This is a genomic window from Halorubrum marinum (assembly GCF_048381195.1).
Taxonomy (GTDB): domain Archaea; phylum Halobacteriota; class Halobacteria; order Halobacteriales; family Haloferacaceae; genus Halorubrum.
In genome coordinates this window covers 278,141-388,535 of record NZ_JBLWMM010000007.1, presented here as the reverse complement: position 1 = coordinate 388,535, position 110,395 = coordinate 278,141, and the positions used below count along the sequence as shown (strand labels likewise).

Annotated in this window: 109 protein-coding genes, 3 tRNA genes and 1 pseudogene (2 of these 113 cut by a window edge); 73 read left to right on the top strand and 40 right to left on the bottom strand. The window is 65.1% G+C overall.

Annotated features, from left to right (window positions below):
• Positions 1-650, bottom strand: the 5' portion of a protein-coding gene (locus ACNSN4_RS15550; RefSeq protein WP_418286750.1) for a zinc-binding dehydrogenase. 391 nt of this gene lie to the left of the window's left edge; 650 of the gene's 1,041 nt are visible here — the first part of the coding sequence; it begins with the start codon at positions 648-650; the stop codon falls past the left edge of the window.
• A gap of 233 nt (positions 651-883) precedes the next feature.
• Between ACNSN4_RS15550 and ACNSN4_RS15545 the strand changes: the two genes are divergently transcribed.
• The 13 genes from ACNSN4_RS15545 to rpsB all read left to right on the top strand — a co-directional run bounded on the left by ACNSN4_RS15545 (position 884) and on the right by rpsB (position 7,130).
• Positions 884-969, top strand: a tRNA-Ser gene (locus ACNSN4_RS15545).
• A gap of 59 nt (positions 970-1,028) precedes the next feature.
• Positions 1,029-1,556, top strand: a complete 528-nt coding sequence (locus tag ACNSN4_RS15540) for a 30S ribosomal protein S13 (protein ID WP_418286749.1) — start codon at positions 1,029-1,031, stop codon at positions 1,554-1,556.
• The gene (locus ACNSN4_RS15535; protein ID WP_418286748.1) at positions 1,553-2,080 is read left to right on the top strand and encodes a 30S ribosomal protein S4; all 528 of its coding nucleotides are present in this window, start codon (positions 1,553-1,555) and stop codon (positions 2,078-2,080) included. Before ACNSN4_RS15540 ends, ACNSN4_RS15535 begins: the two co-directional genes overlap by 4 nt.
• A gap of 6 nt (positions 2,081-2,086) precedes the next feature.
• On the top strand, positions 2,087-2,476 hold the full coding sequence (locus ACNSN4_RS15530) for a 30S ribosomal protein S11 (protein ID WP_004046448.1): 390 nt from the start codon (positions 2,087-2,089) through the stop codon (positions 2,474-2,476).
• 1 nt (position 2,477) lies between these two features.
• Positions 2,478-3,230: a DNA-directed RNA polymerase subunit D gene (locus ACNSN4_RS15525; RefSeq protein ID WP_418286747.1), complete on the top strand. Its 753-nt coding sequence runs from the start codon at positions 2,478-2,480 to the stop codon at positions 3,228-3,230.
• A gap of 167 nt (positions 3,231-3,397) precedes the next feature.
• A tRNA-Leu gene (locus ACNSN4_RS15520) sits at positions 3,398-3,482 on the top strand.
• Positions 3,483-3,521: 39 nt separating this feature from the next.
• Positions 3,522-3,875: a 50S ribosomal protein L18e gene (locus tag ACNSN4_RS15515; RefSeq protein ID WP_418286746.1), complete on the top strand. Its 354-nt coding sequence runs from the start codon at positions 3,522-3,524 to the stop codon at positions 3,873-3,875.
• Entirely contained in the window at positions 3,872-4,321 is a 450-nt protein-coding gene (locus ACNSN4_RS15510) for a 50S ribosomal protein L13 (RefSeq protein ID WP_418286745.1), read from the top strand. The genes ACNSN4_RS15515 and ACNSN4_RS15510 overlap by 4 nt, the downstream gene beginning before the upstream one ends.
• Positions 4,315-4,713 (top strand): 30S ribosomal protein S9, encoded by a 399-nt coding sequence (locus tag ACNSN4_RS15505; RefSeq protein ID WP_418286744.1) that lies wholly within the window; start codon positions 4,315-4,317, stop codon positions 4,711-4,713. The genes ACNSN4_RS15510 and ACNSN4_RS15505 overlap by 7 nt, the downstream gene beginning before the upstream one ends.
• Positions 4,714-4,725: 12 nt before the next feature.
• Positions 4,726-4,920, top strand: coding sequence for a DNA-directed RNA polymerase subunit N (locus tag ACNSN4_RS15500; RefSeq protein ID WP_418286743.1), 195 nt, complete (start codon positions 4,726-4,728; stop codon positions 4,918-4,920).
• 2 nt (positions 4,921-4,922) lie between these two features.
• Positions 4,923-5,102, top strand: a complete 180-nt coding sequence (locus ACNSN4_RS15495; RefSeq protein ID WP_418286742.1) for a DNA-directed RNA polymerase subunit K — start codon at positions 4,923-4,925, stop codon at positions 5,100-5,102.
• A complete protein-coding gene (eno, locus tag ACNSN4_RS15490; RefSeq protein ID WP_418286741.1) occupies positions 5,102-6,304 on the top strand; it encodes a phosphopyruvate hydratase in 1,203 nt (400 codons plus the stop codon). The genes ACNSN4_RS15495 and eno overlap by 1 nt, the downstream gene beginning before the upstream one ends.
• 16 nt (positions 6,305-6,320) lie before the next feature.
• Positions 6,321-7,130 carry a 30S ribosomal protein S2 gene (gene rpsB / locus ACNSN4_RS15485; protein ID WP_418286740.1) on the top strand — a complete coding sequence of 270 codons (810 nt, stop codon included), beginning with the start codon at positions 6,321-6,323 and terminating at the stop codon, positions 7,128-7,130.
• Positions 7,131-7,206: 76 nt separating this feature from the next.
• On the opposite strand, the gene ACNSN4_RS15480 is transcribed toward rpsB, so the two are convergent.
• Together ACNSN4_RS15480 and ACNSN4_RS15475 are read right to left on the bottom strand one after the other, a co-directional pair.
• Positions 7,207-7,545 (bottom strand): DUF4870 domain-containing protein, encoded by a 339-nt coding sequence (locus ACNSN4_RS15480; protein WP_418286739.1) that lies wholly within the window; start codon positions 7,543-7,545, stop codon positions 7,207-7,209.
• A 64-nt stretch (positions 7,546-7,609) separates the two neighbouring features.
• Positions 7,610-8,200, bottom strand: coding sequence for a mechanosensitive ion channel domain-containing protein (locus tag ACNSN4_RS15475; RefSeq protein ID WP_418286738.1), 591 nt, complete (start codon positions 8,198-8,200; stop codon positions 7,610-7,612).
• A gap of 110 nt (positions 8,201-8,310) precedes the next feature.
• On the opposite strand from ACNSN4_RS15475, the gene mvk reads away from it, so the two are divergent.
• Genes mvk through ACNSN4_RS15455 form a run of 4 tightly spaced genes read left to right on the top strand, consistent with a single transcriptional unit; the run spans position 8,311 to position 11,561 of the window.
• On the top strand, positions 8,311-9,327 hold the full coding sequence (gene mvk / locus ACNSN4_RS15470) for a mevalonate kinase (protein WP_418286737.1): 1,017 nt from the start codon (positions 8,311-8,313) through the stop codon (positions 9,325-9,327).
• A 17-nt stretch (positions 9,328-9,344) separates the two neighbouring features.
• On the top strand, positions 9,345-10,142 hold the full coding sequence (locus ACNSN4_RS15465; protein ID WP_496923295.1) for an isopentenyl phosphate kinase: 798 nt from the start codon (positions 9,345-9,347) through the stop codon (positions 10,140-10,142).
• Positions 10,143-10,179: 37 nt separating this feature from the next.
• Positions 10,180-11,223, top strand: a complete 1,044-nt coding sequence (locus tag ACNSN4_RS15460) for an Mrp/NBP35 family ATP-binding protein (protein ID WP_418286735.1) — start codon at positions 10,180-10,182, stop codon at positions 11,221-11,223.
• Complete coding sequence (locus ACNSN4_RS15455) at positions 11,220-11,561, top strand: DUF7976 family protein (protein ID WP_418286734.1); 342 nt, start codon at positions 11,220-11,222, stop codon at positions 11,559-11,561. Before ACNSN4_RS15460 ends, ACNSN4_RS15455 begins: the two co-directional genes overlap by 4 nt.
• A 241-nt stretch (positions 11,562-11,802) precedes the next feature.
• Here ACNSN4_RS15455 and ACNSN4_RS15450 read toward each other — a convergent pair whose 3' ends face one another.
• Entirely contained in the window at positions 11,803-12,270 is a 468-nt protein-coding gene (locus ACNSN4_RS15450) for a hypothetical protein (protein WP_418286733.1), read from the bottom strand.
• Positions 12,271-12,367: 97 nt separating this feature from the next.
• Here ACNSN4_RS15450 and ACNSN4_RS15445 point away from each other — a divergent pair, with 97 nt between their 5' ends.
• Complete coding sequence (locus ACNSN4_RS15445; protein WP_418286732.1) at positions 12,368-13,507, top strand: CobW family GTP-binding protein; 1,140 nt, start codon at positions 12,368-12,370, stop codon at positions 13,505-13,507.
• Between the two features lie 8 nt (positions 13,508-13,515).
• On the opposite strand, the gene ACNSN4_RS15440 is transcribed toward ACNSN4_RS15445, so the two are convergent.
• A complete protein-coding gene (locus tag ACNSN4_RS15440) occupies positions 13,516-13,668 on the bottom strand; it encodes a hypothetical protein (protein WP_418286731.1) in 153 nt (50 codons plus the stop codon).
• 186 nt (positions 13,669-13,854) lie between these two features.
• Between ACNSN4_RS15440 and ACNSN4_RS15435 the strand changes: the two genes are divergently transcribed.
• On the top strand, positions 13,855-14,022 hold the full coding sequence (locus ACNSN4_RS15435; RefSeq protein ID WP_418286730.1) for a hypothetical protein: 168 nt from the start codon (positions 13,855-13,857) through the stop codon (positions 14,020-14,022).
• A gap of 58 nt (positions 14,023-14,080) precedes the next feature.
• On the opposite strand, the gene ACNSN4_RS15430 is transcribed toward ACNSN4_RS15435, so the two are convergent.
• Positions 14,081-15,250: a glutathione-independent formaldehyde dehydrogenase gene (locus ACNSN4_RS15430; protein ID WP_418286840.1), complete on the bottom strand. Its 1,170-nt coding sequence runs from the start codon at positions 15,248-15,250 to the stop codon at positions 14,081-14,083.
• Positions 15,251-15,560: 310 nt separating this feature from the next.
• Here ACNSN4_RS15430 and ACNSN4_RS15425 point away from each other — a divergent pair, with 310 nt between their 5' ends.
• The 3 genes from ACNSN4_RS15425 to ACNSN4_RS15415 all read left to right on the top strand — a co-directional run bounded on the left by ACNSN4_RS15425 (position 15,561) and on the right by ACNSN4_RS15415 (position 18,068).
• A complete protein-coding gene (locus ACNSN4_RS15425) occupies positions 15,561-15,869 on the top strand; it encodes a DUF5785 family protein (RefSeq protein WP_418286729.1) in 309 nt (102 codons plus the stop codon).
• Positions 15,870-15,936: 67 nt separating this feature from the next.
• The gene (locus ACNSN4_RS15420) at positions 15,937-17,025 is read left to right on the top strand and encodes an N-acetyltransferase DgcN family protein (protein ID WP_418286728.1); all 1,089 of its coding nucleotides are present in this window, start codon (positions 15,937-15,939) and stop codon (positions 17,023-17,025) included.
• Positions 17,022-18,068, top strand: a complete 1,047-nt coding sequence (locus ACNSN4_RS15415) for a dipeptide epimerase (RefSeq protein WP_418286727.1) — start codon at positions 17,022-17,024, stop codon at positions 18,066-18,068. The genes ACNSN4_RS15420 and ACNSN4_RS15415 overlap by 4 nt, the downstream gene beginning before the upstream one ends.
• Positions 18,069-18,108: 40 nt before the next feature.
• On the opposite strand, the gene ACNSN4_RS15410 is transcribed toward ACNSN4_RS15415, so the two are convergent.
• The gene (locus ACNSN4_RS15410; RefSeq protein ID WP_418286726.1) at positions 18,109-19,020 is read right to left on the bottom strand and encodes a PspA/IM30 family protein; all 912 of its coding nucleotides are present in this window, start codon (positions 19,018-19,020) and stop codon (positions 18,109-18,111) included.
• A gap of 201 nt (positions 19,021-19,221) precedes the next feature.
• On the opposite strand from ACNSN4_RS15410, the gene ACNSN4_RS15405 reads away from it, so the two are divergent.
• On the top strand, positions 19,222-20,193 hold the full coding sequence (locus ACNSN4_RS15405) for a sugar phosphate isomerase/epimerase family protein (protein ID WP_418286725.1): 972 nt from the start codon (positions 19,222-19,224) through the stop codon (positions 20,191-20,193).
• 15 nt (positions 20,194-20,208) lie between these two features.
• On the top strand, positions 20,209-21,351 hold the full coding sequence (locus ACNSN4_RS15400) for a Gfo/Idh/MocA family protein (RefSeq protein ID WP_418286724.1): 1,143 nt from the start codon (positions 20,209-20,211) through the stop codon (positions 21,349-21,351).
• Positions 21,352-21,394: 43 nt separating this feature from the next.
• On the opposite strand, the gene ACNSN4_RS15395 is transcribed toward ACNSN4_RS15400, so the two are convergent.
• A complete protein-coding gene (locus ACNSN4_RS15395; protein WP_418286723.1) occupies positions 21,395-21,859 on the bottom strand; it encodes a type IV pilin domain-containing protein in 465 nt (154 codons plus the stop codon).
• A 132-nt stretch (positions 21,860-21,991) separates the two neighbouring features.
• On the opposite strand from ACNSN4_RS15395, the gene ACNSN4_RS15390 reads away from it, so the two are divergent.
• From ACNSN4_RS15390 to ACNSN4_RS15380, 3 genes are all read left to right on the top strand, one after another.
• Positions 21,992-22,606 carry a YIP1 family protein gene (locus ACNSN4_RS15390; RefSeq protein WP_418286722.1) on the top strand — a complete coding sequence of 205 codons (615 nt, stop codon included), beginning with the start codon at positions 21,992-21,994 and terminating at the stop codon, positions 22,604-22,606.
• 134 nt (positions 22,607-22,740) lie between these two features.
• Positions 22,741-24,897 (top strand): DHH family phosphoesterase, encoded by a 2,157-nt coding sequence (locus ACNSN4_RS15385; RefSeq protein WP_418286721.1) that lies wholly within the window; start codon positions 22,741-22,743, stop codon positions 24,895-24,897.
• A 155-nt stretch (positions 24,898-25,052) separates the two neighbouring features.
• Positions 25,053-25,634, top strand: coding sequence for a DoxX family protein (locus ACNSN4_RS15380; protein WP_418286720.1), 582 nt, complete (start codon positions 25,053-25,055; stop codon positions 25,632-25,634).
• Between the two features lie 35 nt (positions 25,635-25,669).
• Here ACNSN4_RS15380 and fer read toward each other — a convergent pair whose 3' ends face one another.
• Positions 25,670-26,326, bottom strand: a complete 657-nt coding sequence (gene fer / locus ACNSN4_RS15375) for a ferredoxin Fer (RefSeq protein WP_418286719.1) — start codon at positions 26,324-26,326, stop codon at positions 25,670-25,672.
• Positions 26,327-26,490: 164 nt separating this feature from the next.
• Between fer and fen the strand changes: the two genes are divergently transcribed.
• From fen to gcvPB, 4 genes are all read left to right on the top strand, one after another.
• Positions 26,491-27,468 (top strand): flap endonuclease-1, encoded by a 978-nt coding sequence (gene fen / locus ACNSN4_RS15370; protein ID WP_418286718.1) that lies wholly within the window; start codon positions 26,491-26,493, stop codon positions 27,466-27,468.
• Positions 27,469-27,714: 246 nt separating this feature from the next.
• The gene (gcvH, locus tag ACNSN4_RS15365; protein WP_418286717.1) at positions 27,715-28,095 is read left to right on the top strand and encodes a glycine cleavage system protein GcvH; all 381 of its coding nucleotides are present in this window, start codon (positions 27,715-27,717) and stop codon (positions 28,093-28,095) included.
• A 113-nt stretch (positions 28,096-28,208) separates the two neighbouring features.
• Positions 28,209-29,549, top strand: coding sequence for an aminomethyl-transferring glycine dehydrogenase subunit GcvPA (gcvPA, locus tag ACNSN4_RS15360; RefSeq protein ID WP_418286716.1), 1,341 nt, complete (start codon positions 28,209-28,211; stop codon positions 29,547-29,549).
• Positions 29,550-30,983, top strand: a complete 1,434-nt coding sequence (gene gcvPB, locus ACNSN4_RS15355) for an aminomethyl-transferring glycine dehydrogenase subunit GcvPB (protein ID WP_418286715.1) — start codon at positions 29,550-29,552, stop codon at positions 30,981-30,983. It begins immediately after the preceding gene.
• Positions 30,984-31,045: 62 nt separating this feature from the next.
• On the opposite strand, the gene ACNSN4_RS15350 is transcribed toward gcvPB, so the two are convergent.
• Positions 31,046-31,945, bottom strand: coding sequence for a DUF6159 family protein (locus tag ACNSN4_RS15350; protein ID WP_418286714.1), 900 nt, complete (start codon positions 31,943-31,945; stop codon positions 31,046-31,048).
• A 119-nt stretch (positions 31,946-32,064) separates the two neighbouring features.
• Between ACNSN4_RS15350 and ACNSN4_RS15345 the strand changes: the two genes are divergently transcribed.
• Both ACNSN4_RS15345 and ACNSN4_RS15340 read left to right on the top strand, forming a co-directional pair.
• The gene (locus tag ACNSN4_RS15345; RefSeq protein ID WP_418286713.1) at positions 32,065-33,060 is read left to right on the top strand and encodes an NADP-dependent phosphogluconate dehydrogenase; all 996 of its coding nucleotides are present in this window, start codon (positions 32,065-32,067) and stop codon (positions 33,058-33,060) included.
• 111 nt (positions 33,061-33,171) lie between these two features.
• A complete protein-coding gene (locus ACNSN4_RS15340; protein WP_418286839.1) occupies positions 33,172-33,516 on the top strand; it encodes a DUF5802 family protein in 345 nt (114 codons plus the stop codon).
• A gap of 40 nt (positions 33,517-33,556) precedes the next feature.
• On the opposite strand, the gene carB is transcribed toward ACNSN4_RS15340, so the two are convergent.
• From carB to ACNSN4_RS15315, 5 genes are all read right to left on the bottom strand, one after another.
• Positions 33,557-36,781 (bottom strand): carbamoyl-phosphate synthase large subunit, encoded by a 3,225-nt coding sequence (gene carB, locus ACNSN4_RS15335; RefSeq protein ID WP_418286712.1) that lies wholly within the window; start codon positions 36,779-36,781, stop codon positions 33,557-33,559.
• Between the two features lie 306 nt (positions 36,782-37,087).
• Positions 37,088-37,303 carry a hypothetical protein gene (locus tag ACNSN4_RS15330; RefSeq protein ID WP_418286711.1) on the bottom strand — a complete coding sequence of 72 codons (216 nt, stop codon included), beginning with the start codon at positions 37,301-37,303 and terminating at the stop codon, positions 37,088-37,090.
• Positions 37,304-37,414: 111 nt separating this feature from the next.
• Positions 37,415-37,948 (bottom strand): DUF5815 family protein, encoded by a 534-nt coding sequence (locus ACNSN4_RS15325; RefSeq protein ID WP_418286710.1) that lies wholly within the window; start codon positions 37,946-37,948, stop codon positions 37,415-37,417.
• A gap of 74 nt (positions 37,949-38,022) precedes the next feature.
• Positions 38,023-38,352 (bottom strand): hypothetical protein, encoded by a 330-nt coding sequence (locus tag ACNSN4_RS15320; RefSeq protein ID WP_418286709.1) that lies wholly within the window; start codon positions 38,350-38,352, stop codon positions 38,023-38,025.
• A gap of 97 nt (positions 38,353-38,449) precedes the next feature.
• Positions 38,450-40,672, bottom strand: coding sequence for a CDC48 family AAA ATPase (locus ACNSN4_RS15315; RefSeq protein ID WP_418286708.1), 2,223 nt, complete (start codon positions 40,670-40,672; stop codon positions 38,450-38,452).
• Between the two features lie 232 nt (positions 40,673-40,904).
• On the opposite strand from ACNSN4_RS15315, the gene ACNSN4_RS15310 reads away from it, so the two are divergent.
• From ACNSN4_RS15310 to larC, 3 genes are all read left to right on the top strand, one after another.
• The gene (locus ACNSN4_RS15310) at positions 40,905-41,090 is read left to right on the top strand and encodes a hypothetical protein (protein ID WP_418286707.1); all 186 of its coding nucleotides are present in this window, start codon (positions 40,905-40,907) and stop codon (positions 41,088-41,090) included.
• A 5-nt stretch (positions 41,091-41,095) separates the two neighbouring features.
• Entirely contained in the window at positions 41,096-41,665 is a 570-nt protein-coding gene (locus tag ACNSN4_RS15305) for a DedA family protein (protein ID WP_418286706.1), read from the top strand.
• A gap of 66 nt (positions 41,666-41,731) precedes the next feature.
• Positions 41,732-43,165: a nickel pincer cofactor biosynthesis protein LarC gene (larC, locus tag ACNSN4_RS15300; protein WP_418286705.1), complete on the top strand. Its 1,434-nt coding sequence runs from the start codon at positions 41,732-41,734 to the stop codon at positions 43,163-43,165.
• Positions 43,166-43,182: 17 nt separating this feature from the next.
• Here larC and ACNSN4_RS15295 read toward each other — a convergent pair whose 3' ends face one another.
• On the bottom strand, positions 43,183-43,506 hold the full coding sequence (locus ACNSN4_RS15295; protein WP_418286704.1) for a hypothetical protein: 324 nt from the start codon (positions 43,504-43,506) through the stop codon (positions 43,183-43,185).
• A gap of 595 nt (positions 43,507-44,101) precedes the next feature.
• Here ACNSN4_RS15295 and aspS point away from each other — a divergent pair.
• The 3 genes from aspS to ACNSN4_RS15280 all read left to right on the top strand — a co-directional run bounded on the left by aspS (position 44,102) and on the right by ACNSN4_RS15280 (position 46,872).
• On the top strand, positions 44,102-45,406 hold the full coding sequence (gene aspS, locus ACNSN4_RS15290) for an aspartate--tRNA(Asn) ligase (protein ID WP_418286838.1): 1,305 nt from the start codon (positions 44,102-44,104) through the stop codon (positions 45,404-45,406).
• 313 nt (positions 45,407-45,719) lie between these two features.
• On the top strand, positions 45,720-46,022 hold the full coding sequence (locus ACNSN4_RS15285; RefSeq protein WP_418286703.1) for a hypothetical protein: 303 nt from the start codon (positions 45,720-45,722) through the stop codon (positions 46,020-46,022).
• A gap of 1 nt (position 46,023) precedes the next feature.
• The gene (locus tag ACNSN4_RS15280; RefSeq protein ID WP_418286702.1) at positions 46,024-46,872 is read left to right on the top strand and encodes a DUF4382 domain-containing protein; all 849 of its coding nucleotides are present in this window, start codon (positions 46,024-46,026) and stop codon (positions 46,870-46,872) included.
• Positions 46,873-47,190: 318 nt separating this feature from the next.
• On the opposite strand, the gene ACNSN4_RS15275 is transcribed toward ACNSN4_RS15280, so the two are convergent.
• The 3 genes from ACNSN4_RS15275 to ACNSN4_RS15265 form a co-directional block, all read right to left on the bottom strand.
• The gene (locus tag ACNSN4_RS15275) at positions 47,191-47,874 is read right to left on the bottom strand and encodes a TVP38/TMEM64 family protein (protein ID WP_418286701.1); all 684 of its coding nucleotides are present in this window, start codon (positions 47,872-47,874) and stop codon (positions 47,191-47,193) included.
• Between the two features lie 78 nt (positions 47,875-47,952).
• A complete protein-coding gene (locus tag ACNSN4_RS15270; RefSeq protein WP_418286700.1) occupies positions 47,953-48,480 on the bottom strand; it encodes a hypothetical protein in 528 nt (175 codons plus the stop codon).
• Between the two features lie 89 nt (positions 48,481-48,569).
• Positions 48,570-49,397, bottom strand: coding sequence for an NAD(+)/NADH kinase (locus ACNSN4_RS15265; RefSeq protein ID WP_418286699.1), 828 nt, complete (start codon positions 49,395-49,397; stop codon positions 48,570-48,572).
• A 172-nt stretch (positions 49,398-49,569) separates the two neighbouring features.
• Between ACNSN4_RS15265 and ACNSN4_RS15260 the strand changes: the two genes are divergently transcribed.
• The 3 genes from ACNSN4_RS15260 to ACNSN4_RS15250 all read left to right on the top strand — a co-directional run bounded on the left by ACNSN4_RS15260 (position 49,570) and on the right by ACNSN4_RS15250 (position 52,009).
• The gene (locus ACNSN4_RS15260; RefSeq protein WP_418286698.1) at positions 49,570-50,811 is read left to right on the top strand and encodes a KaiC domain-containing protein; all 1,242 of its coding nucleotides are present in this window, start codon (positions 49,570-49,572) and stop codon (positions 50,809-50,811) included.
• Positions 50,812-50,966: 155 nt separating this feature from the next.
• A complete protein-coding gene (locus tag ACNSN4_RS15255; protein WP_418286697.1) occupies positions 50,967-51,176 on the top strand; it encodes a dodecin family protein in 210 nt (69 codons plus the stop codon).
• Positions 51,177-51,580: 404 nt separating this feature from the next.
• Entirely contained in the window at positions 51,581-52,009 is a 429-nt protein-coding gene (locus ACNSN4_RS15250) for a hypothetical protein (protein ID WP_418286696.1), read from the top strand.
• Between the two features lie 689 nt (positions 52,010-52,698).
• Here the strand turns inward: ACNSN4_RS15250 and ACNSN4_RS15245 are convergent.
• Positions 52,699-52,769 (bottom strand) — tRNA-Gly (locus tag ACNSN4_RS15245).
• A 91-nt stretch (positions 52,770-52,860) separates the two neighbouring features.
• Here ACNSN4_RS15245 and ACNSN4_RS15240 point away from each other — a divergent pair.
• On the top strand, positions 52,861-54,294 hold the full coding sequence (locus ACNSN4_RS15240) for a M28 family peptidase (RefSeq protein ID WP_418286695.1): 1,434 nt from the start codon (positions 52,861-52,863) through the stop codon (positions 54,292-54,294).
• Between the two features lie 11 nt (positions 54,295-54,305).
• On the opposite strand, the gene nadE is transcribed toward ACNSN4_RS15240, so the two are convergent.
• Positions 54,306-55,256: an NAD(+) synthase gene (nadE, locus tag ACNSN4_RS15235; protein WP_418286694.1), complete on the bottom strand. Its 951-nt coding sequence runs from the start codon at positions 55,254-55,256 to the stop codon at positions 54,306-54,308.
• 427 nt (positions 55,257-55,683) lie between these two features.
• On the opposite strand from nadE, the gene ACNSN4_RS15230 reads away from it, so the two are divergent.
• From ACNSN4_RS15230 to ACNSN4_RS15215, 4 genes are all read left to right on the top strand, one after another.
• A complete protein-coding gene (locus ACNSN4_RS15230; protein WP_418286693.1) occupies positions 55,684-56,217 on the top strand; it encodes an Rrf2 family transcriptional regulator in 534 nt (177 codons plus the stop codon).
• Positions 56,218-56,425: 208 nt separating this feature from the next.
• Complete coding sequence (locus ACNSN4_RS15225) at positions 56,426-56,701, top strand: HalOD1 output domain-containing protein (protein WP_418286692.1); 276 nt, start codon at positions 56,426-56,428, stop codon at positions 56,699-56,701.
• Between the two features lie 140 nt (positions 56,702-56,841).
• Positions 56,842-57,432: a DUF7344 domain-containing protein gene (locus ACNSN4_RS15220; RefSeq protein WP_418286691.1), complete on the top strand. Its 591-nt coding sequence runs from the start codon at positions 56,842-56,844 to the stop codon at positions 57,430-57,432.
• A gap of 139 nt (positions 57,433-57,571) precedes the next feature.
• Positions 57,572-57,856, top strand: a complete 285-nt coding sequence (locus ACNSN4_RS15215) for a PadR family transcriptional regulator (RefSeq protein ID WP_418286690.1) — start codon at positions 57,572-57,574, stop codon at positions 57,854-57,856.
• A 40-nt stretch (positions 57,857-57,896) separates the two neighbouring features.
• Here the strand turns inward: ACNSN4_RS15215 and ACNSN4_RS15210 are convergent, their stop codons facing one another.
• Positions 57,897-60,449, bottom strand: coding sequence for a bacterio-opsin activator domain-containing protein (locus ACNSN4_RS15210; RefSeq protein WP_418286689.1), 2,553 nt, complete (start codon positions 60,447-60,449; stop codon positions 57,897-57,899).
• Positions 60,450-60,740: 291 nt separating this feature from the next.
• On the opposite strand from ACNSN4_RS15210, the gene ACNSN4_RS15205 reads away from it, so the two are divergent.
• Positions 60,741-61,751: a hypothetical protein gene (locus tag ACNSN4_RS15205; RefSeq protein ID WP_418286688.1), complete on the top strand. Its 1,011-nt coding sequence runs from the start codon at positions 60,741-60,743 to the stop codon at positions 61,749-61,751.
• Positions 61,752-61,833: 82 nt separating this feature from the next.
• Here the strand turns inward: ACNSN4_RS15205 and aglF are convergent, their stop codons facing one another.
• On the bottom strand, positions 61,834-62,592 hold the full coding sequence (gene aglF / locus ACNSN4_RS15200) for a UTP--glucose-1-phosphate uridylyltransferase AglF (protein WP_418286687.1): 759 nt from the start codon (positions 62,590-62,592) through the stop codon (positions 61,834-61,836).
• Between the two features lie 358 nt (positions 62,593-62,950).
• On the opposite strand from aglF, the gene ACNSN4_RS15195 reads away from it, so the two are divergent.
• Positions 62,951-63,181, top strand: coding sequence for a DUF7511 domain-containing protein (locus ACNSN4_RS15195; RefSeq protein WP_418286686.1), 231 nt, complete (start codon positions 62,951-62,953; stop codon positions 63,179-63,181).
• Positions 63,182-63,266: 85 nt separating this feature from the next.
• Here the strand turns inward: ACNSN4_RS15195 and ACNSN4_RS15190 are convergent, their stop codons facing one another.
• Positions 63,267-64,256 carry a hypothetical protein gene (locus tag ACNSN4_RS15190; RefSeq protein WP_418286685.1) on the bottom strand — a complete coding sequence of 330 codons (990 nt, stop codon included), beginning with the start codon at positions 64,254-64,256 and terminating at the stop codon, positions 63,267-63,269.
• Between the two features lie 451 nt (positions 64,257-64,707).
• On the opposite strand from ACNSN4_RS15190, the gene ACNSN4_RS15185 reads away from it, so the two are divergent.
• Genes ACNSN4_RS15185 through ACNSN4_RS15170 form a run of 4 tightly spaced genes read left to right on the top strand, consistent with a single transcriptional unit; the run spans position 64,708 to position 68,305 of the window.
• On the top strand, positions 64,708-64,917 hold the full coding sequence (locus ACNSN4_RS15185; protein ID WP_418286684.1) for a hypothetical protein: 210 nt from the start codon (positions 64,708-64,710) through the stop codon (positions 64,915-64,917).
• Positions 64,914-66,452, top strand: a complete 1,539-nt coding sequence (locus ACNSN4_RS15180; protein WP_418286683.1) for a hypothetical protein — start codon at positions 64,914-64,916, stop codon at positions 66,450-66,452. The genes ACNSN4_RS15185 and ACNSN4_RS15180 overlap by 4 nt, the downstream gene beginning before the upstream one ends.
• On the top strand, positions 66,449-67,279 hold the full coding sequence (locus ACNSN4_RS15175) for an acylneuraminate cytidylyltransferase family protein (RefSeq protein ID WP_418286682.1): 831 nt from the start codon (positions 66,449-66,451) through the stop codon (positions 67,277-67,279). The genes ACNSN4_RS15180 and ACNSN4_RS15175 overlap by 4 nt, the downstream gene beginning before the upstream one ends.
• A gap of 48 nt (positions 67,280-67,327) precedes the next feature.
• Complete coding sequence (locus ACNSN4_RS15170; protein WP_418286842.1) at positions 67,328-68,305, top strand: glycosyltransferase family protein; 978 nt, start codon at positions 67,328-67,330, stop codon at positions 68,303-68,305.
• Positions 68,306-68,336: 31 nt separating this feature from the next.
• On the opposite strand, the pseudogene ACNSN4_RS15165 reads toward ACNSN4_RS15170, so the two are convergent.
• Both ACNSN4_RS15165 and ACNSN4_RS15160 read right to left on the bottom strand, forming a co-directional pair.
• Positions 68,337-68,405: pseudogene (locus ACNSN4_RS15165) on the bottom strand (hypothetical protein); the annotation flags it as partial.
• 213 nt (positions 68,406-68,618) lie between these two features.
• On the bottom strand, positions 68,619-68,972 hold the full coding sequence (locus tag ACNSN4_RS15160) for a DUF7344 domain-containing protein (protein ID WP_418286681.1): 354 nt from the start codon (positions 68,970-68,972) through the stop codon (positions 68,619-68,621).
• A gap of 322 nt (positions 68,973-69,294) precedes the next feature.
• Here ACNSN4_RS15160 and ACNSN4_RS15155 point away from each other — a divergent pair, with 322 nt between their 5' ends.
• From ACNSN4_RS15155 to ACNSN4_RS15120, 8 genes are all read left to right on the top strand, one after another.
• A complete protein-coding gene (locus ACNSN4_RS15155; RefSeq protein WP_418286680.1) occupies positions 69,295-70,473 on the top strand; it encodes an alpha-D-ribose 1-methylphosphonate 5-triphosphate diphosphatase in 1,179 nt (392 codons plus the stop codon).
• Between the two features lie 127 nt (positions 70,474-70,600).
• Positions 70,601-70,834, top strand: a complete 234-nt coding sequence (locus tag ACNSN4_RS15150; RefSeq protein WP_418286679.1) for a DUF7563 family protein — start codon at positions 70,601-70,603, stop codon at positions 70,832-70,834.
• A gap of 646 nt (positions 70,835-71,480) precedes the next feature.
• Positions 71,481-71,771, top strand: coding sequence for a HalOD1 output domain-containing protein (locus ACNSN4_RS15145; RefSeq protein WP_418286678.1), 291 nt, complete (start codon positions 71,481-71,483; stop codon positions 71,769-71,771).
• A 346-nt stretch (positions 71,772-72,117) separates the two neighbouring features.
• Entirely contained in the window at positions 72,118-73,296 is a 1,179-nt protein-coding gene (locus ACNSN4_RS15140) for a sugar phosphate nucleotidyltransferase (RefSeq protein WP_418286677.1), read from the top strand.
• Positions 73,296-75,107 carry a glutamine--fructose-6-phosphate transaminase (isomerizing) gene (gene glmS, locus ACNSN4_RS15135; RefSeq protein ID WP_418286676.1) on the top strand — a complete coding sequence of 604 codons (1,812 nt, stop codon included), beginning with the start codon at positions 73,296-73,298 and terminating at the stop codon, positions 75,105-75,107. The genes ACNSN4_RS15140 and glmS overlap by 1 nt, the downstream gene beginning before the upstream one ends.
• Positions 75,108-75,177: 70 nt before the next feature.
• Entirely contained in the window at positions 75,178-76,077 is a 900-nt protein-coding gene (locus ACNSN4_RS15130) for an NAD-dependent epimerase/dehydratase family protein (protein WP_418286675.1), read from the top strand.
• 253 nt (positions 76,078-76,330) lie between these two features.
• Positions 76,331-77,545, top strand: a complete 1,215-nt coding sequence (locus ACNSN4_RS15125) for a glycosyltransferase family 4 protein (protein WP_418286674.1) — start codon at positions 76,331-76,333, stop codon at positions 77,543-77,545.
• Entirely contained in the window at positions 77,542-79,593 is a 2,052-nt protein-coding gene (locus ACNSN4_RS15120; protein WP_418286673.1) for a heparinase II/III domain-containing protein, read from the top strand. Before ACNSN4_RS15125 ends, ACNSN4_RS15120 begins: the two co-directional genes overlap by 4 nt.
• A gap of 46 nt (positions 79,594-79,639) precedes the next feature.
• On the opposite strand, the gene ACNSN4_RS15115 is transcribed toward ACNSN4_RS15120, so the two are convergent.
• Together ACNSN4_RS15115 and ACNSN4_RS15110 are read right to left on the bottom strand one after the other, a co-directional pair.
• The gene (locus ACNSN4_RS15115) at positions 79,640-80,821 is read right to left on the bottom strand and encodes a glycosyltransferase family 4 protein (protein WP_418286672.1); all 1,182 of its coding nucleotides are present in this window, start codon (positions 80,819-80,821) and stop codon (positions 79,640-79,642) included.
• Entirely contained in the window at positions 80,818-81,999 is a 1,182-nt protein-coding gene (locus ACNSN4_RS15110; protein WP_418286671.1) for a glycosyltransferase, read from the bottom strand. The genes ACNSN4_RS15115 and ACNSN4_RS15110 overlap by 4 nt, the downstream gene beginning before the upstream one ends.
• 296 nt (positions 82,000-82,295) lie before the next feature.
• Here ACNSN4_RS15110 and ACNSN4_RS15105 point away from each other — a divergent pair, with 296 nt between their 5' ends.
• Entirely contained in the window at positions 82,296-82,877 is a 582-nt protein-coding gene (locus ACNSN4_RS15105) for an arsenate reductase/protein-tyrosine-phosphatase family protein (RefSeq protein WP_418286670.1), read from the top strand.
• Complete coding sequence (locus ACNSN4_RS15100) at positions 82,874-84,064, top strand: carboxylate--amine ligase (protein ID WP_418286669.1); 1,191 nt, start codon at positions 82,874-82,876, stop codon at positions 84,062-84,064. The genes ACNSN4_RS15105 and ACNSN4_RS15100 overlap by 4 nt, the downstream gene beginning before the upstream one ends.
• Positions 84,065-84,118: 54 nt before the next feature.
• Here the strand turns inward: ACNSN4_RS15100 and ACNSN4_RS15095 are convergent, their stop codons facing one another.
• From ACNSN4_RS15095 to ACNSN4_RS15080, 4 genes are all read right to left on the bottom strand, one after another.
• A complete protein-coding gene (locus ACNSN4_RS15095; RefSeq protein WP_418286668.1) occupies positions 84,119-85,204 on the bottom strand; it encodes a glucosamine inositolphosphorylceramide transferase family protein in 1,086 nt (361 codons plus the stop codon).
• The gene (locus ACNSN4_RS15090) at positions 85,201-85,923 is read right to left on the bottom strand and encodes a formyl transferase (protein ID WP_418286667.1); all 723 of its coding nucleotides are present in this window, start codon (positions 85,921-85,923) and stop codon (positions 85,201-85,203) included. Before ACNSN4_RS15090 ends, ACNSN4_RS15095 begins: the two co-directional genes overlap by 4 nt.
• Before the next feature lie 303 nt (positions 85,924-86,226).
• Positions 86,227-88,929 (bottom strand): glycosyl hydrolase family 28-related protein, encoded by a 2,703-nt coding sequence (locus tag ACNSN4_RS15085; protein WP_418286666.1) that lies wholly within the window; start codon positions 88,927-88,929, stop codon positions 86,227-86,229.
• On the bottom strand, positions 88,926-89,147 hold the full coding sequence (locus ACNSN4_RS15080) for a hypothetical protein (protein WP_418286665.1): 222 nt from the start codon (positions 89,145-89,147) through the stop codon (positions 88,926-88,928). Before ACNSN4_RS15080 ends, ACNSN4_RS15085 begins: the two co-directional genes overlap by 4 nt.
• A gap of 478 nt (positions 89,148-89,625) precedes the next feature.
• On the opposite strand from ACNSN4_RS15080, the gene ACNSN4_RS15075 reads away from it, so the two are divergent.
• From ACNSN4_RS15075 to ACNSN4_RS15065, 3 genes are all read left to right on the top strand, one after another.
• The gene (locus tag ACNSN4_RS15075; protein ID WP_418286664.1) at positions 89,626-90,723 is read left to right on the top strand and encodes a glycosyltransferase family 4 protein; all 1,098 of its coding nucleotides are present in this window, start codon (positions 89,626-89,628) and stop codon (positions 90,721-90,723) included.
• Between the two features lie 177 nt (positions 90,724-90,900).
• On the top strand, positions 90,901-91,644 hold the full coding sequence (locus ACNSN4_RS15070; RefSeq protein WP_418286663.1) for a hypothetical protein: 744 nt from the start codon (positions 90,901-90,903) through the stop codon (positions 91,642-91,644).
• Positions 91,645-91,760: 116 nt separating this feature from the next.
• Positions 91,761-93,095, top strand: coding sequence for a glycosyl hydrolase family 28-related protein (locus tag ACNSN4_RS15065; RefSeq protein WP_418286662.1), 1,335 nt, complete (start codon positions 91,761-91,763; stop codon positions 93,093-93,095).
• 27 nt (positions 93,096-93,122) lie between these two features.
• On the opposite strand, the gene ACNSN4_RS15060 is transcribed toward ACNSN4_RS15065, so the two are convergent.
• Positions 93,123-94,895: a hypothetical protein gene (locus ACNSN4_RS15060; RefSeq protein ID WP_418286661.1), complete on the bottom strand. Its 1,773-nt coding sequence runs from the start codon at positions 94,893-94,895 to the stop codon at positions 93,123-93,125.
• A gap of 212 nt (positions 94,896-95,107) precedes the next feature.
• Between ACNSN4_RS15060 and ACNSN4_RS15055 the strand changes: the two genes are divergently transcribed.
• Complete coding sequence (locus ACNSN4_RS15055) at positions 95,108-95,368, top strand: DUF8044 family membrane protein (protein ID WP_418286660.1); 261 nt, start codon at positions 95,108-95,110, stop codon at positions 95,366-95,368.
• A gap of 46 nt (positions 95,369-95,414) precedes the next feature.
• Here ACNSN4_RS15055 and ACNSN4_RS15050 read toward each other — a convergent pair whose 3' ends face one another.
• The 4 genes from ACNSN4_RS15050 to ACNSN4_RS15035 form a co-directional block, all read right to left on the bottom strand.
• A complete protein-coding gene (locus ACNSN4_RS15050) occupies positions 95,415-96,422 on the bottom strand; it encodes a DUF1616 domain-containing protein (protein ID WP_418286659.1) in 1,008 nt (335 codons plus the stop codon).
• 139 nt (positions 96,423-96,561) lie between these two features.
• Positions 96,562-97,605, bottom strand: a complete 1,044-nt coding sequence (locus tag ACNSN4_RS15045; RefSeq protein ID WP_418286658.1) for a glycosyltransferase — start codon at positions 97,603-97,605, stop codon at positions 96,562-96,564.
• Positions 97,606-97,614: 9 nt separating this feature from the next.
• The gene (locus ACNSN4_RS15040) at positions 97,615-98,814 is read right to left on the bottom strand and encodes an FG-GAP repeat domain-containing protein (RefSeq protein WP_418286657.1); all 1,200 of its coding nucleotides are present in this window, start codon (positions 98,812-98,814) and stop codon (positions 97,615-97,617) included.
• 132 nt (positions 98,815-98,946) lie between these two features.
• Complete coding sequence (locus tag ACNSN4_RS15035) at positions 98,947-100,446, bottom strand: lipopolysaccharide biosynthesis protein (protein WP_418286656.1); 1,500 nt, start codon at positions 100,444-100,446, stop codon at positions 98,947-98,949.
• Positions 100,447-100,948: 502 nt separating this feature from the next.
• On the opposite strand from ACNSN4_RS15035, the gene ACNSN4_RS15030 reads away from it, so the two are divergent.
• Together ACNSN4_RS15030 and ACNSN4_RS15025 are read left to right on the top strand one after the other, a co-directional pair.
• Positions 100,949-102,025: a glucosamine inositolphosphorylceramide transferase family protein gene (locus ACNSN4_RS15030; RefSeq protein ID WP_418286655.1), complete on the top strand. Its 1,077-nt coding sequence runs from the start codon at positions 100,949-100,951 to the stop codon at positions 102,023-102,025.
• A gap of 97 nt (positions 102,026-102,122) precedes the next feature.
• Positions 102,123-103,022, top strand: coding sequence for a sugar phosphate isomerase/epimerase family protein (locus ACNSN4_RS15025; protein WP_418286654.1), 900 nt, complete (start codon positions 102,123-102,125; stop codon positions 103,020-103,022).
• A gap of 33 nt (positions 103,023-103,055) precedes the next feature.
• Here the strand turns inward: ACNSN4_RS15025 and ACNSN4_RS15020 are convergent, their stop codons facing one another.
• Both ACNSN4_RS15020 and ACNSN4_RS15015 read right to left on the bottom strand, forming a co-directional pair.
• Positions 103,056-103,655 carry a metal-dependent hydrolase gene (locus tag ACNSN4_RS15020; protein ID WP_418286653.1) on the bottom strand — a complete coding sequence of 200 codons (600 nt, stop codon included), beginning with the start codon at positions 103,653-103,655 and terminating at the stop codon, positions 103,056-103,058.
• 114 nt (positions 103,656-103,769) lie between these two features.
• The gene (locus ACNSN4_RS15015) at positions 103,770-104,903 is read right to left on the bottom strand and encodes a Gfo/Idh/MocA family protein (RefSeq protein WP_418286652.1); all 1,134 of its coding nucleotides are present in this window, start codon (positions 104,901-104,903) and stop codon (positions 103,770-103,772) included.
• Positions 104,904-105,297: 394 nt separating this feature from the next.
• Between ACNSN4_RS15015 and ACNSN4_RS15010 the strand changes: the two genes are divergently transcribed.
• Positions 105,298-105,927: a DUF7344 domain-containing protein gene (locus tag ACNSN4_RS15010; protein WP_418286651.1), complete on the top strand. Its 630-nt coding sequence runs from the start codon at positions 105,298-105,300 to the stop codon at positions 105,925-105,927.
• A 43-nt stretch (positions 105,928-105,970) separates the two neighbouring features.
• Here the strand turns inward: ACNSN4_RS15010 and ACNSN4_RS15005 are convergent, their stop codons facing one another.
• Positions 105,971-106,483, bottom strand: a complete 513-nt coding sequence (locus ACNSN4_RS15005; protein WP_418286650.1) for a DUF7344 domain-containing protein — start codon at positions 106,481-106,483, stop codon at positions 105,971-105,973.
• A 682-nt stretch (positions 106,484-107,165) separates the two neighbouring features.
• Here ACNSN4_RS15005 and ACNSN4_RS15000 point away from each other — a divergent pair.
• The 3 genes in view from ACNSN4_RS15000 to ACNSN4_RS14990 are tightly spaced (each overlapping or abutting the next) and all read left to right on the top strand, a layout consistent with a single transcriptional unit that may run on beyond the window.
• Positions 107,166-108,272: a glycosyltransferase family 2 protein gene (locus ACNSN4_RS15000; protein ID WP_418286649.1), complete on the top strand. Its 1,107-nt coding sequence runs from the start codon at positions 107,166-107,168 to the stop codon at positions 108,270-108,272.
• A complete protein-coding gene (gene wecB / locus ACNSN4_RS14995) occupies positions 108,269-109,372 on the top strand; it encodes a non-hydrolyzing UDP-N-acetylglucosamine 2-epimerase (RefSeq protein WP_418286648.1) in 1,104 nt (367 codons plus the stop codon). Before ACNSN4_RS15000 ends, wecB begins: the two co-directional genes overlap by 4 nt.
• Positions 109,369-110,395, top strand: partial view of a nucleotide sugar dehydrogenase gene (locus ACNSN4_RS14990; protein ID WP_418286647.1) — the 5' portion only. Its footprint extends 293 nt past the window's final position; 1,027 of the gene's 1,320 nt are visible here — the first part of the coding sequence; the start codon lies at positions 109,369-109,371; the stop codon falls past the right edge of the window. The genes wecB and ACNSN4_RS14990 overlap by 4 nt, the downstream gene beginning before the upstream one ends.

Genomic DNA, 110,395 nt, shown 5'->3' with positions numbered 1-110,395 from the left:
TCGATGACGTGGTCCGCGCCGCACGCCTCGGCGTGGGAGAGCTTCTCCTCGGTGGAGGCGGTCGCAAACACCTCACAGCCGGCGTGATCGGCGATCTGGACCGCGGCGTGGCCGACGCCGCCGGACGCGCCGAGCACGAGCACCTTCTCGCCCGCCTCGATGTCGGCGCGCGTCTGCAGCATCCGCCACGCGGTCTGGAAGACGAGCGAGGCGGAGCCCGCTACCTCCCAGTCGACGCCAGATGGGACGGGGACGAGGTTTTCGGCCGGGACCGCAGCCAGCTCCGAGTGGACGCCGCGGACGTGCTCGCCGATGATGTGGAACGAGGGACACAGCGTCTCCTCACCGTGACGGCAGAACTCGCACTCTCCGCAGGAGACGCCCGCGCTCACGGCGACGTGGTCCCCGGGCTCGAACCGCGTCACTCCCTCGCCGACCGTCTCAACGACACCCGCGGCGTCGCTGCCGGGGACGTGCGGCATTTCGAGGTCGATACCCGGGAGACCGCGACGCGTCCAGATGTCGAGGTGATTCAACGCGCCGGCCTTCACGTCGACCAGCACCTCGCCGCGGTCGGGCTCCGGGTCCGGGAACTCGTCGTACTCGATCACGTCGCGGTCGCCGTGCTCGGCGAACTGAACGGCTTGCATATGGGTGTCAATCCGCGGCATCCACTAAACAGTACGCCAAGCGGCGGTCGTCTCCGACCGACGTGGACTGCGGGCAGTTACCATCCTCACGGAACCGGCCGCAGGAGCCGTGTGAGTCAGACACAGCCCCCCGCGGCTTTCGTGATGTTTAAGTAGCGAAAGCGGGACCATACGGATGCACGAACTGCAGGGGCGCCGGGTCCCGAGTCCACGAGGGCGATGATACGACGCGAGTTGCGGTAGCCAAGCCTGGCCCAAGGCGCAGGGTTGCTAACTCTGTGGCGTCACTGCCTCCGGGGTTCGAATCCCCGCCGCAACGCTCGAACGGACACCGAGTACCGCCGGATTCGCGCCGGTAGGACTCACCACAACCAACATATGAGCACGGAAGAATCACAGGACGACTCGCCGGAAGAGGAGGAGGAAAACCTCCAGTACTTCGTCCGGATCGGGGGCGCTGACCTCGACGGGACGAAGACGGTCGAGCGAGGCCTGTCCGAACTCGACGGCATCGGCACGCGCACGGCGCGGCTGGTCGCCGAGAAGGCCAACGTGGAAAAGAACGCCACGTTCGGTCTCCTCGACGAGGATGAAATCGAAGCGGTGGTCGACATCGCGGAGAACCTCGAAGACCACGTCCCGTCGTGGATGACGAACCGACAGAACGACTTCTACTCCGGGGAGACGACGCACCTCGTTGGCACCGACGTCAGCGAGAAGCGCCGTCACGACATCAACCGGATGAAGGTCATCGAATCGTACAAAGGCGTTCGCCACAAGCGCGGCCAGAAGGTACGCGGCCAGCGCACGAAGTCCACGGGTCGGTCCGAGGGCACGATCGGCGTCAACGTCGAGGAGATCCGCGAGGAGATGGCGGAAGAAGCAGCAGAAGGTGACGACGAATGAGTACCGGAAAGAACACCAAGGGCTACGAGACCCCGAACCATCCGTACCAGGGCGAGCGCATCGCCGAGGAGTCCGATCTCCTCTCGCGGTACGGCCTGAAGAACAAAGAGGAGTTCTGGCGCGCGCAGTCCGAACTGCGAAGCATGCGCCGCGAGGCACGACGCCTCCTCGGCGACGCCCAGGGTGACGTCGACGTCGCCCAGGAAGCCGGTGCGGAGTTCGTTACGCGACTTCGCCGGATCGGCATCCTCGGCGACAACGACGACATCTCGGCGGTCCTCTCGCTGGACGTGACCGACCTGCTCGAGCGCCGTCTCCAGACGGTCGCCTACCGGCAGGGGTTCGCGTCCTCGACCCAGCAGGCCCGCCAGTTCATCGTTCACGGCCACATCACCGTCAACGGCGCGCGCGTCACGCGCCCCTCGGTGAAAGTCGACGTGGACGACGAGGGCGCTATCGCCTTCGACGAGACGAGCCCGCTCGCGGACGATCTCCACCCCGAGCGCGCGGAGTCACAGGAGTAACCAACCATGAGTGAATCCGAGGACGGAAAGTGGGGAATCGCCCACGTGTACGCATCGTTCAACAACACGCTCATCACGGTCACCGACGAGACGGGCGCCGAGACGATCGCCAAGTCGTCCGGCGGAACCGTGGTGAAACAGAACCGCGACGAGGCGTCGCCGTACGCCGCCATGCAGATGGCGGAGGTCGTCGCCGAACGCGTCAAAGACGCCGGCTTGGAGGGCGTGCACGTTCGCGTGCGCGGCCCCGGCGGCAACCTGAACAAGTCCACCGGTCCCGGTGCGCAGGCGACGATCCGAGCGCTCTCGCGCGCTGGCGTCGAAATCGGTCGGATCGAGGACGTTACGCCCATCCCGCACGACGGGACGAAGGCGCCAAAGAACAAGCGAGTCTGACATGACGGACGCAGATTTCGACGTCCAGTACGTCGAACGGGACGAACGAAGCGCGCGGGTGCTGATCCGCGGGCTCACGCCGGCGTTCGCGAACGGCATCCGCCGCGCGATGATCGCCGACGTCCCGACGTTCTCGATCGACACGGTCCAGTTCGTCGAGAACTCCTCCGTCATGTTCGACGAGATGATCGGCCTGCGGCTGGGGCTCATCCCCCTGACGACGCCGCTCGACGACTTCGAGGTCGGCGACGAGGTCACCCTCGCGCTCGACGTCGAAGGCCCGGCGACGGCGTACTCCGGCGACATCGAGAGCGCGGACCCGCTCGTCGAAGTCGCCGACGACAACGTGCCGATCATCGAGCTGAAGGAGGGGCAGCGTCTGGAGTTCGAGGCCACCGCGGTGCTCGACTCCGGGAAGGAGCACGCCAAACACCAGGGCGGCGTCTCCGTCGGCTACCGCCACCTGCAGCGCGTCACCGTCGAAGGGGATCTCGGCGAGTTCGACGACGACGAGCCGAGAATTCTCCGCGGAGTCATCGAGACGCCCGACGGAGACGTCGTACTCACCGACGAGTTCGGCAACGACCTCTCGAAGAAGTTCCCCGGAAAGGAAGTCAGCGTCGAGGATGTCCCCGGCGCGTTCGTCTTCCACATCGAGACGGACGGCTCGTTCAGCGTCGAGGAACTGCTGCTCCGCGCGATCGACTCCATCGAGGAGCGCGCGGACGAACTACAGACGAAAGTCGCAGTATAACGTAATGACGGACCTTCAGACCACCCGCACGGCGCTCGCCCCTGCCCGTAGTCGCGACGCCGCAGTCCGATCCGCCGCCGTGTTCCGATTCGACGGCGAACTGGGTCAGCCCGCCGAGGGCGGGACCGAAAGTGGTTTGAAGGGAGCCGGATTACGGAGGAGTGCACGCAGGGATAGCCAAGTCAGGCCAACGGCGCAGCGTTCAGGGCGCTGTCCTGTAGAGGTCCGCAGGTTCAAATCCTGCTCCCTGCACTCCGTTTTCACTAACTCTCCAATTCAGGAGGGACAGCTATGAGTAGCAAGACGAATCCGAAACTACAGAACCTCATCGCCGATCTGAAGTCGGTCTCGCGTGACTCCGGTGCCAACGTGTGGCAGGATATCGCCGACCGACTGGAGAAGCCACGGCGCACGCACGCTGAGGTCAACCTGGGCCGCATCGAACGGTACGCTCAGGAAGACGAGACGGTCGTCGTCCCCGGCAAGGTGCTGGGCAGCGGTGTGCTCGAAAAGAACGTCACCGTCGCCGCCGTCGACTTCTCGGGCACCGCCCGCACGAAGATCGACCAGGCCGGCGAAGCGGTGTCGCTTGAACAGTTCGTTGAACAAAACCCCGAAGGCAGCAACGTCCGGGTGCTCCAATGAGTCTCGCGAAGCTTGACGCCGACGTGGTCGTCGACGCTCGGGACTGCATCCTCGGTCGCGTCTCCTCGCAGGTCGCCCAGCGCGTCCTCGCCGGCGAGACGGTCGCCGTCGTTAACGCCGAGAACGCGGTCATCACCGGCAACGAAGAGGCGACGATGGAGACGTACCACAAGCGCGCGGAGCTCGGCTCCGACAGTGGTCCGTACTACCCCAAACGTCCGGACCGTATCTTCAAGCGCGCCATCCGCGGCATGCTACCGTACAAGACGGAGGACGGTCGCGAGGCGCTCTCGAACGTGCGCGTATACGTCGGGAACCCCTACGAGCGCGACGAGGACGTCGAGAGCGTCGTTCTCGACGACACCTCGCTCGATCGGCTGTCGAACATCAAATTCACGACGCTCGGAGAGATCTCCGAGTCTCTGGGAGCCAACGTCACATGGTAACTAACACCTCAGGCAAGAAGAAGACGGCCGTCGCCCGCGCCACCGTACGCGACGGCGCCGGTCTCGTTCGTATCAACTCTCAGCCAGTCGAACTGGTCGAGCCGGAACAGGCGCGACTCAAGATGCTGGAACCGTTCCGCATCGCCGGCGAGGAGCTCCGTGACGGCGTCGACATCGACATCACCGTCGAAGGCGGCGGCTTCAGCGGACAGGCCGACGCGGCACGGACCGCCATCGCGCGCGGTCTCGTCCAGCACCTCGGCGACGCCGAGCTGCGCGACGCGTACATGAACTTCGACCGCACGCTGCTGGTCAACGACGTGCGCCAGTCCGAACCCAAGAAGTGGGGCGGACCGGGTGCGCGCGCTCGCTACCAGAAGTCCTACCGCTGAGGTGATCCAGTCATGATGATCCCCGTCCGGTGTTTCACGTGCGGCAACGTCGTGGGTGAACACTGGGAAGAGTTCAAGGAGCGCGCCCGCGAGGGCGACGAGGACCCGGGCGACGTGCTCGATGACCTCGGTGTCGACCGGCACTGCTGTCGCCGGATGCTGATCAGCCACCGCGACCTCGTGGACGTGGTCTCACCGTACCAGTAACCATGTCAAAACAGCGCTACAATCGATACGAGAAAGCACGGATCCTCGGCGCACGAGCGCTGCAGGTGTCCTACGGGGCACCCGTGCTGATCGAGACGAATCAGACGGAGCCAATCCTCGTCGCCGCGGAGGAGTACGACGCGGGTGCGCTTCCGTTTACGGTCCGGAGGGAATCCAACTAATGACCCGCATCACGAGCGTTTCGCTGCGACGCGTGCTCGACTCCCGCGGAAACCCGACCGTCGAGGCCGACGTGCTCACCGAGTCCGGCGGCTTCGGCCGCGGAGCGGCACCCAGCGGGGCGTCCACCGGCGAGTACGAGGCGATCGAACTGCCTGCGAGCGAGTCCATCGCGAAGGCCCGCGAACACGCGGTTCCCCGCGTCGAAGGGCTGTACGCGGGCGACCAGCGCGCCGTCGACAACGCGCTCCGCGCGGCCGACGGGACGGACGACTTCTCCGCGATCGGCGCCAACAGCGCGGTCGCGATCTCGATGGCGGCCGCGAAGGCCGCCGCCGACGTGCTCGGAGCACCGCTGTACCAGCATTTGGGCGGCGCGTTCCGCGGTGACAACTTCCCGATTCCGCTCGGCAACGTCGTCGGCGGCGGGGAACACGCCAAGGAGGCGACGCACATCCAGGAGTTCCTCGCAGCGCCGGTCGGCGCGCCCAGCGTCTCGGAGGCCGTCTTCGCGAACGCCGCGGTCCACGCGGCGGTCGCCGACGTGCTCGACGAGCGCGGCGTCCCGGCGGCGAAAGGCGACGAGGGCGCGTGGGCGCCGCCGATCTCGGACGCGGAGGCGTTCGAAGTCGTCGAAGAAGCGGTCGAGATCGTCGAGGACGAGGTCGGCTTCGAGATCCGCTTCGGCCTCGATATGGCCGCTGCGGAGCTGTACGACGCCGACTCGGAGGCGTACGTCTACGGCGACGAGACGAAATCGACCGACGAACAGGTCGAGTACGTCGCCGAACTCGTCGACGAGTACGATCTGGCCTACGTCGAGGACCCCCTCGACGAGAACGACTACGAGGCGTTCGCGGAGCTGACCGACCGGGTCGGCGATCGGACGCTCATCTGCGGTGACGACCTGTTCGTCACCAACGTCGAGCGACTTCAGGAGGGGATCGACGTCGGCGCGGCCAACAGCATCCTGATCAAACCGAACCAGATCGGAACGCTGTCGGACGCGTTCGACGCGGTCGAACTCGCCGCCCGTAACGGATACGAGACGGTCATCTCGCACCGCTCGGGCGAGACCGAAGACACGACCATCGCACACCTCGCCGTGGCGACCGACGCCGGGTTCATCAAGACCGGAACGGTCGGCGGCGAGCGAACTGCTAAGCTGAACGAACTGATCCGAATCGCGGACGACGCGGTATGACGGGTCAACACCACGCATGAGTGAAGACAACAACGCGGTCGAACTCGACGACGACGCTGAGACCGAGGCGGTCGACGCGACGGTCGAGGAGGAGGCCGACACGACCGAGGAACCGACCGCCGACGCGGCTGACGTGGCCGCCGACGCCGAAAGCGAGGCGACCGCAGAAGCCGACGCGGGCGACGACGCCGCGGAGGACGAAGAGGAGGCCTCCCCGTTCGACGACGACGTCATGCCCGACGACGACGTCGACCTGCTGATCCCCGTCGAGGACTACCTCTCCGCGGGTGTCCACATCGGGACCCAGCAGAAGACGAAGGACATGGAGCGGTTCATCCACCGCGTCCGCGACGACGGGCTGTACGTGCTCGACGTGAGCACGACGGACCAGCGGATCCGCACCGCCGCGGACTTCCTCGCGAACTACAACCCGGAGCAGATCCTCGTCACGTCCTCGCGACAGTACGGTCGGTTCCCGGCCGAGAAGTTCGCGGACGCCATCGGCGCCCGCGCCCGCACGGGACGATTCATCCCCGGAACGCTGACGAACCCCGACTACGCCGGCTACATCGAGCCGGACGTCGTCGTGGTCACTGACCCGATCGGCGACGCGCAGGCCGTCAAGGAGGCCATCACCGTCGGTATCCCGGTCATCGCGATGTGCGACTCCAACAACCAGCTCTCGAACGTCGACCTCGTCATCCCGACGAACAACAAGGGTCGTCGCGCGCTGTCGGTCGTCTACTGGCTCCTCGCCAACGAGACGCTCGACCGCCGCGGCGCGGACACCGTGTTCGCCCTCGACGACTTCGAGGACGAACTGTAACGCGGTCGCTCGATTTCGAGTTTTACGTCCCGTTTTCGAGGGCACAAACGTCGACACCGACTACGACACGCGTCGTTTAGAGAATCTTCGGCGTGTACGGGTACTCGTACACCTGCCCGTCGTTCGCTTTGAGCGTGGCGATGAGAACCAGCACGAGGTCGATCAGCGCGATGATCGGGACCATGAGAAGTCCGATGAGTACGACGGTCAAGAGCCCTGAGACGACGAACGCGATGAAGACCATGATCTGAAAGTTCAGCGAGTTCTTCGCGTTCTGTTTGACGAGTTCGTCGTCGTCGTCGGCTAAGACGAGGAACAGTACCGGGCCGAGGAACGACGCGACGAGTGCCGACGCGTGCGCGAGCGCCGCGTACGTCGTGTTCCCGTCGATCTTCTCGGTAGTGTCAGATGACATGATCTACGATTCCTCTTGATGGTTATAAATATGAGTGGCTCAGATCGTTTGCGTTCCTGTGGAGTCAGCTCGTCTGAACAGTACCGGGATCCTGATCGGTGTCTGCGGTATTCGGATCCTCGGGCACGTCGTGGGTCCAGCGCGATTCGATCTCCCGGTTCGCGAGCACGACTCGGTCGCCGTCGTCGGTGTCGATCCGCGTCTTTCGGAGTTCGATCGCGGCGACGGTTCCGGTCACGCCCTTCGCGTCGATCCGATAGCCGACGTTGAAATCGGGGTCTCGGAGCAGGTAGACGCCAGCGACCGTGTCTTCGATCATCTCCGAGAGCGCGTAGGAGACACCGAGTGCGATGAACCCGACCGCGGTGCCGAGGCTCGCGGCGATGTCGCCCATACCGACGATCTTCAGGAACGTGAGCGCGACGGCGAACCACAGGAACACCGCGACGATCGTGACGATCAGGTTCCCCACAAGCTGGCGGTCATCGGCGTACACCCGCCTGACGGAGCCCCGCACGAACGCGAGGACGACTCGGACCGCCACGTACGAGAGTCCGAGAAAGACGAGCCCCGAAAGGATCCGAGGGATCGCGGCGGTCACGCTCTCCAGAAAGTCCAGGAGCGACCGAGCAAGCAGCGCTGGGAACCGTGTCATGACGACCGCAACGACCGCCGACAGTGAAAAGCTACGGGCGCGGGTGACCCGAGATCGGTATCGACGCGACAAGCGCAACGACTGTAAGCCCGCGGGGGGATATCCGTCGTATGACCGTCTGTGAAGCGCCGGGGAAGGTGTATCTCTTCGGCGAACACGCCGTCGTCTACGGTGAGCCCGCCGTGCCAGCGGCGATCGAGCGACGTGCGAGGGTGACAGCCGAGCCGCGGTCCGACGACCACGTTCGCGTCGAAGCGGAGGACCTCTCGCTCAACGGATTCACCGTCGAGTACTCCGGGGGAACCGGCGATCATCCGGACGTAGACGTGCCGACACCGCTCGTCGAGGCCGCGATGGGGTACGTCGACGCCGCGGTCCGGCAGGCGCGGTCGGCGGCCGACGCGCCGGACGCCGGGTTCGACATCACCGTCGAGAGCGACATCCCGCTCGGGGCCGGACTCGGTTCGTCGGCCGCCGTCGTCGTCGCGGGGATCGACGCGGCGACGCGAGCGCTGGGCGTCCAGCTCGACCGTCGTGAGCTGGCCGACCGCGCGTATCGAGCGGAGTTCGAGGTACAGGACGGCCAGGCCTCGCGGGCGGACACCTTCTGTTCGACCATGGGCGGTGCGGTCCGCGTCGAGGGCGACGACTGCGATCCGATCGAGGCGCCGAACCTCCCGTTCGTCGTCGGCTTCGACGGCGGCGCCGGCGACACCGGCGAGCTGGTGGCGGGCGTCGGCGAGCTACGCGAGGAGTACCGATTCGCGGCCGACACCGTCGAATCGATCGGCGATATCGTTCGGACCGGCGAGGAGCTGCTGGCCGATGCAGTTCCCGAGACGGACCCGCCGCGAGAGCTGCTCGCCGAACTCGGCGACCTGATGGATTTCAACCACGGGCTCCTGTCCGCGCTCGGCGTCTCCGCGCGTTCGCTCGACGCGATGGTCTGGGCCGCACGCGACGCGGGGGCCCACGGCGCGAAGCTCACCGGTGCGGGCGGCGGCGGCTGTATCGTCGCGCTGGACGCGAGCGACGCGACGGAGACGGCGCTGTCGTTCACGCAGGGCTGTGAGGAGTCGTTCCGCGCGGAGCTGGCGACCGAGGGCGTTCGGGTGGTGGAATCGTGACGGGTAGCGCCGGCGACGTGAGCACCGAAGGCGACGCTGGCGCAACGCCACGGGACCCGCCCGTCGTCCTCAAGCTCGGCGGGAGCCTGATCACGCGGAAAGACCGCCCGGAGACCCTCGACGAGACCGCGCTCGATGCGGCCTCCGACGCGATCGCGGCCGCCGTCTCGTCGGGGGCGATCGACCGGCTGGTCCTCGTCCACGGCGGCGGGAGCTACGGCCACCACCACGCGAGCGAACACGGCGTCTCGACGACCGCGGGGACCCACGACGCGGACGCCGTAACGGACATCCACGGCGCGATGACGACGCTGAACGAGCGCGTCCTCGCGCGGCTCCGCGACCGCGGCGTGCCCGCGGTGCCGGTCCACCCGCTCTCGCTGGCCGCGCGCCCCGACGGAGTCGACGGCGGGCTCGACCTCCCGCTCTCCTCGACGACGACGCTGCTCGACGAGGGGTTCGTCCCGGTGCTGCACGGGGACGGCGTCGCGACCGCCGGTGGTGGTGTCACCGTCGTCTCCGGCGACGAACTGGTCGTGGAGCTCGCCGCTGGACTCGACGCTCGGCGGGTCGGCGTCTGCTCGACGGTCCCTGGCGTCCTCGACGCGGCGGAGGGGGGCGACGTGATCCCGGTCATCAACGACTTCGACGCGGTCGCCGACGCGCTCGGCGCGAGCGACGCGACCGACGTTTCCGGAGGGATGGCCGCGAAAGTCAGGGAGCTACTGGCGCTCGACGCACCGGCGTACGTGTTCGGCCCCGACGGGTTGGAGCCGTTCTTGCGCGGCGGGGACCCCGGAACGCGGATCGAGTGACAGAACCCTTATTCGACGCACCGTCCTCCCTTCGAGCATGAACGAAGCGGACGTGCGAGAGCGACTTGCGGGCGTGAACGACCCCGATCTCGGCGACGACATCGTCTCGCTCGGCCTGATCAACGACATCGCGATCGACGAGGAATCGGCGGAGATTCGCGTCTCGCTCGCGCTCGGCGCACCGTTTTCGCCGCACGAGTCGGCGATCGCGGACGACGTTCGTGAGGCGCTCGCGGACACGGACTTCGCGGTGTCGCTGTCGGCGTCGATCCCGGACGAGCTGGACGCCGCCGACCAGGTGCTCCCCGGCGTGAAAAACGTCATCGCGGTCGCCTCCGGCAAGGGCGGGGTCGGCAAATCGACGATGTCGGTCAACATCGCGGCCGGACTCTCCGCGCTCGGCGCCCGGGTCGGCCTCTTCGACGCCGACGTGTACGGCCCGAACGTCCCGCGGATGGTCGCGGCGGAGGACCGCCCGCAGACCGACGGCGAGACGATCGTCCCGCCGGAGCGGTTCGGCGTGAAGCTGATGAGCATGGACTTCCTCACCGGCGAGGACGACCCGGTGATCTGGCGCGGGCCGATGGTCCACAAGATCATCACCCAGCTCGTCGAGGACGTGGAGTGGGGCGAGCTCGACTACCTCGTCATGGACCTGCCGCCGGGGACCGGCGACACGCAGCTCACGATCCTGCAGACGCTCCCGCTGACGGGAGCCGTGATCGTCACGACGCCGCAGGAGGTCGCGCTCGACGACGCGGTCAAGGGACTGCGGATGTTCGGCAAACACGACACGAACGTGCTCGGGATCGCGGAGAACATGGCGGGCTTCCGGTGTCCGGACTGCGGCGGCTTCCACGAGATCTTCGGCTCCGGCGGCGGGAAGGCGCTGGCGCAGGAGCACGAGCTCCCCTTCTTGGGGGGCGTCCCGCTCGATCCCGCGGTCCGGACCGGCGGCGACGACGGCGAGCCGGTCGTCTTGGAGGAAGGCGAGACCGCGGACGCGTTCAAACTGATCGTGGAGAACGTCGCGAACAACGCCGGGGTCGTGCGCCGTCGCGGGGTGAGCGAGGGGCGATGAGCGGGGAGCGTGACGGAAAAGGCGGCGAGGGGGAAGAGGACGGTGAGAGCGACGACCCCGTCGACCCCCTCGACGCCGCCGGCGTCGACCCGGTCGTCCCGGAGTCGGCCGCGGCCGCGGCGGGCGAGGCGTTCGCCGGGGACGACGAGATACGCGCGTTCCTCCGCGAGATCGCCGCCGACGTGCGGGGCGACAGCTCCGAGAGCAAGCAGCTGTCCGCGATACTGTACCGCGTGTCCGATTTATACGACTCCGACGAGCAGACGTCTCCCGAGGAGATTTACCTGAACGTCCGCCACATCATGAAGATCAAAGAGCAGGGCGGGATCGAGCGGTAATACGGATCGCCTCTGTCAGCAGTGTGGTGCGCTACTTAAAAGCCTCAGCCGCTCGGTTATACGTCGTTGGCACCGCGGTGAACACATCCGAAGCCCCAGCCTCGCCGCGACGGCGCTTATCGGCGCCGTCGCGGGCTCCCTCGCGGGCGGGGGGGGGTCGCGCCCGACGGGCGCGCCCCGGCGCGCCACCGCCCTGGTTAGTTATAAGTCGTGAACTCTAATTTCGGCGCCACTCGACCGGTTATACTTGCTCTTCTACTACCGTCTCGTCGCCGTGGCGGACTTCGACACGCTCGGGGACGGGTGCCTCCGTGAACGCGACGACGACCTCGTACGGATGCGGCGCGGCGATATCCCCGCACGTACGCGGGAGCGGACTCGACGTTTCCTCGACCGCGAGCGTGATCGACAGCCGCTCGGCGGAGCGCGTCGCCTCGATCAGCGAGACCTCGTAACAGTCTCGATCACCGCCCATCGCTCGCCCTCTGATCGACAGGCGGGGCGGCTCTCGATCGAGGTCGCGATGCAGTTCTGCCGCGTCGAGGCCGTCGCTGTCGCTCGGATCGAACTCGCCGGTGTGCTCGCGGCGGACGGTCACCTCCGCGCCGTCGACGTGTTCGGGACGCTCGCCCCACGGCGGCATGGGACACCCGGCGAGCGAGGCGGTCGACGCGGCGGCCGCGGTCGCGAGGAGGGCTCGACGACGCATAGTAGAGAACGACCAGACCGCGATAGTAAACGTTGCGCCGACGAGACCCCCGTCGATCGATCGTTTCATACTGGTAGCATGTCTCATGATACCACACATGAGCGACGACGACCGAATTCCCGTCACCGTCCTGAGCGGGTACCTCGGTGCCGGGAAGACGACATTGGTGAACCACCTGCTGGAGAACCCCGGCGACCGCCGGATCGCCGTCATCCTGAACGACATGGGCGAGGTGAACGTCGACGCCGAACTCGTCGCGCGCGAGAACGACGAGGAGGGGGTAATCGACCTCTCGAACGGCTGTATCTGCTGTCGGCTCCAAGACGACCTGCTGAGCGAGGCCGCGGCGCTCGCGGCGTCGCGCGAGTTCGACTACCTCCTCGTGGAGTCGTCGGGGATCTCCGAGCCGATCCCGATCGCGCGGGCGTTCACCGAAGGAACCGATGACTCCGAGGTCGACCCGACCGAGCGCTTCCGGCTCGACACGATGGTGACCGTCCTCGACACCTACGGGTTCTGGAAGGAGTTCGACGCGGGGGAGAGCCTTCCGGGCGACGGGGAGTCTGCGACCGACCGCCCGCTCGCGGACGTGCTCGTCGAGGGGATCGAGTTCTGCGACGTGCTCGTGTTGAACAAGACGGACATGGTCCCCGACGACGTGCTCGACGAGATCGAGTCGGTCGCGGAACGGCTCGGCCCTCGGGCGAAACGGATCCGGACGAGCTACTCCGCGGTCGATCCGGACGAGGTGCTCGACACCGGGCGGTTCGACTTCGAGACGGCGGCGCGCTCGCCGGGGTGGAAGCGAGCGATTGCGGAACGCGAGAGCGGGGACGAGGCGAAGACGGGCGAGGAAGCGGGTCACGGCCACGCACACGACCACGATCACGACGAAGGCGCGGCCGCGGCCCACGGCGTCGACTCCTTCGTCTACCGCTCGGCGGCGACGCTCGATCCCGAGGCGTTCGCCGAGTGGCTCGGCGACTGGGACGGCGCGATCGTTCGGGCGAAGGGCGTCGCCAACGTGGCGGGCACCGACGACGTCATCGGCGTGAGTCAAGCGGGTCCGTCCGTACAGGCGGGACCGATCGGCGAGTGGGGACCGGACGACGACCGTCGAACGCGGCTCGTGTTCATCGGCAGCGAGATGGACGAAGCGCGGATTCGCGCGGAGCTCGACGAACTGGCGACGGAAGCGATCGAGGACGGAGTAGCGGCCGAGGCCTTTCCCCTCTGAGTCGACTCCTAGATTCCGAGTTCGGCCTGCAACTCGTCCCAGTCCTCGTGGAACCCGTGTGTGGATTCGGTCTCGACGCCGACCGCGGACTGGTAGACCTCGTCGTACTTCACGAGCTCCCCCCACCCGTCGTGGAACGCCCAGTTGCAGTACTTACACATACGACTCGCCACGGGCGGCACCGACATACCGGTTTCGGCGATGCGGGCGAAAGCGGAGCGCCGCTTGACGTCCCCCCGCGCTAAAGCGCGAGGCTTTCTCCTCGATTCTCCGTAACCGCCGACAGAGTGAACCCCGCCCGTGACGTACGGTATCTACCGACGCGGCCCCGCCGCGTACGAACAGTCATGGGAACGTACAGACGAGGCGGTTACGTCCAAAGCGCAGACGACGGCGTCGAACGGAGCTGTGAACACTGCGACTGGCACTGTGTCACCGACAGCTACCCGGAGCTGATCGCGGCGTATCAGTCCCATCTCAAGGCCGACCACCCGAAGGCGTGGCTCAGAGCGTAACACGCGGCGACGAGCCGGAAAAAACGAAGAGTTCGGGCGGCGGCGGTGGCGTGCCGAACTAGGGTTCGAGCAGGACCTTCGTGACGCCCTCTTCGCGAGCGTCGAACGCCTCGTACATCTCGGGGGCCTCCTCGAGGTCGACGCGGTGAGAGACGACCCAGCTCGGGTCCGCGCGGCCCTCGATGATCATGTCGCGCAGGTACCGGTTGTACGCTTTCACGTTACACTGCCCGGTGCCGCACTTGAGTCCCTTCTCGAAGAACTTCCCGAAGTCGATGCCGAGTCGTCCCTGCGCCGCCATGTCGTCGGGCGCGCCCGGGTCCTCGGGGACGTACAGCCCGGGGATACCGAGCTCGCCGGTGGGTCGGACGACGCGGATGAGGCTGTTGATCACGACCGCCGGATTCTCCTTGGCCGGCTGGTAGGAGTAGTCCTCGGATTCGGTGTCGACGTCGTCGGGGTCGGTCGCCTGATACCCGACCGCGTCGACGCCCTTGTCGACCATGCCGCCGTGTTCCTCGATGATCTGGTCGACCGGATCGCCCTCCGAGAAGTCGATGGCGTGCGCGTCGCAGTGCTCCTCGGCCAGTTCGAGCCGACTCGGCACTTGGTCGACGACGTAGATCTCGGCGGCACCCTTGATCTTCGCGCTGTACGCGGCCATCAGGCCGACCGGACCGGCACCGAAGATAGCGACGGACTCGCCCGGTTTGAGATTCGCCAGCTCCGTGCCGTGCCACCCGGTCGGGAAGATGTCCGCGAGCAGCGAGAACGCGTCTTCGTGTTCGCGCCCCTCCGGGAGCTTCAGCGCGTTGTGGTCGGCGTACGGGACGCGCAGCTTCTCCGCCTGTCCACCGGGATACGGTCCCATGGCGACGTATCCGTACGCACCGCCGGCGAAGCCGGGGTTAACGTTTGTACAGAAGCCGGTGTACCCCTCCTCGCAGTTCTGACAGAAGCCACAGGAGACGTTGAACGGCATCACGACGCGATCTCCCTCCTCCAACGTGGACACCGCCTCGCCGACCTCAGAGACGATACCCATGTTCTCGTGGCCGAACACGATACCTTCCTCGGCCGCGGTCCGTCCCTCGTACATGTGGAGGTCCGAACCGCAGATGCACGACGTCGTGATGTCTACGACGACGTCGTTCGGGTGTTTGATCTCCGGGTCGTCTACGTCTTCGACGGCCACCTCGTACGGGCCTTGGTATACGACAGCTCTCATAGTGTGATCCATGTCAACAGACAGACTGACACATTCTAAATGTTTTTCCGTTATACAATACAGTTAACAAATCAATGGTAAATTCAATTAATCCGTTATATTGTTCGACGCGCGACGCGACGACGGGTCGGGCGGGCCTCGTTCCGTCACCTGTGGTCCGGCGGGCCTCGTGCCGTCACCTGCCACCGAGCGTTCCCTCTGCCGTCGGGGAAATCAGTGGGAGACCGTTGTCGGTGATATCCGTCGATTAGTCGAAACGATGCGTTGGGGGTTCCGAAATGACTATCCCCGGTCCGGTAAAACGGCGGGTATGGACTGGCCACACGACCCCGACGGCGAACAGGGGAGCGAGGGCATGCGACAGTACGGCCACGCCGTGCTCGCAAAGAAGATCGACGAGGGGGAAGACTTCCCGCTGTCCGCCGCAGAGTACGTCGAGCAGTACGGCGACCACCCGATCCGCATCGACTACGAGACGGTGGTCTCCGTCGCGGAGATATTCGAGGGCGTCGAGAAAGCGGAGTTCGCGGACTTCGTCGAGTTCCACCAGGAACTCGGCCGCGCGATGCGCGAGAACGGGTACTGGTTCTACGAGGGCGCCGAGCAGTTCGTCGACTAACGTCTGAACCGCGGTCACGCGACCGAACCTCGACCCTTTTAAGAATACCCGGAGCGAGCGAGCGACCATGAGCGACGAGCGAATCATCATCCTCGCACACGAGAAGTTCCCGGACCGCGCGAAAACCGCCCTCGGCGTCATGCGCTACGGCGATCAGGAGGTGCTGGCCGTCCTCGACCGCGACCGCGCCGGCGACCGCGTCGTGGACCACGTGCCCGACATCGACGACGCCCCGATCGTCGAGTCGTTCGCGGACGCACACGCGAGCGCCGACGGCGACGTCGACGCCTTATATATCGGTATCGCACCTATCGGCGGCGGGTTCGACGAGTCGTGGCGGTCCGACGTCCGCGCCGCGATCGAGGCCGGCTGCGACGTGGTGAGCGGGCTCCACTACTTCCTGAACGAGGACGAGGAGCTCGTGGCGTTGGCCGACGAACACGGCGTCGACCTCGTCGACGTGCGCGAGCCTCACGACGACCTCACCGTCGCGACGGGGGCGTCCGGCGACGTCGACGCCGACGTGGTGTGCACGGTCGGCACCGACTGTTCGGTCGGCAAGATGACGGCCTCGCTCGAAATCGTCGCGGCGGCCCGCGAGCGCGGTATCGACGCGGCGTTCGTTCCCACCGGCCAGACCGGGATCATGATCGCTGGATGGGGGAACCCGATCGACCGCGTCGTCTCCGACTTCACGGCGGGCGCGGTCGAGGAGATGCTCGTCGAGATCGGCGGCGATCACGACCTCCTGATCGTGGAGGGACAGGGGAGCATCATTCACCCCGCGTACTCGGCGGTCACGTGCGGCATCCTCCACGGGTCGATGGCGGACGGGCTCGTGCTCTGCCACGCCGCGGGGAGGGAAGCGGTCCACGGATACGAGTCGTTCTCGCTGCCAGCCGTTCAGGAGTACGTCGACCTCTACGAGGGGCTCGCGAACCCGGTTCACGAGACGAGCGTCGTCGCCGGCGCGCTCAACACGAAAGACGTCGCGTCCGACGCCGACGCCGACGACGCCGTCGCCGCGTTCGCCGAGGAGGCGAGCGTTCCCGCCGCCGACCCGGTCCGACACGGTGCCGATCGGATCGTCGACGCGATCGTCGAGGCTGGGTTGGGCGCGACGAGCGGCCCGGGTGACGACGAGGTCGACACATGACTCTCGACACCGAGTTCGAGCGAGTGTCGCTGCCGCTCGCCGACCCGTTCACGATCTCGCGGGGAACGCAGACCGAGGCCGAGAACGTGATCGTCCGGGTCACGGACGAGGGCGGGATGACCGGAATCGGCGGTGCGGCCTCCTCCGCCCACTACGGCGAGACCGCAGACACGGTGACGGCGGTGCTCCCGGATCTCCTCGACGCGGTCGAGGCGGTCGGCGACCCCCACGCGCTCCACGCGATCGAGAGCGAACTGGCGGCCGTCGTGAGCGACAACCCGGCCGCGCGCGCGGCCGTCTCGATCGCGGTCCACGACCTCGCGGCGAAGCGGCTCGGCGTTCCGCTGTATCGATTGTGGGGGCTCGACGCGTCGGCCGCGCCCACGAGCTCGTACACGATCGGCCTCGACACCACCGACCGCGTCCGCGAGAAGACCGCCGCCGCGGTCGAGGGGGGCTACTCGGTACTCAAAATCAAGCTCGGCACCGACCGCGACCGCGAGCTGATAGACGCGGTCCGCGACGCGGCTCCCGACGCCCGACTCCGCGTGGACGCTAACGAGGCGTGGACGCCGCGAGAGGCCGTCGAAAAGAGCGAGTGGCTCGCCGACCGGAACGTGGAGTTCGTCGAACAGCCCGTCCCGGCGACGGAGCCGGAAGGACTCAAATTCGTCTACGAGCGCTCGGCGCTACCGATCGCCGCCGACGAATCGTGCGTCACCCTCGCCGATATCCCGGCCATCGCCGATCGGTGTGACATCGCGAACCTGAAGCTGATGAAAACCGGTGGGTTACTGGAGGCGAAGCGGATGATCGCTGCCGCCCGCGCACACGGGCTCGAAGTGATGTGCGGCTGCATGATCGAATCGAACGCCTCGATCGCTGCGGCGGCACAGCTCGCGCCCCTGCTCGATTACGCCGATCTCGACGGCTCGCTGCTGCTCGCCGAGGATCCGTACGAGGGCGTCGCGATGGCTGACGGCGCGATCGATCTCGGCGCGCAGGAGGGAGCGGGGACCGGTGCGCGCCCGACGGATAAATAACACAGCACCGCGGTGCACGCGTTTCGACACCGCTTCTCGCTCAGTTTCGCTGCTCGTCGGCGTCGACTTCTGACTCCTCCAACTCGACGTCGACCTCCTCGTCGTCCTCCTCGTCGAGGTCCGCTTCGAGATCGAGATCCTCATCGTCGTCACCGAGGTCGGCTTCGAGGTCGTCGGCGTCGATCTCGGTTTCAAGGTCGTTCAGTTCGGCGTCGATCTCCTCGTCGTTCGCCCCGCTCTCCTCGGCGGGTTCCGCTTTGCCGAGTTCGCCTTTCAGCGTCTCCAGCTCGGCGTCGACCTCCCTGCTCGACGAGAGCCCCTCCAGCTCGCGGTCGATCTCGTCTTTGTCCGAGAGCGCGTCCTCGAAGGCGCCCGACTCCTCGAGCTCGTTCATCGCCTCCGAGCGCGCCTCCATCTCCTCGGTCCGCTCCTCGGCGCGCTCGATCGAGCGGCTCACGTCCGCCATCTCGTCGCCGACGCCGGTCATCGCCTCCGAGACGCGCGAGGACGCCTCCGCGGCTTGATAGCGGGCCTTCATCGTCTCCTTCTTGGTGCGGAACTCCTCGATGCGGCTCTGGAGCTTGTTCTTCTTCTCGACGAGGTCGTCTTGCGTGTCGTTTAACTTCGCGATCTGGCCCTCGAGCTCCTCGATCTGGGCCATCTTCGACTTCTTCTTTTCGAGCGCCTTCCGCGCGAGGTCGTCGCGGTCCTGCTGGACCGCCTCGCGCGCCTGTCGGTTGTGCTTCTCGACGTTCTCGTCCAACTTTCGCTTCTGGATCTCCAGCCGCTTCTTCTGCGTCGTGAGGTCGGCGATCCCCTGTTTGACGTCTTGTAGCTCGTCGCGCATCTGTTCGTACGAGTAGTCGAGCGACTCCGTCGGGTCCTCCGCTCGATTGAGGAGGGCGTTTAGCTTCGAGCGAATGACGTAGGAGGCGCGAGAGAGGATTCCCATACGCGCTATACACGCTCCACCCGTTAAAACCTCATGTGGTTCGGCGGGGTTCGGAGCGCCGAACCGGGCGGAAACGTTACCGTGAGGCACCGCACGAGGTATCGACCGACACTCGGAACCGCCTCGCCGCCTGCGAGGAACGCGTCGGGGACGACGGGATCTTCCCAAATATTTATTCGGGATGTTGTACTAATCCCGCGCATGGACATCGGCGTGTTAACCGTCCCGTTCGGCGGGGAATCGATCGACGACGCGGTCGCGTACCTCGACGATATCGGCGTCGACGCCGTCGAGCTCGGCGTCGGCGGCTGGCCCGGCGAGGACCACGTCGACCGGCAGCGTCTGCTGGGCGACGACGCGGCACAGGACGACCTGCGCGACCTGCTCGACGCCCACGAGATGCGTATCTCCGCGCTGGCGACTCATAACAACCCCCTCCACCCCGACGACGCGCGGGCGGCGGGGGCGGACCGCGAACTCCGCGAGGCGATCGAGCTCGCCGACCGGCTGGGCGTCGACACGGTCACCTGCTTCTCCGGGCTCCCCGCGGGCGCGCCGGGCGACGAGACGCCGAACTGGATCACCGCCCCGTGGCCGACCGAGCACGCGGACGCTCACGAGTACCAGTGGGACGAGGTGGCGATCCCGTACTGGTCCGACCTCGCGGAGCACGCCGAGAGTCACGGCGTCGACGTCGCCATCGAGATGCACCCGAACATGCTCGTGTACGAGCCGACCGGGATGCTCGCGCTCCGGGAGGCGACCAACGAGCGGATCGGCGCGAACTTCGACCCCTCGCACCTCTACTGGCAGGGGATCGACGTCACCGAGGCGATCCGCTTTCTGGGCGAGCACGACGCGATTCACCACGTCCACGCGAAGGACACGAAGGTGTACGACGCGAACGCGCGCGTGAAGGGCGTGCTCGACACGACGAGCTACACCGACGAACCCGACCGCTCGTGGCTGTTCCGCTCGATCGGCTACGGTCACGGCGAGGAGCACTGGAAAGACGTCGTCTCCACGCTCCGGATGGTCGGCTACGAGGGCGCGCTGTCGATCGAACACGAGGACTCGCTCACCTCCTCGCGCGAGGGGTTGGAGAAGGCCGTCAGCGTGCTCGACCGCGCCGTCTTCGAGACGCGGCCCGGGGACGCGTACTGGGCGGAGTAACCCGAGGACACACCAATGACACGAGAACCACTGAAAATCGGCGTATTGGGGTATCGATTCATGGGCAAGGCGCACGCGAACGCGCTCGCGCGGCTCCCGATGTTCTTCCCGGACGCGCCCGACGTCGAGCGACACACGCTCGTCGGGCGCGACGAGGAGGCGCTCGCGGACGCCGCAGAGCGGTTCGGGTTCTCGCACACCGCGACCGACTGGGAAGACGCGCTCGACGAGGTGGACGTGTTCTACAACCTCGGTCCGAACCACGTTCACGCGGAGCCGTCGATCGCGGCCATCGAGGCTGGCGTTCCCGTCCTCTGTGAGAAGCCGCTCGCGCCGACACTGGAGGAGGCGGCGGCGATGCGCGACGCCGCAAGCGAGGCAGCTGTCCCGACCGGAACCGCGTTCAACTATCGGTTCGTCCCCGCGATTCGGTACGCCAAGGGGCTGATAGAGGACGGCGAGCTCGGCGAGATCCGGCAGGTCCGCGGTCGGTACCTGCAGGACTGGCTGGTCGACCCCGAGGCGCCGTGGGCGTGGCGCATGGACGCCGACCTGGCCGGCTCGGGCGCGCTCGGCGACCTCGGCGCGCACACGATCGACCTCGCGAACTTCCTCGTCGGCGACGAGGTGGGAGAGGTCGACCGCGTCTCGGGACACCTCCGGACCTTCGTCGACGAGCGACCGGTGTACGCCGACGGCGACGCCGAGGGAGACGATATCGAGGAGTACCGCGACGTGACCGTCGACGACGCCTACACCGCACAGGTCGCCTACGAGTCGGGCGCGATGGGGAGCTTCGAGGCGACGCGCTTCGCCACCGGCCACAAGAACGACCACACGATCGAGGTTCACGGGTCGGAGGGGAGCCTGAAATTCTCGCTGGAGCGGCTCAACGAACTTGCGGTGCTGCGCGGCGACTCGCGCGGCTACGAGACGGTGCTCGTGACCGACGAGACGGACCCGTACATCGATCACTGGTGGCCGCCGGGTCACGTGATCGGCTGGGAGCACACGTTCGTCCACGAGAGCTACGAGTTCCTCTCCGCCGTCGCCGAGGGCGGCGAGTTCGAGCCGTCGTTCGCCGACGGCTACGCGGTCCAGCGCGTTCTCGACGGGATCGAGCGGGCCGACGAGCGCGGCGAGTGGGTTTCCCTCTGAGTTCGGGTCACGTCGGACGGGGTAGAAGTGACCGTCGAGCCGCTCAGAAACCGCCGTCGAGCGGGTCGGCGCCGGGCCCCTCTTCGGTCCACCCGTCGATAGCGGGCCCTTCGCCGTCGTAGGTGCCGAGCGTCTCCCGGGTGGCGAACGCCACGGGTTCCCAGACGACCTCCACGTTCTCGTTACCGGTCGCGTTCGGGATCGCGACCCGGTCACCGGGTCGCACGACGCCGTCTCCCGGCCACGCGCCGAACCGGACGTCTCCGTTCGGGTCCTCACCCCGAACGTGCAGCTCCTCGGTCGGGACCGGGTCGGGGCCGAGCGCGACGACGACGAGTTCGCCGCCGTCCTGCTCGACCTCGAACTTCGCGTCCGGCGGGGCGACACCGTCGATGAGGCCGAACACCGCGGCTCCGACGATCGCCAACAGCAACACGACGATACCGACGAGCAGGCCGGTCCCGGCGATCGGGGTGAACCCTCGCTCGTCGCTCCGAAACGCGTGCATTCGCGTTCGACTCGGCGACGGCCCGTATAAGCGTTTACCCGCCGCGTATCAGTCGAGATAATATTCAAGAGACGAGCCCCGATCGGCACGGGAAACCGGAACCCCGTTATTCCGCCCGCTCGAAGTACGGCCGTGACATCGTGGATCGACGATCCGGAAGGCGGTCGGGCGCGAGGCCCCCGCGGGCTCGCTCGGGCGTGGATCGAGGCGCTGGTTCGGCCGCGGCGGCTCTTCGCGAACGGCGTCGCCCGGGGGGATCAGGCACCCGCGCTGACGTTTGCGGTCGCCGTCGCCGCGGCGTTCACCCTCGGGTGGATCGGTGTCGAGCCGAGCGTCGTACCGGGAATCGTCGAGTCCCCGGCGCTCTCCGCGGTCATCCTGTTCCTCGTCGTGGTCGCCCTGGCGGCACCGGTCGGCCTCCATCTCACGGCCGCGGTCGCGACGGTCTCCGTGATCGTCGCCAGCGTCGAGCTCGTCGACGGGCTCTCCCTGCGCGACCGCGGCGGGGTGAGCGAGACGGTGCAGGTCGTCGCGTACGCGAGTTCACCGATGGCGCTCGCGGGACCGCCGATCCCGGAGCTCCGAGTCGTCTGCGGGGCGTACGCGACCGTGCTGCTGTTAATCGGCTTTCGAACCGTCCACGGAACGACGCCGCTTCGCACGCTCGTCGCCGGGATTCCGCCGGCCTTGCTCGGGTACGGCGTCGGGTACCGCGCCCTCGCTTCGCTTCGCGCGTTGGTCGGGTAACAGGCTGTCAGATCGTGTGTAACTCCGTGACTCCGGCGCTCCGGCCGCTCGCATGCTCATCGGGATCAACCGTCCCGGCGCTCTCAGGCAGGTTTCGACAACCGTTTTAGGGCTGGGCTATTGGTTGTACTCAAATGGGATCTTGCATCATCTGTGGCGTCGATGTCGACGGTGGCGGGCGCATCTGTGACCCGCATCAAGAAGACGTCGTGTTCGACTTTCGTGGCGATTCCCCGAGCCAACTCGTCCCCTCTCGGTTTTACCGCGGCGTCGTCGACGGCTACGCGGAGTTCGGCGTGTTTATCGATCTCGCCCCCGGCGTAACGGGGCTGTTGCACCGTTCCGAGCTCGATCGCCGCCTCGACAGTCTCGACTGGGAGCCGGGCGACGAGGTGTTCGTGCAGGTGAAAGGCGTCCGCGACAACGGAAACATCGACCTCGGATGGTCGATTCGACAGGCAGACCGCGAGTTCCGTGGCGTCCTCGTTCAGGAAAGCGATACGGAACACCCTCCCGAGGAGGACGCCGAAGACGCCGCCGAAGATACGGAAGACGCCGCCGAAGATACGGAAGAAACCGACGAGGACTCAGTAGACGACGCAGACACTACGGACGGCGACGAGGACGGCGACGAGGACTGCGACGACACCGTCGACAACGACGGGAGCAGCCCGACTGTCGAGAGCGACGCAACCGACGAGAGCGAAACCGACGAGAGCGACGCAACCGACGACCATTCCGAGGATACCGATGTCGACCGCGCCGGTGCCGCCGAGAGCGAGCCCGACGACGAGCGTGAGCGTGTCGAGATCGGCACTCTCTCGGACACCGTTGGCGAGTCGGTCCGGATCGACGGCGAAGTGGTCAGCGTCCGACAGACCGGCGGACCGACCGTGTTCGAGCTCCGCGACGAGACGGGAATCGTCGATGTCGCCGCGTTCGTCGAGCCGGGCGTCCGGGCGCACCCGGACGTCGAAGTCGGTGACGTGGTCCGAATCGACGGTGAGGTCGAGAGCCACCGCGGTGACGTGCAGGTCGAATCCGAGGCGCTGGTGCTCCTCGATGGCGACGACGGCGACGCGGTCCGTCGCCGACTCGCCGAGGCGCTCTCCGACGAGGCCCGGCCCGAGGGACTCCAGCCGCTCGCCGGCGACGAAGCGGTCGCGCAACTCGCGGACGGGCTCCTCGACGCCGCCGAAGCGATCCGGCGTGCGGTCCTCGAATCCCGGCCGATAGTCGTTCGTCATCCGGCCACCGCCGACGGCTACGTCGCCGGTGCGGCCGTCGAACGCGCCGTCCTGCCGCTGATCCGCGCGGAACACGCCAAGAGCGACGCCGAGTACCACTACTTCACGCGCCGACCGCTCGACGACCCGGTGTACGGGATGGACCCGGCCACGAACGACGCGACACGAATGTTACAGGACCGCGACCGTCACGACGAGAAGCTCCCGCTGTTCCTGCTCGTCGGCACCGGATCCACCGTCGAGTCGGCAGACGGGATCGACCTACTGTCCGTGTACGGCGTCGACGCGGTCGTCGTCGACGCCGCGGTCGCGGACCCCGAGACCCGCGACGCGGTCGACACCCTCGTGTCCCCCGACATCGAATCGGTAGACGCGAACCTCTCGACCGGCGCGCTCGTCGCGTCGCTGGCGTCCGCGGTCAACGACGAGGTTCGCGAGGACCTCCGACACCTGCCCGCCGTGAGCTACTGGGAGGACACTCCGCAGCGATACACCGACCTCGCACACGAGGCCGGATACGACGTCGAGCGCGTCGCCGAACTGCGCGAGGCGATCGCCCTCGAGGCGTACTATCAGTCGTATCAGGACAAGCGCGAGCTCGTCGCCGACCTGCTCTTCGAGGACGGCGGCAACCTCGCTGCGCACGTCTCCGAACAGTTCCGCGAGAAGCTGGAGACCGAGGTCAAGACGGCGACAGCGAACGTCGTGACCGAGGCGGTCGACGGGGTCGAGTTCGCCGTGCTCGACACCGACGGCTACACGCACCGATACGACTTCCCGCCGACGCCGCTGCTTCTGGACGATCTCCACCGCCGAAACGCGGACGGCGAGGCGTACGCGACCGTCGGCATCGGAACCGACGAGCTGTACCTCCGGACGACTGCGGACGTCTCCGTCCGCGACGTCGCCAAGCGAACCGCCGAGCTCGCGCCCGCGGCGGACGTGACGACCGCTGGCCTTCGGGAAGGGAAAATCGAGTTCCTCTCGGGCGAGCGCGACGCGGTCGAGGACGCCGTCGTCGCGGCCGTCGCGGAAGCGTTCTGAAGAAACCTACGGGGAACGCGGTTCGATCGGCGGAACGTGCGGATACGTTCCCGATCGTTACCGGTTTCTCGTACTCCCTTAAATAAATATACGGTCTTTTTTACCGATACCTTATTGCCGATGTGTTAATCAGTTGAGCACGGGTGCTTACAACTATGGCTACGCAACCATCGGAACGAACGCTCCGTTCGGAGCTACTGGGACGTAACGTCGAGTTCAACTACTCCGAGACGTGGCTCGCCTACTCCATGCTCGGGTTACGAGTCGTGATGGCGTGGGTCTTCCTCCAAGCCGGATTAGAGAAGCTGTTCGAGGGGGGCATCGGCGACCCGCTCGCGTGGAGTTCGGTCGGGTTCCTCCAGAACGCGATCGCAGACGCAAACCCCCTTCAGGGACTGTTCCTCTTCTTCGCCGATTACGCGGCGATCATCGATCCGATGGTCGTGTTCGGCCAGATTCTGATCGGGTTGGCGCTGTTGTTTGGCATCTTCTTCCGGTTCGCCGCGTTGATGGGGGCGCTGATGATGGCGATGTTCTGGACGGCGGCGTGGAACGGCGGGCTGATGCAAGGGTTCCCGATGGACCACGGTTACTTCATCGACAGCTCGTTCGTGTACATGCTCCTGCTGTTCGGGCTCGGCGCGTGGGGCGCGGGTCGGATCCTCGGCGTGGATAGGATGTTAGAAGAGACCGATTTCGTCAGGTCCAACCCGTGGATGCGGTACCTCCTCGGCTAGTCGAACCGGACCGTTGTTCCGTATTTTTCGTCCCGTCACCGCCGCGTGAACGGCCCCGGCGGCAGGATGAGCTCGTCCAGTTCGTCTCGGTGCTTGACGTTGAACACGACTTTGAGCTCGTCGGTCACGGGGTACCCGTTACACGAGAGGCGGAATCCGCGCGCCGCCAGGTCTTCGGGCATGATGTGGTTCGCCGGCTGTGACAGTTCGCCCTCGACCACGAAGACGGCGCAGTTCGCGCAGGCGCCGCCCCGACACGAAAAGGGCCAGCCGAAGCCGCGGTTCTCGGCGGCTTCGAGGAGGCTCTCGTCCGGTTGGACGAGGATCCGACCGTGCTCGACGTCGGCGAGGTCGGCGTGTGACGCCTTCGAGAAGAGGTCGTCGTCGTCGAGCGACCAGCCGTAGTCGGCGAGCACGTCGTAATCGAGGAACTCCACGCGGACCGGGTCGACGCCGGCCGTGCCGTCCTCGTCACCGATGTCGATGTCGACGCGATCAGCCCCGTCACCGTCTCGACTACCGTTTCGGTCACGCGATTCGAGCTCCTGATAGGCGCGTCTGACGAGCTGGAACTCCTCGAGCGTGCCGCCCTGATCCGGGTGAGCCCGTTTCACCCGCTCCCGGTACGCGCGCTCGATCGCCGCGTCGTCGGCGTCCTCGTCGACTCCCAACACCTCGAACGGCGAGACCATTCGCTACCGGCAGGTACTCGATTGAGATACATAAACGCCCCACAAGGCGGCAGCGACACGCGGGTGGAAGACAGCGACGCGCGGGTGGAAGACAGCGGCGCCCGGAAGAGCGGTCCGCCTCGCGGGTCGATGGTTTAAGACCGACGCGACCGACGTATCGCGTAATGGGAAACGCGGACTTGCGCGATCTCGCATCGATTCGCGAGGTCGCCTTCGAGGAGATCGAGGGGAGCGTCGTCGCCGTCGACGCGCACAACTGGCTGTATCGATACCTCACGACGACGGTCAAGTGGACGTCCGACGAGGCGTACACGACCGCGGACGGCACGGAGGTCGCGAACCTGATCGGCGTCGTCCAGGGGCTTCCGAAGTTCTTCGAACACGACCTCGTCCCGGTGCTGGTGTTCGACGGCGCGGTCACCGAGCTGAAGGCGGACGAGGTCGCGGACAGACGCGCGAAACGCGAGGTCGCCGAGGAACGCCGCGCGGCCGCCGCGGAGCGCGGTGACGCCGTCGAAGCGGCCCGGCTGGAGGCTCGGACGCAGCGACTCACGGACACGATCCAGGAGACGACTCGCGAACTGCTCCGTCTGCTAGACGTGCCGATCGTTGAGGCCCCAGCCGAGGGAGAGGCGCAGTGCGCGCACATGGCGGCGACCGGGACCGTCGACCACGCCGGTAGCGAGGACTACGACACGCTGCTGTTCGGCGCTCCCACGACGCTCCGGCAGCTCACGAGCAAGGGAAATCCGGAGCTGATGGACCTCGCGGCGACGCTCGCCGACCTCGGGGTGGACCGACAGGGTCTCGTCGATATCGCCATGCTCTGCGGGACCGATTTCAACGAGGGCATTCACGGAATCGGACCGAAGACCGCGGTCGACGCCGTGAGGGAACACGGGGATCTGTGGGGCGTTCTCGACGCTCGCGACGCCGAGATCGCGAACGCGAGTGCGGTTCGCGAGCTGTTCATGAACCCCCCTGCGACCGACGTCGACGTCGACACCGCGGTGAACCCGGACGTCGAGGCGGCACGGGCCTACGTCGTCGACGAGTGGGGAGTCGCTCCCGACGAGGTCGAACGCGGCTTCGAGCGGATCGCGGAGTCGCAGGTGCAAACCGGGCTCGACCGGTGGACGTGATGGTGAACCGATTCGAGCGGTTCGACCCGACAGATCCGGCGTCTCGTTACCGGTAGTCGCTCTGGCGTGGGCTCCGGGAACATACCTTTTATTTCCTCTTCGTCAGAAGGGTGACGTACACATGTCGTGGACGACGTCTCGACCGCGAGCCGCTCTCACGCCCGGCCGATCGATCGGGTCTCAGTGCGGCACCAAGCCGGTGTCTCACATGCCGAATCGAGCGCCCCACGACGACTCCCCTTACCAATGAGCTTCGAAGTTCCCGACGAGCTACGATACCTGGAATCGCACGAGTGGACGACGACCGACAGCGACCCCGTTCGAATCGGCGTCTCGGATTTCGCACAAGACGAACTCGGTGACGTCGTCTTCGTCGAGCTGCCCGAGGTGGGCGACGAGGTCACGGGCGGCGAGCCGTTCGGCGTCGTCGAGTCGATCAAGGCCGTCTCTGACCTGTACGCGCCGGTTTCTGGCGAAGTCGTCGCCGTCAACGAGGAGCTGTTCGACCGACCGGAACTCGTCAACGAAGACCCGTACGGCGGCGGCTGGATGATCGAAGTTGACCCGGACGGCGGCGAAGCCGACGGGCTGCTCGACGCGGACGCGTACAACGAACAGATCGCCTGAATCGAGCGACATCCACGGGACGCCGACATCGGACACACAACCATGACTGATCCATGTGCGGACGAACGGAACGGGTATCGAAGCGAGGACCACCGCGCGTACGAGGTGATCGCATGAGCGGCCGAAACGCCGACGGACGAGGCACGCCGTACGCGCCGCACACCGACGCCGAGACCGCGGCGATGCTCGATGTCATCGGCGTCGACGACGAGGAGGCGCTGTTCGACATCCCGGACGACGTCTCGTTCGACGGGAAATTCGGTATCGAACCGCGCACGGAGCGAGAGATCCGGGACGAGTGCTCGCGGATGGTCGCCCGCAACGACGACCTCGTCGAGTTCCTCGGTCGGGGGCACTACGGTCACTACGTTCCGAGCGTCGTCGATCACCTCTCGGACCGCGCCGAGTTCCTCACGAGCTACACCCAGTACCAACCGGAGATCTCGCAGGGGTTCCTGCAGGCGCTGTTCGAGTACCAGTCGATGCTCGTCGAGCTGACGGGACTCCCGATCGCGAACTGCTCGATGTACGACGCGGCGACGGCGCTCGGCGAGGCGGCGACGCTCGCCGACCGAGTCCGATCGGTCACCGGGGACGTGGTCCTCGTCCCCGAGCACCTCCGCGACGGGAAACGCGAGGTGTTGGCGAACTACTGCGCTGGCGCCGACTTGACGATTGAATCGTACCCGATGGACGACGGCACCGCCGACGTCGACGCCCTCGGCGACCGCGTTGGTGACGACGTGGTGATGGTGTACGCCGAGAGCCCGACCGTTCGCGGCTGCATCGAGGAACAACTCGCGGCAATCGGCGACGTCGCGGCCGACGCCGACGCGCTGTTCACGCTCGGCTCGGACGTGGTCTCGCTGTCGGTGCTCGAACGTCCCGCCGACGTCGGCGCAGACGTGGTCGTCGGCGAGGCGGGGACGCTCGGGCTCCCGACCGCATACGGGATGGGACTCGGCATCTTCGCCTGTCGCGACGACTACCTCCGGCAGGTTCCCGGTCGCCTCGTGGGGGCGAGCGAAGACGCGAACGGAGACCGCGCGTTCACGCTCACCCTCCAGACCCGCGAACAACACATTCGAAAGGAGCGAGCGACCTCCAACATCTGTACGAATCAGGCGTGGGTGGCACTCCGGGCGGCCATCCACGCGGCGACGCTCGGCTCCTCGGGCCTCGTCGACCTCGCGAACGACTGCGTACGCGAGGCGTCGGCCCTCGCGGATCGTCTCGACGAACTCAACGGCGCGATCGCGCCGGTGCACGACCGTCACCACCTCCGGGAGTTCGCGGTGCGCGTCGACCAGCCGGCGCCGGCGATCGCCGCGGATCTCGAAGATGAGGGCTTCGCCGTCCACGTCATCGGCGACCACCTACTGCAGGTGTGCGTCACCGACCTGAACGCCGGACAGGCGGACGGTCTCGTCGCCGCCTTCGAGGAGGTGATCTGAGTGATTCACGACCAAGCGACGTACACCCGCGAAGAACAGGACGTCAACGAACCGTTGCTCTCCGAGAAGGGCGAGACGGCCGTCGACGTGACGGAGTCGTCCCCGCTGCCGGACGAGTTGACACGCGACACGCTCACGCTCCCCGAACCCTCGGAGCCGGAGATCGCGCGGCACTACACCCGGCTCTCGCAGATGAACTGGGCGATCGACTCCGGACCGTATCCGCTCGGAAGCTGTACGATGAAGTACAACCCGAAGTTCACCGAGGACGTCGCCGCCGATCCGAACGCGGCGGTCCACCCCGACCGCTCGGAGCGGTCCGTGCAGGGGAACCTCGAACTGCAGTACCGGCTCCAGCGATTCCTCGCGGACATCGGCGGCATGGACGCCGTCACGCTCCAGCCGCCCGCCGGTGCCGCGGGCGAGTTCACCGGGATCCTCGTCGCGAAGGCGTACCACGAGCATCACGGTAACGACCGGTCGGAAGTCGTGATTCCGGCGTCGGCCCACGGAACGAACTTCGCGACCGCCGCGACCGCGGGCTACGACGTCGTCGAGCTCCCGTCCGGCGACGACGGACGAGTCGACGTCGAGGCGCTGGAAGCCGCCGTCGGCGACGACACGGCCGCGCTCATGTTGACCAACCCGAACACGGTCGGGTTGTTCGAGCGCGACATCACGGAGATAGCCGACATCGTCCACGACGCGGGGGGACTGCTGTACTACGACGGCGCGAACCTCAACGCGCTGCTGGGTCGCGGGCGCCCCGGGGACATGGGGTTCGACGTGATGCACTACAACGTTCACAAGACGTTCGCGACGCCGCACGGCGGTGGCGGTCCCGGCGCCGGTCCGGTCGGCGTCGTCGACGAACTCGCGGAGTTCCTCCCCTCCCCGCAGGTCCGAGAGAAGTCCGGCGGTGGCGGCTACGAGCGGTTCGACCCCGAGCACACGATAGGCAAGGTCCACGGGTTCACCGGCAACTGGCTCGTCCTCGTGAAGACGTACGCGTACATCGCGCGACTCGGCGACGAGGGGCTCGCGGACGCGGCCGCGAAGGCGGTGCTCAACGCGAACTACCTCGCCGAACGACTCGACTTAGACGTGCCGTACGGCCCGTTCCACCACGAGTTCGCGGCGACCGCGGGCGACCGCGACGCCGCGGACGTCGCCAAGCGGATGCTCGACTTCGGCGTCCACCCACCGACGACGAAGTGGCCGGAGATGGTTCCGGAAGCGATGCTCACCGAGCCGACGGAGATCGAGGGGCGATCGTCGCTCGACGACCTCGCCGCGGCGTTCAATCTCGCGTACGACGACACCGACGAGGCGCTCGATGCCGCGCCGAACCGCACCGCGGTCGGCCGCATCGATCAGGTCGGCGCGGCACGAAACCCGCGGCTGTCGTGGCAGGCGCTCGACGGCGAGGAGTGACGACTGCGCCGGCGCCGGTCTGGGCTCGTCCGAGTTAAATCGCGAGTCTGTCTTCCTTCTTTTTAAAGCGTATCCCGCGTCCCTGCGTTTCCGGGAGACGCCCGTTTCTCGGTCCGTCCGCCGAGCGTCTCGAACTCGAAGTTCTCGAACTGCGAGGGTGCCCGGCCCTCGGCCGCGTACACGTACAGCGCGGTCTTCGCGACGCCCCAGATCGTCTGGCTGAGGAGGTAGGTGGTCGCGAGCGCGACGGCGAGAAGCACCACCGCGAGGATCCCGCCCGCGGCGGGGAAGAACGCAGCGAGCGGCAGCGACACCGCGAGCGCCGCGACGGCGAGAACGATCCCGAACAGGCCGACGACGAGCGTGATTCCGAAGCCCGCACCGAGCGTTTCGCCCCACGTGTTTCGGAAGGTGTCGGTGCTCCGCGAGAACATCGAGGTGACGGAGACGTCCTCGAAGACGATCACGGGGACGATGAAGAACGTCATGATCGCCCAGCCGACCGCGAAGAGCGCACCGAGGAGTCGAGCGATCGGGTTGTCGGCGTCTTCGATGGCCTTGAGCACGACGCTCACCGTCGCGGAAATAAGCGACCACGCGACGATCGGACCGACCCGATCGCTGACGGCGGCGAGACTCTCACGAACGCTCGGGTCGCGGCCGTGGAACGCCTCGTTGGTCGCGTGCACGAGCCCGGCGGCGGCGTAGGTGCTGAGGAACGTCGTCGCGAAGTACCAGACGAACAGCGCGACGTACTCCAGTCCGCTACCCACCAGATTCGCGATCAACATCGGGACGAAAAAGACGATCAGAAAGGCGGCGCTCGCAAGTCCGGCAAGCAGGGGAAAGAGCACCAGTTCGGGATTGTCGCGGATGACGTTCGCGCTGTCCTTCGTCAGCGTCCACCCCGTTTTGATCCGGTCGAAAAAGCCGATTCGGCGAGCGGGCGTTCCGGGTACCATGCCGGTCATGGTGTCGTCTCGGTATTTATATCGAGGGGTCTGGCGGGCGCTGTCCGTCCTCGTTGCTGGCGAGATCATCGTGATCGGCGGCGGCGTCTAGCGCCGCTGTTCGCGCGGAGATGACCCACCACGGTACGGTCGGTCCGGTCGATGCCAGAACCGGAACCACTACGGCGAACCGTCGCCACCCCTCGCGCATGCAACTCGGCGTCATCGGACTCGGACGGATGGGACAGATCGTCGCGAATCGGTCGACGGACGCGGGCCACGACGTGGTCGCGTTCGACCTCTCGGCGGAGGCGACGGCGACCGCGGCGGAGAACGGCGCGGAGCCTGCGGACTCCGTCGCGGATCTGTGCGATCGGTTGGACGACGCCGGCGAATCGGGCAAACGGATCTGGCTCATGGTTCCCGCCGGCGAGCCGGTGGACGCCACGCTCGCGGATCTCGAACCGCACCTCGACGGCGACGACGTGGTCGTCGACGGCGGCAACTCGCAGTTTCACGAATCCGTGCGGCGCGCCGAGGGGACCGACGCCGCGTACCTCGACTGCGGAACGTCGGGCGGCCCGGCGAGCGCCGAGGAGGGTTTCTCGCTGATGATCGGCGGCCCGGCGTGGGCCTACGAGGCGATGGTCCCCGTCTTCGACGCCGTGGCGACCGGCCCCGACGGTCACGACCGCATGGGGGCGTCCGGGTCGGGCCACTACGTGAAGATGGTCCACAACGGCGTCGAGTACGCGCTGATGCAGGCGTACGGCGAGGGATTCGAACTGCTCACCGAGGGTCGGTACGACCTCGACATGGAGAGCGTCGCGCGGACGTGGAACAACGGCGCCGTGATCCGGTCGTGGCTCCTCGAACTGTGCGAGGAGGCGTTCCGCGAGGAAGGGTCCGATCTCGGCGACGTCGCCGATCACATCGCGGGCGGTTCGACGGGAACGTGGACCGTCGAGGAGGCGCTCGAACAGGAGGTTCCGGTGCCGATCATTTATCAGGCGCTCGCGGAGCGGTTCGACTCGCGGAACGAGGGCCGCTTCTCGCGGCGTCTCGCGAACCGGCTGCGGTACGGCTTCGGCCGCCACGAGGTCGCACGACGCGGCGACGAAGCGTAGATCGCTCGACGTAGCGGTGCGGAACCGGTTTCTGCCGACTTCCGTCGAGGTTCGAGAGTGGTATCCGAGTAACACTTATATACGGCCGTGTCAGAGGATCTCATGCATAGAATGTTCGAGCGATTTTCGAGCGGCTACTACCTGGGGGAACTGTACGTGGAACCCCATGACGGCGAACGGGCCGTCATCCAGCGGGTCGACCACGAACACGTCAACGAACAGCTGTACGCGGACGGCGAGGGAGTCGAGCGACTCGACGCCCCGCTCGTCATGAAGGTCGGCGGCGGCCACATCCCGGTCGGCGGTGACGACGATGTCCCGAGCGGCACGCTCGCGATCCCCCACAAAATTGCGGACGAAACGCTTCCGGACCGTCGGAACGTGTTGTTGGCGGACGCCGACCGCGCCGAGACGCTGCTGCGCTGGGAAGGGTGGGAGCCGTTCGCGAACGTCTAGGTTCGGGGCGTCGACCGCGGTCCCGACGTCTCGCTGCCGTCTACTCCGCTGCGCCCCACTTCTCGACGCGCTTCGGGCGGTCCGAGACCGCCATCACGTCGAGGTCGTCACCGGCGTGCGCGATCGCTTCGAGCGCCGCCTTCGCGGAGGCGTGCGTCGAGAAGTAGGTGATCTCCTCTTCGACGGCGACCTCCAGCAACTTGCGCTGACGCGAGACGATGAGGTCGATCTCGCCGCGGCGCGCCGCCTCGACGAGGTCCGTCGCCGTCGACAGTTCGAAGTGCTCGGCGTAGCCCTCGACGAGCGCTTCGCCCGCCTCGGTGTCCGGATCCGGGAACTCTTCGGCGGAGAGGTCGACGACGGCCGTTCCGGACTCGGGAATCGGCTTGCCCGTCGAGTCCTGTGCCTTATCGTACGCCTTGCCGAACGAGGTCGCCGTACCCATCACCTCGCCGGTCGATTTCATTTCCGGGCCGAGCCGCGGGTCCGAGCCCGGAAGCCGGTCGAACGGAAGCACGACCTCCTTCACGCTGCGGTGTTCCGGAATCTGCTCGTCGACACCGAGGTCCGCGAGCGAGAGGTCGTCCGTCATCACCTTCGCGGCGAGCTTCGCGATGGGAACCCCCGTCGCCTTCGAGACGAACGGAACGGTCCGCGAGGAGCGCGGGTTCGCCTCAAGCACGTACACCTCCGGCTCGACGTCGTCGTCGTGGACGCCCGTCACCGCGAGTTGGACGTTGAGGAGGCCGACCGTATCGAGTGCGCGAGCGATGTTCTCGGTGACCTCACGGACGCGTCCCAGCGTCTCGTCGTCGAGCGACCGCGGCGGGATCATGCAGGCGGAGTCACCGGAGTGGACGCCCGCGCTCTCGACGTGTTCCATGACGCCGCCGATCAGCACGTCCTCTCTATCGGCCACGGCGTCCACGTCCAGTTCGACCGCGTCGTCGAGGAACTGGTCGATGAGGATCGGCTTATCGGGCGAGACGCGGACCGCCTCCTCGATGTAGTGTTCCAACTCCGCGTCGTCCTCGACCACGCGCATCGCGCGACCGCCGAGCACGTAGGAGGGGCGGACGAGGACCGGGTACCCGATTTGGTGGGCGAGATCGAGCGCTTCCTTGCGGCTCGTCGCGGTGCCGCCCTCCGGCTGTGCGATTCCCATCTCGTCCATCAAGAGGTTGAACCGGTCGCGGTCTTCGGCCAGGTCCATCGCCTCGACGCTCGTCCCCAAGATCGAGCAGTCGAGGCCGCGGCGGTCGATTTCCGCCTTGAGCGGCTCGCCGATATTCACCGAGGTCTGCCCGCCGAACTGGACCATCACGCCGTCGGCCCCGGTCGCCTCGGCCACGTCGGCGACCTCCTCGGCGGAGATCGGGTCGAAGAACAGCCCGTCGGAGGTGTCGTAGTCCGTCGAGACCGTCTCGGGGTTGTTGTTGACGACGTGCGCCTCGATTCCGAGTTCGCGGAGCGCCTGTACCGCGTGAACCGAGCAGTAGTCGAACTCGACGCCCTGTCCGATCCGGATCGGTCCGCCGCCGACGACGACCACGCTGTCGACGCTCTTGTCGACGACGAGCTCGCCCGCGGCGGCGTCGCCTTTCAGGGGTCCGCGGTTGAACTCCGACTGCCGGGCGGAGTAGTAGTAGGGGGTCTGCGCGGCGAACTCGCCGGCGCAGGTGTCGACCTGCTTGTACGTCCGTCCGGGGACGTCCTCCTCGACCGCGTCGACGTCGACGCCGCCACCGGCGAGCGCCGCGATCTCGGTGTTGGTGTGACCCGCGGTCGCCGCCGGGGCGAACTCGCCGTCTTGGGCGGCCTGTGCCGAGTCGCTGACCCGCTTGAACCGTTCGAGGTACCACGGTTCGATTCCCGTCAGCGACTCGACACTGTCGAGGGTGTAGCCGCGGTCGAACGCCTCGAAGATCGCGTACGGACGATCGGGCGTGGGCGTTTCGAGGTAGTCGCGTTCGAGCGTGTCGTCGTCGATGTCCACCCAGTCGACCGCCGGATTGTACTCGGAGGAGCGAAGCGATTTCAGGAGGCTCTCCTCGAAGTTCCGGCCGATCGCCATCGCCTCGCCGGTGGACTTCATCGCCGTGCCGAGCTCGAAGTCGACGTCGTCGAACTTGTCGATGGGCCAGCGGGGAACCTTCGTCACCACGTAGTCGATGGCGGGCTCGAAGGCGGCTGTCGTCTCGCCGGTGATCTCGTTGTCGATCTCGTGGAGGCGTTTGCCGAGCGCGACCTTCGCGGTGACGCGGGCGATCGGGTAGCCGGTCGCCTTCGAGGCGAGCGCCGACGAGCGCGACACGCGCGGGTTCACTTCCACCACGCGGTATTCGCCGCCGGGAGTCCCGTCGTCGCGCCACGCGAACTGGATGTTACAGCCGCCCTGGATGCCGAGATCGCGAATCACGCCGAGCGCGGCGTTGCGCATCTCCTGGTGCCCGTCGTCAGGGATAACCTGCGAGGGGGTGACGACCGTCGACTCGCCGGTGTGGATCCCCATCGGGTCGATGTTCTCCATGTTGCAGATGATGATACAGGAGTCGTCGGCGTCCCGCATCACCTCGTATTCCAACTCGACCCAGCCCGCGATGGACTCCGTGATCAGGACCTCGCTGTTCCGCGAGAGCCGGAGCCCCTTGCGGACGCGCTCGACGAGCTCCTCGAACTCGTCGACGACGCCGGAGCCGGAGCCGCCGAGCGTGTAGGTGGTCCGGGCGATGACCGGAAGCCCCCCGACATCGTCGACCGCGTCGCTGACGCGCTCGCGCAGCGCTCCCTCGTCGAAGTCGGTGACCGACTCGCCCTCGTCGAGTGAGATAGTCGTCGATTTCGGGACGGGCTCGCCGAGCGCCTCCATCCGCTGACGGAACAGGTCGCGGTCCTCCGTCGCGTAGATGGTGTCGAGCGGCGTCCCCATTATCTCGACGTCGTGCTCCTCCAAGATCCCCTCCTCGGCGAGCTCGGCGGTGACGTTCAGTCCCGTCTGGCCGCCGAGCCCGGCGATGACGCCGTCCGGCTCTTCGATTTTGATGACCTCCGCGATGGCCTCCGGCGTGATCGGCTCGATGTAGACCCGGTCGGCGGTCTCCGGGTCGGTCATGATCGTCGCGGGGTTCGAGTTAACCAAGACGACCCGAGCGCCTTCCTCCTGTAGTGCGCGACACGCCTGCGCGCCGGAGTAGTCAAACTCGGCCGCCTGTCCGATCTGGATCGGGCCGCTCCCGATCAGTAGAATGGTCCGGTCCTCGCTCATTATCGCCACTGAGTACGCTCATCGTAATAAGGTCGACGATAGAATACGAATCTCGCAGCGAGTTTGCGATTTTCGCAAGGTATGTGGACACATACCTACCAAGTGGTCCAGACCGATATCGAACCGTCTCGACCTGACGGACCGCTCTGAGCGTCCGTGATAGCGATCACTCCCTCGAAGATCGATAACACGAGGGCATGCGATCGGGAAACGCCTCGCTACGGAGTACACGCATGCCAGCCGCGCTCCCACGGCAGCGCTATCGCGCGCCGCCGAGTTCCCCCCGATTAGGTCTCAAGTCTCCGATTAGGTCTCAAGCCGGTACCGATACGGCCGCTCGGCGATGACCTCAACGTCGCCGCGTTCCGCCCACCGGCCGAGGACGGTCGCGATGCGGTGCGGGCTGTCGAGGTCTTTGCACTCGCCCGCGAGCGCGAGTATCTCTCGCGCCGTCAGTGGCTCGTCGGCCTCGGCGAGCACGCTGCGAATCCGCTCGTACCGGTTGTATTCACCGGCGTTCATGCGTCTTACGTACGACGGCCGAACATATAGGGTTCAGTGAGACACGAGTCGGACAAATGTCAGACACAGGGCGTGAGACTGCGTTTTGGCGCGTTTAACTCAGAGCTACGGTCACGCGTACGGGTCCTCTGCCTCGAGGTCGCGCTCGGCGCGATACTGATCGACGAACTCGCTCACGTCGAACTGTACCATCTCCGATTCGAACGTCGAGAGCGCGTCGTCGTCGGCGGCGTGGCTCACGGCGTGCTCCATCAGTTCGACGACGAGCTCGACGACGATCTCGTGGAGCCGCCGCGAGTCGAAGTCGGTCACCCACACCATCGCGTAGCCGACGTCGGCGTTCTTGCTGGCGTCGTGCGCGACGACGGCCTCCGGAAACTCCTCTAAGACGACGCCGAGGAGATGCGGCGTGTCGAACTCCGGCATCTCCTCGCTCGTCGTCTCGATGGCCTCACGGAGCACCTCGACCAAAAAGTCCGGGAGGAATCGCTCCGGGGGATGCACGTCCATTACGACGGCGTGCGTCTCGCCGCAGTCGCACGCGAATTCGCGCATACCGAGGTCCAACTCGCCGGGACCGATCGTCTCTCCGCACGGCAACTCCAGCGTGTTTTCATCGCCGCCGGGGACGCGCGGCTGGGACATAGTTCCGCTTAGACGCTGTCGAGGTTAAAAGGAGCGGAAGGCGACCGCTGTCGGGTACACGAGCGCTGTCACCGTTATTCGTAGTCCTCGTAGCCGCTCTCGTCGTCGCCGTCGTCCTCGTCATCCGCGGTCTCCCTGTCATCCCCGCTCGCCTCGTCGCCGTCGTCCTCGTCATCCGCGGTCTCCCTGTCATCCCCGCTCGCCTCGTCGCCGTCGTCTTCTACGCTCTCATCATCCCCGTCCACTTCCGTACCGCGAATGTCTACTTCGGCTTCGACTTCGATCTCGACGCCGCTCGCCTGGTAGGTCGCCTCGATCAGTTCTGCGTCGTCGCGCTCGATCTCCAGTTCGTCGGTGTCGACCTCTACTTCGACCTCCACATCGACGGTGACCTCTTCAGTCATGGTCACTGTCGACTACGGGGAGAGCAGTGAAAAAACGTCGCCGGAATCGCTCGATCGACGGCCGTCCCCAATATCGACGCGGCGACCGGCCGAGGCCCTATTGAAACCCGATCCGGCCGCTGGTGTCGCGGAGCGACTCTCTCCCGCCGCCCTTGAACTGCTGTTCGACCTCCTCGTAGTACGCGAGGATGTCCTCGTTGATCGTCGGCCGCACCGACTCCAACGCGGCCCGGAAGTGCTTCATCTCGACTTCCTCCGCGCCGTCGTCGGCGCGCAGCGCCTCGATCGCGGCCTCGCGAGCGATCCCTTCGAGGTCCGATCCGACGTAGCCGTCGGTGATCTCCGCGATCTCGCGCAGGCTCACGTCGGGAGCGAGCGGCGTGTTCTCCGTGTGGATCTCGAGGATCTGCTCGCGTCCCTCCTGGTCCGGCTGACCGATCATCACGAGCCGATCGAACCGCCCGGAGCGGAGCAGCGCCGGATCGATCATGTCCGGTCGGTTCGTCGCGCCGATGACCATCACGTCGCCCATCTCTTCGAGACCGTCGAGTTCGGTGAGCAGTTGGTTGACGACGCGCTCGGAGACGTTGTTCCCCATCTCCTGTCCGCGAGAGGGCGCGAGGCTGTCGAGCTCGTCGAAGAAGATGATCGTCGGGCTCACCTGCCGGGCCTTCCGGAAGGTCTGCCGGATCGCCTTCTCCGACTCGCCGACCCACTTCGAGAGCAGCTGTGGCCCTCTGACCGAGATGAAGTTCGCGTTCGTCTCGTTGGCGACGGCCTTCGCCATCAGCGTTTTGCCGGTGCCGGGCGGGCCGTACAACAGCACGCCTTTCGGCGCGTCGACGCCCATCCGGTCGAACTTCTCCGGCGAGCTGAGCGGCCACTCGACGGATTCCTGCACCTGCTGTTTGGCCTCGCTGAGTCCGCCGACGTCGTCCCACGAGATCTTCGGGAGCTCGACGAGTACCTCGCGCATCGCCGACGGCTCCACCTCGTTCAACGCGCCGGAGAAGTCGTCGCGCTTGACGATCATCCGGTCGATGAGGCTCGGGGGAACCTCCTCCTCGTCGAGGTCGATCTCGGGGAGGTAGCGGCGGAGCGCCTTCATCGCCGCCTCCTTGGTGAGGCTCTCGATGTCCGCGCCGACGAACCCGTGCGTCTCGTCGGCGAGGTGGTCTAAGCTTACGTCGTCGGACAGCGGCATCCCGCGGGTGTGAATCTGGAGGATCTCCTTGCGACCCACCTCGTCGGGGACGCCGATCTCGATCTCGCGGTCGAACCGGCCGGGGCGGCGGAGCGCCGGATCGACGCTGTCGACGCGGTTCGTCGCGCCGATGACGATCACCTGTCCGCGCGTCTCCAATCCGTCCATCATCGTCAACAGCTGGGCGACGACCCGGCGCTCGACCTCGCCCGTGACGTCCTCGCGTTTGGGCGCGATGGAGTCGAGCTCGTCGATGAAGATGATGGAGGGCGACTCCTCTTTGGCGTCCTCGAAGATCTCTCGGAGCTGCTGTTCGGACTCGCCGTAGTACTTCGAGATGATCTCGGGACCGGCGATCGAGAAGAACGAGGCCGACGTCTCGTTGGCGACGGCCTTGGCTAAGAGGGTCTTCCCGGTGCCCGGCGGGCCGTGCAACAGGACGCCCTGCGGCGGCTCGATCCCGAGTTTCGAGAAGATCTGCGGGTGCTTCATCGGGAGCTCGACCATCTCGCGCACTCGCTGGATCTCCCCTTGGAGCCCGCCGATGTCCTCGTAGGTGATCCCGCCGCCGGTCTTCTCGAAGCCGGAGATCGGCTCTTCGCGGAGCTCGACGTCGGTGTCCTCAGTGATCAGACAGACGCCCTCCGGCTCCGTCTCGACCGCGATGAGCGGGATCGCCTGACCGGGTGAGCGCATGAACGGATGGTTCGTCGAACTCATCACGGGGACGATGTCGCGCTCGACGACCGGCCGCTTGAGAATCTGCCGTTTCACCATGCCAGCGGCGTCGGATCCGAACTGAACCGACGCCTCTTCCGGCGGAGCGAGGACGAGCTTCTCGGCCTTTTCGGCCTCTGCTTTTCGGATGGTGACGCGTTCGCCGATGCCCACGTCGGCGTTCTGCCGGGTGAACCCGTCGACGCGGACCGTGTCCGTGTTCCAGTCCTGGCGGTCGGCGCGCCAGACCTTCGCGGCGGTCGTCTCTGCGCCCTCGATTTCGATAATGTCGCCGGGCGAGAGCTTGAGATGCAACAGCGTGTCGGGATCGAGTCGGGCGATACCGCGACCCGAGTCGTTCGGGTACGCTTTCGCCACTTCGAGTTGGACTTCGTTCATAGTTCCTCGCGGGGGTTGTCCGTAACTCCTCCCGGTTCGGGAATAAGCTTGTTGCCCCGCCAGACGCCGCCACGCGTCCCGGTGAACCCGTCGTCCGCGCAGATCCGTGTCATCATATGACACGATATGGCGCACTGCGTTAAAACCCCGTCGTAAGCGTGCGTTTTCGCCGTCGTTCCGATCGCGCCGTCATCGTCCACAGTTTATACGTTATGCGCGCGAACGAGACGCCATGCTCGGCTCGCTTTCGGCTCCGATGCGGTCGCTCCTCGCTCGGCTCGCCTTTCTCGTCGCGAGCGCGCTCCTCGGACTCGAATTGTACGCCCTCGACATCGCGGGGCTCGTCGCAGTCCCCTCCGCGGTGATCGCACTACTCGTTATCGGCGAACTGTACCTGTTCGTCGCTGGCGACGACTGACACGAATGGCACTCGATACGACGCTCGGAACGCTGCTTCTCGCCGTGGGCCCGTCCCTTTTGATCGTCGCGTACTTCTTCGAGGGGCTGTTGGTGGGGAAGCTGCTCCATCCGTCGATTTTGTTCATCTTGTACGTCTTCGTCTGGGAGCCGACGCTATCGATCACCGCCCTCGTCGCTGCCTGTTGTCTCGCCTCGGCGACGGCCGGTCAGCTCCTCTTATATCAGGGGTTCGACGAGGACCGCGAGCACGGCCGGATCTACCGATCGATTCCGTATCTCGACCGGCTCCCGGCAGCGGTGGAGGGGCGGATCGGGGAACGGCGAATGGGCGTCATCAACCGGCAGTTCGATCGGTTCGGCGGCCACGCGATCTGGATGAGCAACGCGACGCCCGGGTTCCGAGGGTTGATGACGATCGTCGCCGGGCTGAACGGGTACCCTCGATCGCGGTTCGTCGCCCTCTCCGCGGTCGGCAACGCGATTTACATGTGCCTCCTCGTCGCCGTCGCCAGTGGCGCGCTGGAGGCGGTCCGCTTCCTGCCGTGGGACCTGAGCCCGGATTCGTTCCTGTGAATCGCCGCCGTCCTCCGGACCCGTTCGATCCGGGAGTATTTGTTCGGCAGTCGCCTCGGGTAACCCATGCGAACGCTCGTTTTCGACGGTCGGACCGGCGCCGCCGGCGACATGATCTGCGCCGCGCTGATCGCCGCCGGCGCCGATCCCGCCGTGCTCGCGCCGGTGGAAGCGCATCTACCGGTTCGGTATGAGGTCGGCGAGACGACGAAGAACGGAATCCGCGCGACCACGGTCGACGTCCTCCTCGACGACGAAGCGGCTTCGGAGTCGTTCGAGCACGACCGCGGCCATTCCCACGACCACGGTCACGGCCACGGCGGGGGCCACGACCATGGCCACGAGGACGACCACAGCCACGACCATAGCCACGACCACGGCCACGGCCACAACGACGAACACGCGGACGACGACGACGAACACGCGGACGACGACCACGACCACGCCGAGGGTGCAGGCGTCCACCGCAGCTACCTCGAAGTGGTCGCGCTCGTCGAATCGATGGGACTCCCGTCGTCCGTCGAATCCGTCGCGCTCGACGCGTTCGAGCGGTTGGGCCGGGCCGAGGCGTCGGTCCACGGCACCGACCTCGACGCGACCCACTTTCACGAGGTCGGCGCTGACGACGCCATCGCGGACGTGGTCGGCGCGGCGCTGCTCCTCGACGATCTGAGCCCTGAGCGGGTGGTGACCACTCCCGTCGCCAGCGGCGGCGGCGAGGTCGAGATGAGCCACGGTGTCTACCCCGTTCCAGCGCCCGCGACGACGGAGATCGCGACCGAAGCGGGGTTCGCGCTCACGGGCGGGCCGATGAATCGCGAACTGCTGACGCCGACCGGCGCGGCGATCCTCGCCGCGGTCGCGGAGGGCGTCGACGCAATCCCGCAGATCGACGTCGAGGCGTCCGGCTACGGCGCCGGCGACGCGACCTTCGAGAGCCACCCCAACGTGCTCCGAGTACTCGTGGGAGACGGGGGTACGGCGGCCGCTGACGCCCGGCGAAGCGATGTACACGGCCATAGCCACGGACTCGTTCACGACGACGTCGCGGTCCTCGAAACGAACCTCGACGACGCGGCGCCAGAGGTGCTCGGGGGACTCCAAGAAACGCTCAAGCGCGCCGGCGCGCGCGACGTGACCGTCGTCCCAACCACGATGAAGAAGTCGCGTCCCGGCCACCTCGTGACGGTGATCTGCAAGCCAGCGGACGCCGAGGCGGTCGCCGAGCGACTCGCTCGCGAGACGGGGACCCTCGGGGTGCGACAGTCGGGCGCGACCCATCGCTGGATCGCCGAGCGCGACTTCGAAACGGCGACGCTCACCGTCGACGGCGACGCGTACGAGGTGTCGGTGAAGGTCGCGTCCACCGCCGACGGGGAGGTGTACGACGTGAGCGCCGAGTACGACGACGCGGCCGCCGTCGCGGAAGCGACGGGTGTCCCGCTCCGAGATGTCCTTCGTCGAGCGGAAACACGAGTTCACGACGGGCTCGACGGATAGATCGGTCGCGAGCGCGGTCAGCCGGAGTCGAGTCGCTCCACGTGCTCGGGCTCGACGCCGAATCCGTCGGCGAGTCGCTCCGCGACGCGAACGGCGACGGTCTCGCGGTCGGCAGCAGCCGCGTCTTGGCTGCCCCAGTCGACCGACAGCGTCGCGATCGCGTCCACGGTCGTGTCGTTGAGCCCCGGCTGGATCCCGGCGATGGACAGGTCGTCGACGCTGACGCCGTCGACGCGTTCGATCTGGGCGCGAGCCCCGGCCGCGAGGTCACCCCCGGCCGCCTGCGAGACGCGGACCGACAGCTGCGCTTCGACCGTCCGCGAGTGGATGGCTGCTGCCATGAAGCCCTCGCCGCGAGTCGAACGCGGCGCGCGTGACGACGATAGCGGTGACGGTGTCGTCGTCTGGCACGCGACCTCGAACGCGGCCTGGAGCCCGTGGGGCTCGATACCAACGCTCGCGAGGGGAACGCGGTCCAGTGGCGGATCACCTGACCCGATAGCGGATCACCTGACCCGATCGCTCAGCGACAGCGACGGCTGGAGAAGGTGGGGTGCGGTCCGGTCCGCGGGGGAACTTCCCAGCCGACGCGCGTTACGCGGTCGGGCGGACGGACCGTGTCTCCGGAGTCCCGTACCCGTTCCACCCGACGAGCACGCCGCTACCGAGCGCGGCAAACGCCGACTTGATGGAACGGGGGCAGGTCATCTGTCTACTCCGGCGGCGCGAGAACGCCGTTGCTGCCAGAATACGTCGTACGGATAGTAAAACTTCGGGATCCATGTTTCGTGTTACCAACCAACACAATATTCCGCTAGGTTCCGCGTGAACCGACCGCGGCCGGGGCCAGACGGCGAGTGAGGCTGGTTTCGTTGACGCCGAGACGACAGGCCTATCATGACCGCCCGACCACGTGAACGTAACCCGAACTCCGTCATGATCGAGCGAATCCACACGTCGGACGTCGAACCGGACGCGGACGAGGTCGCCATCGCCGGCCACGTCCACGAAATCCGCGATCTGGGGGGCCTCGTCTTCCTCATCGTGCGCGACCGCGAGGGGCTCATTCAGATCGTCTTCAAGGAGGAGCGCGAGCCCGACCTGTTCGAGGCCGTGCAGGACGTCGGCGCGGAGGACGTCGTCCGCGTCGTCGGCAAGCCGCTAGAGAGCGATCAGGCGCCCGGCGGCGTCGAGATCGCGCCGACCGAGTACGAGGTCATCGACGAGGCGAACTCCCCGCTCCCGCTCGAGATCTCGAAGGACATCGAGGTCGACCTCTCGACGCGCCTCGACAACCGCGCGCTCGACCTCCGGAAGCCGGAGACGCTCGCGGTCTTCTCCCTGCGCTCGAAGCTGATGACGGCGATGGAAGAGTGGTTCGACGACGAGGGATTCGTCGACATCAAGACCCCGCTCATCTCGAAGGGCGGCGCCGAGGGCGGCGCGGAGCTCTTCCCGATCCTCTACTACAACAAAGACGCGTTCCTCTCGCAGAGCCCGCAGCTGTACAAGCAGATACTGATGGCGTCGGGCTACGAGGCGGTCTACGAGACGGGTACCGCGTTCCGCGCGGAGGACTTCGCGACCTCCCGACACGTCTCCGAGATCTCGATGTTCGACGTGGAGCTCGCGTACATCGACGACCACGACGACGTGATGGACGTTCAAGAAGAGTCGCTGCGCTACGCGCTCCGTGCGGCCGCCGAGAACGCCGAGCGCGAGCTCGGTCTGCTCGACGTCGACTTGACGGTCCCCGAGGAAGACTTCCCGCGGGTCACCTTCGAGGAGGCGCTCGACATCTTAGAGACCGAGTACGGGCACTTCCCCGAGGACCCGACCGACCTCGACACGAAGGGCGAGAAGCTGCTCGGCGAGCACTTCGAGGAGCAGGGCCACCCCGCGTTCTTCGTCGTCGGCTACCCCGACGAGAAGTTCTACTACATGCAGGACGTCGAGGGCGACGACATCGCCTCCCGCAAGTTCGATCTGATTTATAAAGGACAGGAGCTTTCGTCGGGCGGACAGCGCGAGCACGACGTCGACCGCATGGTCGAGGTCATGGAGGAGGAGGGCGTCGAGACGGCGAACTTCGAGTTCTACATCGAGGCGCTGAGCTACGGCACGCCGCCCCACGGCGGCTACGGCCTCGGGATCGACCGTCTCGTCCAGAAGGTGGCCGATCTGGACAACATCAAGGAAGCGATCATGTTCCCGCGCGACCCGAACCGCCTCGAACCTTAGGTCGAACTCTCGGCCGGACCCTCTGTCGAACTCTCGGCCGGACCGCCGATTGCGGAGTCGATCCGCACGTCCCGACTCGCCTGCGGTGTGGTTCTCCGTCCGCTCGTCTACCCCCTGCTCGAATCGATCTGCGCGAGACCTGTCGACGCCGTCGCATTCTCGTTTTCATTTATAAGCTTCACCGGATATCGACGAAACAGACAAAATAGACGAAACGGGGCGGATACGCGGGTTTCAACCGGTTTAAACCGGGCCAAAGTCGGCTGAACGGTTTGTGGTATTAAAGGGGATAGCGCTCCGAGGACCAGTCGTCATGAACGCGATCCGAACGACGCTGACTGTGGCGCTCGCCGCGGTGGTACTGATCGGGCTCGGCGCGGCTGCCGGGCCCGTCGCCGCTACGCCGGGCGCGGACGGAGCAAATGATACCGACGCCGGACCGCCGAGCGACCTTCCCGGGCCGGTCCCCGACTTCGTCGGAGACATCCTCGACACGATCGGTGACTTCCTCTCGGGCGGGGTCGATGACCTCGGTGAGAACGTGAGCGACACTGCCGCTAACGGCACCGATGGCACCGACAGCACCGGCGACGCAGGCGGTGAGGACGGTGAGTGACGTGTCTGATGAGTTCGATTCTTTCGATGAGATCAACCGCCGAAGCTACCTACAGGCGACCGGCGCCGCCGCCCTCGGTACGGTCGGACTCGCGGGCTGCGTGGGACGGGCTTCAGGCACCCTCGCCACGAGCGTCACCGATCAACCGGCCGACATCGGCGACTTCGAGTCCCTCGTGGTCACGATCGAAGGGATCTGGCTCGGTCCACAGGGCGCGAACAGCGGCGCCGACGACGAGCAGACAACAGATGACGAGCAGACAGCGGACGATGAGCAAACCGACGACGGTGGTGACGCCGACGGTGACGGTGCCGGTGGAAATGACGACGCCGACGGGGACGACGGAGACGGCGGGGGAAGCGAGGATGGTGGAGGCGAAGCCGACGAAGATGACGACCCCGACGACGCCGACGACGCCGACGACGCCGACGAACCCGACGAAGACGACGAAGACGACGAGGACGGTCCTTCCGGCCGCGAGTACTACGAGTTCGACGAGCCGCAGGAGGCCGACCTCGTCCAGCTTCAAGGCGAGGAGACGCAGCTGATCGACGAACGCGAGCTGTCGGTCGCGACGTATCAGTTCCTCCAGCTCGACGTCTCCGACGTCGAGGGGGTTCTCGACGACGGGAGCGAGGCGACTGTCGACCGCCCAGGCAACGCGCCGATCACGTTCAACCAGGAGTTCGAGATCCGCGAGAACACGCGAACGAGCTTCACGGCGGACTTCGCGCCAGTCCGTCGCGGCACCGGCTCGTATCTGCTTCGGCCGGTCCCGCGCGGTATCGAGGTCGTCTACGAGGACAGTAGCGGGGACGACGGGAACGAATCCGCAGACGGCGACAACTGAGGTCGACATCTACCACGTCCCTCGGTCCTCCGTTGAAGCCGCGATCAACCGACCGAGCGTTGAGGCCGGTCTGTCGGCAGCGGCTTCGGGGTTAGGGCTGGGAGCGGTCCCGGGAGTTGGGGACCGGGGGAATGCACGTCGAGTGTCGGTCCTCAGTCAGAGGCACGCGACCCGTTTCGACCGTCCCGCTGCGGCATCCGCACACGGGGCGGTCGGTTTGCGTCGCACGGTAGAACGGAGCGTACTGGTCCTCCTTGACATCCTCCTCGCCCTGAAGGGCGGGGCTTTCTCCGTGATCATCCGTGACACATCACCGGTTCAGGCCGGAGGCGCACTATTTCCATCGACTAGCGCGCGGTACGCGGGCCCCGCGAGTAACAGCACACCGGCCCCGGCCATCGCGATGACCGCCCCCGGTTCGATGCCGGAGAGGCTACCGGTGGGCGTCGCGAGCCGTTCGACTGACACTCCGACGGCGACACCGACGATGGCCCACGGAAGCTCTCCGAGGGCCGTCCCGAGTAGAAACGGTCGCGTCCGGATCCCCGAGGCGCCGGCGCCGATCGAGACCGCGTCTGACGGGATCGGAAACAGCCGCGTCGCCGCGACGGAGCGGACTCCGCCCGCGGTCGTCGCCAGCCGTTCCCCGGCGCCACAGAGCCGGTCCACGACCTGAAGTTCGGCCCTCGCGCGCACGCGACCGGAACGAGCGAGCCAATACGTCGGCAGCGCCGTCAGTGTGAGTAGCGCGACCGCAAACGGCACGCCTCCCCAGCCGTACCCGTAGCCGACGGCGACGGCGAGCAGGGTGTTCGGCCACGCGAGGAAGGGACGGACAGCGGCCAGCGCGAGTAGCGCGACGCCGAAGCCGAGGGGATACGCGACGAGCCGATTCACGGGGCGGACGACCGCGTCGGGCGAGGCGGCAAGCGCAATCGCCGCTACTGCTGCGATCGCCGCGCCAGCGACGACGTACCCGCCAACAGCGGACCGACGGTTCACGATACGGAATCCGATCTCAATTTATAAACGCTTTGTGGGAGTCGGCACGTGGTTCGCGTCGGTGGGGCAGAACTCTGCTCATTCGTCGACGAACGCGCGTCGAAACTCCCGGGAGAGGTGTTCACGCTGCCACTTCTCTACCGCCTCTTCACCGAGGAGACTCGCCCAGAGCGTGAGCAGTCCGGCGGAGAACACGAGCCCGGGGAGGACGAGCGCCGCGGCGTCGACGAACACCGATGGCCTGAAGTACAGCAGGCTGACCCGATCGCGGATCGCGTCCCACGCGGGGCCGAAGACAATCCACCGGTACGCGAAGGGAAGTACCGTTACCGTCACGAGAGGAGAGACGACGACGTTCGTCACCGGACCACCTTTGCCGCGCACGAACGCGGCACTGTAGAAGCCCCAACAGGCGAGCGACGCGAACGCGGCGGCGACGCGACGCGATCCGGCCGGTGCGTCGTGAGCGAGCGCGGTCGGCTCGAAGAGGACGGCGGCGGCGCCCACGTAGCCGAGCAGGCACGCGAGCGCGCCCCCGACGAGCACGGCGGCGTGCGCCGCCCGCGACTGCCCGGCGAACGGCTCGAATCCGAGCGGGAGGTCCATCGGCTCCCCATCCGAACGGGAGGGGGTTCAACCTTGCCTCTGCGCCGCGGCCGAGCCGTGGTTCCGTCCCGATATTCGTGGATGCCGTCCTACGAGAGCTTTTCCAGCGCCTCGAAGAAGTCGGACGGCGGCCCGGCGATCCGCATCGGGGGCGTCGTCCGTTCGATCGTCACGCTGATCGGTCCGTCGAGCGTCGTCGCGTTTCGACCGTCGCTGACGACGATCGCGCCGGACGGATCTTCGACCACGACGGTCACCGTCGCGTCGAGATCGACCACGAGCGGCGGCATGCCGTCTCTCGCGGCCATCTCGTTGACGATCAGTCCGCTCACCTCCGGGTGCACCAGCGGGCCACGCTCGGAGAGGTTGTACGCGGTCGACCCGGTCGGCGTCGCCACGAGAACGCCGTCGGCGTGGCTCTCGGAGTACGGGACGCCGTCCACCCGGACCTCGTAGTCGATCCCGGACCCGGGTCCGCGCCTGTCGCCCTGGACCACGACCTCGTTGGCCGCCGGGACGGATTCCCAGTCGCCGGCGCGGGCCGCGAGCCGCGGTACTTCGCGGACGCGCACCTCGCCGTCGTCGAACGCTTGGACCTCCGCGAGGATCGCGTCTTCGGCGTCCTCGGGCGAGAGGGCGTTGAGAAACCCAACCTCACCGAGGTTGACGCCCACGATCGGGGTGTCGTCGGCGTTGCGCGCGACGAAGAGGAAGGTGCCGTCACCGCCGACCGCGACCGCGAGGTCGCTGTCGGCGAGCGCGTCGACGGACCGTCCCGGGTCGGGGCCGTCCAGCGCGCTCGCGGTCTCGGCGTCGAGCCAGACGGATGCGCCGGCGGCAGCGACCGCGTCGCGGAGGTCCGCGGCGACGACAGCCGCCCGATCGCTTCCCTTCCGCGCCACGATCCCCACTTCCATGAGACATCCATTCCCGCCCCCGAACAAAAGGCTGCGGACATCGCCGTCGGCGTCGACGTCACCGGCTATTCCGCTTCCGCGCCCGCTTACCGATCCCCGTTGGTCCGGAAAGCTTCAAGCCGCCCGCCCGCGTTGCTCGGGATATGTCGACCCCCCACGGCCGACTGAAACGATGAGCGAGGAGGACGACTGGTTCGAACGAGCGATCCGTGACCTCGAAGCCGACGCCGAGAGCGACGGGGCCAATCTCGCCGCGGTCGACGGCGAGGACTCTGAGAGTGACGCGGTCGACGGCGGGGACTCGGATGCGACCGAAACTCCGGAAGACGACCCGAGTGGGGGGCGGGGAACTCCGGACGACCAGCGAGGTGATACCGCAGATACGGCCGACGACGACGCGGTTGAAGAGCACGCGATCGACGAGAGCGCGGCCGGTGTCGATGTCGAGAGCGGGAGTTTCGGCGAATCAGATCCGTTCGGCGGCGCAGCCGACGATTCACCCCCGGTCGCCGACTCGGATCACGACTCTTTCGACGGCGGCTCGGCCGAGCCGTTCGGGAGCGATTCGGCCGATCCCTTCGGCGGCTATCGGGGAGCCGCTCAGTCCTCCGACGACGACTTCGGGTTCGGCGATTTCGGATCCGGCGCGGAAGACGAGGTCGGGCAGGACGGCGACTCCGGGGGGTTCGACGTCGATCCCGACGAGTTCGAGTCGTCGATCGAGCGCACCGATATCGGAATCAAGGGGCTCGACGAGATGATCCTCGGCGGCGTCCCGCGTCGATCGCTTCTGTCCGTGATCGGCGGCGCCGGGACCGGGAAGACGACCTTCGCCCTCCAGTTCCTCAACGAGGCGCTCGAATCCGATCGGAACGGCGTGTACATCACCCTCGAACAGACCCGGGAGTCCATCCTCTCGACGGCGGAGGAAAAGGGCTGGTCGTTCCGCGAGCACGCGGACGCGGACCGGCTCGCGGTCGTCGCCATCGATCCCATCGAGATGGCGAACTCGCTCGCGTCGATCCGCAACGACCTCACCCGGCTCATCGCGGAGTTCGACGCGGACCGGTTGGTGCTCGACTCCGTTTCGCTGTTGGAGATGATGTACGATCACCCGTCGAAGCGACGCTCCGAAGTATTCGGATTCACCCGATCGCTGAAGGAAGCGGGCGTGACGACGCTTCTGACCTCCGAAGCAAGCGAGACGAACCCGTACGCCTCCCGTCACGGGATCGTCGAATACCTCACCGATGCCGTGTTCGTGCTTCAGTATATTCGAGGGTCCGACTTCCGCGAGACGCGGCTCGCCGTCGAGATCCAGAAGATCCGCGACGCGAACCACTCCCGCGAGACGAAACCGTACGAGATCACTGATACGGGGATCTCCGTGTACGGCCAAGCGAACATCTTCTAACGGAGCTGAACGGGGCGAGCGCTCCGTTCGGGACGCACTGCGCATGTCTTGTAGCGCCAGTTTTAAAAGAAAACTGACCAGTCAGTATCCGAGATGATATGTCGCCATCGTTACCCAAATTCTATATCGGAAGGCGTTGTATGTACTGATCGATCATGGGGAATACTGTCAAAACGATCGAGCTGATTGGTAACTCAACGGAGTCGTGGGAAGACGCGGCTCAAAACGCACTTGACGAAGCAAGCAAGACGATCGAGGAGATCAAAGGCGTCGAGATTACATCGCAAACCGCGAACGTAGAGGACGGACAGATCGATCGGTACAAAACGACACTTCACGTAGCGTTCGAGCTACAGGACCGTTGACACTGGCGACAGCCAGTGAAACTGGCTTTTATCGAGGTGGTCAATCAGTGTGTTTCAACGGGACCGATCAACCCGTCGACGGTGTTTCGAACACAGTGAAAATTCACCGTCCGGGACTCCCGCGAGCTTGCGAGCGGGGGTACGGACGGTGCACGACCGGCGGGAGTTTGCTGAGCGAAGCGAAGCAAACGCTGACTGACGGAGTCACCCCCACGTGGCGACTCGACACCCTCTCCCCCGAATCCGACGAATAGCCTCCCTTCAGCGAACGGCCGTTTCCGTTGTTCGGATCCATATCCTAAGACGGGTTCCAATTCGTTAACTTCTAACCTTCTAACACCGGTTAAACATGAATACCTATAATATAACTAAATATATATCATGTTTAATTTTGGCTTGAACCCATGCCCGAAAGAGAAAGACAAGACGATTCCGAAGTGGAGTTTGAGGACGATTCCGGACTGGAGTTTGAGGACGATTCCGGACTGGAGTTTGAGTCAGTACCGGCACGGTCGGACGTGCGACTATCAAAGAAATTCAAAACCCCCGATGGCGACCAGATCAGAATGGTCGAAACGGTCGGGGGCAACGCGATACTCATGGGAATCGGTGAAGAGACGGGCCCCTTGGATTCAGTAGTCGTGACAGGAAATTCGGAAGCGATCTCCCAAGCGAAAAAGGGATTCTGGGGAAAGATTTGGGGAAAAATTAAGTCATTCGTGGGGAGTATATTTGACACGACTGACAGGAAGGAGTGCACGACCACAACCACGATAGAGATAGACGGTGAGGGGAAAGTCACGAAAATAACGACGACGACCAACTGCAGTTAAGCCTACTTTTGCTCAAGCATAAGAATTGAGAACAGAATCTGCGTGTGTTTTCATACCCGACGACGGGGAGTTCCGGTGTTTCCCGGTATTCGATGATCGTTCGCGACTTCAGAACGAGGTTCGAGGTCACATCGATCAGACTCCGGCGGAATATATCGGATCAGAGGATTATTTATCCGAGATCATACGTCGTCGAGCGACCGGTCAACCGTCGTCGTCTCGGCATCCCGATCTCAAAGGAGCAGACTGCTGCGCCGCGTGGCTAGAGTCGGAAGACTCGTTCTGCTGAACGCGTCTCTGTATCTTGCACGCCGTTCCTCTCAGTTTCTGCGTATTCCAACAGAGCGAAGATTATGAGTGTGAGCGGATAGCTTAAACGGCCTTTCTGTCCGCTGCAAAAGTCTGGGAGACAGGAAAACGACCGTGTTAGCGGCTGAATGTGCGATCGAAGGGAGTTTGCCGCGTGAAGCGAGGCGAACGTCAATTGACGGAGTCAGTCGGAAGTGTACCGTCCGGGAGTCACGCGAGTGGAGCGAGCGTGACAACGGACGTGCACGAACGCAGTGAGTGCACCGTCCGGGAATTGAACTAGAATCAGACGTGCTCGCTCACTGCGTTCGCTGTGCGCGACTGATAGGGTTCCATTCCCTTGGCATACCTGTGGCTCGCGATATTGCTCGCCGCAGGTATGCACCGTCCGGGAATTGAACCCGGGCTATTAGCTTGGGAAGCTAATGTCCTACCACTGGACCAACGGTGCTCGGGGAAAAGTACCTGACCGTGCCACTTGAACGTAGCGTTTCGAATGCCGGGAGCCACATCCTTAACCCGTTCCCGGCGGAGTCTGTGACATGCACTCACAGCCGAGCGGTGAGGCCATCGCTCCCGACTCGGAAGCCATCGACCGAGTCCGCGATCGACGCGCCGAACTCGCGCCCGCATTGGGGCGAACCTGGACCGACGACGAACCGTGGACGTTCATCACCGACCTCACCGCGATCGGGAGCCGCATGGCGGGAAGCGCGGGGGAACGACGGGCGGCCGAGATCGTCGCCGACGCGTTCGACGGAGCGGGGCTCTCGGACGTCGGTGTCGAGCCGTTCGCGATCGACGTCTGGGAGCGCGGCAGCGCCGACCTCCGGGTGACGGTCTCCGACGGCGACAGTGGGTCATCGTCCCGCGCGTTCGAGTCGATCGCACTCCCGTACTCGCCGGGCGGCACGGCGACCGGCGAACTAGTCGACGTCGGCTACGGGACGCCGGCCGAGATCGACGAACGCGACGTCGAGGGACGGATCGCGGTCGCCTCGACGACGACTCCGCCGGGCGGACGGTTCGTCCACCGCATGGAGAAGTTCGGGTACGCGATCGACGCCGGCGCGGTCGGCTTCGTCTTCGTCAACCACCTCGACGGGCAGCTCCCGCCCACGGGCTCGCTGACGTTCGGCGGCGAGGCCGACGCGGTCGCGGTCGGCGTCTCGAAGGAGACCGGCGCGTGGCTCCGCGAGTACGCGGTCGGCGGGACCGGAACCGCTGGCCCCGCGGCCGGGGCCGAAGCGCAACTCACCGTCGAAGCGTCGACGACGCCCGGAGAGAGCCGAAACGTGATCGGGCGCGTCGGCCCGGACACGGACGAGCGGCTGCTGTTGGTCGCGCACTTCGACGCCCACGACATCGCGGAGGGGGCGCTCGACAACGGCTGCGGGATCGCGACCGTCGTCACCGCGGCGGGGATCCTCGCCGAGGCCGACCTCCCGATCGGCGTCGACGTCGTCGGAGTCGGTTCGGAGGAAGTCGGCCTCCTCGGTGCGGAACACCTCGCGGCGACCGTCGATCTCGACCGGATTCGAGGCGTGATCAACGTCGACGGCGCGGGACGGTTTCGCGATCTGGTCGCGCTGGCGCACGCCTCGGACGCGGCGGCGTCGGTCGCGGACGCGGTGTCGACCGCGACCCGTCAGCCGATCGCGGTTGAGACGGAGCCGCACCCGTTCTCGGACCAGTGGCCCTTCGTCCGACAGGGGGTGCCCGCGCTCCAACTGCACAGCGATTCCGGCGACCGCGGTCGCGGCTGGGGCCACACCCACGCCGACACTCGGGACAAAGTCGACGATCGGAACATCCGCGAGCACGCGATGCTGATCGCGCTGCTCGTCACCGAGTTCGCCGCGCCGGACCGCGAGATGCCGCGACTCGACCACGAGGACCTCATCGAGGCGTTCAAGGCGGCCGACTTCGAGACGGGAATGCGCGCGGCGGACCTGTGGCCGGACGACTGGGACTGATCTTCGGTTCGCTACCGGCCGAGGTTCCCCGGTATCGGTGCCGGTACGCGCTTGTGCTCTGTCTCGCGATGTCTGGCGAGGAGATCCGCGATCGTCTCCGTATCGACCTCGCCGTCGCGGACCTCGTCGAAACCCTCGCGGGCGTCATCGAACCGCTCGCGGATCGTATCGGGGTCCAGACCCCTGTCGACCCCGAGCTGAAGGACCGAGTCGATCACCTCGTACGAGGCACCGAGGTCGTCGACGTCGCGCTGTCCGGGGAGGAATCCCGCGGTCGGCGGCTTCTCGACGACGAACTCGGGGACGTCGAGCGCCTCGGCGAGCGCTCGGACGTCCGTTTTATACAGATGCCCGAGCGGGAGCAGGTCCGCGGCGCCGTCTCCGTGTTTCGTGACGTAGCCGAGCAGCAGCTCGCTTCGGTTGGTCGTCCCGCAGACGAGCCGGTTCGTCGCGTTGGCGGCGAGGTACGCCGTGGCCATCCGGAGGCGCGCGACCGCGTTACCGGACCGGACCGGCTCGTCGTGGAGGTCGAATCGGTCCGGAGCCGTGGCGCCGAACTGCGCGAACAGCGGTTGCAGGTGAACCGTATCGTGTTCGATGCCGAGCGCGTCCGCGAGCGCCTCCGCGTCTCGCGCGTGGGGCGCTCCGATCTTGTTACACGGGAGAACGAGGCCGTACACCCGATCGGTGCCGAGCGCTTCGACCGCGAGCGCGGCCGTGACCGTCGAGTCGAGCCCGCCGCTCATGTTCACGACGACGCCTTCCGCGCCGGCGTCCGTCACGTGACGCTGGACGAACTCGCCGATTCGATCGCGCTCCGCGCCGACCTCTCGAGGGACGAACAGCGAGCTGTCGCCGTCGACGGACGGGTCGTCGCGCGTGTTCGAGTCGCCGTCGGGGTCGCGCTCCGTCCCTACGGTCGTGGACCGCTCGTCGAACGCCGACGTACCCGTCTCATCCATCGGGGATCACTCGCGCAACCGGGGCGTGCGTACTGTTCGCTGGCGGTATACTCCCCGTAACTCGGACGCCGTCCGCGACCGAGTCGAGGGACGGACGCGGCCTGTCGCTGGGTCGGAGGTGCATGCTCGCTCGTCGCTTCCGTGTGACTCCATAAATACCTGCGGTGGAAGATATTTAAGGAATTACGCTTCTTATGATGTACTCGAATGAAAAATCGATACAGCGTGTTATAAACGTGCAATATCGATCTGAGAACTGGCGTGTTTTGATAGTATCACCGGCCGTCTGATAGCAATGTGGGTTCTATTGCGCTTTACGCCCTATAATGTGTGGATCTCTCAGATATCTCGGCATATATTATGCGACACAAGTGTATAAGGCGCATAGAAACAAACGTTTTTACAACACGGCCTGCTGGCTCTTGATATGTCTGCCATCGAGCTCACGTCGAGTCAAAAACGCGTACTCACGTCGCTGGTGAACCTCGCGGAGAACGCGGATCGGCCGGTAAGCGGGCGCGAAATAGCAGAGACCATCGACCGCAACGCGGGGACCGTTCGCAACCGGATGCAGAGTCTTCGCGACCTCCAACTCGTCGAAGGCGTTCCCGGTCCGAAGGGCGGCTACGTGCCGACCGATGGCGCGTACGAGACCCTCGGGATCGAGCGGTTAGCTGACGCCGCGCGGACGCCCGTCGAGTGCGAAGGGGCCCTCGTAGAGGAAGTGAACGTCGAGGAAATCGACCTCTCCAGCGTCGCCAACCCGGAACTATGCCGAGCCGAACTCGTGATACGTGGACCGGTCGGAACGTTCGACACTGGCGACCGGGTCACGGTCGGACCGACCCCCGCTTCCGGCTTACGGCTGTCCGGGACGGTCGACGCGACCTACGTCGACGGCAATCGGCTTCTGCTCCGCGTCGACGGTATGGAGACCCCTTCCGGAAATCGAGCGACGTAGTCGGCCGCCTCCGAGATCGAGACGCCGATCGGCGTGTTCAGACAATTCGGCGATCAGCACATATTCCCTGCCTCGGGCGGACGTTTCATCGCATACAAATGGTAGTAGCGCGTATTACTTACGATGCGATTTACAGCGAACGTGGGTACACAGACTCGACCGGTCTGTGAGGTCCTCTTCGTACGCGCAGGGAGGACCGAGACGTAAGATGTCTGGCTCCTCAGCGACCAAGCAGTACGATTGGTCCGTGGTTCCTCCGGGGGTTGCTGTGTTGGAGACGGTTGCCGAACTCGACGACTGCGAGATCGAGGCCCTCCCGCCGCTGCTTCATGTCGTTGACGTTGACGCGCTCGACGACCTCCTCCGGTGGAGTGCGACGGCGGATTCGGACACGGTGGACATCTCGTTCCGGTATCACGGATACAGCGTTTCGATGTCCTCCGACGGCTGGCTCACGGTCACGCGGCCAGCGACTCCGGACTGAGGCCGCGGATCCCTCCGTGGGCGGCATTACCTGCGGAATTCAGACACTAGTAGGACCCTCACTCCCGTTCCGCTGACGCATTAATGCCACTCAAACCTGTTATACTAATAACTATATTGGATGAGTACGCTATAGCACACATGAACAGGGGGGAGTCGGGGACGCTTCAAGTTCGGCGGGGAGATGGCGGCAGCGAGCGTTCGAGAGTGACGACGGACGAGATGTTCGACGTTTTGAAAAACGAACGACGGCGAGCCGTACTCCGGTATCTCATCGAGCACGAGGGATGTGGGGAACTCTCTGACGTTGCCGAACACATCGCTGCAGCAGAGAACGACACGACGATTCAACAACTCAGTTCACAGGAACGAAAGCGCGTTCGCATCGCCCTCTATCAGTGCCACCTCCCGAAGATGGATTCGCTCCAGCTCGTCGAGTATAACAAGCCCAGAGGAACGATCGAACTGCGAGAGGCCGCTTCCGAGTTCGAACCGTATCTGGATCTAGACCGGACACACGTACGGGGCAGTCTCTCGTCATCCCGAGGTGTGATCGCGTTTGCGGTCGGCGTCGTGACCCTCGTCACCGCCGGAACGCTGGGTCTCGGGCCGCTCTCTGCGGTACCTCCGACCTGGTGGACGCTTCTGAGCGTCCTCGCTGTCGTGGGTCTGGCCGCACGGGACTATTGGACGGCCAGGGGTGCGACCGAGCGACGAGTCGCCTTGGACTGACGGTTTGGTCGAGCAGGCGACGGCGGCGGTCAGGACTGTGCTGTTCGAACGACGCCTCCGCCCGACTCCCGCCATTTAGCAGGCCTGATCTGCCGTTTATCTATCCATAACAAAGCGATAAAGCGCTGAATAGTGCGGCATGTCTGACCCGCTCTTCGGTCTCACGAGCTTTCAGCGAGACCTCCTTTACGTGATCGCCGGCGCCGAGAGACCGTCGGGCCAGAAGATCAAAACGGAACTGCAGCAGTCGATGGACGAGATCACCCATGGCCGACTCTATCCGAACCTCGACACCCTCGTTGAGCAGGGGTACGTCGAGAAGGGCAAAATCGACCGCCGGACAAACTTCTATGAACTGACGGAAAAGGGAACGGAGAGCCTTCGCGACCGCCGAGAGTGGGAGGACCGATACCTGAACGTGTGAACCCGTATCACTCTCGTCCCGGAAGCGAGCCGCCGCCGACTCACGCGTCGCTGTCGCGTTCGTCCAGAACGGTTTCGAGGAGTTTCCGCTCGGCCGTCCGAAGGTGGCGGTTGAACGTCGGCTGAGTGATCCCCATCGCGGTCGCGACCTCTTCGCCGGTACTCCCCCGCGGCCAGTCGAAGTATCCGCCGAGGTACGCCGTCTCGATCGCCTCTCGTTGTCTGCCGGTCAACTCCGCTAACACGGGTTGTGAGGGTTCGAACCGATCGCCTTCGGTTCGATCGCGACGGGAGCGAAGCTCCGCGTGGCCGTACTGCGCTTCGAGGTGTTCGACTATCTGCCGGACGTCGACGGATCGGGGAAACGTGACCGTCACAGCGATGCGTTCGGGATCGACGACCCATCGGTCGACGACTCCACCGTACGTCGCCAGCCTGTCGGCTACCGTTTCTCCGGTTACCGATGCCTCGAATCGACCGTCAGGCCCCCCGTCTACGGTACGAACCGACGTAGCGACGCCGACTGACTCGGCGGTACCGACCGACTCGGCGACGGTAGACCGGTCGCCATCGGCGGTAAAGTACACGAGTGACCGACCGTCCCCCTGCGGAACCGTCCCCTCGACGTGGAGCGGCTCCCCGAGTGCGGACGCGATCCGAGACAGGGGCGTGTCGGCGCCGTCGAGACGCAGTTCGAGTTCCACGAGCGAGTCGCTCTGGAGTGAGCGTCTCGTTTCGAGGCTGTTGATCGCGTTCGCGACGTTGTCTCCGAGTTCGGCGATCAGATCGCCGAACTCGCCGTCGAAGACCGATCGCTGGTCGGCGTACACCGACAAGACCCCGTAGCAGAGATCGTCGTACGTGAGCGCGACGCTAACGACCGATCGGTATCCGCGTGCGAGTGCGCGCTCCCGCCACTGGTCACGTCTGAGTCCGTCCGAGACGTCGGAAATACGGACCGTGTCCTTCGTTTCGGTCGCCCGTATGGCGGGATCACCGCCCGCCTCGTCGCTCCGCTCGTCGCTCCGCTCGTCGCCGGCGTTCTCTCCGTAGCGCTCGTCGAGGTAGCCGTCCGAATCGCCGGCACGTGCAACCGGGGTCGGTCCGGCGCCGGTGCGGTAGGTCTCTCCGATCCAGACGAACTCGACCGGATCCGCGTCGATGAGGGTGTCACAGACCGCCGTTGCGATCGATTCGAGCGTCTCGGCGGCGACGAGCTCTCCGTTGATACGCCTGAGGAGGGTGTTGAGATCGTCGAGGCGTTCCAATCGCTCTCGGTTGCGTGCGAGTTTGTTCTCGCGTTCGACGCCGTCGAGTGCCGCGACGGCGTTCGCAGCCAGCAGCTCGACGGGCTCCTCGATGTTTTCAGCGTGTTCGTCGTCGTCGAACTCGATCCGAAACAGCCCGTACCCGTCGAGTGTCGCGTACAACGTGCGTCGATCGGGGTCGGACGCGTCGCTCGATCGCTCGATCACGCGTCCAGTCGGGGAAACGGCGTCTTCGCCCCCCAACGGTCCGTTTTCCTCGGGGGTGTCGACCGCGCGGAACGACTCCGTGGATGAATCGGTTTCTGCTTCGGCCTTTCGGGCGGTTTCTGTCTCGGCCTTTCGGGCGGGATCTATCGCCATCTCCGCGCCGTCTTCGCCGGTGGTAAACGCCTTCCAGACGAGAGTTCCCGGCCCGCACGCGTCGTGGTCACCGGCGGACGCGGCTGTCGGGACCAGTTTCGACTCGGTTCGGTCGAACGAGTACGCCACGACGGTCGCTTCGGGCCAAACCGTGCTCGTCACGTCGACGACGGTCTCGAACACCGATTCGGCGTCGTCCGCGCGGAGCAACCGCCGGGCGGATCGGTTCAGCTCACGCAGGATGCGTTCGTTCCGTTCCCTGTCGCTGATGTCCCTGACGACGCCGACCCGTTCGCGACGGCCGTTGTCGAACTCCACCGGAGAGAAGTGCGTCTCGATCGGTAACGACTCCCCGTCCACGGTCGTGATCGACGACTCGATCATGCCGATGTCGTCGCTGTCTCCGCGGAGCATCGCGAGTATCTCTTCGGCCTTTTCAAGCGTCTCGCTTCCCGCGAGCATCGACGCGTGCGACCCGACGAGTGCGTCTCGATCGTATCCGGTCATCTCCGTCACCGCGTCGTTGACCGAGGTGATCACGAACGCCTCATCGAGCGTATAAACCCCGTCTTCCAACGTCTCGAGTATCCGGTTCGATCGGCGCAAGTTGTGACGCATCTCGAACGGCTTGGTTACGTTCCGGACAAGCACGCCCGTGCCGTCACCGCCCTGATCGGGAACGACGTGGAATCGGAGTATCGTTCCGTCGTCGGCCGCGATCTCTTTTTCAGTAAACCGACCGCTCTGTACGGCGTCCTCGATCGCGTTCCGGAGCTCCGAATCGACACTCGGATCGATCGCCTGTACGTTCCGCCCGGTCGGATCGCCCGATGTTCCGAGCAACTCGGCGACGGCCTCGTTCGCGTCGACGATGACGTGTGAACTGTCGGCGTACAGAAAGCCGACTTCGGCTTCCGCGAGGAACTGACCGACCGCGACTCGGTGGGTAGCGTTCGTTAGATCCATCTTTTCGCATTTACGCCGCCCCAACTCACCCCAGATTTGGACACAGTGGCACGAAACCTCCCGTATTTATAAACCTCTCGTCACTTCCATAATGTACTATATATCCGACTGACAGTAGTTCGATGTTAGAAGAGACTTAACGGCGGGATATTCGGCATACGACGCTGGTATGTCCGAAAATAACGTATAAAAATTTACCAGAAGCGTCGTGATTGTCTCCGTAACTCATTTATTATCATCATATCTAAAAAGAACAAAAGGCTTAACACAATTAAGGTAACATTTCTCAGCATGGCACACGAGGCTCGCGGGCAACTGACGAACGACGGATTTGTCGGACCGGACCCGACGGGGTACACCCGGCAGGTGAACAAGACCGAACTCCCGGAGACCGTCCGAGCGTTCGCGGACCGATACGATCGACTCATTGGAAACCGAGACCGGTTCCTCTGGAAATGGATACATAACCTGTTCGATGAGTTCACGCTTACCTCGGTACCGGCTCGGCAGCGCTCCGCCGTGTACGAGCGGAAGACGCTGTTGACGATCTTCGTCACGGTACTCGACGACTTGGCCGAGAGCGACGGCGACCGAGGGACGTTCGACGCCGGTCGGCGGATCCCGTTCGGTACCGATGCGACCGATCACGCGAGTCCGGAGGATGACCACGTCGATTACGGTATTCTCGAATACCTCGCGGACCTGTGGGACGCTATCGACTCCGCGATCAGGGACGCGCCGCAGTTCGCGGAGTTTGTCGATATCTTCGAGTACGACCTCCGCCAGACGTTCAACGCGATGGACTACTCCGGACTCGTCAACGATAACCCGGCGATGGCTAACCGCGCCGAGGCGGAACTCCACGACGCGTACAACATGACGATGTTCCCGTACGCGTGTATCGATCTCATGTACTCTCCCTCGTTCGATCGATCCGAACTCGGGGCCCTCCGTAGCATTCTCTGTGACCTCCAGCAGATGGCTCGGATCGGCAACTGGATCACCACTTGGGAGCGCGAGCTCGGCGAGGGAGACATCAGTTCCGGCGTCCTCGTCTGTGCGCTTCGACGCGGTACCGTCGACTACGAGGAGATCGTTTCGGCCGAGGGCCGGGCCGTCGAGCGGTTAGCCGATCGGATCCGCTCACAGGGTATCGAATCCGAGTTCACTCGAAAGTGGGAGCTACTCGACAGGACGGTGCGGAAGCGGACGTCCGAAGTGGAGAGCATCGACGCCGAACAGATCGTCGACGGGATCGAGGCCGTCATGAACCATCACCTCGCCAGTGAGGGGTACAAGTGACTTCGCTCGTCCGCCGACTGCAGCCATCGTAGGCCGGGGACTTGGGAATCGGCCCTCGACACGTGAGCCAGTGACCGACGCCTCAATCCTCGACGACGACCTCCTCTCCCTGTTCTGTCATCGCGTTTTCGGCCTCTGAGACCCGTTCTTCGGCGCGGTCGCGGTCCTCGGGGAATCCCACGTCGATCCGCCACCCGTCGAGCCGGATCGCGTCGATCGTCCGCCCGGACTGAATGAGCAGATCGATCGCGTCCGGCAGCTCGTACTCGCCGCGATCCGACGGTTGGACGAGATGGCACGCATGGAAGATTTCGGAGGTGAACGTGTAGAACCCGGTCATCACGAGGTTGCTCGGCGGATCGTCCGGCTTCTCGACGACCTCGGTGATCTCGCCGTACTCGTTGGTGTCAAGAACACCGTACCGCGAGGCCTCCTCGTAGGGGACCTCTTCCACGAGGAACGCGGCGTCAGCGCGCTCCTCGGTCTGCCTGTTGACGACGTCGGCGAGATTCCCGCGGAACACGTTGTCACCGAGCATCAGCATGAAGTCGTCGTCAACGTACGGCTCTGCTTGGAGGATCGCGTGCGCTAACCCGAGCTGCTCTCGTTGGTGTGCGTACGTGATCGGGACTCCCTTGTAATCGTCCCCGTACCGGTCGATGATCTGTTCTTTCTTGTATCCGACGACGAGGATGAACTCGCTCGCGCCGCACGCGATCAGATTCTCGAACACGTCCTCGATAAGCGGCTTCCCGTTGACTTCGACGAGTACCTTCGGCTTGTCGTCTGTGAGCGGACGCAGACGGGTCCCCTTTCCGGCGGCGAGTACGACTGCTTGCATACGCGGTACGTCGTATCGATCAGGTATGATTATGAACGAACTAAGCGGCGTTTGTTAGGTGCTTATCGCTAGCCAGCGTTCCGGGGCACGGCCACGACCGATGAAGCCGAGACGCCTCTCACAGAGTAAGAAGGGAACCCGGACAGGTAACGTACATTTTGCTGGCACACAAACTGGTCGTTAGCTCGCGACCGGGTTCCTACCTGACGTACGGTATCCGTGATAATCAATCTAACGGAGGTGTGACCCGCTCGCGAACTGCACAGCGAGGTCGATTGTGCCGTTATCTGTCCCTCAACCGCCGATAGAGTGAGATAGGTAACACATTACGATAGTTGGTATTGCCGTTTCGATCACTATGTCCTCAGGCAAGGGACCGGACGACTACGATCGGACCGACGGTGGGATGGCTCGCATGCGCGGCGAGGCGTCTGATCGGCAGTCGATACTACAAGGAACGGTCGTCAGGTACGACGATCGGCCGGACGAGTGTACGCTCCACCCGAGGGATCCGACGGACCAGGAGCGCACCACCGCCTGGATCACGGCCAAGCAGGGCGCCTACGTGTCCGCGACTGCGTGGCGGTGAACGCCTCCGCGAGGTGCCGCGTCGCTCCGAAACCACACCGCCAGCGACACCGCCGCCTGACAGGCTGAACCCGTCTGCCGTCTCCTCACTGTTCAGTTCCGATCGAGACGCGGGCGGGGCCGTCGACTTCGAGCACTTCGATACCGCCCGAGAAGCGATAGGTATCGACATCGCTGCCGACGCGACCCGTGACGGACCCACGTTCCGGATTCCGTACTAATCGCTCCCACCCGTCGTCCCGATGGGTCGTTCGCTCCGTGTCGAGCGCGACGTCACCCGTCGCGGTGAACTCGTACCGGGCCGGCTCTCGGCCTTCGGCCCCATCGATACGGGCGACGTTTGTGAGCCGTGGGTCGACTACCGCTGCGTCACGACCGACGGAGAGCGGAGTTCCGTTCAGCCGAACCTCCGCGTCGCCGGTCACGTCGACTGCGGTGATCGCACCGGTACAGCTGAACGCGTGGGTGCCGCCTGCGACCGCGCCTTCGGCGCAGCCGCCGGACACGTCCACGTCGGGCGGCGTGTGGCCGTCGTCGACCGCACGTATCCAGCCGGAGACCGTCACGTCGTACGTGGCCGCCGTGTCGCTCGCGACGATCTCCAGCAGATTCTCGGGGTTCCTCGTGTCAACGCTTGCCGCTGTCTTGTCACCATCGGTGATGTCGCTCACGCGAACGAGTTCGGCCCCGTCGAATCGGTGCCGGATCGACCCCTCCGCGTTGGCGTGGGTAAACCCCTCGTAGTACACTGCGTCGGCCGAAACGACGTTCAGGCCGGAGCCCGCTTTTGTACCGATAAACGTCGCGTCGCCGACCGACTCGAACCCGATCCGACCGGGGTCCACGAGATCCACTCGTCCGTCGATCGTGTACTTCCCTTCCGGAAACCTGACCAGCGCGTGCGGTGGGAGATCCGTAAGCTGTCGATTTACCGGCTCGGTGCCCGCGGGGTCAGCGCCGAGCTCGTCGACGGCGTCGATCACCCGATCGAACGCGATTCCGCTCCGATCCGGAGTAGCGCTTGCACCCCCGACGCCGAGCGTTACCATCGCTGCTGCCGTCGCGCCAAGTTGCATGTATTTCCGTCGTCCGACCGTCCGCTCGGTCTCGCGACGCTGACCGTCCGCCGCTGTGTCGCTGCGAACGCGTGTGTTTGTCGTCGCCCGTTCGTCGTCCGGGCCTGTATCCAGTTCGTGTGCCATAGCAGTGGTTAATCAGCCGTTATCTGTGTTAAGTACTTTGTTTATTACATGTTTTCACTATAATGAATGTCTTAGTATGATACCAGAAAATCTGAGAACGCTCGTCGGTACCGAGCGATCGCCGTCCGCAAGGCACCTTTCGATAACTGTGGCGCTCACCCTCCGGCTCCGACGCTGACGAGCCGTGTCTGATCTGCACGCAGTGAGTGCCTGACCGCGAGTGCGCTGTCCTCGCGGGGGCGTGTCGATCGAAGCCGATAGTCGCGACCAGTCCCGTTAGGTGCTGATTTGTTATGAGGCTCGTCTGTCGTTGATCGGTATCGACATGGCAGGCTCGGACGACGAACAAGCGAACATCACGGGTCGTGAGAAACTGCGAGCGCTCGCCGAGGCGGCCCTGACGCTGTCGGACGACCAGACGGCACAACGGTTCGGTACGAACGCGCGAGAGGCGGTACAGACGACGTACGGATGGCATCGGGACGCGGGACGTCTCCGGGACGTATACGATACCATCGCGGGTGTCGGAGCGTGAACCGAGACATCGCTCCCGACGGGCCGATGGCGGACCCGACCGAGCCCCAGTCGCCGACGGAGCGAACCTTTCGCTCGGCTCACGAGGCGTTTCTGGAGCTTGAAGCGGACCTCGACCTGTTCAACTGGCTCATTGACGATGTGCCGGTCTGGGAACGGATACGGTTCGACGTCAACAAGCGAATCCTCGAGGCTACCGGGCTGTTGGGCGCGGCACACGAGCGCGGCTCAAACGGATCGACCGGCGCCGCGGTCGGAGACATCCTGCGATCGATTTCGACCCACAACCCGTATTTCACCCCCGACGCCGACGTGTTGTTCTTCACGCACCCGCGCCGGAAGCGCCTCGACGACGGAAAGTGGTGGAACGTCCGCTGTGATCCCGTCATCGAGCGGCTCGGTTGCGATATCGCGGTCCTCGAAAGCGGTCGCGAGCACGGACACCGACGCCCGGCCAGAACTCACCAACTCAGATACCTGGACCCGATTGAGCGGCTGGCTGACCTTCGGCGTCGCTTCGCGGCAGACTGGGAGTTCGCCACGCGCGACGCGGAGCGCATCGAGCGGCTCGAAGCCGCGATCCGCGAGCGGTTCGAGGTCGACGTGGATATCGACGAGATGGTCGCGCACTCGCTCTCCTCGCGCCGACAGCTCAGGCCGAGCTACGAAGCGATCCTCGAACGAGTCGACCCGGATGTCGTGGTTGTGACGGTCAGTTACGGGCGCGAGCGGGCCATTCAGATCGAGGCGTGTAAGCGGCAGGCGGTTCCCGTCGTCGAACTGCAACACGGCGTGATAGACCCGTACCACGTGGGGTATTCGTTCCCCGGACCGAGCAGGCGGAAGTGGATGTTCCCCGACTACTTGCTCGTGTACGGAAGCTTCTGGCGCGACGCGGTCGAGTATCCGATCCCGGACGAACGGGTGCTGCCGGTGGGGTACCCGTTCATTGAGTCACAGCAACCGACCAGCGAGGGGGCCGTCGAGCGGGAACAGATCGTGTTCGTCTCTCAGGGGACGATCGGCGAGCAGCTGTCGCAGTTCGCCGCGGAGCTCGCGGACGAACCCGGCTTCGAGACGGACATCGTGTACAAGCTCCATCCCGCGGAGGTCGCTCGATATCCCGAATCGTATCCGTGGCTCGCGGCCGCGGACGTGGAGGTCGCGGACGGCTCGGATCAGTCGCTGTACGAACTGTTCGAAGCGTCGACCGCCCAAGTCGGCGTCTACTCGACCGCGGTGTACGAGGGACTTCGGTTCGGGCTCCGGACCTACCTCTTCGATCTCCCGGGGTCGATCAAGCTCCGCGCTCTCGTCGACGAGGACGTCGCCACGCCGGTCGCATCCGTAACGGACCTCGTCGACGCCGAGCGCTCGGCGCGCGGAACGATACCGTTCGACACGAGTCGTATCTTCGAGCCGACCGCGCTCGAAGCGGTTCCACGGGCGATCGAGCAGATCCGTACCGCAGAGGCATCGAACGGCGCGATCGACTCCGACGGCTCCGACGACACCGATATCGACCCAACAGCATGACCGACGAGACAGTCACCGACGACCCGGCCGACGGCGTATCAACTACCCCGGAAACAGACGCAAGCGAGTCCCAACAGACCGAATCCCGTGAGACTGACCCCCGCCGTGCCGAGGTCTGCGGTGATGTCGTCGCCGTCATCCCCGCTCGCGGAGGGAGCAAGGGGATACCGCGAAAGAACGTCGTTCCCTTCCTCGGAGCGCCGCTCATCGCGCACACGATCGACCAATCGCTCCGGAGCGAGCGCATCGATCGGACGTACGTCTCGACGGACGACGAAGAGATCGCGAGCGTCGCCGGTGACGCGGGCGCGACGGTCATCGACCGACCGGACGATCTGGCCGGCGATCGCTCCCCGACGGAAGACGCGCTCTTACACGCGCTCGGTGTCATACGCGCCGACGGTATCGACCCGGACGTTGTCGTGCTGTTACAGTGTACCTCGCCGCTCCGCCGCGAGGGCGACATCGATTCCGTCGTCCGGCTGATCACCGACGGCGAGTACGACAGCGCGCTCAGCTGTCGTCGCGACCACGGGTTCTACTGGCGTACCGATTCGGACGCCGACGGCGGCGCCGAGCCGATCAACTACGACCCGAGCGAGCGGGCGATGCGGCAGGAACTCGATCCGCGATACCGCGAGAACGGGTCGATATACGCCGTCGAAACGTCCGTGCTCGAACGCGAGGAGTGTCGGGTCGGCGGCGATGTCGGACTTCACGTGATGCCGAAGCCGCTGAGTCTCGAGATAGACACCCCGGAGGACCTGACGCTGGTCGAGGCGATCGGGCGTGAAATCACCTTCTACTCGAGTTTCGCCGATGTCTGACCCCCGAGTTCACTTCGTCAACGATACGACGACGAGCAGCAACTGGGGGTGTCGCGGGACCACGCGCGCGCGCTTCGCTCGCTCGTCGAATCGACGGGGGCGACGATCGACAGCACCGCGTACCTCGACGACCTCCACCGCTCGGACCGACTGCTGACGCGCGCTCCCGGCGTCACCGATTGGATGGCGCGCGTCGCCGGAGACGTCACGGACGCCCGACGGCGGACACTGGGCGCGTTACGACTCACTGCCGGTGGGAACAGACGGGACGCGTGGAAGCGATACGAGTCGCTGACCAGCCGCTGGGACGCCGTACCGCTCTCCGTCGACGAATACGACCGGGCGGCGAAACGCGTCGTCGACGGGGAGTTGTTCGCGGACCAGCGCGACGCCATCGAGGCGTGTGACGTCGTGGTGATCAACGGCGAGGGGAGCATCTACGACCGCCGACGAAAGGGGCGAGTACTGCTGTTCCTCGCGTACGTCGCCGCGGAACACCTCGACACGCCGACGGTGCTGGTTAACCACACTGCGGACGTGAGTGACCCGATCGTCCGGGACGCGGTCGCGACGGTCTACCCACTGCTCGACGACGTGGTCTTCCGAGAGCCGCGGTCGGCGGCGGCGTGCGAGCCGTTCGTCCCCGGTGACGTCGACGAGCACCTCGGCGCGGACGCGGCGTTCAGACGGAGGCCGGTAGCCGACCGCGACGGGTGGGCGAGCGTCGTCGACCGCGAGAATTACTACGGCGTCTGGCCGGATGCGGCGATCGGGTTCGACCCCCACGAGCCGTACGTCTGCGTCGGCGAGGACGTCCCTGACCGCGGCGCAGTTCTCCTCGTCGTCGGGACGGTCCGGACGCGGTCCGTCGGCGACGAGACACAGCTCGGGCGGCTCCGCCGCTCGAATCCGTTCGAACACCTTCGCCGTCGTGTCCGGACGGTTGAACGCGAACAGCGCGACGGGCGTCGAGACCGACCGCCTCTCGGTCGCGGAACTCCCCGTCGGTCAACGAGACCTCCTTGAGGTTCGAGACCGTGTACTGAACGCCCATCTCCGAGCGTGACGGGTCGTCGACGGTCTCGTTCAGGTACGTTTCTCGAAGCTTTCGCTTCTGAAACTTCACCGCGTCAGCCCCGGCCTGCGACGCGATATCGACGAGCCGCTTGGCCCGCTGTAAGCTTCCGTTGTGATTGACCCCGGCCTCGGCGATAACGTAGGCGGGCGCGTCGTTACCGAGCCGCCGCCCGTCGATTTCGATCGCTCTCGATATGTCCCGAACAACGAGGGGGACTCCTTTGACTAGTCTCGGGCGAATCTGTCACGAGCCCGCCAGGTCTCACCGTCCCGGTTCGGGTCGCCAGTCGTCGGGCAGCCGCTCTCGGTTGCGCTCGAGACACTCGATAAACGGTCTGATCCGTCCGAACGCCGCTCCTTCGGCGACGGTTTCCGCTCGGCGGTCCCACCGGACGATACCGAACTCTTCGAGTTTCGGCAGGTGATTGTGATACAGTGCCACTTGTACGCGCTCGGGCACCGGGCCAGTCATGACGTCTTCCACCGGAAGCCCGTCAGCGTCGTCAGCCTCCGAATCGTAAATCGACAGCAACACCGCCCGCCGGAGCGGGCTCGAGAGAAGTGTCAGAGAGACGTTGGTCGTCACCTCCTCGTCGGCACCGCTGGTTCCAGCCATTCGCTACTCACCGCCGGAGCCGACCTGTGTCGATCGATCGATCGCGCGGGGGATGGACGCGTGGCGTAAAACGTCACTTGACATACCGTTACTACCGAGAGGTTTACTGATTAGTATCCACCGCGTACCGCGGGGAGACGAGACCCTGAACGCCCGGTTGAAGCCGCTTAATTACAGCATTACTAGGCTGATGACGGATGAACAAGAGCGCCATGGTGGTCCCCACGAGCAAACAGCACGGTAGCGCGCCGCTCCCATCTCTCGGACGAGGTAACACGTCCCTTCCGCGTATCGACTGGGGGCGACGGACGGAGGACAATCCATGAGCGGACTCACTGCGATCAGCAACGCCACGGTCGTCACCCCGTCCGGCGTCATCGAGGACGGCTGCGTTGTCATCGGTAACGAGCGCATCGTTCGGGTTAGCCGCACGGCGGACGACATCTCGACTCGGGCGGTGACCGTCGACGCGGGCGGCCGAGTTCTCATGCCCGGTCTGGTCGACCTCCACGGGGACGACATCGAGGGGCAGTTCGCACCGCGCGCCGGAGCCGAGACGGATCCGCTGAACGCGCTCGCGGCGACCGACCGCGTGAATCTCTTGCACGGCGTGACGACGAAGTTTCACGCGCTCGCATTCGAGGAGGCGCCCGACGACGGACGGAGCCTCGAGAACGCGTCTCGGCTCGCCGAGACCATCGAACGCGGCGCCGACACCCTCGGCGATAACCGCGTGCACGCTCGCTGTGAACTCGCGGACTCGAGCGCGGCCGCGGTCGAGGAGCTCATCGAGGCCGTCGACGTCGACCTCGTGTCTGTGATGCATCACGCGCCCGGAACGGGTCAGTACGACGACGAGTCGTTCAAACGGCACTACATCGAGGACAGAAACTGGCCGACCGACGCCGTCGAGGCCGCCGCGCGCGACCGAAGCGAGTTGGACGACGGGAATCGGAACCGACGGATCCAGCGGATCGCGGACCTCGCACGACGCGTCGATGCCCCGCTCGCGTCTCACGACGACGAGCGCCGCGTCGACGTCGAAACGATGGCCGACCACGGCGCCGGAATCAGCGAGTATCCGCTCACCCTCGAAGCGGCTCGGCGCGCGACGGAACTCGGCCTCGCGACTGTCATGGGCGCTCCGAACCTCGTTCGAGGGGGAAGCCTCTGGAACAACCTGTCCGCTCGTGACGCGATCGAAGTCGGCGTTCTCGACGCGCTCTGTTCGGATTACCATCCGGCATCGCTGCTCGCAGCACCGTTCGTCGACACCGGCGAACCGCTGTTCACGCGAGTCAACCGAGTCACTCGAAACCCGGCGAAGATCGCTGGACTCGACGACCGTGGTCGGATCGAGCCGGGGGCCAGAGCGGACCTCATCGTCGTCGATCCGTCGCCGACGCCAACCGTCGAGCGAGCGTTCGTCGCGGGCTCGGAAGTGCTTCGAGCCGGCGAGACGGCGACGCCGCGAATCCACTCTGCGCTCGAGAATTCCTAATCGGTTCCGGATCGGTCTACGATACTATTGAATCAAGATGTGTTAACAGGAATCAAACTAATTCCCGACGAGGCCCGCTACCGCTACTCTGTGTATACTAATACACGCAGTGTTCCATTCGAGCGATATGGCTGATACAACGGGCGAAACAGACGTCAATCGTCGGTGTAGCCGCTGCGGATCCGCCGTGAGTCGGCAGTTCGTGCGCGTGTTCGGACTCGGCGGCACCGTCCACGGCTGTCTTGAGTGTCTCCCACGGAACCGTCTGTCGAGCGGTGAGGCGGCACGGCAGGAGAATGTCGATTGGGAACGACCCACCCGACGACTGAACGCGTCCGGCTGGACGAACGGCGAGCGGTAGCGCCGCGTCGCCGGTCACGGTCACGAACTCTCCGGTGTCGGCCTGTACTCCACCGGAAAGCGCCATACCGGCGCTGATGCTGTATGAATTCTTGAGTCATCTCTCGAACCGATGACCGCGCAGGATGTCTTGCGTCCAGTCGGGAGGCGGTCTCTTCACCGTCACGGCGACGGGTCCGTCACTCGCCAGCGGATCTAAGAGCCGTATCGCTCGTCTGTGTTATCGATCGACGAAAAGCGGGGGCCCGTACCGTAACTGACGCGGGCATCCGGGGTCATGGATTGACGACACCAGCCACGGTACGATCCATCAATAGGCCTCCCCAGTACTTACTATACGCGCCATATCTTCGATACGCTGTGATTATTCGAGTGATCATGTGCCCTCTCCGAGACCCGAACGCGACGTCTGACTCTGCTGTCGCTCAACGCTCGGTGATATCGCTCAAACGCCGTTGATGTCACTACACTATACTTTCTTCAGTGGCCCGGTCACCGCGATCTCGAACGTGGCGTCTCGAGCCGAATATTACCGGCGGTCGGGGCGGCGGAGTCCGTCGAATTTCCCGCTCTCAGGGGGATCAGACGGGGATCGATACTATTTATTATCTCGGTGTAGTACGAAACTCAAGGACTGAGAGCACACGATGTCCCAAAGTACTAAACCTCGCACGGCGGCCGATGGCATGGCAGTAGTCGAACGCATCAAGACCACACCTAACACGTCAGCGACAGTTTCGATCGTTCGAGCGGTGGCCGAAGCTGAGTCGGTGAGCCCCGGTGAACTCCCGCTTCTGGCCGATGCGATCGATCCCGAAGCGGTAGACGGGCTCTTCGGTCAGGACTCCGCCGTCGGACGGGCGGGCGTTACCCTCTCCTTCGATTACTGCGGCTACGCCGTTCAAATCACCGAGGACTTCGTGACGCTTCGCCAGTAGCCCCCGTTCCGATCTTCACGCTGACACCCTCGAAAGTGCCGATTTTCCCGCCTTCGTGGCTTCTCGCCGGACACTCCGGGATGCTACGCGTCGTGAGTAGTAGGAGTGTCATAACGGTCTGAGCGGCTCGCCCCCGGCTGACGGCGTCTCCATGAGGGGTCGCAAGGTTCCGCATTACAATGCCCTCACCTGTGGCATGAATGGGCATGGATCGAGGTTTCCTCCGACATAACGCAACATGCCCACAGGGGCGTGAAATCGAGGTCGATAGCCGGGAAGAGACGATCGATAGCCGGGAACGGACTCCCGATCGTCCGGGAGTGGCGAGTGACACCGGGGTCGAGAGATGAGCACGCTCGATCGGGCGGTCGTCCTCGCGGCCGGCGAGGGACGGCGCATCAGACCGCTCACCCGGTACCAGCCGAAGCCGATGCTCAGGATCGCCGGACGACCGATTCTAGAGTACCCGCTCGATGCGCTCGTCGAAAACGGGGTCAAACACGTCGTCCTCGTGGTCGGTCACGGACGGACTCGTATTCAGAACCACCTCGGGAACTCCTACCGCGGCGTCGATCTCACCTACGTCACCCAGTCGACGCAGCTGGGGAGCGGACACGCGCTGCAGACCGCGTCCGACCACGTGGACGACGAGTTCCTCGTGGTCAACGGCGACAACGTCATCGACGAGACGATGGTTCGCGTCACCGCCGATCGGTACACCGAGTCGGACGCCGCCGCGTGTCTCGCGGTCGCCGCGTCGGACCACGCTGAGGAGTACGGCACCGTCGGAGTCAAAGACGGGCTCGTCGATCGGATCGACGAGCACGGTGACGGCGTGACGGCGCGCATCAACGCCGGCGTGTACGCGTTCAACCGATCGATCTTCGACGCGCTCGAAGAGACGGATTTCGACGACGGGGAGCGTCCGCTGACGGGAGCGATCGATAAGCTGGACGGCCCCGTTCTCGCTGCGACGCCGAACGGCGTCTGGTTCGATCCCTCGTACCCGTGGGACCTGCTTCGGACGAACGAACGGGTCCTCTACGCGCACCCGGAGCTCGCTAACGCCACCGATCCGGTACGCGCGTCTGCCCGCGTGCACGAGTCCGCGGTGGTCGGCGACAACGTGCTGATCGGCCCGGATTGTCAGGTGTCGGCAGGCGCCGTGGTGAAGAGCGGTACCTGTCTCCTCTCCAGTACGATCGTCGGCGAGAACGCGGTTCTCGAGGGCTCGATTATCGGTCCCGATTCGCGTGTCGGCGCGAACGTGCTGCTTCGGGACACCATCGTCGGTGGCGGCGCGACGATCGGCGACGGTACCGTCTCACCCGGGCGGTCGGCGACGCTCGTGATCGACGGGACCGAATACGCGGATCGGCGACTCGGTGGTGTCGTCGCGGACCGGGCAACGGTCGGGGCGAACGTCACGATCACGCCAGGGTGCCGGGTCGGCCCGCACGGGACCGTCGCATCGGGCATCGCACTCCGTCGTGATGTCCCCGAGAACGCGGAGGTGGTGGCGTAATGTGCGGAATCACCGCGCGCGTTGGCACCGGAGCCGCGATCGGTGAACTCCTCAGCGGGCTCAGAAACCTGGAGTACCGCGGGTACGACTCCGCGGGGGTCGCGACCGTCACTCCCGACGGTATCAACGTGGTGAAACACCAGGGCGAGATCGACGTCCTCTGTGACGCCATCGACCAGTCGTCCGTCCGCGGAACGACCGGCATCGGCCACACCAGATGGTCCACGCACGGACCGCCGACCGACGCGAACGCTCACCCCCACACCGACTGTCTCGGGCAGGTCGCAGTGGTGCACAACGGGATCATCGACAACTACGCCGAGCTGAAAGACGAACTGTCCGCACACGAGTTCACGAGCGACACGGACACAGAAGTCATCCCGCACCTGCTCGAGGAGTTCCTCTCGGCTGGCTACGGTCCGGAGGAGGCGTTCCGTCGCACCGTGGATCAGCTCTCGGGGAGCTACGCCATCGCCGCGGTCTTCGAGGGAACCGACACCGTGTTCGGAACCCGAAGCGGCTCGCCGCTCGTACTCGGGCGTGCATCCGACGCCTACTATCTCGCGAGCGACGTGCCGGCGTTCCTCGAGTACACCGACGAAGTCGCCTACCTCCACGACGGCGACGTTGTCGCGATGCACCCGGACGGGTACACGATAACCGACACGGACGGCAACTCGGTAGATCGGCCGTTCGAGACCATCGATTGGGACCCGAACGACGCCGGAAAGGGCGGGTTCGACCACTACATGTTAAAAGAGATTTACGAACAGCCCGCCGCGCTGCGACAGGCCATTCGGGGCCGGGCGGATCCGCTGGAGGGTCGCGTCGAGTTCGAGGAACTCCCCGAAGACGCGTTTGCCGGAATCGATACGGTCCATCTCGTGGCGATGGGAACCTCATACCACGCGGCGCTCTACGCGACGACCCTGCTCTCGGATCGAGGGATCCCCGCGCATGCGTTCCTTTCCGGTGAGTACGGTTCGAACCCGCCGCCGGTGGACGACAGCACCCTCGTTATCGCGGTCACCCAAAGCGGGGAGACCGCAGACACCCTCTCGGCGATACGAAGCATCCAGGGAACCGGCGCACACACGCTCGCGCTGACCAACGTCGTCGGGTCGACGATCACGCGCGAGTGCGAAAACACGGTGTACATCCGGGCCGGCCCGGAAATCGGCGTCGCTGCGACGAAGTCGTTCTCCTCACAGGTGGCGACCCTGATCCTCCTCAGCGAGCGGCTGAGTTACGACACCAACGGCGGGACGCCCCGCGAGTCGAGTGACCTGCTCAGTTCGCTCGCCGCGCTCCCCGACGACGTACAGCGGATCCTCGACGAGCCGACCGCGGAGTCCGTCGCGGCCACGTACCACGACGCCGACTCGTACTTCTTCATCGGCCGGGGCATCGCACACCCGGTCGCGCTGGAAGGCGCGTTGAAGTTCAAGGAGATCACTTACGACCACGCGGAGGGGTTCTCCGCGGCCGAACTCAAGCACGGGCCGCTCGCCCTCGTCACCGCTAACACCCCTGTGTTCGCCGTCTTCACCGGACGCGACGACACCAAGACGCTCCACAACGTCAAGGAGGTTCGTGCCCGGGACGCGCCAATCATCGCCGTGACCGCCGACCGCGACACGAAGGTCGACGACTACGCGGACCACGTGCTTCGGATCCCGGACACCCACCACGACGTCGCCGGTATCCTCGCGAACGTGCAGCTTCAGTTGGTGTCGTACATGGCTGCCGACATGCTCTCGCGACCGATCGACAAGCCGCGAAACCTCGCGAAAAGCGTCACCGTCGAGTGAGGGAACCACGGGTGAACCCCCCTCCAGGCACCGCCTACTAAACACCGATACCCGCGAAGCGGTCTTCATAATGCAAGGTCAGCGCGTGTTGATCACGGGAGGTTCGGGCTTCATCGGCGGGGCGCTCGCCGATGCGCTCCGCACCGAGGCAACGGTCCGCGTCCTCGACGTTACCCCCGGAGGCGACGCCCCGGACGACGTACGCGTTATCGAGGGCGATATCCGCGACGAGCAGACTCTCGACGAGGCGATGGCCGGCGTCGACACCGTGTTTCACCAGGCGGCGATCGTCAGCGTCGAGGCGTCCGTCGACGATCCCGTTCGGAGCCACTCGGTCAACGTCGCGGGCACGCTCCGGGTGCTCGAAGCGGCGCGGCGTCACGACGCGCGGGCGGTGCTCGCTTCCAGCGCGGCCGTGTACGGCGACCCGGAACGCGTCCCTATCTCCGAGACGGATCCGCTCGAACCGACGTCGCCGTACGGCCTCGAAAAGCTCGCGCTCGACCGGTACGCCCGTCTATACCACGACTTATACGGCGTCGAAACCGTCGCGCTCCGCTACTTCAACGTCTACGGTCCCGGCCAGACGGGCGGCGACTACGCCGGCGTCATCGACGCGTTCCTCGAACGAGCGCGAAGCGACGACCCGATCCGCGTTCACGGAGACGGCGAACAGACGCGCGACTTCGTCCACGTCGACGACGTGGTCGAAGCGAACCGACTGGCGGCCGAAACCGACAACGTCGGCGCTGCATACAACGTCGGAACGGGCGAATCGGTCACGATAGAGCGCCTCGCCGAGCAGGTTCGCGACGCGGCCGACAGCTCGTCTCCGATCGTTCACACCGACCCGCGGGAGGGAGACATTCGACACAGCTGCGCCGATATCACGCGAGCCCGCGAGCGATTGGATTTCGCCCCGTCGATCGATCTCGCCTCGGGACTCGAGACGCTCGTTCGAGAGCGCTGAGGCCCGATCGGCCCGATGCGAACCGTCGGACTGCATCGTTCGAACGGTTCGAGCCGTCGGAACGCGCCATGCGTCCGGTCGTGATTCAGCACTTAACACGTCCGTAACAAAGCCCTTTCCACGGGTATCGACCGATAATGAACGGAGTCGATCGCACTACCGGAGCGCGGAGACACGAATCGCACTTGTCTGTTGGGGCGTCCGCCTGCGGCTCCCGCGTCAGCGTCTCGACCGACCGTCCTGTCGGGATCTGATGGCCGAGAACACACCCCGTGCCGTCGTCGTCTCACAACACTACCCTCCGGACCGATCGGGCAACGCGTCCCGGATCCGCGACACGTGCCGCCACCTGTCCGAAGAGGGATGGGACATCACCGTCCTCGCTCCGCCGCCGTCGTTCCCGCACGGACGGTTCCAGCGATCTTGGCAGCGAGAGACGACGAGCGTCGCCGACGGCGTCACCGTCCACCGCCTCTGGGCGTGGCAGCCGACTGCCGACGATCCGAGCTTCCTCAGCCGTCTGGCGTACTACGTGTTGTTTCCCCTCCACGCGCTGCTCTGGCTCGTCTTCAACTACCGAGGGTACGACGCGGTGGTGACCTCGTCGCCGCCGATATTCACGGGCCTTCCCGGACTCGTCGTCGGCGGGATCGGCGGGAAGCCGTGGATCGTCGACGTCCGCGACCTCTGGATCGACGCCGCCGTCGGACTCGGCTTCGTCTCTCCGGGCGGACTGATCGAGCGGGCGAGCCGACGGTTCGAACAGCTCGTGCTTCGACTGGCCGACCGAGTCACCGTCACCACGACCGTCCTCGGCGATCGGCTCACCGAGCTGTACGGGGTCCCCAACGAGCGGATCCGACACCTCCCGAACGGCGTCGACACCGACGAGTACCGACCGGAAGGCGACCCGACCGAGCAAACGATCGTCTATACGGGAAACGTCGGCCACGCCCAGGACCTCGAGTCGTGCGTCCGAGCGATGGAATCGGTTACCGCCGCCAACGCGACCCTTCGGATCGTCGGTGACGGCGATCTCCGGGCCGAGTTAGAGCGGATCGTTGCAGAGCGTGACCTCGGCGACCGGGTCGAGTTCGTCGGGCTGCTCCCCCGCGACGAGATTCCGGGCGTGCTCAACGACGCGACGATCGGGGTGGCGCCGTTAAAACAGCAGCCGACGCTCGCGTACGCGGTCCCGACGAAGGCGTACGAGTACATGTCGTGTGAGCTTCCGGTCATCGCCACCGGCTCCGGGGAGATCCGGACGTTGATCGAAGCGTCCGGCGGCGGCGTCGTCGTCGAGAACGATCCCGAGCAGCTCGCCTCCGCGTTCGACGAGCTACTCGCGGACGTCGACCGGCGAGAGACGCTCGGAGCGAAGGGCCGCGAGCACGTGATCGAGCGGTACGATCGCCGGACCGTCGCTCGTCGTCTCGACGGGATCCTCAGAGAGGTCGTCGGGCGATGAGCGAGGGGCAATCTGACCGATCGACGGACGAGTCGGTGGAGGGGTCGACGGACGAGTCGGTGGAGGGGTCGACGGACGAGTCGGTGGAGGGGTCGACGGACGAGTCGGTGGAGGGGTCGACGGACGAGTCGGTGGAGGGGTCGACCGAACGGTCGGTAGACGCGGCGGACGCCACGCCGAATCAGTCGATTCGTTGGTCGACGGACGGCTCGGCGCGGTGGGCTTCACCTTCGGGATCCGCGCCTCCCGACGGCGACGGCGGAGGGGACGGCGGCTCGCTTCTCACCCGACCGACAGACTGGCCGCTCGCGTACCACACGGTGCGTAACATGACGGGCGTACAACTCGCCGGTATCGCCGAGCGACGGCTTCGTCACGCGGTAGTGCCACGGCTCCCGATCGATTTCGACGCTCGATACGCGCAGCGAGTTCCCGCGGCCCTCCGCGTCACCACCGAGCCGATACGCGAGAACCTCTCACGGCTTCGGGCGTCGCTCTCGGACGCGGAGCGCGACCGGTTCCGAACGGCGGCCGCGGAGGCGGCGGCAGGGAGATACGCCTTCCTCGACCGGCCGATCGACCTCGGCGTTCCGATCGACTGGGACGACGAACGGATCGACCGCGAACCGCTGTTCTGGCGGCTCAAGCTCGAGGGGTTCGAGTCGTTCGAGTGGCTGGCACTCGGGTGGGAGTCCCCGACAGCTGACGAGGCGGCGGCGATCCGGCCGCCCCTCCTCGAACAGGGACTCGCGTGGAACGAAGCGCGGTCGATCGGCGAGCACTCGTACCTCCGCCGCTCGTGGATACCGCACTCGGTGTCGCTGCGCGTGCTCCACTGGAGCCGGTACGTCGCGTGGTGTGCCGGCGAGGGCGTCGCTGTTCCCGACCGACTCCTCGCGATGATCTACAAGAACGCGCTGTTCCTCGACAACCACGTCGAACGCGAGGTCGGCGGAAATCACCTGATCGAGAACGCGGTCGCCCTCGTGGTCGCCGGCGTCCTGTTCCGCGAGCACGACACCGGATGGGTGCGGACCGGCGCCGAGATTCTCAAAGACGCGGCACGGACGCAGTTCCTTCGCGACGGCGGTCACTTCGAACGCAGTCCGATGTATCACGTGACCGTTCTCAGACGCTACATCACGGCGATTGACCTCCTGTCGTCCGCGGGCCGACCGACGGTCGCCCTCGATGCCGTCGTGGGGCACGCCCTCGGCTTTTTGCGCTCTCTCGTCGCCCCGTCGGGGCGGATCCCGCTGTTGAACGATTCGGTGCATGAGGAGTCGATCGAAGCCGCTTCGTGTCTCTCGTACGCCCGAGCGTGTTCGCTGTCGCCGACCGCCCGTTCACTCGCACACCCCGACGGATCAGGGTACCGACTCCTCCCGTCCGCGTCCGGGACCCTGTTAGTCGACGTCGGCGATGTCGGTCCTCCCCACCTGCCTGCACACTCACATAACGATCAGCTGTCGGTGCTGCTGTGGATCGACGGCGGACCGGTCCTGACGGACACCGGTGTCTACGACTACGGCTCGAATCCCAGACGAAACTACGCGCGGAGCGTCGCCGCCCACAACACGGTACAGTACGGAAAAATCGAACCGATTCCAATCGGCAGGAGCTATCTGATGGGAAAGCGGAGCTCCGTGGACGTGATCGAGGAAACGGCGGGCTTCCTCGAAGCGCGACACGCCCGCAGTCGGGTCGTCGGAGCCTCGTACGAGCATCGACGAACCGTCTCGGTCGACCGCGACGAGTGGCTCATCACCGACCGCGTGACCGGTGATCCGGACGAGACGTACACGGCCCGGTACCACGTTCACCCCGATATCGACGTTCGGGAACGAGAGGGCGACCGGTTCGTCGTCAGCCGGGCCGAGACTGACTTGGCGACGCTGTCCGCCTCCGGTGCGAGCGACGCGTCGGTCGACCGGTCTCCCTACTTCGAGGCGTACGGTCGAGAGCGAATGCGACCGGTGATCTCCCTTCGTGCGGACGTCGGTTCGGCGCTCCGAACGCGGATCACGACGATCGATAGCGGGACGTAGCTGGCGGCGGTCGGTGACGAGACGTAGCTGGCGGCATCGACTCGCCTCACCGACGTTCGCCGCGTTGTTTCGCGATAATCGATACCAGTGCCTCTTCGAGGCGTCGGCCGACTGCCGCCGGAGAGTTCTCTCGATGAAGCCGATCTCGACCGCGCTCACCGTATTGCCTCCGCAGCGCCGGATCCGCGATCAGCGCCTCGAGCTCACGTCGGAGCGCGTCGGCGTCCGACGGGTCGACGAGGGCACCCGACTCGCCGTGAGCCACCTGTTCTCGCATTCCGAACGCGTCGTTCGCGACGACCGGTAGCCCCGCTCCCTGCGCTTCGAGCACCACGCGCGGATAGCCGTCGAGAAAGGAGACGTACACGAAGACGTCCGCGAGCTCGTACAGCGCTCCGATATCGTCGACGAATCCGAGCGTATGGATCCGCGACCGAACCCCGGGATCGAGGTCGCGCTCCTCCAGCGACCGGACGAGCGCGTCGGCGTACTCTCCGCCGCCGGCGACGACGTACGCGAGGCCCGGATCGCGTTCCAACAACGGACACACCGCGTCGAGGACGGTGTCGACGCCGCGGAGTTTGGCCCGGTACGTCAGGTTCGTGACCGTCAGCAACACCGTTTCCGCTTCGATGCCGTGTTTCCGGGCGGGACCGGCGTCTCGGTTGCCGTCCGCGCCGGCGGCGGACGCCCCTCCGTCTGCGGTCGCCTCAAGTGCCGGATCCGGGACCGGAACCGTTCGGATCCGGTCCGCGGGACACGACGTTCGCTCCGCGACGATCTCGCCGAGCGCGTCGGAGACGACTACGAAGCCGATAGCGCGCGCGAAGACGAACTCGTCGATCGACAGCGCGAGTCGGTAGTACGCGGCGCGGCGGTACCGACCGGCGGCCCTCGCGTCCCGGATCGCGTTCTCGAACCGCAGCCACGTGTCCCCGACCAGTCGAGCGACGACCGGGACACGGTACGCCATGGATAACAGGGTCACTAGGACGCCCATCACCTCGAAGCAGTCGAGCAACACGGCGTCCGGGTCCCGTCTCCGCAGCGCGGATCGAGTCCGCCGAACGGTTTCGACACACCGATCGACGAACGAACCGTCCGCCGCGACGCAAACGACCTCGGCGTCGAGGTCGCTCTCCCGAAGCGGACCGACCACCTCTGTCGGGCGGTGCGACGTGAACGCGACTACCGTCGTCCGCCCCTCGTCGTTCTGTCGCCGAGTCATTCGAGGGCCTCTCGGTGGAGTTTGCGAACCCGTTTCGCGTGCTCGTCCCACGTCCAGCCCCGTTCGAGGAGGCGCTGTTTCCCCCGGACACCCATCTCGCGGAGGCGCGTCGGATCGCCGAGAAGCGATCTGAGACCGGCCTCGAGCCCGTCGGGGTCCCTCGGGCCGACCAGCACTCCCGTCTCCCCGTCGACGACCTGTTCCGGGACTCCTCCGACTGACGACGCCAGCACCGCGGTTTCCGAGGCCATCGCCTCATAGATGACCGTCGGGCGGCCCTCCGTGTGACTCGGGAGCCACAGGAGGTCCGCGATGGCGAACCAGCGCCGGAGCGCGAGCGGCGGGAGCCCGTCGAACACCAGTCTCGGGGACCGTCCGGCGGTCGCAAGCGTATCGCGCAACTCGTCGCTCAACCCGCCGCCGTGCCCGACGAACACGAACGTGACGTCGGGATCGTCGATCCGCGGAAGCACCTCCAAGATCTCTCGAACGCCTTTCGCCTCGGTGAACTGACCGACGAACAGCACGACGGTCGCGTCCTCGTCGATGTCTAACTCCCGACGTATCTGCTCGCGCCTCCCCACGGGGAACCGGTCGGGGTCCGCCCCGAGCGGGACGGTAGAAACGGTGTCTGAATCCGTCAACTCCCGCGCTCGATCAGCGAGGGCGTTGCTCACACACAGCACGCCGGTCGCTTCGTCGAGCGTCTCGCGGACGTTCCGTCGGACCGCCCTCGGGAGCGTTTCGTAGGTGTTGAGGATCGTTCCGTGGGCGACGACGAAGAGCGGAAGCTCGTGTTCGCGGACGTACGGGAGCATTCCGTAGCCGTCGAGATAGACGTGACACGCGTGGACGACGTCGGGGACGTCGAGTTCGCGATCCAGGTACGGCGGGACCCGGCGAGAGAACGACTCGCCGGCCAGCCCGTAGAAGAATCGCTTGGGCAGGAGGTAGAGGAACCGCGGATGGTGGACGGTGTACGCTCCCCAGGCCTCGGTCTGCGGAAGCGACGCGTACGCCGAGTAGGGACCGATCGGCGGCGCGAACGGACGCGGGGAGACGACGTCGACGTCGACGCCCGACTCGGCCACGGCACGGAGTATTCGGCGGTTGAACAGCCCGTAGTACCGATTAAGCGTGTCCGGATGGTTCACTGCGCTCGCAAGTACGGAGTACATTCGGTGGCGTGGCCGATACCTCGGGAAACTGGGGTAAAATTATGCGCTCGCTACCCTCTTCTCGGCGTCTCGGCGGACCCTCGAAACGCGATCGCCTCCACGTCCGACTCGCCCGCCTCCACGTCCGACTCGCCCGCCTCCACGTCCGACTCGCCCACCTCCACGTCCGACTCGCTCGCCCCCGCGTTCCGCTCGCTCCCCCCGTCATGAAATCGGTAGCATCACGATAACAAAGCCTCCAGGGCCGGTTTACACAGATATTCGCCGCGGCAGGCTCCCTGTCGCACGCTCCGACTATGATACGCCCTTACCTCTCGTACGCGCGGAATCGGGCCGGGATAGAAACCCAGCGACTGCGGCTTTCCCTCCAGCCGTCGCCGACCGCACTGAACGATTCGCCACCGAGCGCTGCCCTCGAACCGGACGCCAACATCCTCTGTTTGTGTTACGGGAACATCTGCCGAAGCCCCCTCGCAGAGCGGTATCTCCGCAACGGGCTGGCCGAGCGCGGGATCGACGGAATATCGGTCGATTCGGCCGGTCTCCGAACCACTGCCGGACGGAAAAGCCCGTCCGAAGCCGTACAGGTGGCGGACGAGTGGCGCGTCGACCTGTCCGACCACCGCTCGAAGCCGGTGACGGCCGACCTGATCGAAGCGAGCGACGTGGTGTTCGTCATGGATCTGCTCAACTACCACCACCTCCGGCAGGGGTTCGGCGATCAGGGAGAGAAAACACGGTTTCTCGGCGTCTTCGGGAACGACGGCTACGAGATCACCGACCCGTACGGGGAGGGTATCGATCGATATCGATCGCTTTACGGGCAGGTGATCCGGGGTGCCGACGGGTTCTTGGACGCGCTGGAGCGCGAGCGATGACCGGGGACCGCGGAGCCGCCGTCGTGCCCGGAATCACCACGCACAGCAGCACCGTCGCGGTCCGGTCGCTGGCGCGATCGGGAGTGTCGCCCATCGTCGCGTCCGACGGCGCGCCGTCGCCGTCGCTTCACTCGAAGTACCGCTCGGAGACGGTCGAGGTACCCGCTCCCGAGGAGTCGATCACCGCCTACGCGGACGCGCTGCTCGATCTCGCACGGAGAGACGACGTGCGGACGATCCTTCCGCTGCGCGAGGCGGACGCGTACGCGCTCGCGCTTCGGCGTCGAGAGATGGTCGATCACCTGAATCCGGTGTGGCCGGGGATGGACACGCTCCGCACCGCACAGGACCGGCGGACGCTGCTCTCGATCGCCGAAGATCTCGACGTTCCGGTTCCGGACACGCGGCTCTTGACCGAGTGGCGAGATGACGACAATCCGCTGGTCGTGAAGCCGCGCTACTCGATCGTGGTCGACGAGGAGACGTCGGTCGCACAGGAACCGGACGTCCGCGTGCTCGCGGCGTCCGAACGCCCGTCGGTGCGGTCGATCATCGACGAGATGGGCCACATTCCGGTCGTCCAGGAGTACGTTCCGGACGACGGCGAGTTCGGCTTCTTCGCACTCATGGACCGCGGCGAGCCGGTGGCGACGTTCCAACACCGCCGCGTGCGGAGCTTCAGCTACACCGGCGGCGCGAGCGTCTATCGAGAGGCGGTCGATCTACCGACGCTCACCGAACACGGCCTCGCGCTGCTGTCGGCGCTGGACTGGCACGGTCCGGCGATGGTGGAGTTCCGCCGCGATGCACGGGACGGCTCGTTCAGACTCATGGAGATCAACCCCCGGTTCTGGGGGTCGCTGGCGCTCCCGGTCCACGCCGGGGTCGACTTCCCGCGCCACTACTTCGATCTCGCGGTCGGAACGCGGCCCGACCCCAAAGACGTCGAGTACGACGTGGGCGTCGGTTCGCACCTGCTCACCGGCGAGTTGGCGTACCTGTACAACGTGATCCGCGGCGACGGCTACGGGGATCCGCCACCCCTCGGGCGCGAACTCCTGTCGATCCTCGGGTCAGTGTATCGGAATCCGCACTTCGACCTGTTCTCCGTCGACGACCCGATGCCGTTTCTCGCGAACGCGGGCGGTATGGCCGCACAGCTCCGCGGGCGGCTCGCGGACGAATAGTTCCTCACCGAACCCACCGACAGCGCTCGTCTCCGAACGTGGCGACGGGAACCGTCACCGCACTCCGTCGGCGGCGTAGGCCCCGAGCGACCAGTGACGACCGGTAAACACCGCCGCATGGCTGATGTTGCCGTCGACCGCACAGAACCACCGTCCGTCGACGTACCACGGATCGAGGTGATGCATCCGCCCGGCGTTCCAGCCGACGTGTGACCCGGTGCCCTCTAACACCGGCGAGTCGGGATGTTCCCGGTCGGTGTACGCCGTCGAATCGAGTTCGGTCACGTCGTACGCGCGAACGCGGTGACCGTATTGACGCTCGCAGTCCTGGAAGAACAGCAGGACTCCGTCGTCGTGGACGACCGGTCGGCCACCGGGTCGAGACGCCGCCGGGCGACCGGTGACGACCGGATTCCGATCGTGGGGCGTCCACGAGTCCGCTTCGAGCGCGTCGCTGTGGTACAGGCGGAACCCCTCGACGTCGCTGTCCCCGACGAGCAGCCACCATCGGTCCCGATGACGGAACACGACGGTGTCGTCCGTTCGGTGGTCAGCCGAAACCGGCGTGGCACACGGAGCCCACTCGGCGGGGAACGGGTCCGATTTATATATTCTGACGGCCCTCCCGTCTTCCCCGCCCTCTTCGGGGATCATGTATCGGTCTCCCTCCCACTGGAACACGTAGGGAAACGAGAGGTGCTCGCCGGTGATCAAGACGGTCCGGTCGTACTCCCACGTGAGACCGTCACGGCTGGTCGCGTGGCCGATCGCCGCGTCGGGATCGCGGGCGTAGTTGCACACCTCGAAGAACAGATGCCACCGATCGGTCCCCGGGATCATGAAGGGGTCGGCGACGAAATCAACGGCACCGAAATCGGTCACGTCCTCGGCGGTTACGACCGGATTGACGGCGCCTCGGGCCGGCTTCGGATCGAGGGGGAGCCCTCCGAGACCCGCCGCGGTCGGCCCGAGGTTCGCCGCGGTCGTGGCCGCCCGAGGGTCGAACCCCGCGCCGGGCGGAGCCGATCCGCGCTCGCGCTCGACGAGCGACGGCAGGGTGTGGTTGAGGTGCCGCCCTACGGTCCGGGCTGCGGGCAGCACAAACGGAACTCGTCGCAGCGCCGTTACCCAGTCGGTCATCGGAACCGTGTACGACCGTACGCCAGCAGTTCGCGAGCGTCGGGCGGGTGGTACATCGGTCCGAGATCCTCGATGACCGTCGGCTCGTTCGCTTCGTCACGGACCCGTTCGACCGCCTCGGCCAGCTGCTCGACGGATCCGGTGTACAGTTCTCGACGAATATCCCCCCACGTCTCACAGCCACTGAGGTCGACGTCTCGGTACGACTGGACGATGCCGGCGTCGAGCTCGTCGGTCAGCGTCTGGACGATCGTCCCGGCCGTGTCCGCGCCGTGCATGTACTCCCAGAAGCCCGCGGGTCCGCCCCGGTACTCGCGGGGATCGCCGTGATGGTAGCTGAGGACGCCGTCCTCTCCGGTGCCACCGGGGAACGCGCCGCACGGCAACTGCACGGTCTCGAGCCAGTCCGCCATTACCGAAGCACGCTCGTGCGCCGTTTTTCCGAGGTCGCTTCCGGACCCGACGCCGTCGGCGTACGCGTACAGGCTCGGAATGATGTACCCCGTCGTCTCCGGGTACGGCGGCTCCCAGCCCAACAGGAGGTTGTACGTCGCCGCGGATCCCCGCCCGTCGACGGTGTCGTTGCTCCGGAGGAGCCAACGGACGGCCGCAGTGAGATGCGGCTCGTCTCCGTCGGTCTCCACCGCGAGCGGAGCGTGCGTGCGCGCGGCGTCGGCTATCGCGCGGATCCGTTCCGGCACGCTCGAACCGGCGGTCACGAGCGACGCCTCCGCGCGTGACGCGTTTTCCGGCCCACGTCTCGGCCGAGAGGACGTACCCATTTCATGGGTGTACGATGGCCGACGATCGACGTTACTAATCGCTGATTAATAACCGCCCAGTCTCCGAGAGCGATCACTGGTCGGTCGCTGTCAGGCGGCCGGGATCCCCCGCGTGACTCGCCGACTGCGACGGCATCGGCGCTGTCTGCCGCGTATCGTCTGCGGACGGAGCCCCGGGCCGCGCATGAGTGTTAACGACCGATAAAAAAAGATCGGCGCAGAGTCGTTTTGCGAGTCGGATCAGACCTCGAGGGCCGCGTCGTCGGTCTCGTTCGACGTGTCGTTCACCCACAGGCGCACGCGGTCGACGTCGCCGCGGACGCGGACGGTGTGGGTGTGACTGGCTTCGTCTCCGTGTACGTTCGTGCTCTCGGCGGCGACGGTGTTCCCCTGGTATTCGAGGGTCGTCACGACCGTGTTGAGGTCACGCTCCTCGTCGCTCACAGCCCACTCGACGGCGAACCGTGACCAGGTGTCGTCGCTGCGATCGGTGACGTCGAACGCGTCGATGGACGGGGCGCTCGATGCGTCCGGTGCACCGAGCGTCGCGAAAGGTCGAGTGGTCCCGAAGACGGTGTCCCCTCCGTCAGCGACGGCGCGGAATTCGTAGTCCGTCTCGGGATCGAGGCCGGACACCCGACGCTCGAAGCGGCTGGGCGTATCAAGCGTACGCTCTCCGACGACAGTCCAGGCGTCGTCGCCGGTGGCCCGCCACTCGAACCGCACGGGTATCGTCTCATTCCCGCGGAGGTCAGTCAGCTCTCCGCGCAGTGTCGCTTCCTCGTCCGTCACGTCACCGGCGTCGAGCGTTCGGACCACGGGACCGTTGTCGACGACGACATCGATCACGGCGCCGGCGGTCTCGCCGTCCGTATCCGTCACGCGGGCCTCGAACGACCGTTCGCCGTCCGCGATCGCAGTCGTGTCGATGCCGCCCGAGAACGCCCCGGACCCGTCGTAGTCGGCGACGGTCCACGCGCCGCCGTCGGCGCGGTACTCCACGGTCGCGGTGCTCGCGTCGACATCCTCGACATCGAATGCGACGCCGACGTCGCCGTCGACGGTCGCGCCGTCAGCGGGCGCGGTCCACGCGATTTCGGGACCGGCGGGCTCGGTAGTGATCTGTGCGGTGTCACCGCCGACGGCGACACTGAGTACGTCGGTCTCGACGGCGTCGGCGTCGAACGAGCCGAGGCCGACCCACCCTTCGTCGTAGTCGGTGTCTGTGGTCTCGACGTCCCAGCTGGACGGCTCCGGCTCGGTAGCCGGCCAGACCTTGACTTTCAGCTCGTCGCCCTCCGCGCGGAACCGACGGTAGACGAACGCGTTCTCGACCGGTGTGCCGAACCGCTCCATCGTCGTCAGGCCTCCGTCGGACCGGTACTTGGCCAGCCGGAACCCGTCGGCTTCGGCCTCAAGTTCGGTCCAGTAGCCGACCTCGACGCCGTTTTCGGTCGACGATCGCAGGTGCGTTCGGGCGTGGTACCCGAGGGTCTCGTCGTCGTTGAACGCGGGCACGCGGAACCGGTCGAGAACCTCGACGTCCGAGGGCGCTCCGACCGCGTCCCACGAGATCGCCCGCCGACCGATATCGCCCGCGCCGTGCTCGAACTGGAGCGCGTGGCCGCCGGTGAACTCGCTACCGGCGACGACTCCCCAGTCGTCCGCGGTCGAGTCCCAATGAGGCGTCCACTCCTCGAACGCCGACGCCGTCTCGTCGTCCTCCGTTTCGTTCGCATCTTCCTCTTCCCCTTCTTCCCCGTCGCTGTCGCTGCCTCCGGCAGTCCACGCTCCGACGTCGCCGGCGGTCGGAACGACATCGAGGTCCGTTTTGACGCTGCTGCCCTCGTCCGAGATCGAGAGGTTACCGTTGTTGGTGATACCTCCAGACCCGCCGTTACCGGACTCTTGGAGGCTGGCAAGCGTGCCGCGATCCGAGCTATCCCACCTCATGAGCTCCGAGGACGCGTCGGTGTCGACGATGTGTAACGCGCTCTCGGAGCCGGAGCTGAGAGACGCGCCGTCCGTGGCGTAGATGTTTCGGCGCCTGTTCGAACCGCAGGAACGCAAGATGAAGTCGCCCTCGAAGGTGTAGTTGTTGCCGCTGCTCAGTCGAACGTAGCCGCCGAGACCGTCACAGACGATGTCTTCGAAGGTGACGTTTGCGCCGCTCCCACCGGTGTTCTGATAGATTAGCTCTCCGTCGTCGTTCTGCATACGGACCCGACGGTAGGCGAACTCGATCGCGTTGACCGACGTCTTGGTCATCCCGTTCGAGTTGTTCCCTTCGAGAACGCAGTCCGTCATGACGCCTTTGCCGCCGCTGAAGTCCCACTCGTAGTAGCCCGCGCGGTCGAGCCCGTTGTTGTAGAAGTGGGAGTTCGTGATTCGCATCGGCGGGTCGTGCTGTCCCGAGCGGTTCGTGGCGACGCCGCCGCCGTGGCCGCCGTTGCTGTGGCTCGTGGTCCGGTTGAGCGTCACGCCGCCGTACTGTACACTCCAGCCGTTGTCGGGACAGTTGCGAAGTTCCACGTCCTCGACGCGGATGTCGCCGGTGTCACTCGCACTCGTGTCTCGGAATCGGAACGCGGTCCCCTCGTCTTGGTACCGCCGGTTCCCGTCGAAGACGAGGTCGCGTACCTCGCAGTCGAATCCCTCCGGGTCGGTGATCCGAACGATCCCCCAGTCGCCGTCCGAATCGTCTGCGACCTTGATAACGGTGTTCTTGCCGTCGCCTCTCACCGTCAGCGGATTGGCGTTGTCACCGCTGATCGTAATGATTGGCTGAGCGCGGCCCTTCGAAACCGCGTAGTGCTCGTCCGGCTCGGGGAGGTAGACCGTGTCACCGTCGCTCGCGTCGTCGATCGCGGACTGGATCGCGTCCGTATCGTCGGCGCGGCCGTCGCCGCGTGCGCCGTAGTCGCGGACGTTTAACACGCTCATAACTCCGCCTCGCTGAAGTCGGTCCAGTACGACGCGGCTTCCTCCCCCGTCGATGAGGCGGTGATCGATCCGCTGCCCGTGACGAGGGCTGCAGTCGCTGCGGCGCCGACCGTGACGTACTTCCGGCGGGTAAGGCTCGTGCCTTTGTCACCGTTATTGGTTCCCGTGTCGCTGTTGGACGAACTGTCGTCGTCCGTGTGTGCCAGCTTGCGTGCCATCGCAGCTGTTAATATTTAGTTAACAGTGATAAGGACACCGGTATTTAATGTTCATCTGTGAGATAATGTACCGTATTATAACCAATATACACAGAATGTCTGCATTCGATAACAGTCTCTAGTCACACACTATTATCGGCTCGTTATTCTGAGAATATCTCGTTCGACGCGTTCGATCGAGCCCCGTGGCGAGGGTCGAGTCGGGAGGTCCGCGACGATCAGTCCGAGGATACCACCGAGATACCGTGAACGCGACTGCGCACGCGATGAGTCGGTGAACGGGCACTGCGTGGGATCACAGCGGGGGTCTCGGACGCGTCCGCCTCAGTAATTCGAGCATACTTAACCGGATAGCACCGCCACGCTCACCAGTGCCAACCGAACACCGTAGGGGAGTCGACGATACCGCCGCGCGAGTCGCCCGTCGGATGCGACCGGAAGCACAGCGGACGAGAACCGTCCGTCGGCGGGTGAGCGGATGAGCGACAGCTCGGACATCACGGCAGTCGTGATGAGCGCGGAGCGGTATCCGGAGAACCCGTACATGCAACTGCTCACGTCGGCGCTCGCGGAACAGGGGGTCACTGTCGAGGCGCCGGATATACCGGTGTTTCTCCCGCTCATACGGACCGCGTTCCGGTACCCCGAGGCGGACCTGCTCCACCTCGACTGGCTGTACGAGTACTACGTCACGAGCGAGGCCGGGTACCAACCGGTTGATGCGGCGCTCACCGTCCTGCGAACTCTCACGTTCTTGCTGGACCTCCTCCTGGTCGCACTGCATCCGATCGGCGTGGTGTGGACGGTCCACAACAAACGACATCACGAGGGGAAGTACCCGCGGCTCGAGCGCGCGGTGAACGAACTGCTGTTTCTGACGGCCGACGCCGTGACCGTCAAGTGCAGCGCGGCGGGCGACGACCTCGCCTCGCTGTATCGCGTTCCGTCACCGGACCGATTCGATGTCGTCCCGGACGGGAGCTACGTCTCCGCGTACGAGAACGACATCGGTACTGACGAGGCGAGAGACGAGCTCGCTATCCCCGAGGACACCTTCGTCTACCTGTTCTTCGGACTGGTGAGAGAGTACAAGGGCCTCCCGGAGCTCATCGATGCGTTCGGCCGGCTCGACGCGGACGACGCTGAGCTCTGGATCGTCGGAAATCCCCATAACGAACGGTTACGCGCGCGGCTGAAGGCGCAAGCTGATGCAACGGGGAACGTGGAGACGGTGTTCGCCTTCGTCCCGGAAGATCGGGTCCAGTACTACATGAACGCCTGTGACGTGTTCGTTCTGCCGTACCGAGACATACTCAACTCGGGATCGGCGTACCTCGGACTGTCGTACGGCAAACCGATCGTCGCCCCGGCGATCGGCTGTCTTCCGGCGACACTGCCGACGTCGAACCCGTTCGTTTACGACCCGAACGCCTCCGATGCGCTCAAAACCGCTCTTCAAGAGGCGTACGACCACCCCGATCTCGCGTCGATCGGGCGCTCGAACCTCGAACACGCACGCAGACAGGATTGGGAATCTGCGGCGGCGGCGCTCGTCGACGTGTACCGCGACGTGTGAGGGTTACGACTTGGATAAACGTGTGGGGGTTACGACTTGCATAACTATGCCTCGGCGGGAAGGGCGTCTGTACAATGACCCGGGAGTACCGCGGTTCGACGGTCGAACACTCGGAACCGATCGGCGGTCCGAGCGCTCCTCACACCGGCGGAAAGCGGTCGGTGTACGACTGAGACGATGCCTGCATGGAAGAAGCCGTTCGTCGCGTCGAAATCTATCGGTGAGGTCCTGTTGGCGAAGGGGCGCCACTACAAGTACCGGCTGAGGTGGGGGAGTAACGCCCCTCGTCCGTACCAGGTCGTCTGGGTCGACCCCGCTCGGATCGACCGCTGCACGCTACCGTCACTGATGGGACAGCTGGACCTCTCTCCGTATGGGTCCCACGTCGTTGGCGGCGATTGGGATCGGCGCGAGCGGCACGACGAGGTCTGGTACACGCGAGCGTTCGATCCGCCGGTGATCGCCTCGTTCACGGACCACGAACTGTATCGGTCGATGCGCGCGCATTTCCTCGACGGTGTCCCGTGGGAGGATACGGAGTGGTATCGCTGGATTCGGTCGAATCAGCACACGGTGGGGCAGTACGCCACCACGGAGATGATGGACGATCGCCTCACGGCGGTCGATGAACTGTACGAACGCATTCGAACGGAAGGGTACAAGACGCAACGCGAGCTCGCGACCGAACGCGACGTGCCGCTTTCAGGGAGTACGTTCCCGTGCCCGGAACACTACGAGATCGATATCAACGTCGGACGCGACGGAGAGCTGTTTTTCAACTTTAACGGTCGCCACCGTCTCGCGATCGCGAAGATACTCGACGTACCCGAGATCCCTGTCCGCGTCTTCGCGAGACATACATCGTTCCAGTCTGAGAATGTACCGGCCATCGGGCAGAGCAGCGACTTCGACCGACCGTAGCGTGTCTCCGCCGAAAACCATGACAGCGAGGGGGTCGTCCATCGCGGAGCGACGCCGCCACGCCTGACCGACAAACCGGCCACTAACTAAGCCCAACGACCGCGAGGAGATAATCAATGCTTACGCGACGGGAACTCCTCGGTGCGACCACGATTTCGATCGGGGGTCTCGCAGGGTGTTCCAGCCTGATCGACGACGACGACGATTCCTCCGCAGCAGACGACGAAGCTCCCTCCGACAGTACGACAGTGATCGACGTTACCGACTTCGGGGTCCAAGCCGACGGCGTCCACGACGACACCGAGGCGCTCCGAGAGGCGCTGGCAGCTGCGGATCAGGGAGACACCGTCGCGTTACCCGAGGGAACGATGCTCGTCGCCGCCGATGACCGAACGCACCACGAGGCGACAGCTATCACGGTAGCGGGAGGAACCCACCCGGACGACCTCACCATTCGGGGTGCAGGCGAAGAGAGCGTGCTCCTGATGGACGGCGGCCACGAAAGTAACCACGCACCGCTCAACGTGCGGATCGGGCCGGGGATAACGGGGCTCCTGTTCGAGAATTTCACGGTAGACGGGAACCGCTCTGAGCAAACTCAACCGGACGGTGAGGGAGGGTGGAACGTTTCCATTCACGGAGCCGACGACGACACCGTGGACGCAGACATCACGCTCCGTGACATCTGGTCACGGGATGCGAATCAGACGGGGTTCCGCGTGACGTACGGCGGCTGCGTCCTCGATCGATGTACTGCCCTGAACAGCGGGCTCCACGGCTTCGGGATCGACGCGTGGGGCGACAACAGGCGGATGGATCCGCCCATAGAGGTGAAACGATCGTACGCCGCCGAGAACGGGCTGTACGGAATCGACTGCTCCGGCGGACGGATCCTCGTTGAGCAGTTCGTCTCCGAGCACAATCAGCAAGGAACGAAGACGACGGAGGAGGTGGTCGAGACCGTCTACCGACGATGCCGGTTCAAGGACAACGAGCTTCTGGGCTACAACCGGCCGACGTCACCGACTGAGACTGGACAGCGCGCCCAGGTCGAGTTCGACGACGTCATCTCAGAGGGAAACGGTGGTCGAGCGTTTCGATTCGGGTTCGACACGGACTATCAGGTTGGAACGATCATCGCCCGCGGGAACAATAGCACCGGTGAAACGTCAGCACACATCGCCGTGCGGGATAACGCGTCGCTGGACGCGGAGTTCGTCCTCTCGTACGAGGGATTCAACAGTGTGGGGCTCCGGTACGGGAGCTCGCAACCGTCGACGATACACACGTACATCTCCTATGGGAACCCGCTCGGGGCGCTCACGCTCGATACGGACGGCCTCGACATCGCGAACTACTTCAACGGTGACGATCCCGAGCAGTTCGAAGACGTCGTCGACCGACTCGCTGTCTCGGTCCCTGACACGGGCGATGTCGGCGCGGGGACCTGATAACAGCGTTCGAAACGGACGCCGGTCTCACCTCCCCGCCTGTATCCGATAGACGTTGAACTCGCCGTTATCGTACACGCGGTGGAGTGACTGATCGGTTTCGACCCGCTCGAAATCCTCTGGAGTGAACTTCCACTGCTCTTGGTAGTCAGGGAACCGCTCTTGATACTCGATTCGGGCCAGTTCGGTGAGGATCAGGTAGCGATCGTCGTCGTAGCTCTGTCCCAACGTGTCGTGTTCGGTATAGTTGAAATGCGCTGGTGGTGACGCTCCTCCCCACCGAATCGTCGGATCGTTGTCGATCGTCCCGTAGTGGAGGTGGTAGTATCTGTACTGTCGAATTCCTCGCTCTTCGATGAGGAGATCCTCGTTCCGTTCCTCGAACAACCACTCCGATCCCTCGATCTCCATCTCCGTCACCTGGTGGTTACGGTCGAATACCAGCGGCGACGTGAACATGCTGAACACCATCAGATTCACCAGTACGAACAACACGATCGCGAACGTCCCGAGGACCGCCAGACGACCGCCGTGGCTCTGTGTGCCCGCCCAAAACATGTGAAAGAGGGCGCCGACGAACAACACCGCGAACACCTTCCCGAACAACAGCGGCCGTCCGTACCCCGCGATCAAATTCGTCGTCAGGAACACCGTTGCGACGCCCCCGAACGCCATTGCAGTCGTCAAAAACAGGAGCCGGAACGCGTCCGGCTTATCCCCGTAGCGGAACCAGGCCAACGCGACAATCGCGAGGAACACCGCCGCAAACCCGAAGATCAGGACGTCGGGACCGCGTTGCAGAACCGCGATCTGGAGGAGGTCGGTGAGGTCAGGCCCAGTTGTCGAAACGGTATCGACGGTCGCATCAAGCTCGGATTGACTCTCCGACCCGCCGATGAAGTCGTTCGCGATGTTTCGAAACCGAATGATGATCCCCGCGTGCTGCATGTACCACGCGCTGAAAACCACGATCGTCAGCGAGGTCACGTTCGGGATCAGCGACCAGTCGGCGGACGGGATCGAGGTCCGACCGATCACGCTGTACAGCACGGCAGGCACGAGGAAGAACATCGCCGTCAACGGGTGGTACACGATGACACCCACGATCGACAGTATAAGTAGCAGCCGGATCGCTACGGACTGCGTTCGTTGCTCTTTGAGGAACAAAAAGAGGACGAGCGGAACGAGCATAACGCTCATCAGGAACGGGATGACCATCAGGAAGCTTGACCCCATGATCGGTAACAGCATCACTGGAAGACAGAACAGCGCCTGTCGGCGATCGAACAGCTGAATCACGACGAGCGCGGCCGCACCGAAAAAGAGCACCGTGAAGATCATCGGCATGAGGTTGATAACGTCTGTCGTCCCTCGCCCGGTCGCACCGGCTATCGCCTGCGTCAAGATGTGTGCAGGGGGATAGATGTTCTCGGCGATACCGACGGTCTCCAAGTCGTGGATCAGTCCGATGTGCGTCAGCACGTCCGCGCGCCCGTATACCGGATACCCGCGGATCGACGGGAGAAGCACGAGGATCGCACTCCCCGCCGCCATGAGCCCCACGCCGCCGATCCAGCCGTCGTCCGTTTCGTGACCGACGGCGCTCGACAGCACCGTGAGTTGCCCGAGACAGATCACGCCGATCAGCAACGCCCAAAAGTAGCTCGGGAACGTGTCGTATATCGATATCTCGTATCCCCGAGCCGGTGGCATCCAAAGTAGAATCCCGGTTGCCAGCAGGAGACAGAGCGTTCCGAGGGCTGCGAGCGCTTTCGTCGTCATTCGAGATGGTTCATCCATGGGTATCGATGGCGATGCCCGCACGAGACAGACCGCGCCCGTGCGAGCGGTTCATCGTAGACCATCGTCGTTTGGGTCGTAGTAATGGCACTACTAACGCGACAGAGGGCGAACGACAACACGGGCGGAGTCGATCGGGGAAATGCGGTGGATAACCTCGGAGTGTGCTTATGACGAGTATAACAACCAGCCGGGGAGACGCTACACAGAGTATGTACGCGTACAGCTTAGAGGAGGTCGCCACCGCACAGATCGTCTGGATGCTCCTCGTTCTCGCCGGGACGCTCCTGCTCGGTCTGTTCTCCGTCACAGTCTTCTTTATTCTGAGCTTCATCGGCCTGTTGGCCGTCACACAGTTGTATCATCCCCGGGGAGATCCGCCGAAGTGGTGGCGATGGGTCCACCCGCTCATCGGCGCCTGCTTCGTCGGCTTCGCCTACGTCGTCTATCTACAGGTCATAGCCGTGATCTGATCGCGCGAGTCGCCCGTAACTGAGCGTCGCCGCTCGTCAGTCTCAGTCACTCGCCCGTCTCGATCCACACGTGCGTGGTGCGGTACGCCGAGTCGACGTCCGGGTCCTCCGGCGGTTCTCCGACGTACAGCAGGTACACGACCCGTACGTTGCCGCCGCGGAGCGTCGGCTCGACCGAGACGGCCCGTTCGACGGTCTCGCCGTGCGCAGCGGTCACCTCGAACTGGTCCGTGTCCCTGCTCGCGACGACAGCTGTCCCCGCGCCGGTTCCGTCGGTTCGTTGGACCTGTTCGACGACCGTGTAGGTTCGTTCACCCCCCTCTTGGTTGGTTACGCCGAGCTGCATCGGTCCGAACTCCCCACCGACGATCTCGCTCGGATAGTTGTCGGCGATCGAATCGTCCGCCCCCTCGTCTTCGCCGAGAAGATAGAACTCCGTGTACTGCTCGCCGTTCGGTGTCAACGCGGCGGCGGCCCCGATGCCGACGACCGCGATCAGGAGTCCGGCGACGACGAAGGCGCTGAGGGCGACTTCTCGGGTGTCGTTCCTGTCGAACACCCAGGCGTGTACTCGTCGCAAGGGGTCCGCAGAGACGAGTCCGAACCGCTGATCCCGCGGAAGCCGGAGCCGGGCCGCGATGCCAGCAAGCGACAACACGGCGGTCAGTACGCCGACAAGCGCGACGATAGTCTCTGCAGCGACACCCCACCCAGAGAAGTGAGCGACGACGCCGACGAACGGAACGAGAACGACGCTCATGCCGACCGAGAGCACGACCCGTTCCGTGATCGTGATCGCCTTCGGACGCTCTCGATTGAGCGCGATTCGAGACAGGCTGTTGGTGGATTCGCTCGACCGAGAAGGGAACAGTACCGCCACGAACGCGTATCCGGGGAGAAACACGACGTACAGCACGCCGATTAGGAGCTGTAGCGGATTCGATTCAGCCCCAAACAGGATGAACCCCCAAACGACGGCTGTCATCACGAGCGCGAGCAACAGGTCCAAAGAGAGTCCCTGCCCTCGATACCGGGCAGTCGAGTCGCCGAACATACGACGGGAGTAGGAGCCACGGGACAAAGCTATCCGGCGATTAACGAGACGGGAAATACGGGCGACCACCGTCTCGAACCCGAGACGGTCTCGGAACTCATCGAGGTCGTCACTGGCACGGTTCGAGAACGCAGCGTGCTCACGTAGGCAACGTTCGAGCGAGCGACTTGACCGCCTTCGAGAGCCGCCTCGCGAGACGGTGGGTCCGCCCACCACCCAGCGCCACGACCCAGTAGTTCAGGAATCGGGGTTCGAACGGGTAGTTCGAAACGGACACCGACAGGTAGCGACGAGCCTCCGCGTAATGCCCGGTGTACAGTGCGGCCGAGCCCACGCGGAACGCGGCCCACGCGCGCATCTTTCGGTGGAACAGCCAGCCGTACTCGGCGGCGAGGTCGTCGAACCGGTCGAGGAACCGCTCGTAGCTCCGTCGCTTCTTTTCGAAGTCATCACTGAGGCGGCCGTGCGAGGTGTACTCGTACACGGTGAGAGGCTCGGGTATCCTGACGAATTCGACCGCCGTGGACAGCCTGATGAACCACTCGAGGTCGGCCCACGCCTCGAACTCCTCGTCGAACGAAATTTCGTTCGCCACGGTCGCACGCACCATCACGACCGACATCGTTCCGATATCGTTCCGGCAGAGGAGCGACTTCGTCAGGTCGCCGTCGATACGCGGTGGAATCTCCACCCCGTGCCCCTCTTTACGGATCGTCTCGATTCCGGTGTACGCCACGCCGACGTCGTCGTCAGCCGCCTCGAACGCCTCGACCTGTCGAGCGACTTTCTCCGGTTTCCAGCGGTCGTCATCGTCGAGAAACGCGATGTACTTCCCCGAACTGGCTCTGATTCCGGTGTTCCTCGCCGCGTTCGCGCCGCGGTTCGACCGGTGTCGAACGCACGTCGACGCCGATAGCGAAGAGAGGTCCGCGTCCGATAACGTCTCCGTCGCCGGCGTGTCGGAACAGTCGTCGACCACGACGAGCTCGATCGGCTCGTAGGTCTGTGCGAGGATGCTCTGTACCGACTCTCGGAGATAGTTCGGACGGTTGTACGTCGTGATCACGACGCTGACGAGCGGCGGGTCGTCGTGTGGGTCTCCCTCGTCTCGCTCCGCTTCGCTGTCGAGCAACTCGTCGAGCGCCGAACCGATCCGAGCGAATGATTGTGAACGTAGTGACATTCTCAGTGCTCACGGCTCGTTGTACCACACGTCGACGTGGACGTTCGGCTCGTAGGACTTCCCGATGATGTCGGGCCGACCGTTACCGTCGACGTCGACCGCCTTCGCCTCGTGAGTCGGGACGCCGACTGAGGCGACGGTCTCTCTGAACTCGCCGCCGCCCTCGTTCCGGAAGAGCAGGTGTTGTGCCGACTCGTCGTTCTCCCCGAGTCCCATCTCCGCGACGTAGATGTCGAGCGACCCGTTGCCGTCGAAGTCGGCGAGCTGGACCGTGTGCGGGCAGTAGAGGTCGTCGTCGAGCACGTGCGGCTCCCAGTCGGGCGGATCGAACCAGCCGAGACGGCCCATGTGGGTCCCGAGCAGCGGCGAATCGCCCTCCGTGAACACCACCTCGAGCTCCCCGTCGTCGTCCACGTCGCCGACGGCGACGCGCGTCCAGTCCCACCCGTCGACGATCGACTCCGAACTCCATCCCGCCGCCACGCCGTCACCCGTACGTCCACCGTTTTGCGCCTGATTCCCGTCGGAGATCTGGCGGTATATCGAGGTACCCGCGATCAGCTCGTTGTTTCCGTCGCCGTCGATGTCGACGACGGCGAGTCCTTCGTCGCTGGTCTCCTCGCAAATTACCGTCAGGCACTCGTCCGGCCACGGCGAACGCGTGGGGTCGTCCGGAACGTCGTAGTAGAATATCGTTTCGCTCTCCTGTGAGCAGCCGACCACCTCGGGTTCACCGTCGTTGTCGACATCGCCGAACGCGAGGTCGTGGTACTTCGAGAAATCGTCCGCTATCAGCCGCTTCGTCCACTGCTGTGTGGGGTCGGTCGGCTGTTCGAACCAGTAGATGTCGCTGCCGCCGAACGCCTGTCCCACGATCGCGTCCGCGCGACCGTTCCCGTTCACGTCGCCGATCGTCCCGCCGAGGATGTGAAGCCCAGACTTGGGAAAGATACTGTGGCGCTCCCACTCCGAGGTCCCGTTCGGTGCGTCCGGTCCGGGGTTCTCGTACCAGAAGAGGTCCGTTTCCAGTCGCCGAAATAGCCGGCCGATTAGCGGGATACTCCGATCGCCGATGACGGGCAGCGCCTCGGAGCCTGCCCCACCGACGATGAGATCGGGGACCCCGTTCCCGGTGATGTCGGTCGGCTCGCAGACGAATAGCCGCCCGCTCGGCGGGGAGTCGTCGATGACATGGTGCTCGAAGTTCATTCCGTTGTCCTTCTTTTCGATGGTGCTTGGCCTTACTATACGGAAGCTAACGTCACCTAATTCGGTGATTACTCCCCTGAAGGTGATTCGATGCAACCGTCACACCGTCGGACGACTCCCGGCGTCTCTCGGTCATCTGAGCCCGTCGGAGATGGTACGAAGGTTCTGTTTGATCCCCCAATCGAACTGCCACTCGAGGAGGTACGCGACGGCGAAGTAGATGATCGCGCCCGACGGAACGAGCACGGCGAACTCGACGAGCGGCGACACGTCGACCGCGTTGGCCGCGGACCGCAGCGTGACGAACATCACCGACGCCGCGATGAACGGGTACAGGTATTCGGCGTACAGCTGGGCGGAGCGCCCCTCGACGATGTCTGCGGCGAGGTACACGTCGATCGGCAGCATGGGAAACAGGTAGACGCCGACGACGACGAGCGCGGTCCCCTCTATTCCCCATCGGGCGGTCGCCGGCCAGATCAGGATCGCGATACAGCACACGCGTAAGAACCCGAGTTTAGCGACGTAATCCGGACGGCCGAGCGCCTTCCACACGGCGCCGAAGTTTCGCGTGATCGAGTGGAGGAGTCCGTACATCGTCAGTATCTGCATCGTCCGGATCATCGGCCGCCACTCCTCGCCGAGCACGGCGGGGACGAAGCTCGGGGCGACGAGCGCGATGCCGAACGCGATGGGGAACGTGACGAACGCGGTGAGCCGCGTCGTCTGCAGTAGCGCGGATCGAAGCTCGCCGAGGTCGCTCTGCAGCTTGGAGTACGCCGGGAAGGTGATCTTCGAGATCACCCCGGAGACCTCCGACGCGGGCGTATCGGCCAGCTGATACGCGTATTGGTAGAACCCGAGCGACGTCGCAGACAGAAACCACCCGACGAAGGCGTCGTCACCCTCGCTGTACAGAAAGCCGACGAGCGAGCTCGCGGTGATCCACTTCCCGTAATGGATGAGCTTCTTGGCGATGGCTACCTCGAAGGTCGGCCACGGACGATATCCGTGCAAGGCGTACGAGAGGACGAACAGGGTCGCCGTTTTCGCCACCGACGCGAAGACGAGCGCCCACACCGTCGGCGAGTACAGCGCGTAGCCGACACCGACGACGAACTGAACGAGCCCGCCGCTGGATTGATACACGAAGTCCTTGTGGAAGGTGAGATCCTTCTGGAAATAGACGACGGCCGGATTTCGGAGGCCATACAGGACCGGAATCAATCCGAGCACGCGGAGGATGGGGGCTGCGTCTGGCTCGCCGAACACCGAAGCGATCGTCGGCGCGCTGACGAACAAGAAGGCGAACAACAGGAGCCCGCGTCCGATCTCGAGCGACCACGTCGTGTTGAGGTACTCGTCGACGTTGTCCTTTTTGTCCTGAATGAGAGCCGCGTTAATGCCGATGTCCGTGAACCGTCGCGTCGCGGAGAGCGTCAGCAGCGCGATTCCCATCAGTCCGAAGTCGCGCGGGGCGAGCAGTCGAGCGAGGATCACCAGCATCAGCAGCTGTGAGGCCCGAAGCGAGATCTTCGTCGCGGACACCCAGACGCCACTCTTCACCGTCCGTTGCACGACCGACCCCCCCGGTACCAGTCGTTTGAGAAGTTCGAGGAGTCGATCCTTCATACGCCACCTGACTCCTGTCGGCGCCGTCCACTCACGCCGATACTCAGAGTGCGGATCATCTGTCTCCAACCGGGTCGGTAGAGGCGATTGTTATTCCCTAAATAACGTCCGCCGAGATCACCGACGGTCGACGGCAGACCGCTGGAGATACGCCGGATGGGATCTACTACCTTCCTTCGAGGAGAGCATTCCGTCGTTTACGGCGGGGAGAACGTCACCGGCTATCGTGGGCCTGGTGCCAGATCCCTGATATCGAGCCCGCAACCGATCAGCCCGGCGCGCGCTCGGGGGTGAAACGACGCGTGCGCTGAGCTACTTCGCGTGTACGCGCAGGCCGTTGGGTACGACTAGCGCTTCCACGGAATTTCCCTCGAATCGGCCGTGATCTCACAGAATATCCTTCGAGTCGGCAGAGATCCCACAGAATATCCTTCAGGCTCACATTGATGTAACTAATCCAAGAACTAACTAAACCCCGTCAGCCGCACGTCCTACGCGTATCATGCCCCAGATACTTACACCGCTTAAACGACGCCCAGAAACGGTCCGCGCCGCTTGGCTCATGGGGAAGGCCCTCAATCACTACGCGCCGCGTTACCTCTCCGAAATTGCCGGCACCGACGAGCGTCCGACGGATCGCGTTCGACCACCCCCTCCGACGGAGCATGCGTCTACAGGACGCAAGCGGTTCGATCCGAACGAACTGAGAAGCGGCGGTTTCACCGTGTATCACCCGGTGATGACCGCCGAGGACGTGACCGACTTCGGGAACGTGGACTTCGTCGCCGACCCGTTCCTCTACCCCGACGGCGAGCGGTGGCACATGTTCTTCGAGGTCTTCAACGGTGACCGGGAGCCCGACGCGGTCATCGCTCACGCGACGAGTCGCGACGGATTCGACTGGGAGTATCAGGGTGTCGTGCTCGCGACCGAACAACACCTCTCGTTCCCGTACGTGTTCGACTGGGAGGGGCAACAGTACATGGTCCCGGAAACCGGTGGCGCCGACGACCAGACGGTGGAGCTGTACGAAGCCGTCGACTTCCCGACCGAGTGGCGGCGATGTGCGGTTCCCGTTTCGCGAGACCACGGTACCGACGACGCGGTCGTGTTCCGCTGGGACGACACGTGGTGGATGCTCGTCGGAGACGACGCCATCGACGGCACGCACCTCTATTGGTCGGACGGCCTCCGCCGCGACGACTGGAATCCGCATCCGGAGAACCCGGTCGTCGTCGACCGACCGACGGCCGCTCGTCCCGCCGGGCGCCCGGTCGTCACCGACGAGCGGGTCGTCGTCTTCTACCAGGACTGCGAAAACCTGTACGGCGAGCGCGTCCACGCGTACGAGCTGACGTCACTCGATCGGGAGTCGTTCTCGGACCGCGAGCTGTCCGCATCGCCGGTGTTCGAAGGCACCGGAGCACACCTCGGGTGGAACGCCGGACGGATGCACCACGTCGACCCGTGGTACGTCGACGGGCGGTGGTTCTGTGCGGTCGACGGCAACGTCAACTACCCGAACGTGTTCACCAACGAGCACTGGTCGATCGGCGTCCACGTTTCGGCGAAGCGGTGAGCGCTCCTCGCGTACGGTGCGGAACCCCTCGGACACAGAGAATCGGTCTCACGATAGGGCCTCCATTACTTATCGGCTTTCGCGTGAACGTCCGGCAATGAGCCACACCGCCGCGACTGCTGCCGAAGCGTCCGAGGGTCCTCGACCGGCCATCCAGCTGCACACCGTCAGATCGATCGACGCGTCGCTGCCCGAGGTGATCCGATACGTGGCGGACGCCGGCTACGAGGGAGTCGAATTTGCTGGTGCGTTTCTCGATACCGACCCGCAAGCCGTCAAACGCGCGCTCACGGAGACCGGCGTGGTGCCGGTCGCCGCCCACGTGGACCTGTTACGTCTCGAACGAAACGTCGAGCCGATCGTCGATCGATGCCAGTTCGTCGGCTGTGATCGGGTTATCGTTCCCCACCTCGGGGCGCACCTGTTTCGAACGACAGCGACCGTTGACCGTCTCGCGTCGAGATTGGACGAGCTCGCCGAACGCCTCGATTCCCGCGGGATCGAACTCGGGTACCACACCTCGCGGGAGCCGTTTCTCCCGCCGTTAGATCGATACGGGCTCGGAACCGTATCGTCGATACCCGCACCCGCGTTCGTCTGGGAACTGGTCGCCGAAGCCGCCGATCGGTGGCTCGTGGCGGAGGATCGGTCGCTCGATCAAACGGGGTTCGGTCGGCTCGTCGATCAGACTGCCGCGGTAACCTTCGAAATCGACGCCGGATGGGTCGCTGCGGGCGGATACGACCCCGCCGAAGCGATCGAGAGCCTCGGCGACCGGCTGTCGCTCGTGCACCTCGCCGACGTCCAGCAGACGAGGGAGTTCCCGCCCGCGTTCCGGTCGGTTACGCCGGGGGACGGGCTCATCGATCCAGCCGAGGTTCTAGCTGCGGCCGCCCGCTCGAACGCTGAGTGGGTCGTCTTCGAGGACGACGATCCGGACGACCCGGAAGCAGCGATCTGGAAGGGAATCGCGCTGCTCCGCGGGCGACCGCTTTGAGCGGGACTTCGCCGCGCTTCCCGAGTGCTCCTCTCACTGGCGGACCGCTGTCCGCCCGCGCACCCGTATCCACCGAAGCAGGATCCGAGGCCCGGGGAAGCCGTCGTACGCCCACAGGACGAGCCCGAAGACCAGCGATCCGATCTGGAGGGCGATAACCGACGTGAGATTGAGCGTCGCGAGCTCTGACATGTACTCGACGAGGAGGGTGTACACGCCGTCGAGAAACGACCGACTCGCCCGGTCGGCGGACCGAGGTGCACCCGCGATCGGCCACAGCATCGGCGTGAGATCGAGGGAACCGCGCGCGAGCGACACCGGAAGCACGTCGCCGACGAGGTGGAACAGGTAGCCGACACCGAACGCGGCCCCGATGGCGCCGCGACCGCGGCGCTTCGCGTACAGGTAGACGACCGCCGCGAGGGGAACGACGAAGAACACGGAGTGTGCCAGCGCGTACCCGCCCTCGAACACGTTGAACTGCCACGCCAGGGGCTTGTCGATGAGATCCGGGAGCACCGAGCCGAACGCGAGCGCAACGACCGGCGCGTCACTCGGACGACGGTGGTAGCGCACGTGGATATACACTGAATAAAAAACGTACGCGAACAGCACGTGTTCCCAAGGCCACATACTCAGTATACGTTCTCCATCGGGATTAGTTACCGGATGTGCCGTCGCTCAGACGCGGAGCGCGCGGACGCCGCTTCGAGATCGCTCGGAGACCGCTCGGAGACCACCCGGAGATCACTTCGAGAGCCCGGCGAGTTGCCCCGCCTCGAACATCTTTTCGAGCGGGTTACCGCTGATATCCAAGGGGAGGTGTACTCGCCCGCGCCGGCGCGCGGACTCCCAGCTCGCGAACGTCAGTTCGGTTCCTCGGAGGACGCGACGTCCCGAAATGATCGGCTCCTCGCCGCCGTCGAGGCTGGTGACGAGGTGTTCGATCGCGCGCTCGTAATGCGTCTGCGGGGCCGGCGGCCAGTTGACGCCCGGGAGGTATCCGGTCGCTTTCCGCAGCGCCGCGCTGGGGAGTCCCGGGGTTGGCCCGTACACGTTCTCGTCCGTGTCGATCGCCTTCCAGCCCCCGTCGGTTCGGATCCGAAGCGCCGTCCCGTCTTCGGCTTGGATCTCGATAGCGCCCTCCTCTCCGACGATCCGGAGGTAGGGCTCGACGACGGTGTCTCCCTCCTCGGCGGTCGAGGCGAACCCCATCGTCCCGTCGGCGTATCGCCAGTTAGCGATCGCCCGCGTCTCGTTGAGCGCTCCGAACCACCGGTTTTCGTGTGAGCAGTCGACAGCGGCGAGAACCCACTCCGCACGGGCGCCGTCGACGAAGTGGTCACACAGATCGAACAGGTGTGTCCCCGCGTCGAAGAGGTTGACCTCCGACCATTCGAGTCGCTTCAGCTCCCCGATCCGGCCCGAATCGAGCATCGACTTCGCCCGGCGAACGGGTTCAGAGAGACGTCGTTGATGATCGATCGTGAGTTGAACGCCTTCGCGTTCACAGACGGTGACCATCCGCTTGCAGTCCTGCCACGTCGTCGCCATCGGCTTCTCGCAGTGAACCGCCTGCACCGACGGTGCTTCGGCGCTATCGACGACGAGATCGGCGTGAATCGCCGGAGGGACACAGATACTGACGATATCGGGTTCCGCCTCTTCGAGCATCGCCTCGTGATCCTCGTATACGTTGTCGACGTCGTGGTGATCGGCGAACGCCTCGGCGTTCTCTCGAATGATGTCCGCGCAGGCGACGATCGTACAGTTTTCCAGCCGCTGATAGCCGGAGGCGTGGCGATACGCCATCGCGTACCCGTCACGATCGCGCGTCTCCGGATCTGCTCCAGTTCCGATCACCGCAACCTGATGACTCATTACCGACACCACTGCCGGACGACCAAAGAGTATACATCTGCTAACGAACGGCGGAACTCGGCTCGCTGCGGGAAGTGAACGCCCGGAGAACGGGTCACCCGGATGCGCAAATTCGGTAGCTAATCGCAGTGATCGTCAGATGGTACCATTCCACACGAGAACTGCCTCGACGACGCGCTGCGATGACGTCGCCGCCTCGTGCGGGCTTCGATCGGTCGATAAATACTGGCTTAATCTCGTATCAATCAGTCTTTGATGCGATAAACCGCCGTACCTGAAGGCCCTCTTCAAGCATTCGTAGACAGCACTTTCATTACGTTATAATATCGTATTAGCGGTTTCGACGGCCGTTAGTTTCTGTATATCTAACATAGGTGGGTGTGTATACGTCTCCATGTCAGCGGGGAAAACGGGGTCACTTAGCGGAGAATCAGCGAGTGAAACGGCGGCGGAGGCGACCGAGACCGATATCTCCAACCTCAAGGATATCGGCAAGACCTCTCGCTCGAGCGGCGCGGAGTTAACCAAAGGCGAAATATTCGATCTGTTGAAAAACAGGCGACGCCGGATGGTTATTCAGTACTTACGCGAACATGACGGGTACTCGGATCTGAACGATCTCGCCGAACACATCGCGGCGAAAGAGAACGATATCACCGTCCGACAGCTCTCCTCGGATCAGCGCAAGCGCGTCTACATCGGACTCTACCAGTGTCACCTTCCGAAGATGGACTCGCTCGGAGTGATCAGCTACGAGAAAAACCGCGGGACGATCGAGCTCCAAGCGTCTGTGACGCAGCTGTTGAAATACATGGAACCGCTCGACGAGGACGAACAGAGCGAGTCCAAGGGCACGGGCACGGACCGGACGTGGACGATTCCCGCCGTCGCGGGAGCGGTCGTGGCTATCGTCACGATCGGCACTCTCGGGATTGGCCCGCTCGCGACCGTCCCGCCGGCCGCTTGGACGCTTCTCAGTGTGCTCGGTATTCTTGCGATCGTCGGGTTACAGCGCGCGCGGTGACCGCGCCGGACGGCGGTTCTGTCACTTAGCAGCCGTTCGAGATTCAGTCACTTATCAACCGTTCGAGAAAGTGATACTCACGCGCTTTCATTTCCGTCTCGTAATACTGATATCCCGCGAGCAACAGCAGCGCGGCGGCGAACAGGAGGCTCGTCTCCGGCGGCGCGCCGCCGAATAGCTGGACCGCGGCGAGCGCGCTACCGAAGAGCGCAAGTGCGCCGTAATACACCGGCCACCGACGTCCGCCTTTGGACTCCGTGTCCAGCACGCGTTCAACGTCTCCGACCTTCTCCGTCAACGACACGGTCTTGCTGTCGCTGTCGTATCTGACGAGGCCGACCTCCTCAAGCTTCGGAATGTGGGTTTGATACAGCGAGATGTAGAACCGCTTGACCACGCCGTCGTCAACATCGCCGTCACTTTCGGCTTCCGCCGTATCGCGGGCGAGGTCCCGGAGTTCTGCCTGACCACCGCGTCGATGAAGGTGGTACAAAATTAGTCGTCGGCGTGAGCTACTCAACACCTCAAATACCTCGTCTTTCGTGATCTCCTCCATAGCGTTCATGACTCGACTTCGTGTGCGGCAGCCACAGATCCCCTCTCGGTCTGTTCGAACGGATTGGTAATCACCCTTCACTCAGTTTGTTATCACTACCATATCCCCGCTATTCACCGCCTGATTATCGCTCTGAGCGGGTGACACCGTCGTCGAAGCGCGGCGTGTCGCCCGCGACCGAACCGAGTTACACGGTTTGCACCGCGGACGAACTGAGCTGTGGTCTCAGTTGCACACCGACGAGATTCGAGGGCGTTCCGCGCGACGATCGCTCACGAAGACGACAACACTGCCGTGTCGCGACGCTCGCGGCTTCGTCCGCGTGAGCAGTGGAGACGGACGTGCCCAGTCCGCAGCCGTAGACGGACGTGCCCAGTCCGCAGACCGGAACCCTCTCTGTCTTCCACTGAGTCAGCGATATTCGCCCGCAGGGGCGGGGAGTGAGCATCAGCGCGTTCGGCGAAGGCGGTCCCGGACCCGGTGAGGCAGTGTATAACAAAAGCCGTGTCTGTCGGGTATTCCGGTATGTCCCTCTGGCCGATCCGTCCGCGGATTCGGACTGGGGAACGCAACACGGAGGATCCGATATGACAACCAGACCACGCCGAACGAAACGGACCCGACGGTCTCGATGGTCTCGTTCTAGAGTCGGCTTAGACACGGACGGAGGGTGTCGCTGACGATGTACGACGGGAAGACCGTCGGTGTCGTCATCCCAGCGTACAACGAGGCCAAACACGTTGGCGAGGTGATCGAAACGATCCCCACCTACGTCGACCGGATCTACGCGGTCGACGATGCGTCGACAGACGAGACGTGGGGCGCCATCCGGGAGGCGGCGAGTCGACAAAACGGCCGAGCTGCGGCCCGGAATGGATCGGACGGAACGGAATATCCAGCACACGTCGTCCCCATCAGGCACGAGCGGAACCGCGGCGCGGGCGGAGCGGTCAAGACCGGGTACGCTCGCGCGCTCGAAGACGGGATGGACGTCGTCGCCGTCATGGACGGGGACGGTCAAATGGACCCCGGGCACCTCGAACAGATTATCAAGCCGGTCGCGGCCGGGCGGGTAACGTACGCGAAGGGCAACCGACTCACGTCCAGTCGCGACTACGCGACCATGTCGCGTTGGCGGCTGTTCGGAAACGTCCTCTTGACGATGTTGACGCGAATTGCGAGCGGGTACTGGGAGCTGTCCGACCCGCAGAACGGGTTCACGGCGATTTCCGCCGAGGGGCTTCGTACGATCCGGTTCGACCGCCTCTACGACCACTACGGCTTTCTCAACCACGTCCTGTTCGCACTCAACGTCAACCGGCAGCCGATAGCCGACGTCGCCCACCCGGCGCGGTACGGCGACGAACAGAGCACTATCCGCTACTCGTCGTTTATCCCCCGCCTGTCCGGACTCCTCGCACGGAGCTTCATCGAGCGGATCGTTCGACTCTATGTCGTCCGCCAGTTCCACCCGATCGCGGTCTGTTACGCGCTCGGAGCCGTCGTGCTGGTCGCGGGCACCACAACTGGGGTGTACTCCGTCTGGAGCGCCGGCGTCGATACATTCCTCGGCGGCATGGCGTCGACGACCGTCGCCCTCCTCGGGCTTCTCTTGGTGCTTTTCGGCACCTGGCTCGACGTCCTCGACAACGAGGGACTGGTCCATCATATCGGTGATCTCGATTCCGATTCGGGCGGCTACGAGCGGGACGTCGCCGACCACCGAGACATCGGAGTGGTTCACGACGGTGGAACCGCTACCGATCGGACGGAGGTCGATCGCCGATGACCGATATCGCCTTCGTTCTCGGGACCAGACCCGAGATAATCAAGCTCGCGCCCGTGATTCGTGCGTGCGAGCAGCACGGCGTGGAGTACGCGGTGATACACACCGGACAGCACTACTCAGATAATCTCGACGGTGTGTTCTTCGACCAGCTCGAGCTGGCCGAACCCGACGTCAACCTCGGTGTCGGCTCCGGCCCACACGGCGAGCAGACCGGCGAGATGCTGGGCGGTATCGAACGGGTCGTCGAGGACCTCGACCCCGACGTCGTGATCGTACAGGGGGACACGAACAGCGCGCTCGCAGGCGGCCTCGCTGCAAGCAAGATGGACCCGAAACTCGCGCACGTCGAAGCGGGCCTCAGGAGCTTCGACCGATCGATGCCCGAAGAAACGAACCGCGTGATAGTCGATCACATCGCCGATTACCTCTTTGCACCGACCGAGAAGAGCAAGTGGTACCTCGTCCGCGAAGGCATCTCGGAGCTCCGGATTACCGTGACCGGAAACACGGTTGTCGACGCCCTCGAACGGAACCGTACCGTCGCACGCCGAAAGACCACCGTGCTCGACGACCACGGCCTCACGGCGGGTCAGTACCTCCTCATGACCGCACACAGACAGGAGAACGTCGACGACCCCGATCGGTTCCGCGCGCTTCTGGACGGTGCCGCCCGGGCGGGGCAGGAACACGGACTGGACGTCGTGTATCCGATTCATCCGCGCGCTCGGGAACGGCTGAAGGAGTTCGAGATCGACGTTCCAGCGCCGGTTCGGACGATCGAACCGCAAGACTACCTCGATTTCGTTCGGCTGCTGTCGGCTTCGGCGGCCGTCCTCACCGACTCAGGCGGCGTCCAAGAGGAGGCGTGCGTCCTCGGCGTGCCGTGCGTGACGATGCGAGACAACACCGAACGACCCGAAACGACAGACGTGGGGGCAAACAGGCTCAGTTCCTGTGACTCTGACCGCATCCGTCGTGCGGTGACCGAGATGCTCAACGCGGACGGCGGGTGGGAGAACCCGTACGGGGACGGCGACGCTGCGGTGCAGATCCTCCGTGCGCTTCCGGTGAGCGTAGAGACCGAAGAGGTGATCCGATGAGCACGGTCTGCGTCCACGGGTTGGGATACATCGGGCTGCCGACGGCCGCGGTGCTCGCGGACAACGGACACGAGGTGTTCGGCTACGACACCGACCAAGGGGTGCGTGACCGCGTCCGAAACGCGGACGTTCGGATCGACGAACCGGGGCTCGACGAACTCCTCGAACGGGCAGTCGAGTCGGGGCGGTTGACCGCTACGGACGAGATCCCGGAAGCGCAGTACCACATCATCTGCGTTCCGACGCCGTTCGATGAGGAAACGCGCCGACCGGGACTCGAGTACGTCAACGCGTCGGCGGAGGCGATTGCGCCCCTCCTCCGTGAGGGCGATACCGTGATCTTGGAGTCGACGGTCCCCCCGGGAACGACGGAGACGCACGTCCGACCCGCCCTCGAAGCGTCGGGACTCGAGGCCGGGGTCGACTTCGGCCTCGCGCACTGTCCCGAGACGGTCCTTCCCGGAAACATTCTCGTCGAGCTGCGCGAGAACGACCGCATCGTCGGCGGTATCGGTCCGGACTCGACCGCGGCGGCCGTCGAGCTGTACGACTCCTTCGTCGCCGCCGCGATCCGAACGACGCAGGACCCGACGACCGCGGAGTTCGTCAAGCTCATACAGAACACCTTCCGCGACGTGAACATCGCCCTGGCAAACGAGACGGCGCGGATCGCACACGATTACGACATCGACACCCGAGAAGCGATCGACCTCGCTAACGGACACCCGCGGGTCGACCTGCTCAGCCCCGGTCCCGGCGTCGGCGGGCACTGTCTGCCGATAGATCCGTGGTTCCTCGGCGTGGGGTCCGACTCGATGGACTTGATCCCGACCGCCAGAAAGGTCAACGACGGCATGAGCGAGTTCGTCGTCGACCTCGTCCGTGACCTCGTCGGCGATCTCGACGGAACCAAAATCGCCGTGCTCGGAGCCGCGTACAAAGGGAACGTCGACGACACGAGAAAGAGCCCGGGCGTGGCGTTCGCAAGGGAGCTACGGCGCGGCTCGGAGGTCCCACCGCCCG

Excerpts from the sequence above, each read along its gene's own strand:
- ACNSN4_RS15540 (WP_418286749.1), top strand. The coding sequence starts at position 1,029 with ATGAGCACGGAAGAATCACAGGACGACTCGCCGGAAGAGGAGGAGGAA.
- ACNSN4_RS15535 (WP_418286748.1), top strand. The coding sequence starts at position 1,553 with ATGAGTACCGGAAAGAACACCAAGGGCTACGAGACCCCGAACCATCCG.
- ACNSN4_RS15530 (WP_004046448.1), top strand. The coding sequence starts at position 2,087 with ATGAGTGAATCCGAGGACGGAAAGTGGGGAATCGCCCACGTGTACGCA.
- ACNSN4_RS15525 (WP_418286747.1), top strand. The coding sequence starts at position 2,478 with ATGACGGACGCAGATTTCGACGTCCAGTACGTCGAACGGGACGAACGA.
- ACNSN4_RS15515 (WP_418286746.1), top strand. The coding sequence starts at position 3,522 with ATGAGTAGCAAGACGAATCCGAAACTACAGAACCTCATCGCCGATCTG.
- ACNSN4_RS15510 (WP_418286745.1), top strand. The coding sequence starts at position 3,872 with ATGAGTCTCGCGAAGCTTGACGCCGACGTGGTCGTCGACGCTCGGGAC.
- ACNSN4_RS15505 (WP_418286744.1), top strand. The coding sequence starts at position 4,315 with ATGGTAACTAACACCTCAGGCAAGAAGAAGACGGCCGTCGCCCGCGCC.
- ACNSN4_RS15500 (WP_418286743.1), top strand. The coding sequence starts at position 4,726 with ATGATGATCCCCGTCCGGTGTTTCACGTGCGGCAACGTCGTGGGTGAA.
- ACNSN4_RS15495 (WP_418286742.1), top strand. The coding sequence starts at position 4,923 with ATGTCAAAACAGCGCTACAATCGATACGAGAAAGCACGGATCCTCGGC.
- eno (WP_418286741.1), top strand. The coding sequence starts at position 5,102 with ATGACCCGCATCACGAGCGTTTCGCTGCGACGCGTGCTCGACTCCCGC.
- rpsB (WP_418286740.1), top strand. The coding sequence starts at position 6,321 with ATGAGTGAAGACAACAACGCGGTCGAACTCGACGACGACGCTGAGACC.
- ACNSN4_RS15480 (WP_418286739.1), bottom strand. The coding sequence starts at position 7,545 with ATGTCATCTGACACTACCGAGAAGATCGACGGGAACACGACGTACGCG.
- ACNSN4_RS15475 (WP_418286738.1), bottom strand. The coding sequence starts at position 8,200 with ATGACACGGTTCCCAGCGCTGCTTGCTCGGTCGCTCCTGGACTTTCTG.
- mvk (WP_418286737.1), top strand. The coding sequence starts at position 8,311 with ATGACCGTCTGTGAAGCGCCGGGGAAGGTGTATCTCTTCGGCGAACAC.
- ACNSN4_RS15460 (WP_418286735.1), top strand. The coding sequence starts at position 10,180 with ATGAACGAAGCGGACGTGCGAGAGCGACTTGCGGGCGTGAACGACCCC.
- ACNSN4_RS15455 (WP_418286734.1), top strand. The coding sequence starts at position 11,220 with ATGAGCGGGGAGCGTGACGGAAAAGGCGGCGAGGGGGAAGAGGACGGT.
- ACNSN4_RS15450 (WP_418286733.1), bottom strand. The coding sequence starts at position 12,270 with ATGCGTCGTCGAGCCCTCCTCGCGACCGCGGCCGCCGCGTCGACCGCC.
- ACNSN4_RS15445 (WP_418286732.1), top strand. The coding sequence starts at position 12,368 with ATGAGCGACGACGACCGAATTCCCGTCACCGTCCTGAGCGGGTACCTC.
- ACNSN4_RS15440 (WP_418286731.1), bottom strand. The coding sequence starts at position 13,668 with ATGTGTAAGTACTGCAACTGGGCGTTCCACGACGGGTGGGGGGAGCTC.
- ACNSN4_RS15435 (WP_418286730.1), top strand. The coding sequence starts at position 13,855 with ATGGGAACGTACAGACGAGGCGGTTACGTCCAAAGCGCAGACGACGGC.
- ACNSN4_RS15430 (WP_418286840.1), bottom strand. The coding sequence starts at position 15,250 with ATGAGAGCTGTCGTATACCAAGGCCCGTACGAGGTGGCCGTCGAAGAC.
- ACNSN4_RS15425 (WP_418286729.1), top strand. The coding sequence starts at position 15,561 with ATGGACTGGCCACACGACCCCGACGGCGAACAGGGGAGCGAGGGCATG.
- ACNSN4_RS15420 (WP_418286728.1), top strand. The coding sequence starts at position 15,937 with ATGAGCGACGAGCGAATCATCATCCTCGCACACGAGAAGTTCCCGGAC.
- ACNSN4_RS15415 (WP_418286727.1), top strand. The coding sequence starts at position 17,022 with ATGACTCTCGACACCGAGTTCGAGCGAGTGTCGCTGCCGCTCGCCGAC.
- ACNSN4_RS15410 (WP_418286726.1), bottom strand. The coding sequence starts at position 19,020 with ATGGGAATCCTCTCTCGCGCCTCCTACGTCATTCGCTCGAAGCTAAAC.
- ACNSN4_RS15405 (WP_418286725.1), top strand. The coding sequence starts at position 19,222 with ATGGACATCGGCGTGTTAACCGTCCCGTTCGGCGGGGAATCGATCGAC.
- ACNSN4_RS15400 (WP_418286724.1), top strand. The coding sequence starts at position 20,209 with ATGACACGAGAACCACTGAAAATCGGCGTATTGGGGTATCGATTCATG.
- ACNSN4_RS15395 (WP_418286723.1), bottom strand. The coding sequence starts at position 21,859 with ATGCACGCGTTTCGGAGCGACGAGCGAGGGTTCACCCCGATCGCCGGG.
- ACNSN4_RS15385 (WP_418286721.1), top strand. The coding sequence starts at position 22,741 with ATGGGATCTTGCATCATCTGTGGCGTCGATGTCGACGGTGGCGGGCGC.
- ACNSN4_RS15380 (WP_418286720.1), top strand. The coding sequence starts at position 25,053 with ATGGCTACGCAACCATCGGAACGAACGCTCCGTTCGGAGCTACTGGGA.
- fer (WP_418286719.1), bottom strand. The coding sequence starts at position 26,326 with ATGGTCTCGCCGTTCGAGGTGTTGGGAGTCGACGAGGACGCCGACGAC.
- fen (WP_418286718.1), top strand. The coding sequence starts at position 26,491 with ATGGGAAACGCGGACTTGCGCGATCTCGCATCGATTCGCGAGGTCGCC.
- gcvH (WP_418286717.1), top strand. The coding sequence starts at position 27,715 with ATGAGCTTCGAAGTTCCCGACGAGCTACGATACCTGGAATCGCACGAG.
- gcvPA (WP_418286716.1), top strand. The coding sequence starts at position 28,209 with ATGAGCGGCCGAAACGCCGACGGACGAGGCACGCCGTACGCGCCGCAC.
- ACNSN4_RS15350 (WP_418286714.1), bottom strand. The coding sequence starts at position 31,945 with ATGGTACCCGGAACGCCCGCTCGCCGAATCGGCTTTTTCGACCGGATC.
- ACNSN4_RS15345 (WP_418286713.1), top strand. The coding sequence starts at position 32,065 with ATGACCCACCACGGTACGGTCGGTCCGGTCGATGCCAGAACCGGAACC.
- ACNSN4_RS15340 (WP_418286839.1), top strand. The coding sequence starts at position 33,172 with ATGTTCGAGCGATTTTCGAGCGGCTACTACCTGGGGGAACTGTACGTG.
- carB (WP_418286712.1), bottom strand. The coding sequence starts at position 36,781 with ATGAGCGAGGACCGGACCATTCTACTGATCGGGAGCGGCCCGATCCAG.
- ACNSN4_RS15330 (WP_418286711.1), bottom strand. The coding sequence starts at position 37,303 with ATGAACGCCGGTGAATACAACCGGTACGAGCGGATTCGCAGCGTGCTC.
- ACNSN4_RS15325 (WP_418286710.1), bottom strand. The coding sequence starts at position 37,948 with ATGTCCCAGCCGCGCGTCCCCGGCGGCGATGAAAACACGCTGGAGTTG.
- ACNSN4_RS15320 (WP_418286709.1), bottom strand. The coding sequence starts at position 38,352 with ATGACTGAAGAGGTCACCGTCGATGTGGAGGTCGAAGTAGAGGTCGAC.
- ACNSN4_RS15315 (WP_418286708.1), bottom strand. The coding sequence starts at position 40,672 with ATGAACGAAGTCCAACTCGAAGTGGCGAAAGCGTACCCGAACGACTCG.
- ACNSN4_RS15310 (WP_418286707.1), top strand. The coding sequence starts at position 40,905 with ATGCTCGGCTCGCTTTCGGCTCCGATGCGGTCGCTCCTCGCTCGGCTC.
- ACNSN4_RS15305 (WP_418286706.1), top strand. The coding sequence starts at position 41,096 with ATGGCACTCGATACGACGCTCGGAACGCTGCTTCTCGCCGTGGGCCCG.
- larC (WP_418286705.1), top strand. The coding sequence starts at position 41,732 with ATGCGAACGCTCGTTTTCGACGGTCGGACCGGCGCCGCCGGCGACATG.
- ACNSN4_RS15295 (WP_418286704.1), bottom strand. The coding sequence starts at position 43,506 with ATGGCAGCAGCCATCCACTCGCGGACGGTCGAAGCGCAGCTGTCGGTC.
- aspS (WP_418286838.1), top strand. The coding sequence starts at position 44,102 with ATGATCGAGCGAATCCACACGTCGGACGTCGAACCGGACGCGGACGAG.
- ACNSN4_RS15285 (WP_418286703.1), top strand. The coding sequence starts at position 45,720 with ATGAACGCGATCCGAACGACGCTGACTGTGGCGCTCGCCGCGGTGGTA.
- ACNSN4_RS15270 (WP_418286700.1), bottom strand. The coding sequence starts at position 48,480 with ATGGACCTCCCGCTCGGATTCGAGCCGTTCGCCGGGCAGTCGCGGGCG.
- ACNSN4_RS15265 (WP_418286699.1), bottom strand. The coding sequence starts at position 49,397 with ATGGAAGTGGGGATCGTGGCGCGGAAGGGAAGCGATCGGGCGGCTGTC.
- ACNSN4_RS15260 (WP_418286698.1), top strand. The coding sequence starts at position 49,570 with ATGAGCGAGGAGGACGACTGGTTCGAACGAGCGATCCGTGACCTCGAA.
- ACNSN4_RS15255 (WP_418286697.1), top strand. The coding sequence starts at position 50,967 with ATGGGGAATACTGTCAAAACGATCGAGCTGATTGGTAACTCAACGGAG.
- ACNSN4_RS15250 (WP_418286696.1), top strand. The coding sequence starts at position 51,581 with ATGCCCGAAAGAGAAAGACAAGACGATTCCGAAGTGGAGTTTGAGGAC.
- ACNSN4_RS15240 (WP_418286695.1), top strand. The coding sequence starts at position 52,861 with ATGCACTCACAGCCGAGCGGTGAGGCCATCGCTCCCGACTCGGAAGCC.
- nadE (WP_418286694.1), bottom strand. The coding sequence starts at position 55,256 with ATGGATGAGACGGGTACGTCGGCGTTCGACGAGCGGTCCACGACCGTA.
- ACNSN4_RS15230 (WP_418286693.1), top strand. The coding sequence starts at position 55,684 with ATGTCTGCCATCGAGCTCACGTCGAGTCAAAAACGCGTACTCACGTCG.
- ACNSN4_RS15225 (WP_418286692.1), top strand. The coding sequence starts at position 56,426 with ATGTCTGGCTCCTCAGCGACCAAGCAGTACGATTGGTCCGTGGTTCCT.
- ACNSN4_RS15220 (WP_418286691.1), top strand. The coding sequence starts at position 56,842 with ATGAACAGGGGGGAGTCGGGGACGCTTCAAGTTCGGCGGGGAGATGGC.
- ACNSN4_RS15215 (WP_418286690.1), top strand. The coding sequence starts at position 57,572 with ATGTCTGACCCGCTCTTCGGTCTCACGAGCTTTCAGCGAGACCTCCTT.
- ACNSN4_RS15210 (WP_418286689.1), bottom strand. The coding sequence starts at position 60,449 with ATGGATCTAACGAACGCTACCCACCGAGTCGCGGTCGGTCAGTTCCTC.
- ACNSN4_RS15205 (WP_418286688.1), top strand. The coding sequence starts at position 60,741 with ATGGCACACGAGGCTCGCGGGCAACTGACGAACGACGGATTTGTCGGA.
- aglF (WP_418286687.1), bottom strand. The coding sequence starts at position 62,592 with ATGCAAGCAGTCGTACTCGCCGCCGGAAAGGGGACCCGTCTGCGTCCG.
- ACNSN4_RS15195 (WP_418286686.1), top strand. The coding sequence starts at position 62,951 with ATGTCCTCAGGCAAGGGACCGGACGACTACGATCGGACCGACGGTGGG.
- ACNSN4_RS15190 (WP_418286685.1), bottom strand. The coding sequence starts at position 64,256 with ATGCAACTTGGCGCGACGGCAGCAGCGATGGTAACGCTCGGCGTCGGG.
- ACNSN4_RS15185 (WP_418286684.1), top strand. The coding sequence starts at position 64,708 with ATGGCAGGCTCGGACGACGAACAAGCGAACATCACGGGTCGTGAGAAA.
- ACNSN4_RS15175 (WP_418286682.1), top strand. The coding sequence starts at position 66,449 with ATGACCGACGAGACAGTCACCGACGACCCGGCCGACGGCGTATCAACT.
- ACNSN4_RS15160 (WP_418286681.1), bottom strand. The coding sequence starts at position 68,972 with ATGGCTGGAACCAGCGGTGCCGACGAGGAGGTGACGACCAACGTCTCT.
- ACNSN4_RS15155 (WP_418286680.1), top strand. The coding sequence starts at position 69,295 with ATGAGCGGACTCACTGCGATCAGCAACGCCACGGTCGTCACCCCGTCC.
- ACNSN4_RS15150 (WP_418286679.1), top strand. The coding sequence starts at position 70,601 with ATGGCTGATACAACGGGCGAAACAGACGTCAATCGTCGGTGTAGCCGC.
- ACNSN4_RS15145 (WP_418286678.1), top strand. The coding sequence starts at position 71,481 with ATGTCCCAAAGTACTAAACCTCGCACGGCGGCCGATGGCATGGCAGTA.
- ACNSN4_RS15140 (WP_418286677.1), top strand. The coding sequence starts at position 72,118 with ATGAGCACGCTCGATCGGGCGGTCGTCCTCGCGGCCGGCGAGGGACGG.
- glmS (WP_418286676.1), top strand. The coding sequence starts at position 73,296 with ATGTGCGGAATCACCGCGCGCGTTGGCACCGGAGCCGCGATCGGTGAA.
- ACNSN4_RS15130 (WP_418286675.1), top strand. The coding sequence starts at position 75,178 with ATGCAAGGTCAGCGCGTGTTGATCACGGGAGGTTCGGGCTTCATCGGC.
- ACNSN4_RS15125 (WP_418286674.1), top strand. The coding sequence starts at position 76,331 with ATGGCCGAGAACACACCCCGTGCCGTCGTCGTCTCACAACACTACCCT.
- ACNSN4_RS15120 (WP_418286673.1), top strand. The coding sequence starts at position 77,542 with ATGAGCGAGGGGCAATCTGACCGATCGACGGACGAGTCGGTGGAGGGG.
- ACNSN4_RS15115 (WP_418286672.1), bottom strand. The coding sequence starts at position 80,821 with ATGACTCGGCGACAGAACGACGAGGGGCGGACGACGGTAGTCGCGTTC.
- ACNSN4_RS15110 (WP_418286671.1), bottom strand. The coding sequence starts at position 81,999 with ATGTACTCCGTACTTGCGAGCGCAGTGAACCATCCGGACACGCTTAAT.
- ACNSN4_RS15105 (WP_418286670.1), top strand. The coding sequence starts at position 82,296 with ATGATACGCCCTTACCTCTCGTACGCGCGGAATCGGGCCGGGATAGAA.
- ACNSN4_RS15100 (WP_418286669.1), top strand. The coding sequence starts at position 82,874 with ATGACCGGGGACCGCGGAGCCGCCGTCGTGCCCGGAATCACCACGCAC.
- ACNSN4_RS15095 (WP_418286668.1), bottom strand. The coding sequence starts at position 85,204 with ATGACCGACTGGGTAACGGCGCTGCGACGAGTTCCGTTTGTGCTGCCC.
- ACNSN4_RS15085 (WP_418286666.1), bottom strand. The coding sequence starts at position 88,929 with ATGAGCGTGTTAAACGTCCGCGACTACGGCGCACGCGGCGACGGCCGC.
- ACNSN4_RS15080 (WP_418286665.1), bottom strand. The coding sequence starts at position 89,147 with ATGGCACGCAAGCTGGCACACACGGACGACGACAGTTCGTCCAACAGC.
- ACNSN4_RS15075 (WP_418286664.1), top strand. The coding sequence starts at position 89,626 with ATGAGCGACAGCTCGGACATCACGGCAGTCGTGATGAGCGCGGAGCGG.
- ACNSN4_RS15070 (WP_418286663.1), top strand. The coding sequence starts at position 90,901 with ATGCCTGCATGGAAGAAGCCGTTCGTCGCGTCGAAATCTATCGGTGAG.
- ACNSN4_RS15065 (WP_418286662.1), top strand. The coding sequence starts at position 91,761 with ATGCTTACGCGACGGGAACTCCTCGGTGCGACCACGATTTCGATCGGG.
- ACNSN4_RS15060 (WP_418286661.1), bottom strand. The coding sequence starts at position 94,895 with ATGGATGAACCATCTCGAATGACGACGAAAGCGCTCGCAGCCCTCGGA.
- ACNSN4_RS15055 (WP_418286660.1), top strand. The coding sequence starts at position 95,108 with ATGTACGCGTACAGCTTAGAGGAGGTCGCCACCGCACAGATCGTCTGG.
- ACNSN4_RS15050 (WP_418286659.1), bottom strand. The coding sequence starts at position 96,422 with ATGTTCGGCGACTCGACTGCCCGGTATCGAGGGCAGGGACTCTCTTTG.
- ACNSN4_RS15045 (WP_418286658.1), bottom strand. The coding sequence starts at position 97,605 with ATGTCACTACGTTCACAATCATTCGCTCGGATCGGTTCGGCGCTCGAC.
- ACNSN4_RS15040 (WP_418286657.1), bottom strand. The coding sequence starts at position 98,814 with ATGAACTTCGAGCACCATGTCATCGACGACTCCCCGCCGAGCGGGCGG.
- ACNSN4_RS15035 (WP_418286656.1), bottom strand. The coding sequence starts at position 100,446 with ATGAAGGATCGACTCCTCGAACTTCTCAAACGACTGGTACCGGGGGGG.
- ACNSN4_RS15030 (WP_418286655.1), top strand. The coding sequence starts at position 100,949 with ATGCCCCAGATACTTACACCGCTTAAACGACGCCCAGAAACGGTCCGC.
- ACNSN4_RS15025 (WP_418286654.1), top strand. The coding sequence starts at position 102,123 with ATGAGCCACACCGCCGCGACTGCTGCCGAAGCGTCCGAGGGTCCTCGA.
- ACNSN4_RS15020 (WP_418286653.1), bottom strand. The coding sequence starts at position 103,655 with ATGTGGCCTTGGGAACACGTGCTGTTCGCGTACGTTTTTTATTCAGTG.
- ACNSN4_RS15015 (WP_418286652.1), bottom strand. The coding sequence starts at position 104,903 with ATGAGTCATCAGGTTGCGGTGATCGGAACTGGAGCAGATCCGGAGACG.
- ACNSN4_RS15010 (WP_418286651.1), top strand. The coding sequence starts at position 105,298 with ATGTCAGCGGGGAAAACGGGGTCACTTAGCGGAGAATCAGCGAGTGAA.
- ACNSN4_RS15005 (WP_418286650.1), bottom strand. The coding sequence starts at position 106,483 with ATGGAGGAGATCACGAAAGACGAGGTATTTGAGGTGTTGAGTAGCTCA.
- ACNSN4_RS15000 (WP_418286649.1), top strand. The coding sequence starts at position 107,166 with ATGTACGACGGGAAGACCGTCGGTGTCGTCATCCCAGCGTACAACGAG.
- wecB (WP_418286648.1), top strand. The coding sequence starts at position 108,269 with ATGACCGATATCGCCTTCGTTCTCGGGACCAGACCCGAGATAATCAAG.